Origin of the sequence: Brevibacillus thermoruber 423 (assembly GCF_000454065.1) — a bacterium.
Lineage (GTDB): Bacteria > Bacillota > Bacilli > Brevibacillales > Brevibacillaceae > Brevibacillus > Brevibacillus thermoruber.
In genome coordinates this window covers 363758-479100 of sequence record NZ_KE695651.1, presented here as the reverse complement: position 1 = coordinate 479100, position 115343 = coordinate 363758, and the positions used below count along the sequence as shown (strand labels likewise).

The window sequence follows — 115343 nt, the reverse complement described above, 5'->3', positions numbered from 1 at the left end:
CGTCCACCAGCCGCCGGATGTCCTCGGCTTTGGTCACGTCCACCAGCATGGCCAGCGGCTCTTTCCCCGTCTTGTCGATGATCTCCGTCCGGGTGGCGGCCAGAGCGGCTTCGTCACGGCCGCAGATGGCGACGTTCGCCCCCTCCGCCGCGAGCGACAGCGCGGTCGCTTTTCCCAGTCCTTTTGTCGAGGCCAGCACGATGGCCGTTCTTCCCTGCAATTGCAGATCCATATCGATTCTCCTTTCCGGTTTTCGCAATGTTCTGGTATTCCTTGTCTGCCTTCATTCTACAGAAAAATCTGACCAATGCAAGCAAAAGGGAAGAGGCCGGACAGTTACCGGCCTCATCGGCAGCATGGCGCAGGCTGCAGCCCGTGTGCGCATGAATGCCAGCAGCAAGGGCCCCGGAATGGGGCCCTTGTTCGGATTCGCTGCGGACCGGTGCCGCTTACAGTTCGGCGGCCGGCACCTTGTTCTTCGCCTGCTTTTTGGCGAGCCGTTTGGCTAGACGGGCCGCTTTGCGGGCCAGCCGGCGCTCCCTGGCGCTCTCAAACAGCGAGTACAGGACCGGCACCAAGACCAAGGTGACCATTGTGTGGAAGATCAGGCCGGAGATGACGGCCGTCGCCAGCGGCGCTTCCAGGTCGGACCCTTCGGCGATGGCCAGTGCCATCGGCAGCATGCCGAGAATGGCGGTCAGTTTGGTCATGATCACGGGCCGCACGCGGTCTTTCGTGCCCTGCAGGATGGCGTCCATCAGCGCCATGCCCCGGCTGCGCAGCAGGTTGATGCGGTCGATCAGGAGAATGGCGTTGGAGACGACGATCCCCACCAGCATGATGATCCCGATCATCGCCATCTCGCCGAGGATCCGCTGCGTCAGCACAAACCCGAGGATGACGCCGACCAGCGCCATCGGAATGGTCAGCATGATCAACAGCGGGTGGGACAGTCGTCCAAACTGCGCCACCATGATGACGTAAATCAAGGCGATGACGCCCAGAAAGACGAACAATCCCTGCGTCATGTTGGCGCTCTGCTCTTTCAATTTGCCGGCGATCTCCACCTTGTACCCGGCCGGGACGGCCAGCGCAGGCAGTTTCTCCGCCACCTGGCGGCCCACCGTCCCCAAATCGCTGCCGAGCAGTTCAGCGGAAACGGTAACGATCCGCTCCCCCTTTTCACGGGCGATGGTGACCGGCGACTTGCTGTACCGCCACTCCACCAGTTCGGAGAGCGGCACCTGCTCACCCGTTTTGGAGCTGATCATGATTTGGTGCAATTGCTCCGGATGCTTCAGCCAGTTGTCCGGCATCCTGGCGACCACGTCCACCTCAATCCCGTCCGACGTGATCGTCGTGACCGGCTGTTCCCCGATCATCATGCTGATCTGCTGCAGCAGGGAGCGGGGATCCACCTGCAGCCGGGCAAGCGCGTCCTGCTTGGGGAGCAAGGTGATTTTCTCCTTGCCCTCCTTGAAATCGTTGCGGATGTTGGTCACGCCCGGGATGGTTGCCAGCATGGCTTCCACGTCGCCGGCGAGCTGCCGCATTTTCTCCATGTCTTCGCCGACGATGTCCAATTGGACCGGGGGCTCATTTCCCTGGCCGCCAAATGCGGTCGAGATGCTCTCAATGCCGGGAATCGCCTTGAGCCGGTCGTTGATGTCCTGGGTCAGCGCTTCCTTGTCGCGCTCCCGTTCCTTCTTTCCCTTCAGGGAGATGAAGAGTTCCGTCTTCTCCTTGTCACCGAAGAAAAAGACGTCTTTGACTTCCGGTATTTGCCGGAGAGAGGCTTCCGCCGCCACGCCCGCCCGCTGCGCATCTTCCAGCGTGGACCCGGTCGGCATGGTCAGCGAAGCGAACACCAGGTTTTCGTTCGCGTCGATGCCCTGCCCCATTTTGACAAAGGGCAGGAGGAAGGTGGAACCGACAAAGATGACGATCGCGAGGATGACGGTTTTCACCCTGTGGCGCAAGGCCACCTGCAGCAGTCGGTTAAACCACAGCACGATCGCATGATCCTTGCCTTCGCCCTCCAGCGACACGTTCTTGTCCTTGTTGAGAAACCGGTCGGAAAACACCGGGACGAAGAAGAACGCGGCGATGGTCGACGCCACGATGGCCGACGTGACCGTGAAGGCGATCGACTGCAGAATCGGTTTCAACCAGTCTTCAAAGTCGGCAAAGACCAGCGGCAGGAAGACGATGATAATCGTCAACTGCGAGGTGAACACCGGGGTCAGCACTTCCCGCGTTCCTTTCACGATCGCCCGCTGCAGCGGCTCCCCTTTTTCCCGGAACTGGTAAATGCTTTCCAGAACGACAATGGCCGCATCAACGATCAGGCCGACCGACAGGGAAAGCGACAGCAGGCTCACCATGTCGATGTTGTACCCGCCCCATTTCATCGCGATGAACGTCATCAAGGCGGACAGCGGAAGCGTCGTGGCGATGACCAGCGTCACGCGCCAGTTGCGCAGGAAGACGAACAGGATGATGATGGCCAGCGCCCCGCCGATCAGCACGTCCCGGCTGAGGTTGCTCACGGCGTGCTGAATGTACGAGGCTGCCTCAAACATCACCTTCAGCTCGTAGCGTCCGCCGGCTTCGGCGTTGATCTGTTTCACGACCTCCTCCACGTTCCGTTGGGTGGTGATCAGATCGCTCCCTTCCGCCCGCTTGACGCTGAGGTGAACGAACACGCTGCCGTTTGTCAGCGCGATCGAATCCTTTACCTTGCCGCGCAGATCCTCAATCGTCGCCAACTGGTCCAGCGTCACCGTCCCTTCCGGCGTGTCGATGTTCAACCGGCTGATTTCCTGGACGGTCGTGTAGGTGTTGTCGATCATGACGACGGTGTCAAACCCGGGATTCTCCAGCGTTCCGACGGCCTGTTTCCAGTTGGTCGCCTGGAGCTGCTCCATCACCGATGCGGGCGTCGTACGGTAGGCGGACAGCCGTTCCGGCCGCAGCGTGACGGCGATCTGGTTTTCAAAACTGCGGTCGGACACTTCCACTTCCTTGACCCCGGGGACGGATTCGATCCGGTCCTTGATCGCGGTCTTCGCCAGGCCGAGCATGGTTTGCGGGTCCGCCCCCACCAGGGCATAGTCAATCAGGGCGTCGTCTCCGAAATTGGCCTGGTTGACGTTGACCGTGTCAACCGCCTTGGGGAATCCGTTGCGCAGGCGGTTCACCGCGTTTTGCACGTCCTGCTTCACTTTGTCCCCTCTGCCTTCTTCGGCGATCACCGTGATGCTGACGTGCCCGGTGGAGGTGGTGGACGAGTACTCTTTCACGTCGGCAATCGACTTGATCTCCTGTTCGATCTTCTTCGTGACCTTTTCTTCCATCTCCTCGGGCGGAAGCGAACCGCCGGAGACGCTGACGGTAATCCACGGGAAGTTGGTCTTGGGAACCAGCTCCACTTGAAAGCTGAAAAGCGAGCCGAGCCCGGCGATGACGATGACAAAGGTGACCAGAAACACAATCAGGCGCCGCTTCAGCAAAAAGAGAATCGTCTTTTCCATGCGTTATTCCCCTTTCGCCTCCACTTTTTGCCCCTCAACGTAGAACGTAATGCCGGCGCGCAGCAGTTTGTCGCCCGGTTTGACGCCGGAGACAATTTCCATCTGGTCTCCCACCAGTTGGCCCGTTTTCACTTCCCGCTTGACGATGACGCCGTTTTCCACCGCCATCACATAGTGGGTAGATTCGCTCACGCCGACGCTTTCCAGCGGCACGAGAAAACCGTTGATCGTCCGGGGGATCTCCACGGTCGCCACCATCCCCCCGCGCCATGCGCCTTTCGGGTTGGGGACGGTCACTTCCACCCGAAACTTCCCGGTCTGCTTGTCGACCACCGGCGACACGAAGGTGACGGTTCCCTCGTTCTTCTGGCCGTCTTCGCCGATTACCTGGACCTTGGCCTTTTCGCGGAACTGGCTGATCAGCTCGTTGGTGACGTCCAGCGTCACTTTCACCTCCGACAAATCGATCAGATGGATGATGGCTTCGCCCGGATTGGCCAGTTCGCCCACCTGCTTGGAGACATCCACCACCGTACCGGCGAACGGGGCGACGATTTTGGTGTCGTCGAGCGTCTTTTTCGCCCGCTCCACCTGACCGGCCGCCTGTTTCAGCGAGGCGTTGGCCATGGCGATGTCTTCGGGCTGGGCTCCCTTGAGCAGTTCATCGAGGGCCAGCTTGGCGTTGTTCACGGCTATCTGCGCCTGGTCCACGGCCCATTTCCGGTCGTTCCATTCGCTTCGGGAGATGGCGCCGCCTTCGAACAGCTTTTGGCCCTGCTCGAACTCCCGCTTGGCCTTGGCCAGTTGGTTCTGGGCGCTTTGCAGTTGCAGACGCTGCTGTTGAATCGCCTCTTCCGTCGCACCCCTCAACGTCTTGCTCTTGCGGGCCGCCGCTTCTTCCACCTGGCCTGCCGCCGCTTCCACTTCCTTTTGGTAGTAGCGGGTATCCAGCGAGGCCAGAAGCTGACCCTGGGCGATTTTTGCCCCTCTCGTCACGTGGATGGCCGCTATCGTGCCTCCCGTGCCAAACTGCAGGATGGCATCTCGCTTCGCTTCCACGATGCCGGTCACGGTCAGCACGACGGGGTGATCCGGCTTCTTCACCGTCAGCACCTCGACGACTTTGGCCTTGGCGGGCTGCTCTTGCGGCGGTTGAGCCGTTTCCGGTCCGCAGCCGGCGGTGATGGCCAGCAGGGAAGCAAGAAAGATGGATGCGCGTTTGCTCACAATGATTCCTCCAAGTCTGTGACAGTCATTTCCAAGGGATATTGTGCCAGGAGTCCCGTCTTTCCAAAACAGTCAGCGGGTGGAACTTCCTCTCCGCCTCGAGACGGAGCCACCCCCGGCACTTCTCCCTGGACAGTACTACGTCGTACATGGAAAACCGTTACAGGATATGACCAAAAAATGGACAACAGACCGAACACAGCAAAAGAACGCAAAAAAAACCGGGACACGCTGTCCCGGTTTTGTACTTCCGTTTACTTCGCTTCCGCCAGTTGTTCCATTTCCGCGAGCATCTCGGCGAAGACGCCCAGCGCCTCGCGGATCGGCTGCGGCGAGGTCATGTCGACGCCCGCTTTTTTCAGCAGATTGAGCGGGTAGTCGGAGCTGCCGCTCTTCAAGAACTGCAGGTACCGCTCCACCGCCGGCTGCCCTTCTTCGAGAATTTGCTTGGCCAGCGACGTGGCGGCGGAGAACCCGGTGGCGTATTTGTAGACGTAAAAGTTGCGATAGAAGTGGGGAATGCGCGCCCACTCCAGATCAATCTGGCTGTCCACGACCATTTCCGGCCCGTGGTAGGCCACGTTCAGCTCGCGGTAGATTTCGCTCAGGCTGTCAGCCGTGAGCGGCTCATCCTGTTCCGCCTTGGCGTGCACGGTTTTTTCAAACTCGGCAAACATGGTCTGGCGGAAGACGGTGCCGCGGAACTGCTCCAGGTAGTAGTTGATCAGGTACATCCGCTGCTTTTTGTCCGTGGTCGTCTTCAGCAGGTGGTGCATCAGCAGCGCCTCGTTCAGCGTGGAGGCCACCTCGGCGACGAAGATCTTGTAGTCGGCGTAGGTGTACGGCTGCGTCTGATTGGAGTAGTAGCTGTGCAGGGCGTGCCCCATTTCGTGCGCCAGGGTAAACATGTTGTTGACGTTGTCCTGGTAGTTCATCAGCACAAACGGATGCGTCGTGTACGCCCCCCAGGAGTACGCGCCGCTGGTTTTGCCCTGGTTTTCGTATACATCGATCCAGCCGCCCGCAAATCCTTCGGCGAGGACGCGGCCGTACTCCTCTCCCAGCGGCCGCAGCGCTTCCTTGATCGTCTCCACCGCCTGCTGGTAGGGAATCTTCATCTCCACTTCCGGCACGATCGGCACGTAGAGGTCGTACATGTGCAGTTCGTCCACCGCCAGCATCTTTTTGCGCAGCGCGATGTAGCGGTGCATCAGCGGCAGGTGCTCACGGATGGTGGCGATCAGGTTGTCGTACACCGAGATGTCGACGTTGTCGGCAAACAGGGCGGCGTACAGGGCGGACGGGTATTTGCGGGTGCGGGCGTAGAACACGTCCGCCTTGACCGCAGACGTAAGCGAGGCGGCAATCGTGTTGCGGTGCTTGTCGTACGTGGCGTACAGCGCCTCGAACGCCTCCTTGCGCACACGGCGGTCCTTGCTCTCCATGAACTGGACGTACCGCCCCTTGGTCAGCTCCACCTCTTCGCCGTTTTCATCGGTGATCATCGGGAATTTGATGTCGGCGTTGTTCAGCATCCCGAAAATCTTGGACGGCGCCGAAGCCAGTTCGCTGACGTTGGCCAGGATCGCCTCCTCCTCGGCCGACAGCGTATGCGGCTTGTAGCGGGTGATCTCGTCCAGCAGGATGCGGTAATGATCCAGCCCCGGCACCTGACTGAGCCACGCTTCCAACTGCTCGGTCGGGATCGCCAGAATTTCCGGCTGTATGTACGAAATCGCTCCGTATACCTGCGTGCTCAGGGCGGTCGCCCGGTCGGTCAACGCCTGGTAGGTGCTGTTGGTGTTGTCTTCGTCACGCCGCATGCGGGCGTACACGTACACCTGGTCCAGCGTCATCAGCAGTTCGTCCTGCAGCTTCAGGACCTCCAGCAGTTGTTGGCCGGACTGCGACAGCGTGCCTTTTTTGGCCGCGATCTGCTCGGCCATCTCCTTTACTCTGCGGACGTCGTTCTCCCAGTCAGCGTCGCTTTTGTAGATGTCCTCCAGCCGCCACTTGTACTCGGCCGGAATTTCGCTTCGCTTCGGCAGGTTTTTGCTTTTGTTCACCGCGATCACTCCCTCGTTTTTTCGTCTCGTTGGGGAACCATTCCATATGTGTATGGTAGCGCATTCTGCCATCCGGTTCAAATGGCCCCGTACGCAAAAAGCCGACTTTTCTCGACGGAAAAGTCAGCTTCTGCCCACGCCGGCATAGACGAACCCGGCTTTCGACAGCGCTTCGGCCGGCCAGGCGTTGCGCCCGTCAAACAGCACGGGAGCGTTCATCGCCGCCTTCACCCGCTGCCAGTCAAGGTCTACGCAGTGTTTCCACTCCGTCACCAGCAGGGCGGCATCCGCAGCCTGGAGCGCCGCATACGGGTCGGACGCGAACGCCACCTGAGGGTACAGCCGGGCGACTGCCGGAGACGCCACCGGATCGTAAGCGGACACCGCCGCCCCTTCACGGAGCAGAACATCCAGCACCTTCAGGGACGGGGCTTCCCGAATGTCGTCCGTATTCGGCTTGAACGCCAGGCCCAGCACGGCGATCCGCCTGCCGTTCAGCGCCCCCATCCGCTCGCGCAGCCGCGCGATAAACCAGTCCGGCTGCGTCGCATTCACGTCCCGCACCTTCTCCAGGATGGAGAGGGAGACGCCGTGCTGTTTGGCGAGCTGCAGCAGGGCGATCGTGTCCTTGGGAAAACACGACCCGCCGTAGCCCAGCCCCGCCTGCAAAAACTCCGGCCCGATCCGGCTGTCCAGCCCCATCCCGCGGGCTACGGTCTGCACGTCCGTGCCCAGCACCGCGCTCAGCCGGGCCAGCTCGTTCATAAACGAAATCTTCGTGGCCAAAAACGCGTTGGACGCGTATTTGATCAGCTCCGCATCGGCCCGCGTAGTGAGCACGCGCGGCGCCGTTACCCCTTCGTACAACCGTTCCAGGACGGCAAACGCCTCATCCGCATCGGCCCCGATCACGATGCGGGACGGCGACAGCGCGTCCTGCAAGGCGCTCCCTTCCCGCAAAAACTCCGGATTGGACGCCACGTGAATCCCCCCGCAGGCGGCAAGCCGGGCGGCCACGCGATCGGCCGTACCGACAGGAACCGTGCTTTTGATGGCAACGGTGCGCTGCTTCGGCACGTCGTCCTGCAGGGCGCGAATGTCATCCACGGCGGCAAACAGATAGGACAGATCGGCCGAACCGTCGGCCGCTTCCGGCGTGCCGACGCAGATGAACAGCACCTCCGCATCGCGGGCGCCCTCGTTCAGACTGGCGGCAAACCGAAGCGCGCCGCTGTCGACCGCCCGGGCCAACGCTTCCTCCAGACCGGGTTCGTAGATGGGGCAGATTTTTTGCTTCAAGCGGCTGATTTTCGCCGCGTCGACATCCACGCCCGTCACCCGATGTCCGTGCAAGGCGAGGGACACCGCCGTCGTCAGACCCACGTATCCCGTACCTACTACGGCTACCTCCATCGTTTCACCTCATCGCTGCTTTTTCAGTACGCGCAGATACAAGGCTTCCAGTTTTGCGCGCTGTTTCTCTATATCGTGGCGGCGCTCCACCTTTTCTCTCGCCCGGATCACCACGTCCGGCCACCGGTCCTGCTCCTTCAGCACGCGTTTCATCATGTCGGCCAGCTTGGAGACGGACCGCTCCGGTACGAGGTATCCCGTCCTGCCGTGTTCCACCAGTTCGGGAATGCCCGCGTGATAGGTGGAGATGACCGGCCTGCCGGTCGCCATCGCTTCCATCAGGACGTTGGGAATGCCTTCCTGGTTGCCGTTTTTCGCCGTTTTGCAGGCGATGACGAACACATGGCAGTTCGCCAGTTCACGCCCAACCTCCTGATGAGGCTGGGCGCCGCGCAGCGTAACGGCATGCTGCAGGCGATGGCGCCTGATCAGGCGGCGCAGCTTCTTCTTCTCTTCCCCGTCGCCGACGATCGTCAGCGTCGCACGGGGAAACTGGGGACGGATGCGGGCAAACGCCTTTATCAGCGTATCCATCCCTTTCTTTTCTGTCAAACGGCCGACGCTCAACAGGCGAAACGCCCCGTCGACGACCGGCTGCGGGGGCTGCAGGGGAAATTTGCGCAGATCGATCCCGGAGCGGATCAAGGTGATTTTTTTGCCGGGACAGCCGAGCCGGATCAGCCGCCGCTTCATGTGCTTGCTGACGACCGTAAACGCCTTCCCTTGACGGAACAGCCGCTTCAGCGCGCGGCGGTAACGGCGGTCCTCCTGCACGCGCTTGGTGGCGTCAAACCCGTGAAAGGAGGTGATCAGCGGCAGTTTCGCCTTCCGCGCATGCGGCAGCAGCTCCAACCCGGCCGGGCCGAATCGGGCGTGCAGGCATGCGATCTTCTTTTTTTTCAGCCAGCCGGCAAGACCTTTGAACCGTCTGCGCACGTACACGGGCCAGTAGGGAAACTGCTCGCGGTTGCACGGCCGCCGCGTCAGCACGACCGGCTTCACGCGCTGGTGGCCAAGCAGTTGTTCGTAGATGAACGTCTCGCTTTTCGGCAGGAATTTTCGCCGGTAGACAAGAACCCGATGCATGCGATGGCCTCCCGATTTCATGTGTGAGCCGTTTTGGACGGTGCGCATGTCTGCGCGCTGCTGTTCGCGGGGGCAGTCAAGAAACGATCCCCCGCCCATCCCGTGGTCGGCACGGTTCTCATCCGTCTTGCCGCCTCACTCTCTTCAGCCGCTTGATGATGAGATACCCGCTTTTATAGCCGTAGACGGGTTTGTATTCGTCCCCCCAGCGCATGAGAAAGTGCTGGAAGGTCTCTCTGCGGAGCTGGTTCCGTTTCCATTTCATCTCTTTGTCGGTAAGCTGTCCCCGGTGCTTGGTCCTGTTGTACAGCTTGCGGTTGATCCACTTCACGGGGTACCGTTCAATCAGCCGGAGAATCATTCGCCGGTCTTCCATGATCCGCCCCTCATACGGATCAGAGGTATCCCATCCTCCCACCTCCCGCAAGGCGTCTACCCGATAGCACCGCGGCGCCACCATCCAGCGGGTGTACTGTAAAAAGTCGTATTTGTTGTGAAACTGCTTGTGTGTGATCAAAAACGGATCGCAGTAGCGCCCGCGCCTGACCCGCCAGATTTTCACGTTTCCGTAGAAAAGCGCCGTGTTCTTCTTGTCTTTGCGGATGTATCGCTTCAGGATGGACAGTGTCTCACTCGGCAGCCAGTCGTCCGAATCCAACTGGACCAGAAACGGCGTATCCACCATCGCCAGCGCCTGGTTCATCACCTTGGAAATGCCGGAATTCTCCTCCATCCGGTAGTACTGGATGCGGGGATGCATCAGATAGGGGGCCACTTTCTGGTACGTCTGGTCTGTGGACGCATCGTCCATGATCAGCAATTTCCAGTCCGTGGACGTCTGTTTGAGAACGCTGCGGATCGCCTTGTCGATATACGCTTCCCGGTTGTACGTGGGAATGACAACGGTGAAAGTAGGGGTCTCCGGCGTCATCGTCGTCATGGCGGATTCCCCTTTGCCCCGGGCATGCGGATGGAGGATTTGTCGCTGAGGATAAACACCCCTCCGCTGTCCGCTGCGCTGCCGGCGAGATGGGAGGAACGGCCAAACACGCTGTTGGTCACCGGCCATTCCACGTCCTTGAGCGAGCTGTTCTCGAGCAGAATGCTGTTTTCAATGTGCTTGCAGTTTTTCAACTGAACGCCATCCTGAATGGCGACATAGGGACCCAGCCGGCAGTTCTCGATACGGCAGCGCTTCCCGATCACCACCGGGCCGACGATGGTGCAGTTTTCCACAATGCTGTCGCTGCCGACCTCGTGCCGGACGCCCAGCTCCTGTTTCAGCATCCAGCGGTTGGCCTCGAGCCAGCGTTCAATCGTTCCCACATCCGTGTATTTCCCGTTGGTGACGGTATGGGCGATGTGATAGCCGCGGTCGATCATCGATTGGATCGCGTCCGTGATTTCGTATTCGCCGCGGCTGGACGGACGCAGTGTGGCAATCGACGCAAAGATCGGGCGGGTAAACAGATAGGCGCCGATCACCGCGAGATTGCTTTTGGGCCGCTGCGGTTTTTCTTCTACGGAGATCAGACGCTCCTCCTGTATTTCCGCGATCCCGTAATCCTCCGGTCTGTCCACCTTGCTCAGCATCACGACACCGTCCGCACGGGTGCGGGTAAAGGTCTGCGTCAGCTCGTGCAGGGAATCCATCAGTAAATTATCGCCCAATAGCAGGATAAACGGTTCGTCACGCAGGAACGGCTGCGCCAGCTGCACGGCATGGGCGATTCCCAACGGCTTTTTTTGCTCAAGAAAGGTAATGGTAGCCCCAAATTGACTACCATCGCCCACATATTGAGGAATTTGCATTTGGGACGGTTGTATGACAATTCCGATGTCACGCACACCCACTTCACGCAGTTTGAGTAAGCAGTAGTGTAAAACCGGGTGATTCGCTACAGGGAGGAGGGTTTTGGGTTGGGAATAGGAAAAGGGGTGCAGGCGGGTACCGCGTCCAGCACACAAGATTAACCCTTTCACGACAATCACTCCCCAGTTGTGCTCTGCGATACTTATAAGGTATGCGGCTTCCCCCTTCTGAACAGGGCGGACGTCCACAACCGGGAAAGAACGGGCGACCACCCATTCCGGCCGGTCGTCAGCTCAGCCAATGCTGCGCAGCGGCTGCCTGCCCTGTACCTGCTTTCGCCCTGTGCGTTTGGCGATGACTTCCTCGAATACGCGCAGATACTCCTGGGCAGTCGCGTGCCAGGAGAATTGCCCGGCTCGCATCAGCGCCCGCCGTCCCATGTCGGAGCGGAATCGGGGAGCGCTCCACAGCGTCTCCCAGACGGCCGGCAGTTCCTTTGGCCACTCCTTGGGCGGAATGAGAAACCCGCTTCCCAGGTGGTTGACCACTTCCCCGATGCCCCCCCGCGGCGTGGTGATGACCGGCTTGCCGGAAGCCATCGCTTCCAGATTGACGCGGCAAAACGGCTCCTGCCAGACCGACGGCGTCGCCACCACGTCGCCGATCTGGTAGTACAGCGGCATCTGCGCGCCGGGCACGAAGTTGACGAATATCACCGCGTCGCCCAGCGGTTCCGCCAAGGCTTTCAGACGGCGCACGTAGGCGTTCTCGCGGTTGCTGCCGTATCCCGTCCCTCCGACGATCACCAGCCGCGCTTTCGGGTCCCGTTCTTTTACGTTCCGAAACGCCGTCAGCAAAACGTGGACCCCTTTTTCGCGAATCAGCCGGCCCGCGTAGAACAGCACCCGATGATGCGACTTCAGCCCCAACTGCCGGCGCAGTTTTTTCACCGCGCGGCTGTTTCGGGCCGCCTGATAGGGCGCAACGTCCACCCCGAGGTGTACGGCGTGCACCTTTGACGCGGGCAGCCGGAGTTTTTCGATAAAATGGCTGCGCAAATACTCGCTGTTCGTGAGAATGCCGTCCGCCAGGCGGCCTACCCGCCGCATTTGTTCCGGGCTGATGAGCGGCGGGGACGCGTAGACGTGGGAGTGCATGTTCACAACGATCGGCGCACGGGGAAAATGGCGCCGCAGCGCCGGTACAAAATGCGGCCGGTTTTCCACCAGAATCACGTCCGGCTGCCGCTTGCGCAAATCGCGGATCACCCTGCGCAGGTATGGGCGCGGACCGCTGTAGGCGAAGCGGACGAACTCCCGGTGTTCCTCCCGGGCGGACTGCGGATAGTCGGGACACGTGCGGGTGTAGATCGTCACCTGATGCCCCGGCCCGAACACTTTGCTCACTTCGTCTATATCGTGCTCCACGGAGCTGCCCTTGACCGGCGGCACGGAAAACGGCCCGGGGCTAATGATGGCGATGTTCATCTCGCTCTTTCTCCCACTCTTTTTTCAAGGAGAGGACGACCTGGTACAAGTACTCGCACTCCCGTTTCTGTTCGGCTTCCAGCGCCTTGAAGCGTTCCTCCCAGGCGGCGAGCGATTCCCTCAGCGCAGCCACCTGCGCCTCGAGCTGTTCGATCCGCTCCTTCCACAACGGCTCCTCAGGCTGTTCGATCCGTTCCTTCGACGCCGGCCCTTCAAACGGAAGCAACTCCGGCAGTTTGACGGAGGTAACCCGTTCGACGGCTTCCTCGATGATGACATGACCGGAAAAGACGCCCGGCATGACCCAGTGGGGCGGTTCCCCTCGTTTTCGCTTCTCCACGGCAACATCCCTCCAACCTGCGTGCCCCGGCGGCAGCGCGTCAACGTGCGTCGCACGTCAAACCGATGCCGCACGGGCACACGTCACGTATTTCGTAATATGGTATGAAGCGATGCGGAAATGGGTACGTGTACAGCCGCAAAACCCCGGCCAACATAAAACCGCTGTGACTCACGTGCTCACAGCGGTTGCCGGTAATCGCGCGAAGGGGCCTGTCGACGAAAGCGCAGACTGTAATGCCGCGCCTCCTCCACGCTGGTGATCTGTTGTTTTTGCCACTCCAGGAGAATCCGATCGATGTAGCGGATGTGCAATTTGCCCACGGCAGCCGCTTCCCGCAGGGCGGTCAGGATCAACTCCTCCGGGTGGCCGTCCTGCTCGGTCCACATGTGGATCGTCTCGATTTCAAAAGGGGACAGGGGACGTCCGAAGGCCTGTTCGAACCGGCTGTACAGACCGGCCGGCTCCTCGGCGGACGCCGCAGCCGCCTCGGCGAACGGTTCCGCCACCGAGTCGACGATGCGGGAAGCCGTGAGCTGCTCGCGCCAGCTCTGGTACAACTTGCGGTACAGCGGCGTCAAATTGTACTGCTCGTGGCGCAGCCCCGTTTGCTGGTCAATGTATTCGTCAATCCTGATCCACTCTTCCTTCAACAGCTTTTGCAGCGTCTGGATCAGCCTCGCGGGCGTGAGGGACATGCGCTCTTCCAGCTCCTGCAGGGTGGGAAACCGGTTCCCCTCCTGCTGAAACGACAGCAGGTGGATGATCAGCATCATCTCCTCGTCGGAAAGAGACATGCGCTTGTACATCTTCAACAGCAGATTGGAGACGGATGTCGCGCCTTCTTGCAGCAGTTGCAGAATATGGGAGTCCATGAAACGCTTTCACCTCATTGACGGGCCGGTCATCCGGCAAATCCAAGCAAGCGAACACCCTGCCGCCCTCCGGCAACAGGGTGTCGGGCCGTCAGGCAGCCGGGCTGCCGAATACGGTCGGGTCATTATGGGTAGAGACGGTACAGCATGCGCGGGAACGGAATCGTCTCACGCACGTGGTCAAGTCCGCAAATCCAGGCGATCGTCCGCTCCAGCCCGAGGCCGAAACCGGAGTGCGGCACTGTGCCGTATTTGCGCAGATCCAGGTACCACTTGTAGGCGTCTTCGGACAAGTTGTGTTCCTTAAAGCGCTGCTCCATCAGGACCGGATCGTCAATCCGCTGGCTGCCGCCGATAATTTCACCGTAGCCCTCCGGCGCGATCAGGTCGGCACAGAGAACCACTTCCGGCCGGTTCGGATCCGGCTTCATGTAGAAGGCTTTGATCTCGGTCGGATAATGGGTGATGAAGACCGGCTTGTCAAAATGCTCGGCGATCATCGTTTCGTCCGGCGCGCCGAAATCGTCGCCCCACTTGATGTCGCTGCCTTTTTCCTGCAGCAGCTTGATCGCGTCGTCGTACGTGATGCGCGGGAACGGAGCCACCACGTTTTCCAGCTTGCTGGTGTCGCGGTCCAGCGTTTTCAGTTCGCGCTGGCAGTTTTTCAGGACGGACTGCACGATATGGGAGACGAACGCCTCCTGAATGCGCAGGTTTTCTTCGTGATCGACGAAGGCCATCTCGGGCTCGATCATCCAAAACTCGATCAGGTGGCGGCGAGTTTTGGACTTTTCCGCACGGAACGTCGGCCCGAAGGAGTAGACGCGCCCCAACGCCATGGCGGCTGCTTCCATGTAAAGCTGGCCGGACTGCGACAGGTAGGCGTCCTCGTCAAAATACTTGGTGTGGAACAGGTTGGTCGTTCCCTCTGCGGATGTCGGCGTGAGAATCGGCGGATCCACCTTGTAAAACCCGTGCTGCTGGAAAAACTCGGTAACGGCGCGGATTACCTCGGAACGGATCGCCATCACGGCTCGCTGGCGCGGCGTTCTCAGCCACAGGTGACGATGGTCCATCAAGAAGTCAACGCCGTGCTCCTTGAGCGAGATCGGGTAATCGTGAGCGATTTGGATGATGTCGATTCCGGTGACTGTCAGCTCGAAGCCGCTGGGTGCCCGCTCGTCCGCGCGCACTACGCCGGTTATGTACAGGGAGCTTTCCTGAGTCAGCTTGGAAGCCGCTTCCCACACCGCTTCCGGCACCTCGGCCTTGACCACGACGCCCTGGATAAAACCGGAGCCGTCGCGAAGCTGCAGGAATTGTATTTTACCGCTGCTGCGTTTGTTGTAAAGCCAGCAGCCCAGTCGCACTTCTTGTCCCACGTGCTGCCCGATCTGGGCAATGGTCGTCATCATCGGTTTGTTTTCCCTCCAATATGCCATTCCAAACAAATTCCGACTTGGTTGTAACGAATCAATTATACTATCGGGTATGCACAAATTCAATGAAAGACTAACCGGACTGAGGTGACCATAAAAATATTATGGTAACTGATTGGGGTTCTGCGAATCGCGGCAACCCCGGGTAAAACGTGACGAACGTGACTGTCCCGCCTGCAGGTGCGCGGGCGCAACAAAACGGGGCCCTCCCTTCGCACTGCCAGAGAGGCCCCGTTTCGCTGCTGTCAGTGTTGATTCGTCTCATCCGGATGGACGGAGTGCGCGGCGCCCGGTTCGTTTTCGGCGAACCGCTCTTTCGCTTCGATGGGATGGCCGTCTGGTTCGGGCACCGGATCCTCCCGCTTCGATCCCGTCGCCGCATCCGCGGGACCGCGGGCGTCCTCTGCCGCGTCCGGTTCGATGGCCGCTTGTGCCGAATGGACCTGCCCGTGCGCCGCATTCGTTGCCGCACGCTGCACAGGTGCTTGCCCTTGGACGTCACCCTCCACATCTTCGGGCTGCCCGAAGTCATCGTCATGGACATCTTCAGCCTCTTCCGTCTCCGCTTCTGCGCTCGGGTCGACGTCCGGTTCTTCGTCCTCCTCCGTCAGCACGACCGGCAGCTCCTCGTTCAGCGCCAGCGCCGTTCCTTTTTCCCCGACCGCGATCCACTGCAGTACGCCAGAAGTCTCCTGGCCAAAACGGGTGCGGAACACGTTCACGACGGCATAGGTCCGGCTCGTGTACTTGAGTGACGTACAGCATCCCGCCTGATTGGTCATGGCGATCAGACAGTAATGGGGGTCCACGTAGGGAACGTTGAGCCGGATGGTCACATCTGTCGATTTTTTGCCGGCAGCCAGGCGAAACGGAACAAATCCGAACTGCTGCAGGGTGATCCCCTGTATGCTGTTGGTTTCCACCGGCCGAAACGACAGCTTTTCCGGTGTGACAGAACCATCGGCCAGATGCTCCGCGGCGATCGCCTTCTCCGTCACATGCTTGGCGGTTACGGCGCGGTCTGCCAATTTATCGGCCGTCACGGCTCCGTCCGCCAGCTTTTCCTGCGTCACGGCGCCGGCTGCCAGCTTCTCCCGAGTCACAGCCTCCTCCTTCAGGTGAACCGCGGACACGATGGATTCCTGCAGATGGTGAGACCCGATGCTTTTCCGCTGCACGTGTTCGGCATGAACGGAGCCGTTGGCCAGCTTATCCCGATTGATCGACCGGTCGACGATGTGATCCGTCGTCACCGCAAACACGTCCAGCTTTTCGCCGTCCACGCTGCGTGCCGCCAGCTTTTCCCGGGTGACCGCCTGATCGACCAGCAGTTCGGTGCCAATCAACTCCGGCTGGAGATGGTGAGGGCCGATCGCCTGCGGACAAATGTGGTCGCTGTCGACGATCCGGGGGGTGAGCAGGTCGCGGGTCACGCTGCCGGGAGCCAGGTGCTCACCGGTCAGGCTGCCTTTCACCACGTGCTCACCGGTCACCGAACGGGCTTCCAGTTTGGTACCGTCCACGCTGCGGTCCGCCAGTTTCTCCCGGGTGACGCTGCCGTCCGCCAGCTTTTTCGCCGTCACGGCGCCTGCCTGGATGTGTTCGTTGTGCACGGAACCGCTCACCAGATGCTGGGCCTGCACGGATTTGTCGGCCAGTTTTTCCCCGGTGATGACGCCTTTTGACAAGTGACGTCCCTTGATGGACTCCGTCGCCAGTTTCGCCGATGTGACGGCCCCGTCCGCCAGCTTGGGGGTCGTGACGCTCAGTTCCGTGATTTTGTCGGTGGAGACGGATTCGCTCGCCAGCTTCGAAGTGGTCACCACGTGATCCGCCAGGTTGTGCGTCTGGATGATGTGATCCTTTAAATGAACGTTGCTGATGATGCGCTCGCGCAGATGCACATCCTCGATTGCGCCCCTGGCCAGCTTCTCCTTCGTGATGGCCCCCTCGGCGATGTGTCTGGCTTCGATCGACTCATCGGCCACATGGACCCCGTAGACGCTGCGCGGCGCCAGCTTGTCGGCGTCCACCGCCTGATGGGCCAGTTTGCTGGTGGTCACCTGCTGGTCGCCGATTTTCTTGCTGGTCACCACGTTGTCCTGCAGATGACTGGTTTGAATGATGGCCGCCTGCAGATGCATCCCGCTGACGGCCCCCTTGGCCAGCTTCTCGCCGGTGACGCAGCTGCTGTCCAAATGCTCCGTCTGAACCGCAAACGGAGCCAGCTTTTGGCCGTTGACCGCCTCCGGAGCCAGATGATGGGGGCCGATGACGAGATGGGCGATGTGCTGATCCTCGATGCTGCCCGGCATCAGGTTGACGCTGTCCACGGCACGCTCTGCCAGATGCTCGTGCAGAATCGCCCCGTGTTTGATGTGCTGGGATTCGACCGCTTCCTCGTCCAGTTTGCTTGCGGTCACTGCCGCGTCCCTCAATTTTTCGGTCGTGACCGCGCCGTCCTCCAGCTTGACGGAGTTGATGATAAAGTTGGCCAGATTGCCTTTTTGAATCGCGCCCATTTTGATCTTTTCCGACGTGATCGCCTGATCCTGGATCAGCTCGCTGGTGATCGCCTGTTCCTGAATGTGCTTGGTTTGGATGGCCCCCTCGGCAAACTTGATCGAGTCGATCGTCTTGTCCGCCAGCTTATCCGACGTGATGCTGTTGTTCATCAGCTTGTCGCCGGAAATGGAGCGGTCCTGGATCATCTCGCCGGTAATGACGTTTCTGCCGATGTGGACGGATTGGATGGCATCCGGGGCAATCTTGCCGGAAGTGACACTGTTGTCGGCCAGCTTGGCGCTGTCGACGGCGTAGTCTTTCAGCAGGCTGTTGTCGATGCTGCCCGGCTTGATCTTGGAAGCGTCGATCGCCCGGTTCGCGATCTTTTCGGCCGTCACCGCCTGATCGCTCAGATCATCCGTATAGACAAAGGAATGGCCTTGCTCTTGTTTCCGCTCCTTGATGATCTTGGAGAACATTGTTTGATTGGAGGAAACGTTCTGGGGGGGAACATTTTGCAGGGGCGGGATGACGGCGCTGCTTTTGTTGGTAGTTGGGACCGGTTTCGGCTCGATTTCTTCGTAATCGTCTTCATCCGTCAATTCCGACTCCAGCCGTTCGAGCCAGACCAGGTCCGATGTCTGCGGCAGAAAGGGAATCTCGAACGACTCGTTCTTCGGGCTTTTTCCCAAGGATTTGTTCAGTTTTCGTCGGTTTAATCTTGCCATTGGGTCTCCTTCCCTTCTGATGTCTCTCCCATGTGCTCTTGTAGAATATTCAACACGGGCGCGGTTGGGTACCCTGTCCCGGAAAAAAAAGTCCGGGACTTCCGCAAGACGGATCAGCGGAAACAGGCACGGCCTCTTCCCAGGCAGACGTTGTGATGAACACAAAAAAAGCCGGCGGATCAAACCGCCAGCTCCTCGGACGATTGCCGGGCTTCGGCCAGCAGGCTGCGGAACGCGTCGCCATGCAGCACTTCCTCTTCCAGCAGGGTGTTGAGGCCGATCTGGAACACGGAGTCGAACTGGCGCAGCAGCACGCGCGTCTTCTCCAGCAGTTCCTCCAGCAACCGGTTTACTTCTTCGTGTATTTGCGTCTTGTCCGCGAATTGCAGGTGGACAATCCCCAAGCGGGACATCCCGCTCTGGACGATCTCCGTCGCCATGTTCAGAGCCTGCTCAAAGTCGTTCTTGGAGCCGGTGCTCCGGCCGCCGTAGTAGATTTCTTCGGCGACGGCGCCGCCGAGGCAGACCATGATCTGCTGTTCCAGCGCTTCCTTGGTGTACAGGTAGCGATCCTCCAGCGGATTTTGACGGACGTAACCCAACGCTTTGCCGCGAGGACTCAGCGTCACCTGGGAGACGGAACCAGGGCGCACGTGTTCGCTGACGATCGCGTGTCCCAGCTCGTGCAGCGCCACCCGCTTCTTTTCTTCCAGCGACGCTTCCCGGTCCACTTTTTCCCCCAGCATGACCTTGTCCACCGCGTGGGCAAAGTGGCGCGCCTCAATCTTCTCGCACTGTTCGCGCATGGCGTAAATCGCTGCTTCGTTCGCCACGCTCTCCAACTGCGCGCCGGAGAAGCCAAACGTCTCCTGCGCCACTTTTTCCAGCGAGACGTCGGGGGCAAGCGGCTTGTTGGCGGTGTGGATCATCAGAATCTGCTCGCGCGCGGTCTTGTCCGGCAGATCGACGCTGATGTGCCGGTCAAAGCGTCCGGGACGAAGCAGAGCGGGGTCCAGCATGTCCTTGCGGTTGGTCGCGGCAATCAGCAGGATGCGCGGCTTGTCGCTGGTGGCGATGCCGTCCATCTCGGTCAAGAGCTGGTTCAGCGTCTGGTCGTATTCGCGCTGCTGCTGACCGTCGCGCTTGCCGCCGATCACGTCAATTTCGTCGATGAAAATGATCCCGCTGTCCTGCCCGTTCTTTTCTGCCAGGGTTTTGACTTCCTTGAACAAATCGCGGATGCGCTGGGCGCCCACCCCGACGTACATCTCCACAAACTGGGAACCGGAAGCGGCCACAAACGCGGAATTGGTGTAATTGGCCGCCGCTTTGGCCATCAGCGTTTTCCCCGTCCCCGGGGGACCCGTGAGCAGCACCCCTTTGATCGGGCGAATGCCGTACTGCTCGATTTTGTCCTTGTGCACGAGAAAATCGAGCGCTTCTTTCAACTCGTTTTTGGCCCGCTCCTGTCCGCCGATGTCGGAGAACGTCACGTTGGAGGCGGGAACGGCGTGTTTGCTCGGCTTGGACTTGCCGCCGAACGACAGTTTTCCCTGGTTCTGCCGTACGATCAGAAAATAAATGGCCGTCAGGACGGCCGCAAACACGAGAAACGGCGTGATGTTGACACCGAGGAACAGCAGGAAGATCAGGATGCCGGGAATCACGCCGCACAAGATCTCCTTACCCATGCGTCGTCACCTCGTTTCCGGCCGAACGGGGAACGATGGCGTAGAAGTCGTCCTTCCCCTTTTTCATGTAGACGTAGACGTTGCGGTCGTCCATCAATGCGGACGCTTCATCCAGCCGATGGGCCGTCTTCCACTCCGTCAACATCTGCGGAATGCGGCTGTACTGGTGCAGATCCACCGCTTCCGTAAAGGAAAACAACCCGTCCATCCAAATCTGTTCCAGGTCTTGGGAGCGGTTGTCCACTCCAACTTCCACCGTCTTGCCCCCGGCCAGGGCCGCGGTTTCCTGGAGCAAGCGGCGGTATTCCTGCGGGAACAGATCCGGGCGGGTCACCTGCAGCTTTATCTCAATGCGATCCTTGCTTACATCCAAGTGCGTCAGTTCCGCTGACTGCATCTGTCCGATTTGGGTGCGAAGCGGTTCTTCCACTTCCATTTTCTGGTACAAGAACCAACCACCGAACAGGAGAGTGAGCGTCGCCAGCAGCGAGAGGCCTATCGCACGTTTTCGCAGTTGCACAGCTACTCCCCCCTTGTTGTTTTGTGCTCTCTGTCATCGGTTCCAGTATATCACACCCGTATAGCGTTTTTGGTATGCAGATGTTGGATAGCGGCGCGCGACTAGAACGGCAAAAAGGCCTTTTTCGCTTGGAAAAAGGCCTTGCGAGCGTACATCTGCATCCGGTCTACGCCGGCGAGATGATGTAAGACGTGAGCAGCTTGCCGCTGAACAGGTCGTAGTGGAGATAGTGAAAACGGCCGTCGCGATCCTGCAGGGTGACTTCCCAAAAACGGCTGTTCTCGTCCAACCCCGGGACGATGTGCAGCACCCGCGCGTCCGGGAAGCCTTTTTTGACCGCCGCTTCGACACTTTCTCGGCTTACCGCCCTGTCCATCGTGTCAAATTCGGCCTTGTCGGCTGTCAGCCAGGCGACCACCGGCGTTCCGGCCATGTTTTTGCCCAGCACGACGGCGTACGCCTGCTTGCCGCGGTACTCGTCAATCGCATCGATCTGGGCGATCGTCGTCCGTTCCTGTACCCACTGCCGCACCTGGTCTTCGAAGTCGTGCCGCTTGCCCACGACCGTGGAGGTCAGGTGATAGGCGGCACCCAGGGCGACCACCAGACAAACGGCCACTGCCCCTAGAAAGATTCGTACGTACACAATGACAATCCCCTTTATCCTCCAAACGTTACAGCCGGAAGCGAAGCTGGTCCTGCTTCATGCCGGCCGGCGTCTTCATTTGCAGCAGCACGTCCAACTGCCGCAATTCCCGTGTCGTACCATCGTACCACACATGGTAATCGACGGCGATCTGGCGGGCCAGTCCCGCCTCCTGGATGGGAAAAGACGGTCCCAGCCACGTCGCCAGGAGCGAGGTGACCTCTCCTGCCGGGATGGACAAGCGGTACCCCTGCCACGCCCGGTTGGAGGGGTCCGACACGGCCAGCGGCGTGACCGATCGCAGGTGGTCTTTCAGGAGAACCGCATGCTCCTGCGGCGTGAACAGGGCATAGGGCAGCGCCGTTTGCTCCTGCACCTGCCCGTCCACCGTCACGCTGACGACCTGCTCGCTCCGCCGCAGTTCCACGTGGTGGCCGCCGATCTCCCCGCTTAATTGAAACCGCTGTCCCTGGAAACGTCCGCTCAGGACGTGATCTTGCAGGTATACTTCAAATGGCCGTTCCTTTTGCTCGGTGAGCTGGTCCAAGAGATCGGCCACGACCATCCGATCCGCTTCCGCACGTTCTGCCTCTGCCATGATGGGCACGCCCTTCCCGTCATGCCGGTTGTGCAGCGCCCCCAACGACACGCCAAGGAAAAACAGGCCGAGAAAAATGGGCAGCAGCCACCAGAGCTGCTTGGGCCGGACGTACATGTCCTTCCCCTCCTGTCCCGTTTTTTCCTTAACCTATGTGAGGCGGGAAGGTTTTAGAACGGTACGGAAAACTTGCTAAACATACCCCCCGGCGTCCCGGCCATACTACAGATACACCCCGAGGAGGTGAGCGCGTGAAACCGTCGCAACGATCGACATCTCCTGACGTGCTAGGGTATCTGCTGCAGGAATACCGCGTCTCCTGGGCAGCGTTGTCGTCGCCGCTGAGAACCTTGACCCACTCGCCCACACTGGAGTTCCGCCACGCCCCGCTTACGGACGTGTGGCAAAAATGAGCGCGGCATGGCGTCCAAACAAAACTTCCTCTACCTACACCTACGCTCCACTTCTCCTGTCATTTGCCCTGACAGGAGCCTTTTACCGTTTCAGCGTTTGGAACACGCGGTTCGCTTCAAAAATCACGCGCTCTTCATCCACGGTCAACAGCTCGCGGTTGCGCATCAGGAACCGGCCGGCCACGATCGTGTCGGTCACGTCCCGTCCGTTGGCCGCATACACCACGTGGGAGACCGGGTTGTGAGCGGGATGGAAATGGGCCTGATGGCTGTCCAGGACGATCAGGTCCGCCTGCTTGCCGGTTTCGATCGAACCCAGCTCATCCGGCTGGAACACGCCGTCCGCCCCGTAGCGGGTCGCCATGCGCAGCGCTTCTTCCGCCGGAACGGCAACGGGATCGTAGCCCACTCCCTTGTGCAGAATGGCGGCCAGCTTCAGTTCCTCAAACAGGTTCAGGTTGTTGTTGCTGGCGGTGCTGTCCGTTCCCAGCGAAACGCTGATTCCTTTCGCCAGCATTTGGGGAACCGGCGCCACGCCGCTGGCCAGCTTCAGGTTGCTCACCACGTTGTGGGAGACTTTCACTTGATATTTTGCCAATACGTCCATTTCTTCATCCGTCAGATGAACGGCATGTGCTACCAGCGTCGGACGGCGGAACACGCCCAGTTTTTCCAGGTGGGCGACCGGACGAAGGCCGTAATCCCGCTCGTTTTGGCCCACTTCCCACTTTGTTTCCGACATGTGGATGTGGATCGGCAGGGAAAGCTCTTCCGCCCGTTCCACAATTTGCGTGATAAATTCCGGCGGGCAGGTGTACGGCGCATGAGGCGCAAGCATCGTGGTGATGCGGCCGTCCGCCTGATTGTGCCAGTTTTTGGCAAAAGCGGTAGCCTCCCGCAGTTTGGCCGCCCGCTCTTCCTCCGAGCAGAGGCCGATCATGCCGCGGCACAGCCGGGCGCGCATTCCGGTCGCTTCCACCGCTTTGGCCACTTCGTCCATGTGGTCGTACATGTCGACGAAGGTCGTCGTTCCCGTGCGGATCATCTCAATCAGCGACAGGTATGTGCCCCATTTCACATGGTCGGCGGTAAACTGCGCTTCCAGCGGCCACATTTTGTCTTCGAGCCACTGCTGCAGCGGCAGGTCGTCGGAGTATCCGCGCAAGAGCGACATGCCCGCATGGCCGTGCGTGTTGATCAGGCCCGGCAGGAGGTAGTTGCCCTTCAGGTCGATCACCTCGTCGTAGCCGGACACGTCCTCAGGCGTGGGGCCGACGTACGTAATCGTGCTGCCGGCAAACGCGACGGCTCCGTCGTGGATCACCTCGTTCTGGTCGTTTACGGTGATCACGGTGGCGTGAGTCAAGATCGTCTGTTTCATCGTTCCACTCCGTTCTTACGTTAAATAATAGGCGAGACTTTGCAGGCTGGACGTCACATCCGCATAGTGGATGCGCACCTCTTTCTCCGTCCGGATGGTCGTCGGCGCGAAGTTGAGGATGCCTTCGATCCCCGCCTCGATCAAGAGATCGGCCACCGATTGGGCGGCGGCAGCCGGGACCGTGATGATCGCCAGGCGAATGTGCCGATCCTTCACTGTCTGCTTCAGCTCTTCCAGCGGCTGGATCGTGATCCCCGCAATCTGCTTGCCCTGCTTGGCCGGATCGCTGTCAAAAATCGCCGCGATCCGCATCTGATCCTTCAGGAACGCGTTGTAGTTGCTGATCGCGTGGCCGAGATGGCCGGCGCCGACGAGCGCGACGCGAATTTCCTGATCCAGTTTGAGAATCTGGCGGATTTTTTCCACCAGGTAGTTGACGTCATAGCCGATGCCTTTCTTGCCGAAATCGCCGAACGCGGCTAAGTCTTTGCGGATTTGGGCGGGGTTGACGTCCAGATTTTTGCCCATCTGCTGGGAGGATACCGTCGTCACGCCCACTTGCTGCAAATAACTCAGGTAGCGCAGATAAATCGGCAAACGGCGAACGACCGCTTCCGAAATCTTTTCACTTTTGGCCACGTACGGTCCTTCCTCCTTACTTTTTTCGCTTGACGACACGGTAATCCCTGCCGTTGGACAGGATCGCGATCGTGCCGTGCTGGCTGGTGATGTAGGTCTCCGCCCACGATTCGCCCAGGCGTTCCAGCACTTCCTCCTGGCTGTCTTTCATCTCGTTTCGGGACTTGCCGGTCAGAATCACCGCCACCTGCGGGTCCACCTTGGTGAGAAACGGCTGGGAAGAGGCCTGGTTTCTCCCCTGGTCGGCCACTTTCAGCACTTCCGCCTTCAACTGGCCGCCGTGCTTCTCCAGCAGGCGCTCTTCCGCCTTTTCATTGACGGCGCTGGCGAATAGAAAGCGAAGCTGGCCGTGCCGCAGCCGGAACACCAGGGAATTGTCCTGCGGAGACAAAAACAGCGGTTCGCTGGGATGAAGCACGTCCAACACCACGTCGTTGTCCAGTCTGATCGCGTCGCCGTCCGCGACGGGCAGCAGCTTTTTGTCCCCTTTGAGCGGGACCAGCCTGCGAATCGACGGCTCGATCAGACGGGGCAGAATGACCGTATCCACCGGCATCCGGTCGCTGAGAAAGGCAAAGCCCCCCGCTTGTTCCGGCTGATCGTTAGTCACGACAACATAGTCCAGACGCGTCAGCTTTCGCTCGGACAGCATGCCGAACAAGACGGGCCAGTCTTCCGCGCTTCCCGTGTCGACCAGCATGGTTTTTCCGCCCGGCAGTCGGATCAGCGTGCTCTCGCCATGCGGCAGGGCGAGAAAGTGGATCACCAGCCCGACAAATTCGCGTTCGTCGTCGCTGGCGAAGGGGTCCTCCACCTTTACCACTCCCTGCAAATGGCTGTCGATCGAGCAGCCGGCAAACAGCACGACGCACAGCAGCAGCAGCCAAGCCCTACGCGTATTCCCCAGCATTTATTCTATCACCTAAATCCCTGCGAGACTATTGCTTCATTTTATGAGTCTCGCCGGGATTGCATGCAAGCCGGCCGCTCAACGCCTACAGCTCCGTGCCGGTCTCTTGGGCCAGAAACGGACCGATCCGCTCGCGGAGCTCCGGCCAGGTGCCCGTCTGCACCTGAAACGGCGGCAGGGATTGCAAAAACGCCCGGCCGTAGCGGGACTCGACGATTCGTCCGTCAAACACGACCACGACGCCGCGGTCCAAATGATGCCGGATCAGCCGGCCGACGCCCTGCTTGAACTGGATCACCGCTTGCGGCAGGGCCAGCGACATGAAGGCGTTTTTCCCGTCCGCTTTCAACTGCTCCGCTCTCCCCTGGTAGACGGGGTGATTGGGCGGCGTAAAGGGAAGCCGCACGATGACCAGGCAGCTCAGCGCTTCGCCGGGGATGTCCACGCCCTCCCAAAAACTGCTGGTCCCCAGCAGCACACCGTGTTCCAGCCGTTGGAACAGCCGGACCAGCTTGCTGCGGTTGCTGCTGTCGATGCCGTGGCCGAGCAGGGTGTACGGCTCGTCCGCCAACTGCTCCTTCATCAACTGGTACACCTGGCGGAGCATCGAGTGGGACGTAAACAGGATCAGCGTCCGGCCGCCGGCGGCGCGGATCACGTCCAGGCAGCCCTGCACGACCGCTTCCAGGTAGTGTTCGTCGCTTTCTTTTCCCGGGGCGGGAAAGTCGGAAGGGATGAACAGCAGCCCCTGTTCCTCGTAGGCAAACGGGGAGGGCAGGGCCAGGGTACGCACCCGTTCCTTCGGCATCCGATCCAGGCCAAACCGCTCGATCATGTAAGCAAAGCTGTTCTTGACCGTCAAGGTGGCCGAGGTGAGAATCAGGCTGCGCTTTGCTGCGAACAGCGGATGGGCGAGCGCATCGGCGACCTTCAGCGGCGCGGCGTGCAGATAGACGTGCTTGCGGGGGGTGCGGGCCTCCACTTCCATCCAGCAGACGTACTCCGCGTCCGGTTCCAGCAAAAAGAAGTGAAGCAGTTCGGCCGTTTCCTGAAGTTCGTCCACCAGGCCGGACACATCCGTCCGCAGGCTGCGCAGCTCGTACGGCGGTTTTTCGTCGGCGGGGATGCACTGCAGCAGGCGGTCCATGGACGCCGCGTACGCGGTGAGCGCTTCGATCACCCGGCGCGCCGCCCTGCGAATCCGTTCGTGCCGGCCGGAAAACGACTCCTTGCGGTACCGCACCGTTTCCCGCCCGGTGTCGGTGGTCTCCTCTCCCCGGTCCGCCGCCCACTGGTACAGAAGCTGCGTCATCTGCAGCGCCTTTTCGCGCAGCGCGGGGAACAGCTTGTCCATCTCCGCCAAGGTCTCCGCGACCCTGCCGCCATCCTCCGCCTGCCAATCCTGCAGCTCGGCGGCGAAGCGCCGCACGACGCTCCCTTCTTCCGCCGCCGCCCGATCCAGCAAGAACATCATTCCGGCAGTGGACAACTGCTTGCCGAGATGGGCGGTGGCGATCTCTTCCAGATGGTGGGCTTCGTCGATGACCGCCGTCTCATACGGCGGCAGGATCCGGTTCTCCGCCTGCAAATCGCTGATCAAGAGCGCGTGGTTGACGATCAGGATGTCCGCGTCCCGCGCCCGCTCCCGGGCCTGGAAATAGTAGCAGCGGCTGAACCAGGGGCAGTTGCGGTGCAGGCAGGAGGCGGCGTCGCTTTTCACCTGCTGCCAGTACAACTGTCCGGCAGCGGGCAGGCTCAACTCCTCCACGTCGCCTGTTTCTGTCTGGGTCAGCCAGGTGAGCATCTGCCCTTTGACCAGGCGGAGTTCCTGACTGTTTCCCTCCACGGGTTCCTCCAGGCTTTGTTCGAACTTGCGCAGGCAGAGATAATTGCCCCGCCCCTTCAGCGTGGCGGCGGTAAAGTCAAACGGCAGCGACTGCTTGAGAGCGGGGATGTCCTTGTGAAACAACTGCTCCTGCAGGTGAATGGTGTGCGTGCTGATCACCACCGGCTCACGGTGCTGTTTGGCCCACACGATGCTGGGCAGCAGGTAGGCGAGCGATTTGCCGGTCCCCGTCCCCGCTTCCACGAGCAGATGCGCGCCGTCGCTCATCGCGTCATGGATCGCGCGCATCATCGCTTCCTGCGCTTCCCGCCGCTGATAGCCGGGCAGGCTGCGCCCCAGCGCCGCCTTTTCGTCAAGCATCTGCTCCAGCATCTCAGCAAACGGTTTTGTCAGCGGCTCGGCGCGTTCCAGCGGCGTCTTGGCGCGTCCTTCCCGCTTGCGCAGGGCAAGCTGACGGTACACGTCCCACAGCTCCGACTCGTCCGTCTTGGTACCGGATTCGTCCAAAAGCGGCACCTCCGCCAGCTTTTCCATCTCGATGTGGCGCAGCAGGACGTCGATGTCAGTGCGAAACGACGAGACGAGCATCTGCAGCCGCTGCACCGTCACCAGCGGCAGTTGGCGCAGGATGTCCAACAGATGCAAAAACAGGCGGGCCGTCGCCATCGCGTCGCTGTCCGCCTGATGCGGACGGTCGTGTTCGATCTGCAGGTCGTCGGCCAGTTCACCCAGGCGGTAGCTGTTTTGCATCGGCATCAAAAAGCGGGACAGTTCCACCGTGTCCAGCACATATCCGTCAAACGTATAATAGCCCTGGCTCAGCAGGGCTTCTTGCAGAAACTGCAGGTCAAATGCGGCATTGTGAGCCACAAAGGCCCGCCCGTCCAGCATGCGGAGGAACCTGGGAAGCGCTTCCTCCAGCGTGGGGGCATCGGCCACCATGTCGTCCGTGATGCCGGTCAACTGCGTAATAAACGGCGGGATCGGCTGCCCGGGGTTGATCAGGGTAGAATAGCTCTCCGTAATCTGCCCGTCGTCGATGGCGACGGCGCCGATCTGGATGATGCTGTCCCCCTGCCGCGGGTGGCTTCCCGTTGTCTCAAAGTCTACGACGATAAATCGATTCAACCTCTTGTCACCTCGTACGTGCGCGGACAGTAGGGCGTCCGCTTCCCTAGCATTCGGCAGCGTCCGGGAATTTTCCTGCTCCGGGCGCCGTTTCCGGCTGCAAAAGTTCGCTTGCGGCCGTCGGTCCCCCCAGCTTGGCGGCGCACAACTGCAGGTAGAGCGGGATCTCCTGAAAGTGGTCGCTGTGGGGAAGCACCCGCCGAAAATATTGCTCCGCCAGCCGCCAGTTCTCCTCCGCAACGGCAATCCGGCCGAGATGGTAATACCCGAGCGAACGAATATACGGATCCCCGTCCTCGGTAAACGGCGCGGCCAAACGTTTGGCCGTCGGCGTGTCCCCCAGCCGCTCGTAAGCGGTGATCAGCCCGGACTGGGCCAGCCGGTGATCCCGCTGCTTGCTTAGGATCGAGCGAAACGATGCCAGCGCGTCGTCCACCCTGCCGTCAAACAGCAGCATCCAGCCGTAGCTGAAGGCAAAGTCGGGATTGTCCGGCGCGAGGCTGATCGCCTTTTTCATCAGGGTCAGCGCCCGCCGCGTGCCGGCGATCAGCCAGGTGTTCCAGGCCAGTCCGTGCCACGCCCACCCTTCGCGGGGAAACCGCTCCGCCAAAAAGTGGTAGCAGACCTGGGCGCGGTGATAGTTGCCCAACGATTCGTAAAGGCTGGCCATCTCCCGCAGCGTCTCGCTGTCCAGCTTGCGCGTCGGCAGTTTCAGCGAGTCCGGAGGCTGCGGGTCCGCCGTCTCGTCACGCGCCTGCAGGATGCGGGCCGCTCTCAGCCAGAGCATCTGCGCTTCCCAGTCGGAGTCCCCTTCATTTAGCAGCGATTCGACCGTCTCCAGCGCCTCCTGCACATCGCCGTCCTGCAGGTAGCAGAGCGCCAGGTTGAACCGGGCCTCCCGCTGTCCCGGATGGTGTTCGAGCGCCGCCTTGAAGGCCTGTGCCGCCTCCAGCCACTGCCGTTCTTCCGCCAGCATGCAGCCGATCGCGTTGTAGCTGATCGCCGCCACCACCGGCGATTGGGCCGAGCGGCTGAGCAGGCGGAACTCCCGGAGCGCTTCCTCCCTCGCCTCGGAAAACAACAGGCTGTAGGCGTAGTAGAGCCGGCCGCTCTCCCAGTCCGGCGATTCCTTGACCAGTTCGGCAAAGCACTGCCGGGCGTCCTGATAGAGGCGTAGCTGATAAAACCCTTCACCTTTGCGGTACATGTGCTCGAAGGGACGGCCGGCCGCTTCTGCCTGGAATGCGCCCAGGTTGGCTGCGGCTGCGTCCCCGCCATGGTCATGATGTCCGCCCGGCGATGCGTCGGCGCCCGCTTTTGCCTTCGCCGGCGCGGCGGTCCCTGGCTGACTTTCATCGGCAGGCGGGTACTCTCCCTCCAACTGCTTGATGCGGCGAATCGCGAGGGACAGCTTTTCCTCAAACTGCAGCCACAGATCGACCACCCGATCGCTCACCTGGCGCAGTTCAAACAATTGATCGGCGAGCAGGAGCTTTTCGTCCTCCGACGCCGTCGGCCACTTCCGTTCGATCGTCTCCGCTTTGGAACGCAGCGCGGAGAACCATTCTTCCAGCTTCATAAAAAAGCCACCCCCCTTGAGGCGTGAGTAGTCTCATTGTCTCACAAGGCAGGTGGCTCTATGCAGGCCCGCCGCTCGCGTCAATAGACGGTCGCGTGCACTTCCTCCGCCAGCAGTTGGGCAATCTTGTTGTTCTCGTCCATAATGGCGACGCGCGGTTTGTGGGTGCGAGCCTCTTCGTCCGTCATCATCGCGTACGAAATGATGATGACGATGTCGCCCGGCTGCACCAGGCGGGCGGCGGCTCCGTTCAGGCAGATGACCCCGCTGCCCGGCTCTCCTTCGATCACGTAGGTTTCCAGACGCGCGCCGTTGTTGTTGTTGACGATTTGCACCTTTTCGTTCGGCAGGATGTCCAGCGCATCGAGAATCTCCTTGTCGATGGTGATGCTGCCGACGTAGTTCAGGTTGGCTTCCGTGACGGTGGCGCGGTGGATTTTTGCTTTCATCATCGTGCGAAACACGGCGGTCTCCTCCCCTTTTCAGTCGTGTTAGCTAAACGGTAACCATCATGTTGTCGATCAGGCGAGTGCGGCCGAACCGCACCGCCAGGGCGAAAATAAGCCGCTGGCCGGGGCTGGCCGTATCAACTGGCGTCAGCCGCGGGTACGTGAGCACCTCGACGTAATCGATCTCGGCCAGCGGCTCCGCCGTGATCATCGCCGCCATGCGCTCCTTGATCTCGTCAAGCGGGACCCCCTCTTTGAGCCACGCTTCCGCCTGTTTGAGGCTGCGGTAAAGGACGGTGGCCTGCCGCCGTTCCTCCGGGTTGAGATAGACGTTGCGTGAGCTCATCGCCAGCCCGTCCGGTTCGCGCACGATCGGGCAGGGCACGATCTCCACCGGAACGGACAGATCTTCCACCATTTGGCTGATGACGGCAAGCTGCTGGGCGTCCTTTTGTCCAAAAAAGGCGGCGTCCGGCTGGACGATGTGAAACAGCTTCAGCACGACGGTCGCCACGCCGTCGAAGTGACCCGGCCGGGATTGACCGCACAGCGGCTCGGACACCTGAGCCACGGAGACGGTCGTCAGCACCTGGTGCGGATACATTTCCTCCACGCTCGGGGTAAACAGGAGGTCGACTCCGGCAGACCGGGCCAGTTCGCGGTCCCGTTCAATATCGCGCGGATAGCGCTCAAAATCCTCGTTGGGCCCGAATTGCAGCGGGTTGACGAAAATGCTCATCACGACGAAATCGCACGTCTCCCGAGCCTTCTTGACCAGGCTGAGGTGGCCGTCATGGAGATAGCCCATGGTGGGCACGAAGCCGATCCGTTTCCCCTGCCGGCGCGCTTCGCCGACATGGCGGCGCAGTTCGGCAATCGTGGGTACCTGCAGCATGCGCTCGATCATCGCCGGACCCCTCCTTCTCCGTAGAGCTGTTTCACCGTTTCCTCCGCCGCGTGAAAGACGTGTTCCGGAGCCGGAAAACGGCGGTCCTTCACCTCGGAGACGTACGCCGCCACCGCTTCGCGAATGGTGGTCCCTGTGTCGGCGTAGCGCTTGGCAAATTTGGGCTTCCAATCCGACGACCCGTACCCAACCAGATCGTGCAGCACCAGCACCTGGCCGTCGCAGGAGGGGCCGGCTCCGATGCCAATGACCGGAATCTCCAGCTTGTCCGCAATGACGGCAGCCACTTCCTGCGGCACGCATTCCAGCACCAGCGCGAACACGCCCGCTTCCTCCAGCGCCATCGCATCTTCCAGCAGGCGGCGGGCCTGTGCCAGATCACGCCCCTGCACCTTGTAACCGCCCAGTTGGTGAACGGCCTGCGGCGTCAGGCCGATGTGCCCCATCACCGGAATGCCGGCCTGCACACAGCGCGTGACGATCGGCGCGAGTTCCCGGCCTCCCTCCATTTTTACCGCTTTGGCCAGCCCCTCCTGCAGGAGACGGCCCGCGTTCTTGACCGCTTCCTCCACCGTCCCGTGGTAGCTGAGAAACGGCATGTCGCTGACCACAAAGGCCCGCTTGACCGCCCTGGTCACGGCTTTGGTATGGTGCAGCATGTCGTCCATCGTGACCGGGAGCGTCGAATCGTACCCCAGTACCACCATCCCGAGCGAATCTCCCACCAGGATCATGTCCGCTCCCGCTTCTTCCACCAGCTTGGCGGAAGGAAAGTCGTACGCGGTGACCATGGCGATCGGTTGGCCGTCACGCTTTTTTTTACGCAAATCGGACGTGGTGACCGGCGCCAGGTTGTTTGTCATCTCTCCCACCTCTTTGTGCGCCCCACCCCGTGGACCCATCCGGAAATAAAAAACCCTCTCGCCGAAAAAGGGAGAAGGGTGTCCATGCAAACATTTGTCCATGGTCGCTGGATTCCTTCTGTCTCGGTCCACACAGGCTCTGAGCAGATTGTTGTCCATTACGATGTGTTGATGCTTGATAAAAAATACTCCCGGTTTGGAGTGCCGTTCGCCGGACGATACGGCCTCCACCTTAGGAGTATACCAGAAGACTTATTCGTTTGCACCATAATTGACGTCGGCGGAATACACTTTATGCCGTGCACCCGCGGCGTCCTCGACGATCAGGACGCCTTCCTCGTCCAGACCGACAGCCCGTCCTTCCAGCGTGGAATGGATGGTTTTGACGGTCACCCACCGGCCGATCGTGTAGGAGCAGGCTTCCCACTCCGTCTTGATCCGGTCGAAGCCGTGCTGCAGATAGTGGTCGTACTCCGCTTCAAAGATGCGGCAAAACCGCTGGATGAACCGCACCCGGTTGACAGTCGTTCCGCTCTCGATCCGCAGCGAAGTGGCAATGGCCCTGAGCTCTTCGGGAAAATCGGCCGCGACGGCGTTGGCGTTGATCCCGATGCCGATGACGAGGTAGTTGACGCGGTCCGCTTCGGCGTTCAGCTCCGTCAGCACGCCGCACACCTTTCTGTCACCGACAAAAATGTCGTTGGGCCATTTGATCTTGACCGCCACTCCCGTCTCCTCCTGCATCGTCTTCGCCACCGCGACGGCTGTCAGCAGCGTCATCTGCGGCGTTTTCGGGAGCGGGATCACGGGACGGACGATCAGGCTCATCCAGATGCCCGTGCCCTTGGGCGAATGCCAGACCCGTCCCAGGCGCCCTTTGCCGCCGGTCTGCTGCTCCGCGATCACCAGGGTCCCTTCCGGCGCCCCTTTGGCAGCCGCTTCATGCGCCAGCGGCTGGGTGGAGACGACGGTGTCGTATGCCTGCACGTTCTGGCCGATCCGCTTCGTGTCCAGGCCGGCCATGATCGCTTCGGCGGACAGGCGGTCGGGTGCTGCCAGCAGCCGGTATCCCGCCTTGCGGACCGCTTCCACCTCATACCCTTCCTGACGCAGTTCCTCGATGTGCTTCCACACCGCCGTCCGCGAGCAGCCGCAGGTCTGGCTCAGCTCCTCGCCGGAGATGAACCGGCCGGGATTGGCGTGGAACGCCTTCAGTATTTCCTGCTTAATGTTCATGACGCGCTACCTCTCTCCTTGCCTCTTCCACCAGCGCCTCCGGGGTGTTGGGCAGCCCGTGCAGCGCCGTCTGCTCCAGCAGGTGCATGAGCAAGCGCTGAATCCATTCCCCCGGTTTTCGCTCCAGGGCCGCCTGCAGATCGCGACCGGTGACGGCCAATTCGCGCAGCGACTTGACCGGCATCGACTCGTAGGCGGCGATCAGCGACCGGGAGGAACGGCGGTCCTTCCGCTTCCACCAGCACGCCTGCAGCAGGTTGTCCGTTTCCATGCAGACCGGCCAACCCGCCTGCAGCAAAAGTCGTCCCCACTCCACATCGCGCGGCTCATCCCAGTCCGGCCGCAGCGCCGCCAGAAGCCCGACGAATTGGGCGATCGCTTCTGCTTCCCGCTTGGACATCCGCAGCTGCAGACAGAGCGTGCGCGCCTCCTGCGGGTCAAACCGGGCGGCATACATGAGCAGGGCCCACTTTTGGTTCAGCGTGCCCAGGTGCACCAGCCGCCACGCCTGCTCGTGCGACGTCCGGAACAGGCGATCCAGCAGAGGAGAAAAACCGGCCAAGCCCGTCTGCACGATCAGGCCGATCCCCTTTTGCGGCGCCGCGCTGTCGACGATCTTGTGCAGTTCTTCCCGAATCCGTTCCGCGGCGATATGCGACAAGAGCGGTGCCGTTTGCTCCATCGCCGCCAGGGTAACCGGCTCGATGGAAAAGTCAAGCTGCGCGGCAAACCGCACCGCTCTCAACAGCCGCAGGGCATCCTCGCGAAAGCGCCGCTCCGCCGTCCCCACCGCCCGGATCAGCCGATCCCGCAGGTCGTCCCGCCCGCCGAACGGATCGCGCAAACGGTCGAACCGGTCCATCGCCATCGCGTTGATGGTAAAGTCCCGCCGCTCCAGGTCGAGGTGCAGGTCGGAGACGAAGCGGACCTCTTTCGGCCGGCGGTAGTCCTCGTACGTACCTTCCACCCGGTACGTGGTCACTTCGAACATCTGCCCGTCCAGCCTGACGGAGACGGTCCCGTGCTGCAGGCCGGTGGGGACGTGATCGGGAAACAGCCGCATGACGTCGCCGGGATGGGCATTCGTACATATATCTATATCGTGCACGGTTCTGCCGAGCAGCCAATCGCGGACGCACCCGCCGACGAAATAGGCTTCATAGCCGTTGTCCTCCAGCGTGCGCAGGATGCGAACCGCCAGTTCCTTGAGCAACTCCTTCACCCCGTTTTCCGTCCGCCCAGCAAAGGAGGCGTTTGTGTGAAAATCGTGTATGGCCTGTTCATCATGGTTTCCAAGCTGTTTCAGTTGGCCAAAAGCAGCCTGCACCGTCCGTGACCGTCACAACGATCCGGGGCCGAGCAGCTCGCGATACAGCAATTCGTACTGGGACGTGATCTTCTCGTGGCAGAAGGTTTCACTCGACCGCTGGATGCTGTTGCGGGACAGACGCCGGTAAAGGTCCGGGTCGGTCAGCAGGCGCACGGTCCGTTCCGCCATGCCGGCGACGTCCCCGACCGGCAGGAGGAAGCCGCACTCGCCGTCCGGCACCACTTCCGGCAGTCCGCCCGCATTGGTCGTCACGACCGGCACGCCGCAGGCCATGGCCTCCAGCGCCACCAGCCCGAAGCTCTCCTTTTCCGACGGCAGCAGCATGACGTCGGCCATGGAGATTACCTCGGCCACATCCTCCTGTTTGCCGAGAAAATGGGTGTCGCCTTCCAGCCCCATCTCGGCCACCATGTTGCGGACCGAACCGAGGTCGGGCCCCTCGCCGATCAGCATCAGCTTGACCGGAAGCTGCTCCCGCACCAGCCGGAAAATCTCGATCACGTCCGGCACCCGCTTGACCGGACGGAAATTGGAGATGTGCATCAGGATTTTTTCCCCGTTCGGTGCGAACACGCGCTTCCACTCGCCCACCTCTTTGGGGTAGTAGCGCCGCTTGTCCACGAAGTTGTAGACCGGGACGATCTCCTTGTCGACGTGCAGCAGTTCCCGCGTCTGCCGGATCAAGTCCTTGGACACGGCGGTGACCAGGTCGCTTTGTTCGATCCCGAAGCGGATCATGCCGCTCAGGCTGGAGTCGTATCCCAGTACGGTAATGTCCGTTCCGTGCAGGGTGGTGACGATCTTGAGCCGTTCGCCGACCATCTGTTTGGCCAGATAGGCGCACAGTGCGTGGGGAACGGCGTAATGGACGTGCAGCAGGTCCAGCTTTTCGTTCTGCGCCACCTGCGCCATCCGATTGGCCAGCGTCAAATCGTACGGAGGGTATTTGAACACGTCGTAATGATTGACTTCCACTTCATGGTAAAAAATGTTGGGATGAAACGTTCCCAGGCGGAAGGGCATGCTGGACGTGATGAAGTGAACCTGATGGCCCCGCTCCGCCAGCAGTTTGCCCAATTCCGTGGCAACGACGCCCGACCCGCCCAACGACGGGTAGCAGGTGATGCCAATCTTCATCCGGGTGTCCTCTCCTTCCTACAAGCTTGTCAGCACGTAAGGTGCAGCGCTGACAAACCCCTCCGCATACATGACGCCCGCCTGCTGCCCGAACAGGCGCTCCCTGTACTCCACCAGTTCCAGATACCCGTTGTTGAGCGGCGTAGAGACGCTGCCTTCTTCTTTTTCAAACTGGCTGCGGTACGACCGCAGCACCTCCATTTTTTGCGCGTACACCGGCGTGACGTCCACGACCACATTTGGCGTCGCCGTCGTGTTGATAAAATAGTACAGCAATTGGCTGGGGCGGTAGGCGGGCAGGGATCGTTCCGCGGTAAACAGACGAATTCCGGCGGAAAAGACCGCTTCCCGGACGATCCGGCTGACGCTCTCGTGATCCGGGTGACGGTCCTGCCAGTAAGGCGCCAGCACCACGCGCGGCCGCGTCTGCCGAATCAGGTCGACGACCCGGCTGATCGCCTCGTCGCGCACCCGTTCCAGGCCGCGGTCCGGCAAGCCGAAATTATAGCGGACCGCAATCCCCAGCCGCTTGTCAGCCTCCGCCGCCTCCGCCTGCCGGCGCTCCACGGTGCCGTTGGACGAAAGTTCGGCGTAGGTCAGGTCGAGGATGCCGACGCGTTTGCCCTGTTTCACTGCCAGCAGCAGACTGCCGGCCGCCCCGATCTCCACGTCGTCGGGGTGCGCTCCGATGGCGAGGATGTCCAACTCGCTCATGCCTGCTCCTCCTTGCGCACGACCTCGCGCCAGCGCAGCTCGCCCCGCTCCAGCGCCTTCAGCAGCACTTCCGCCGTTCCCATGTTGGTGGCAAACGGAATCTTGTGCACGTCGCACAGGCGAAGCAGCGCGATGATATCCGGTTCATGCGGCTGCGCCGTCAGGGGATCGCGCAAGAAGATGATCAGATCCATCTCGTTGCGGGCGATCATCGCCCCGATTTGCTGATCTCCTCCCAGGGGGCCGGAGAGAAACCGCGTGACCTGTAGGGATGTCGCTTCCATGATCCTGAGTCCGGTCGTCCCCGTGGCGTACAATTCATGCTCGCGCAGGATGGACTCGTAGGCCATCGCCAATTGAACGATTTCTTCCTTTTTTCGGTCGTGTGCGATCAAAGCAATTTTCACGCAAACCTCTCCCTCGGTGTAAGTAGCGTTGCACAACGGTGTGCCCGTGCCTAATCAATCAGGTGCTCCAGTCCATAGATCAGTTCGCCCAGGTTCATCACAGCCTTAATCGCCATGTTTACTCCCGGCATGAACGACTCGCGGTTGATCGAGTCGTGCCGGATGGAGAGCGTCTGGCCCGTTGCCCCGAACAGCACTTCCTGGTGAGCCACCAGTCCCGGCAGCCGCACGCTGTGAATCCGGAATCCGTGGTACTCCGCGCCGCGCGCCCCCGGGATGCTTTCCGTCTCTTCCGGGTGGCCCTGTTTGATCTCCTCGCGAACGGCCGCGATCATCTCCGCCGTTTTCAGCGCCGTTCCGCTGGGCGCGTCCAGCTTCCGGTCGTGGTGCAGCTCGATGATCTCCACATGCGGCATGTATTTCGCCGCCATGGCGGCAAATTTCATCAGCAGAATGGCCCCGATCGCGAAGTTGGGCGCGATAATGCCGCCAAGGCCCGCCTCCCGGTACCGCGCCGTCAGCTCCTGCAGCTGCTCCGGCGTCAGTCCGGTCGTCCCCACCACCGGCCGAATGCCGTGGTTTAGACACAGTTCAAGGTGGCGGTAGACGCTGTGCGGCGTCGTAAAGTCAACCAGTACGTCGGGACGCATCTCGTCCAACTGCCGGCGGACCGCCTCATCGTCCCCCCGCGTGTCCAGTGCCCCTGTGTACACCAACTCCGCATCTTGTCCCAGCATTCTGACGACTTCCTGGCCCATCCGCCCGTGGGCTCCCGCTACTGCTACGCGAATCTGTTTGTCCATCTCTAGTTCGTCTCCTCTATTCTCGTCCAGCGATCCTTATCGCGTGTGTTGAATTTGTGCATAATACGATCAAACGCCTCTTGCAAATCAATGCCGAGCGAATTGGCGAAGCACAGCACAATGAAAAAGACGTCGCCCAGCTCTTCGTCGATGGTTTTCTCCGCTTCGTCTTTTTTCTTTGGTTTTTCACCGTAGTAGTGGTTGATCTCCCGCGCCAGTTCGCCCACCTCTTCCGTCATCCGGGCCATCATGGCCAGCGGGGAGAAATACCCTTCCTTGAATTGTGATATGTATTGGTCCACTTCCTGTTGGATCTCCTGCAAGGTCTTCCGCTGATTCATCGGGTCACTCCTTTGTCTGCCAGAAAATATTCGTGACTTTATCGTACCTGAAAAGCCTGCGTTTGCCAAATCTCAATACGCAGGCTGGCAGGATATGGACAATCAAATCAACATTCCATTATAATGGCAGTCGTACCTACCAACAAGCCTTCATCCGTCCGCACGGATGCGGCAAGCAGGCAGGTCCGCACGGCGTCGGCCGCAGCCAACTGCGCGAGTGTCTGCCGCCGAGAGGAATCCCACAGAGGACCTGCTGCCTCCGGCTTCCCTCGGAAGGAAGCCTTCGGACGCAGGATCACCGGCAAGAAGGGAGAACGCTTATGAAACTGCGCCTCAAGAGCATCATCGCCATCATCGTCGGATCCGCCATCATGGGATTCGGCATCAACGCCTTCAACATTCCGAACAACCTGGCCGAGGGCGGCATTACCGGCATCAGTATTCTGATCAAGCTGATGATCCCGAGCGTCGACCAGGGGATCGTCTTTTTCGTCCTGAACGTGCCGCTGTTCGTGCTCGGGTGGAAAGTGCTGGGACGCACCGCGTTTGCCTACACCATTCTCGGCACGGTCGCCCTCTCCGTCTTTCTCTCCCTGTTTGAGGGCGTGCTGCCCCTGCCGATGCACGACCGGCTGCTCGCCTCGCTGTACGCCGGCGTGGCGATCGGGGTGGGCCTCGGGATCATTTTCCGCTACGGGGGCACCACGGGAGGTGTTGACATCATCGCCCGCGTGCTGCAAAAATACATGGGCATCAGCATGGGCCGCACGCTGTTTTTCGGCGACATGCTGGTGATCGGCGCGTCGCTGATCTATTTGAATCTCGAAAGCGCGATGTACACCCTGGTGGCCGTCTTCATCGCCGCCCGCGTCATTGACTTTTTTCAGGACGGCGCCTACGCCGGAAAGGCGCTCACCATCATCTCCGATCACGCCGACGCGATCGCCAAACAGATTCTGGAACTGGGTCGCGGCGTCACGCTGCTGGCGGGCAAAGGAGCGTTTTCCGGCGAGGAGAAACAGGTCGTGTACGTCGTGGTCAGCCGCAACGAAGTGATGCGTTACAAAAGCATCGTGCAGGAGATCGATCCCCATGCGTTCGTGATTGTCAATGACGTGCACGAGGTGCTCGGCGAAGGGTTTACGCTGGACGAAAACAAGCAGCCCATTCACGAGTGACTGGAAGACAGCCGTCCCCACTGACAGAGCCGGTACACCTTCAGCATTGTGGAACGGAAAAAACTAGGCGGCAAGCTGGCTCCGGTACGCGATCGTGGCCAGCTTTTTCACTCCGATTGAATGTGTTTTGTCGCAATCCCTTCGCACAAAAGACCGTGTCGCTCGTGCGGCCTGTTCCCGCCGTGCTTGCAGCCCGGCGACAATCTGTCATCCGAACATCCTTCTGCACCGCCAAATCCACGCTTTCACGCCCTGTGCATAATGCAGGTGCACAGGGGCCTTGGACATTTCTGCTCCGTACAGGTCCGCCATCGTGTTTTCCCGGATCACCGCCTGGGCGACCTGCAGCCGCCATGGCTCATGGTAAATGTCCCCGCCGTAGATCCGCTGCGTGCGGCGGCACACACAGCAAAATCGGTAGCGCTCGGTCAGCCAATGCTCAATGCTGCCCGGTCTCGCCGTGAACGGTTCGGAAACGGGCCGGTAGATCGCGTCGAACCGCTGTGCCCCCCCTTTCCGCTCGCTCTGGAAATCAATGCCCGCAGCCGTTCGTTTGATTGTCATTCCGGCAGGGTAGTACGGAAGGTGATACGTCCATGTGGCGGCACGGATGGCCACCGGATTGGACGCGTCCAGTGTCAAAAAGAATACCGCCGGTTTTCCGCCTGCGATCACGTACGTGCGCACATTGATTTCCGGAAACGGAACCGTATAGGGAATGACCGGCAGAAACCTGAGCCGGATCTCGCTCATTTCAAACGGAATGACGCCAATCCACGCCATGCCGTCGAATGTATCCACTTCCAAAGGAGGAGGAACAAACTGCCGAATCCTTTCAGCAGGAACAGGCCAATGGGCAAACAGAAGATCGTCCCATGTCTGCGTCATGATCCACGTGCCTTTGATGCCAGCCCCCTCCTCTCACTTGTCGTGTCAAAACGTTTGGAACAGACTCAGAACACTTTGTCGCTCGTGTTCTGTCCCTCGCTCCTCTGCCGATTCCTTTCCCGGCGTCGACGCAGCGGCGTCAGGTTCCGCTTCACCTGACGATGCGCCGGGTACGATCTCATATGGTTGACTGACCAGCCGAACCTTCGTTACCGTGCTCGTCCATTCGTCGAGCGCTACCAGATCGTCCGCGTTCACGTCCCTCAAGGAGGTTTTTCCCAACGCGCGAATGGCGATTTTCATCTCTTCCACAAACGAAACAAAAAAATTCTCCAACGACAGCGCGGCCTTCTCGATTTGAAACTCGTCCTTTTGGCTGCCCGTGTAATAGGCAAGCTGCGTGGGCGGCTCCCACGGAATGGCTTTTGTTACCTGATCATGGGTCATGGCCCACAGCAGGGCTGTTCCCATGTACACGGCGTCCGCTCCCAAGGCGAGCGCTTTCAAACATTGGCCGGGCGTAGCATATCCTCCACCTGTCAAGAGGCTGATCCGGTCTTTTACTCCCCGCTTTTTCAGATAGTGAACAGCGCGAGACAAGGCGAAAATCGTCGGCAGGCCAAAGTCGTCTTCCAAAATCGGCGGCCCTCCTTTTGTGCCGGCCTGTCCGCCGTCCAGACTGATAAAATCCACCCCGGCCTGAACTGCCGCTTCCAGGTCGGCTTCCAGCTTTCCGCTGGCACACATCTTCACGCCAATGGGGATGCCATAGGTTAGGGAGCGCAGTCTGTCGACCAGGGGCTTCAGGTCCTGCGGTTTGACGATTTCCGAATGACGGGAAGGGATGACGAGGCCCTCACCGTCCGGAACCTGCAGAAGTTCACGAGCCCTTCCCTTCAAATACTTGGGCGGGATTCTGCTCGCGGCACCGGCTGTCGCACCTTGACCGAAATGAATCTCGATCGCGTCTGCCTGCCGGAGAGTCTCCGGCTCTTTTGACCAGTGCCCGGAATTGTACTGCAGGATGTAATGGGCGGCGAGTGCCCTCTCTTCGGGCAGCAAAGGGCCTTCGCCCGAGTTCGTCGCGGTTCCGACCGCTGCCGTTCCTTTGGCGATCGCGATTTTTACTTTCTCGGATACCCCGATGCCGTAGCCCATTGCGCCGGCCATTAGGGGGATGTTCAGGATGAGCGGCCGTTGGGCAAGCGGGCCGATTGTGATCATCATGTCGACGGGAGCATTTTCCGGTGCGGGAAGCGTGGCAAGCTGAGCGGGAGAAAAAACCAGGCCGTCAAAGTCCAGAAACTTGCGCGGACTGCCGAACGGCCGCTCGATTACGCCGCCGCTGGATGCCCGCAGACTGTTTTCCACGACGATCCTGGGGCTTGTTCTCGTGAGCGCCGACACCATCTCCCAGATGTTTTCCGGGTAACGGTCAGCCATCAGCCGTTTCGTAAAGCGCCCGATCCCCCATTGGATCAATGGCCGGGCAAACACGATGGCGATCAGACCCGCACAGAGAATGGCCAGGAATGCCCCGGCAAACGACCCGGCGAGAAAGGAAACCCACTTGATGGTCATGACAACCTCCTTGCCCTCTTTTCATCCCTCATTATTTCGATCTTGCGCGCTGCCTATGCGCCTGTCGTGAGAAAGCCCCGGTTGGGAGCAAAAAATGACGGCCGTCCGCTGGTGGCACACGCGCCATCTCCCTTTGAGCCGGCTGCCCAAATACAGCCGCATCCGTCATCCTCCACCGCCGTACCATACCGATTTTTGCTGGCGTGTCTTTCTCCTAAAATGAACAGAGAGCTTCTACGCACATGGTAGAAGCTCTTTGTCTGTAAAGGGCCCCTGCAGGGGAACGGAAGGTTCTCCCGTGGGACGAATGTGTTCCGGTACGCCGCCGCACAGTCAGGCAGAGTGCATCTGCCCCCGGTATTTTTTCCAGGCCACATACGCCAGCGTCAGCAGCACCGCTCCGACAATCGCCACAAACATCGGAAACGGCGAAGCCGGACGGATCAACAGGGCGATCGCGCTCTGATCCTTTCCGATGAACGCGGACTGCATCGTGCCGTTCAGATCGCGCAGGGCGTTCCGAACCATCTGCCACTCGATCTGGCTGCGGCGCAGCTCTTTGGAGATGAGATCGTACGCGGCGTCGATCTGCTTGATCTGCTCTTCCCGCAGATGGATGCTCATCGCCGGTTTGATCGCCAGATACAGGCGGGTGTTTTCGTCGAATTGCTGGCGAAACTGGTCAAAATTCCGCTCCACCGCCGACTCCATCAGATTTTGCATCTGGGTGGCATAGGAAACGTAGTAGCTCCGCCACATCGGCTGATGATCATGGGTAAGCGCGTCGATGGCGATCCTCACGCGGGTCGCGTGCCACAGCAGTTGATCGCTCGTGCTGGACATGGCGAAACTGTTTTTCGCCGCCAGGATTGACTGCGTCACGGCGTTCAGACTGTCGATCCGCAGCGAGACGGGCAGGCGCTGCTGGGGAAAGCGTTCCGCCAGCAGCCGAATCTTCTCCTGCGCCTCCTCCAGCTCCCCTTTTTTCGTATGGGTTAACAGTTCTTGCGCTATGTGATCCAACGCGGCCAACTGTTTTTCTTCGGCCGGACGGTCAAGCCTGTTGATCAACGTATGGATGGGCCAGGCCAGCATCAGCCCGATGATCAGGAAGAACAGCAGAAACCGGATGTTTTTTTTCAAAGCAAAAACCCTCCTTCCCCTAGTACAGACTATGGAAAGGAGGACAAGATTAGACCTTGTTTCTGCTGAACCGCACGTTGGTGAACCAGATCACCGCAATGGAAATCAGGCTGAGCAGAACCGTGCAGAGACCGACGATTCCCTCATACGGATCAAGCACGGCAGGCAGCCACGGATGGATGGCCATGACGTAATCGAGGAAATCGTTATTCAACGTCCACAGTGCAGCGATTCCCACCGGCAGCCAGCTCAGCTTGAAAAATCGGGCATACAGCACCGATTCGGCCGCCATGCCTGCATGGGAGATCATAAGCATGATATCCGTCCCGCTTACCTCGTCACCCAAGAGCCATCCGGCCACGATGATGCCTACCGCCCATACGCCGTATTTAAAATTGGTGATGCCGGCCAGAGCTTCCAGCACCGGGATGTGCCGTCCCATCAAGTAGGTAAACAGCACGATGGTAAATAGTCCGCTCCCCGTCGGACTGTCCGGAACAAACGGCCGCAAGTACCCCGGGGTAGCTGCCAGTTGATTGCTGTACCAGACAAAGCCGTAGATGGTTCCCAGCAAGTTGACGACGAACAGGGTCCAGAGAAACCACCTTTTCCCCAAAGACTGCCAGAACCACTCCCATAACCAGCTCATGAACATCGTCTCCCGCTATGTGCGCCGTTAAAGAAAAAGCTGACCGAACGTCAGTCAGCTTTTCTTGTATGGGCTTATTTCAACGTTGCCATGTACTCAGCCAATTTCTTGATTTCCGCTTCATCCTTGATCAGGCCGCCCGGCATTGCCGGCGGTTTCCCGTTCTTGATGATTTCGGCAATCTGGTTCGCGTCATACTTGCTGCCGATCTTCTGCAGATTCGGCCCCATGCCGCCTTCCATGTTCTTGCCGTGGCAGCCCATGCAGCCCGTTTGAGCCGTCCACAGTGCATCGGCCTTGAAGCTCGGATCAGCCGGCGCCGGAGCGGCCGCGTTGGACCCGCCTCCACTGCCGCTTCCGCCGTGATTGGACGCGTGGTTCAGGGAGTGCTCATGGTCTGCTGCCCACGTCAGGTAGAAAATCGATACCAGCGCAGTCATCATCAGACCGGTTGCCACCGGACGGCGGGACGGACGGCGTTCTTTGCCGGTATCCAGCCACGGAGCCAGCAGCAGCGCGCCAAATGCGATACCCGGAATGATGACGGTGCCCAGGACTACCCAGTCACCTGCTGCCCACGGATACTTGAGCATCTGATACAGGAACAGGAAGTACCAGTCCGGCAGCGGAACGAACGACGTATCGTTCGGGTTCGCCTTGTCGGTCAGCGGCGACGGGTGAGAGACTGTCAGCACCAGAAACCCGACCAGACAGACGGCTGCCACCATCCACTCTTTCAACAGGAAGTTCGGCCAGAACGGCTCCGTTTTTCCCGGAAAGTCGGAGTACGAGGGGGCAATGTTCGGAATGCGCTTCGCCGGTATCCGGGAGTCTCCGACGAAGGTAGCATCTTTGTCATGTTTCGCCATGCTATTTCCTCCTTAAAATCGAAGACTCATCATAGTGGACCCGAGATACCTTGCGCGCGAATCATGATGAAGTGTGCTCCCAACAGACCCAAGAGGGCTCCCGGCAGGAAGAACACGTGAATCGCAAAGAAGCGGGACAGGGTTTGCGCCCCTACGATGTCGCCGCCGGTCAGCAGGGTCTTGGCGTACGGACCGATCAGCGGCACGGAGTTCGCGATCTCCAGACCTACCTTGGTCGCGAAGTACGCCGTGTTGTCCCACGGCAGCAGGTAACCGGTGAAACCGAGGCCGAGCATGACGAAGAAAATCAGCACGCCCACTACCCAGTTCATTTCACGCGGTTTTTTGTACGAACCGGTAAAGAACACGCGCAGCGTGTGCAGAAACATCATCACGATGACCAGGCTGGCCCCCCAGTGGTGCATGCCGCGGACGATCACCCCGAATGCCACTTCGTTCTGCAGGTACTTGACCGATTCATACGCATTGATAATGTCCGGTACATAGTACATGGTCAGGAACATACCGGACAGGATTTGGATGACTGTAATAAAGAACGTAAGGCCACCAAAGCAATACACAAACGCGGAAAAATGGTGCGCCGGGTTTACGTGCTCTGGCACTTCGTGGTCGGCCAAATCGCGCCACATCGGGGTGATGTTCAGGCGCTCATCAACCCAGTCATACATTTTTTGCAACATCTTAGCCACTCACCCCCGGACGAGGATTTGGTTTCAGTTTGCCCAGATAGAGCTTGCCGTCCTTCACTTCCGTCTCGTATTCATCGAGGGATGCTGTCGGCGGAGTTCCCAGAATGTGCGCACCTTCCTTGTCGTAACGTCCCAGGTGGCACGGACAGAAATACTGGTTCGGGTGATCCGGGCTCGTGTTCCAGTCCACTGTACAGCCCAAGTGCTTACAGATCGGGGACAGTGCGAGGATCTCGCCCTTCTCATTCTTGGTCACCCACGCAGCCAGCGTCGACTCGGACTCATACCAACCGTCCTTGGTATGTACCTTGAAATCCACACGCTTCGGCTCGGGACCGAACTCGTCCACGCTGCCGACAGCCACTTTATCTGTACCCGCATGGCCTTTCAGCAAGGGGTCGACTGCAAAACGAATCATTGGTGTGATCATTCCCGCAGCGAGGAATCCGCCCGTTCCCATGAGTGCGTAGTTGAGAAACGTACGTCTGGAAATTTCCCGTTTGTCGCCCATGTCTTTTTCCCTCCTTACTCTGTAGAATAGCGCAACAATGGCGATTTCCATACATATACACTAGGTCAATCCCAATCATAGCTAACGCCTATAGAGATGTCAAGAATATCCGGGGGACGCGCCCGGCGCCAACCTCGTCTGATTGAGAGATTGTTGCCATTTTGTCAAATATGGCAACTCTCCCCTGATTGATATAGTATTTCCTGAAATATCTCCGTCTATTGACGGTCGCCGTGCTGCCAGAGACGAATAATTTCCCGGCTGAGGACATCGACGGTCACCTCAAAGCGGAGCGCGGAATCCAGGTCTTCATCCCCCACTGTCAGCCTCAACAGTCTGCCTTCATCCACGCGCGCATCCAGCCGCTCCCCGCTGAACTGCAGCAGGACGTAGTGGGCAAACCCGGCCGGCAGCCGTTGGGCAAGCGGCTCGTCGCCGATCTGGTAACAAATCGGGAACATCAGCACCCGGCCCTTCAAACGCTGTTCGATCGAGGCGGCCACCTGCACCAGATAACTCATCCGCTGCACGTGCTCGTTCACCGGCTTCTCCGGCCGGTACAAATAAAGAGGGAGCAGCGCGGTATCCACGTAGGTCCGCAGCTCCTCCCAATTCTCCAGTTCTTGAACGTTCCACTGCATAAGGCGTCTCCTCTTTCCATTAACATCTGGAAACTAGCGTACCACGAAGAGGAGGAGACAGGCAATCGTCATGTCCCGCCCGGAATTACGATTGTTCGTAGGCCATGATCTCGCGCAGTTCGTCGGTCAGGCGCATGAACCGCTCCTTGTTTTTCATCGCCAGCGCTTCGTCGATCTCCTGGTACAGGGTGCGCTTGCGGTACAGGCGCACCTGCTCGTCAATCACCATTTCCGACAACAGCCCCGACACCAGTTGGTTGTTCGTCCCGTACGCATTGGAATAGAAATTTGGCCACTCCATGATACATCCCTCACTTCAGCAGAATAGTCGTTTCGGTAAAGCCATTGTATTTGCGAAGCCATGTCTGGCTGGCATACGTCCCGGCGTACAGCCACTGACCGCTTTCGTCCTGCCCGACCCGGAGCAGTCCCAGATGGACCATCATTTTTAGAACGCGGTTGGTCAAAATGTTGACCGCATCATCGTAGTAAAACGGCCTGATCCAGGAAAGCAGCCGGTCCGAAAGCGCGTCCTGGCTGACCCATCCTCCCGCCCCCAGCAGGGGAATCAGTTGGACCAGCATCGGCAGATTGGGGACCGCCCGCTTGTACAGCCGCATCCAGAAGCGGATCAGATCGTGGTGCAGGTGATCGTCATACGGCTGTTTCAGCCGTTCTTCCCCCGCTTCCGTCAGCATCACCCGTCCCGGCGACTCCTCGATCCATTTCTGGTAGTAGCAGAAGTCGTAGAGCAGCGAAAACCGGTCCGGGTACAGGTCGAAGTGAAGCCCGTAGCCGAAGCGCCATTTCTGCGGCGGGAGCGGCTCTTCCTTGACGTGCAGAAACTGAAACAGCTGCTGCTGGTACCGCTTGTACATGGCGCCGTCCGCGGTCAGCGGCACAGGCTCCTGCTGCAGGAATTGTAAAAATTGCATGATATCGTCGCAGAGTGCAGTTCCTTCGTCGCGGTAGGCCGCCGGTTCCGCTGCCGTGACGGTGTCCCGCCATTTGTCCAGCCACGCCTGCAGGTACGGTTCCCGCATGTCCAGGGGAATCTGGTACTGGCCGGCCGTCCTGCTTTTCGCCGGAAAGATCCAGCCGCGCCGCATCGCGTCGGCGATAAATTTGCGCGCTTCTTCCGCCTTCCGCTCCTTGTGCGCATCCAGTGCCAAGCCGGCCTTGGCCAGCAGATCTTCCAGCGACAGCACCGTGCGCTTGTCGAGAAAGAGCAGGAGGAAAAAATGGACTTCTTCCAGGGAAAGCTGCTCCACTTCCCGGGCGATGGTCTGCCGGTACCGCAAATTGGCGAGAAGCGACGTGATCAGTTCATTCTTGGAGTGAGGGTTGCATTCGCAGCCGTAGTAATCGGCGATTTGATGGAGCTGCCGGATATCGGTGTAGACCAAGATCTCAGCCAAGTTCATCTGCGCATCCCTTCTTTGCGAGGGTTTTTCTTACCCTTCATTCTTGCCAAATTGCGGCAAAATAAACAGGAAGCCGCCAGCGCGGCTTCCTGTCAGGGCAGTTTGCTATTCGTCGTCCACATTCCATTCGTCGTGCAGCTTTTGGTATTCCTTGGCTTCTTCGTATCGGCCCGCTTGCGTCAAGAGGGCGATCAGGCGGCGAATGTGGTCCAGGTCAAACCCGGACAGCGCCACGTATTGCTTCAGCGCATCGATCGCCTTTTCCGTCCGGCCGAGCGAGAGGTAGATGTCAGCCGCAAGCGGATAGGAGGCGACGTATTCCTCGTCGATCGCCTGCAGGCTGGCCACCAGCTCCGCCGCTTCCTCGAGCCTGCCGAGGTGAAACGCCATCAGCGCGCAGCCGTACAGCACCTCCTCCGAGCGCTCCAGGGCCAGCGCCTGGCGATACACCTGATAGGCCTGTTCAAACTGCCCGTTTTGGGCGAGCGAGCGTCCCTTGGCCATGAGCAGCGGCAGGCTCTCCTCCCCGGCCTGCTCCAGGAGCTTCAGCGCCTCCGCGTCGCGTCCCACCCGGAAGTACATGTCGCCCAGCGCGGCGAGGATGTCGGGATCGTCCGGCTCCTTCTGGCGGGCCTGTTCCAGGTACTTGACCGCCACTTCGTCGAGGTCCTGCATGGCGTAAAGATCGGCCAGCAGCAGGTCCAGCCGGATGTGTTCAAACCCCGATTCCTTCAATTCGTACAGCAGGTGCTGCGCGGTCTCAAAATCGCTCAGGTCCAGCGCGATTTCCGCCAGCAGCATCTGGCATTCGCGCCGCTGCGGCGCCTCCAGCTCGGGATGTTCCCGCAAAATGTCGGAGAGCAGGCTGGAGGCCTGTTCGAGATGGCCGAGGCGGTACCACACTTCCGCCAGGTACATCATTACCTCCGGCAAATCCTTGCCGTGCTCCTGCACCTTTTGCAGCGCTTTGAGCCCCAGTTCCACCTCGTCGTTTTCAATCCGTTTGATCGCTTCGTCTATGACGTACAGCCATTTGTCTGTCATCGTCCTCACCTCGTATGTATGGTTGCTCTTGTCGTGCGAAAGAGCCGCAAAAGACCGTCCGAAGACGGTCTTTTTCCGTATGTTCCTTCTATAAGATCATATACCATTATGCCCGTGTCAGCCAACTCATGGAGAGGACGGTGACCAAAATGCCAAACACGCTGAGCATGATCCCGTAGTTGGGTTTGGCCGGGTCGGTCGGCTCATGATCGCCGTTGAACGGGACGATCGAGGCGGTCCCCTTCACCAGCGGCTTTTCGTCAGATACCAACGGCTGCGGTTCCACGACGTAGGTGCCGTCCGCCGTCTGCATGGAGGACGTGATGACCTGCGCCTTTTTCCCCATCGCCACCACTTCCCCGTCGATCATCAGGGAGTTGGCCTGCTCCGTACTGCTCGTATTGACGTACAGCGTAAACGAACAGAGCATCAGCAGGATAATCGCGGCACACGCGCCCACGCGACGCATGCGGGCCGTCACGGTAAACACTTTTCTCCCGATCGGAATCGCCCACTTCTCTTCCGAAAGAATCCGGGCCATCACGGCATCGACGATCGACTTGGAAGGCGCGACCGCGTGGTACTGCTCCCTGTCCGACTTCATCCAGTCGCCGCTGTCTTTCCACAGCGCGTAGTCGGCGTCGCAGGCGCGGCAGCTCGTCAAGTGGTTGTCAATCCGCCGGCGCGTCACTTCGGACAGCAGGCCGTCGGCGTAATCCGGCATCAATTCCTGTACTTCTTCACATTTCATCATCGATTCATCCCTTCAGCTTCATCCAAATGAGGGTCCAGGATGTAGGCTTCCAACTGTGCTCTAATGCTCTGCCGCGCGCGAAACAACAGGGATTTCACCGAACTCACCGTCAAATCCAGAATGGTGGCGATCTCGTTGTAATCCATCTGCTCGTATTCCCTCAGGATCAAGGCCGAGCGCTGCTTTTCCGGCAGGTTGTTGATGGCCTGTCTGACCAGGTGCTCCCGTTCGTTGCGCAGCAGGACCTGCTCCGGCAGGCGCTCGTACGACGCAAGCGGCACTTGCGGGTTATCCTCGAGGTATACGTCCGAATTCCGGCTTTTGCGCAGCTCGCTCAGCACGGTATTGCGGGCAATGGTGTAGAGCCAGGTAGAAAAGGTCGCTTCTACATCGCGGAACGAGTGAATGCTTTTATACGCCTTGTAAAACGTCTCCTGACAGATATCCTCCGCCATGTGCTCCAGATGGGCCTGGCGCAGCAAGTGGGTGACAAATGCAAGAATCTTTTTTTCGTATCGCCGGATCAGTTCGGCATAGCATTCCAGGTTGCCTTCTTTTATTTCGCGGATAAGCTGGGAATCGGTCATGTGCAGGATTACCTCCTATTGCGATTCCGATCCCTCAGCGGCCTTTGTTACATTAGACTGCCGGGGATGTAAAAAGTTGCGCTGCCTAGACGATTCTTTTTCCTCGCCTGGCGGCCGGAATCCTCTACGAAAAAACCCCCAGATTTGGGGTTATATGACATAATTATAAGGCTTGATGTCGAGGAGGCATCGTCCCATTCCTATGGTCGAAGCAAAGCACTGGTTGCGGTACAACCACTTTCCTTTTGACATGACAGATGTTGGCAGAAGAAAATCACTAAGGTTGAGAATAGTGGAAAGAACAAATTTTGTCAACCAGTGTTCCTTTTTCAGGAAAAGAATGTCGGCATCAGCCCCGGGAATGATGCAGCCTTTGCGCGGATACAGACCTGCGGCCTTGGCGGCGTTTGTCGAAGCGACGCGAACGAGCAGGCACAGCAGCGATTCCGGGTCCCATTCCCTCCGGCGCAGGTTGACCTGCACCTCGTCCAGCGCGGCGATGACCGGCAGCGAACGGAACCAGTGGCCGGCGAGATGGCGCAGCGCCCGTTCACAATCCTCGCCGCGGAGACGGAAGACATGGTAGTACGGATCGAATTCCTCAAAGGTAAGCGACGCCTCTCCATCCACCCACGTGCGGATCTGCCAGCAGCGGCACAGAGAGAGCCACTGCCGATGCAGGCGGAGACGCTCCTCACCATTCAGTCCCGCTTCCTTCGGCACCCGCAACTGCAGCATCACCTTGTATGACGTCAGCAGGGGCGAAATCGTTTCCCAATCCATCCGAAAAAGTTCTTCGGGCCGGCGCACGACGACCCGTAGCAGCCGGTATCCCTCGCCGCACCACCTGCGCACCGTCTCGCCGTTCAGCCGCGAAGCCGGCAGTTCCACCTGCCACGTGTAATCGATCAGATTGTTGAAGTGCATCGCCGTCTGATAGCGCACCTGCGGATGATCCATCCACGCTTCCGGCTGGAGCGTGTCCACCAGACAGGTATAGCCCTGCCGGATGAGCAGGCGGATCGCGTCGAGGTACTCGGGCAGCCGCCTGATCCGCCCGTGCGGCCGTTCCGGCATGGCGACAAAGCCGGGCAGCAGGTACATCCCGGACGCGTCGATCTCGTTGGGACGGGCCGTTCCCTTCGCTTCTTTCGGCAAGCTGTCTTTTGCGATCCGGCGAATGTTCCCTCCGGAAATCCAGACGTCCGCTTCGACGATTCCGTATGACGTCACGACGCTTCCTCCACGAATCACGACCTCTTCCTGCCGCACGGCTCGTCCCTCCCCCGACCGCACTTGGCGGCTTGTTTCAGTACGAGCTTATGCGCGGAAAGCGAAAAAAGAACAAAAAAGACCGCCGTTGATGTAAGCGCATTCAAACGGCGGTAGCACTATTCGTGCAGAAATATATTGGATAGGAGTGGAGAGAAACCATACTGTACCCTTATTATAACGCAATGTAAGCGCTTGTCAAATCTTTTTTTCAACATTCTTATTTCGTCTCAGGCAGGAATGCGGCGGAAGAAAGGAAAAAGCGATGAAAAAAACCCGCGCGCGGCGGGTTTCTACTGCTCTGTTCTGCTTACGGTTTGCTGATGTGCGCCAATATGTCGGCAAAGCCAGGGAAGGAGACGTTGATGGCCTCGTCATTCTCAATCACCGTTTCGCCCCCCGCCGCCAGACCGGCGATCGCCATCGCCATGCCGATGCGGTGGTCGCCCATGCTGTCGATCGTCGCGCCGGTGAGCGGCGTCGCCCCCTCCACGATCAGACCGTCCGGCGTGGGCGTTACCTTTGCCCCAAACCTGGACAGTTGGCTGGCGACGGTGGCGATCCGGTCCGTCTCTTTTACGCGCAGCTCCTCGGCGTCGCGAATCACGGTACGGCCGCTGGCCTGCGTGGCCATGACGGCGATGACGGGGATTTCATCGATCAGACGCGGAATGATCTCGCCGCCGATCTCGATGCCGCGAAGCTCGGCATGGGTGACGAGCAGGTCGGCTACCGGCTCTTCGTTTACGACCCGTTCGTTCTGCAGCTCGATGCGGCCGCCCATGGCGCGGACCACATCGATGATCCCCGTGCGGCTGGGGTTGATGCCCACATTCTCGATCAAGAGGGAACTGCCCGGCACCATCATCACGGCCGCGATCAGAAACGCCGCGGACGAGATGTCGCCCGGCACGCGGATCGCCCTGCCCTTCAAGGTTTGGCCGCCCTCGACGGATACGGTCAGACCGTCGCGGACCACCTTCACGCCAAACGCCTGCAGCATGCGTTCCGTATGGTCGCGGGAGAGCTGCGGCTCCGTCACGCTGGTGACGCCTTTGGCCTGCAGGCCGGCCAGGAGGATCGCCGATTTCACCTGGGCACTGGCAACCGGCGACTGGTACGAGATGCCCTGCAGGTCGCCGCCGCGAATGGACAGCGGGGTGTACTCGCCGTCTTTGCGGCCGTCAATTTTGGCCCCCATCTGGCGCAGCGGCCCGATGACGCGCCGCATCGGCCGCTTGGCGATCGACTCGTCCCCCTCCATGACGGCGTGAAACGGCTGCGTTGCCAAGATCCCCGCCATGAGCCGGATGGTCGTGCCGGAGTTGCCCACGTCCAGGTGCTGCGACGGTTCCTGCAGGCCGTACCATCCTTTCCCGTGGACGGTCACGCGATCCCCTTCCTGCTCGATGTCCACGCCCATCCTGCGAAAGCAGTCGATCGTGCTCAGGCAGTCAGCCCCCGGCAGAAAGCCTTCGATCGTGGTGGTTCCCTCCGCCAGCGCGCCAAACATGACGGCGCGGTGCGAAATCGACTTGTCTCCGGGCACCCGGACTGTCCCTTCTATCCGTTTTGCTGGTTGTACGCGAAGCACGGTTCCACTCCCCTTTTTTCTCTGTTACGTCAGTCGTTGCAAAAAGTTGGCTGCAGTCGCGCGTCAAAGCGTCTACGCCCCAAAGTACGACGGCACGGCCGGTCTACTCGCGCCTGTATACATTGTAATCGAAATAGCGCAGGAGTTCTTCTCCCTTTTCCAGTTCCGCCAGGGAGCGGAAGGTGATCCGCAGCACGCCCAGCATGTCTTCCCGGGTCTCCCTGATTTGAATGTTGGTGATGTTGATCTGCTTGGCGCCAAGCAGGGTGGTGATCCGGCCGATCTCTCCCGGATGGTCGGGAATGTCGATGTACAGGTCGTACAGCGGCGGCAGCGCCCCTTTTTTCCGCTCCGGCAGTCCGTCGCGGAAATCACGCGCCGACTTGAAAAACTGCTCGATGCCGTCGGCGTCTCCCTCGCGGACCAATGTCATTACGCCGTCCAGCGCCTTGGTCCAGTCATCGGCGATCTTCAGCAAGTGCTCGCGGTTGTTCAGGAGCACATCCCGCCACATGCGCGGATTGCTGGAAGCGATGCGGGTGATGTCGCGAAACCCTCCGGCCGCCAGCCGGTGGTGCCAGGGGTTTTCATCGTCGTACCCGGCCACCAGATTGACCAGGGCGGACGCCAGGATATGCGGAAAATGGCTGACCGCTCCCACTACCTGGTCGTGTTCGTCCGGGTCCATCCGCACCACCTTGGCACGGGTCAGCGCCAGCAGCTTCTCGAGCCGCTCCACCTGCTCCTCCGGTGTCCCCGGCGCGGGCGTCAGAACGTAGTACGCATTTTCAAACAGGCGGTCCGAAGCCGCTTCCACGCCCGACTTGTGCGAGCCGGCCATCGGGTGGCCGCCGATAAACGTCACATTGGACGGGATATGCGCCTCAGCGTACCGGACGACGCCCGATTTGGTGCTGCCCACGTCCGTGACGATGACGCCGGGCTTCAGGTCCAGATCGCGCAGGCGGTCCAGCGTGGCGTAAATCTGTTCCACCGGCACGGCGAGAAAAATCACGTCCGCTTCCCGCACGGCCTCCTGCAGGTCGGTGGTGCCCGCATGAAGGACGCCGAGCGTCATCGCCCTGTCCAGATAATCCTGCCGGACGTCGAAGCCGATGATCCGATTGTGCGGATCCTCCTGCAGGGCAAGCGCGATCGAACCGCCGATCAACCCGACGCCGATTACTGTGATGGTCGTTTTCATCTCCACTGTCTATCCTCTCTGTATACGTGTAGACAAAGATGCCGGACGGACGCCGGCATCTTCTTCGTTATTTCAACGCGCCGGCCACGATGCTGCCAAGCGCCTGCAGAACCTTTTCGTTTTGTTCCGCCGAGCCGACCGTGATCCGCTGATACCCGGGGAATCCGAGCGCCCGGCCGGAGCGCACGATGATCCCCTGTTCCAGCAGCCTGCGGAAGACCTCGTCGGAGTCCTGCTGCAGATCGACCAGGACAAAGTTGGTCTGGGACGGGAAATACGACAGTCCCCACTCGTCAAAGCGGTCGGTCAACTGCTTCAAGCCTTCCCGGTTGCGCTTGCGGCATTCTTCCACGAACGCCTGGTCCTTCAGCGCGGCGCGGGCGGCTGCCTGAGCCAGCGTGCTGGTATTGAACGGTTCGCGCACGTGGTCGAGGTGGCCGACGATCTCTTCTGACGCGATGCCGTATCCGATGCGGAGCGCCGCCAGGCCGTAGATTTTGGAGAACGTGCGCAGGACGATCAGGTTGGGGTAGTGCTTCAGCATCGGCACGGTTTGCGGATACGCCGGATCCACCACGTACTCGTAATAGGCCTCGTCCAGCACCACCAGGACGTCTTTCGGGACTTTTTGCAAAAACGCCTCCAGCTCGTCACGCGTAACGATCGTCCCGGAGGGGTTGTTGGGGTTGCACACCCAGACGACGCGCGTCTGTCCGTTGATCGCGGCCGCCATCGCTTCCAGGTCGTGCACGCCGTTTTTCAGCGGCACCTCGATCAGCTCCGCGCCCTCGATGATGGCATTGGCGCGGTACTGCGAAAAGGTGGGCGTCGCCATCACGGTGTTGGTGCCCTCCTCCAGATAGGCGCGGGCGATCATCTGCACCACTTCGTCCGAACCGTTGCCGAAAATCAACTGCTCCGGCTTGACGCCGAGAAACTCGGCCAGCTCCCAACGAAGCTGCAGACTGGCGCCGTCCGGATAGATGGCCAGCGTATCCAGTTGGGCGGCAATCGCTTCTTTCGCCTTGGGCGAGCAGCCGAACGGGTTCTCGTTGGACGCCAGCTTGATCACTTCCGTCAGGCCGAATTCTCGTTTCACATCGTCGATCGGCTTCCCGGGCTGGTACACCGGGGCGCCGAGAATGCGCTGCTTCGGTAGCATCTGCGTCTCACTCCAGTCAAGTCACGTTTTCCCCTTATTGTAGCGCACCGGCCAACTGTTGTACAAACGTTTTTATTTTTGTGACACCCTGCGCCATCTGTTCGGGATCGGACAGCAGCTCCAGGTGCCGCTCCATCTCCTGCACGATCGCGCTGCCGACGATTACCCCATCCGTGTGCTGTGCCACCGCCCGCACCTGCTCCGGCGTAGAGATCCCGAACCCGACTGCGGTCGGCGCGGAGGTGCTCGCCTTGACCCGCTGCAAAAACTGGGCGAGATCTTCACGCAGGCTTGCGCGGGCGCCGGTCACGCCGAGCGACGACACGCAGTACAGGAATCCGCTCGCCTGCGCGCCAATCGTCCGGATGCGGGATTCCGATGTGGGGGCCACCAGGGAGATGACGTGCACCCCGTGCGCTTGGGCAGCCGCTACCGCCGGCCCGTTTTCCTCCACCGGCAGGTCGGGAATGACGATGCCGTCCGCGCCTTTTTCCGCCAGCGCGGTAAAAAAGCGCTCCACGCCGTACTGCAGCACCGGATTGTAGTAGGAGAAAAGCACGATCGGCACCTGCATCCCCGATGCTCGCAGGCTGGCGACCAGTTCCAGGGCGTCGTCGATGGTCACGCCGTTGGCCAGCGCCCGTTGGGAGGCGCGCTGAATGGTAGGGCCATCCGCCAGCGGGTCCGAATAGGGAATCCCCAGCTCCAGCAGGTCGGCTCCCGCTTCCACCAGCGCGTGGGCAATCTGAAACGTCGCGTCGAGGTGAGGGTCGCCAACCGTGATGAACGGGATGAAACGCTTGCGGCTGCGGTCGGCAAACAGCCGGTCGATTCGATTCGCAAACGCTGTCATTGTGCGTCTCCCCCTCTCCGTTCGTCGTCCAGCGCGGCCTGGATCGTCGCCACGTCTTTGTCTCCACGGCCCGACAGACAGATGACCAGGACTTGATCCGCTCCCATCTGCGGCGCCCGTTTGACCGCCTCGGCCACGGCGTGGGCGCTCTCCAATGCCGGGATGATCCCCTCCGTCCGGCAGAGCAGTTGAACCGCCTCCAGCGCCTCCCGGTCCGTGACGGAGGTGTACTGCACCCGTCCGGTTTCCTTCAGGTAGGCATGCTCGGGTCCCACGCCCGGGTAATCCAGCCCGGCCGAGATGGAGTGCGCTTCCTGCACCTGCCCGTACTGATCCTGCAAGAGATACGTCATCGCGCCGTGAATCACGCCGGGCCGTCCGAGGGAAAGCGTCGCCGCGTGCTTGTCGGTATCCACGCCCTGTCCGGCCGCCTCCACGCCGCGCAGGGCAACGGTCTCGTCCTGCAGGAACGGGTAAAACATGCCGATCGCGTTGCTGCCTCCGCCCACGCAGGCGATCACTTCATCGGGAAGGCGGCCCACCTGCTCCAGGATCTGGCTGCGCGTTTCTTCGCCGATGATTTTCTGGAACTCCCGCACCATGTAGGGATACGGATGGGGGCCCACGACCGAGCCGATCACGTAAAACGTCTCATCCACATGGGAGACCCAGTAGCGGATCGCTTCGTTGGTCGCGTCTTTCAGCGTGCGGGAACCGGAGACGGCGGGGATCACCTCCGCTCCGAGCAGCTTCATGCGAAACACGTTCAGCGCCTGCCGCTTGATGTCCTCTTCGCCCATGAACACCTTGCAGGACAGCCCCAGTTTGGCCGCTACCGTGGCGCTGGCCACACCGTGCTGCCCCGCCCCGGTCTCGGCGATGATGGACGTCTTGCCCATCCGCTTGGCCAGGAGTCCCTGCCCCAGCGCGTTGTTCAGCTTGTGGGCCCCGGTGTGGTTGAGGTCCTCCCGCTTCAGGTAGATGCGCGCGCCTCCCAGCGCTTCCGTCAGTTTGTCGGCGTAGGTCAGAGGCGTCGGCCGTCCAGCGTATTCGCGCAGCAGCTGCCCCAGCTCGGCGCGAAACGACGGATCGCGCCGTGCTTCCGCAAACGCCTGTTCCAATTCCGCCAGGGCGCTCATCAGCGTCTCCGGCACAAACTTGCCGCCAAATGGTCCAAAGCGTCCGTGTTCGTCAGGCACGGTACGCGTTTCCTTCTGCGATACGGTCATGTTCCCTCACCCTCTCCACGAATTGCCTGATTTTCTCCGCATCTTTTTCTCCGTCGCTCTCCACGCCGCTGGACACGTCGATGATCGCGGGCCGGAATCCGCCCACCAGCTCGGCCACGTTGTCCGCGTTGATGCCGCCTGCGATGATGCAGGGGGCGGGAGCCGTCCACTCCCGCAGCAGGGGAATCTGCTCCCAGGAAAAGCGTTTGCCCGTGCCGCCCGCCTGCCGGGGATCGTAGGTGTCAAACAGAAACGCGTCGGCTGCTCCCCGGTACGCGTTTACGACATTCACCAGCGGCTCGCCGCTCCCGACCGCCAGCGCCTTCCAGACCGGCAGGGAAAACCGCTGCCGCACGCTTTCGCAAAAGGCGGGCGATTCCTGCCCGTGCAGTTGAATCACGGCAAGGGGCACATGGGCCAGCACGTGCTCCAACTCCGCTTCCGTCGGGTTGACAAACACCCCGACCGCCGGCGGATGATCCGGTACGGACGCGAGCAGCGCCCCTGCCGTCTGCGCATCCACCCGCCGCCTGCTTTCGGCAAAGACCAGTCCCACGTAGTCAACATCCAGCCGGGCCAGCAGGCGGAGGGTTTCCGCCCGCTTGACGCCGCAAATCTTGATCCGTGTCACGACCGCACCTGCGGGCTGGCGCCTTCCCGCTCTCCCACCAGCCGGATCACGGCTTCGGCCACATCCTCGTGCCGCATGAAGTGTTCCCCGACCAAAATCGCCCGCGCGCCCGCCTGCCGCACGCGCTCCACGTCCGCCGGGGAAGAAATGCCGCTTTCGCTGACGATGAGGACACCGGGCGGAATCTCCGCCGCCACATCGCGGGTCACCGCCAGGTCTGTCCGAAACGTCCGCAGGTCGCGGTTGTTGATGCCGATCAGCGCCGGTGTCACATGGCGGAACACCATCTCCAGCTCACGCCTGTCGTGCACTTCGATCAACACGTCCATGCCGAGCGCTTCCGCCGTCTGCGACAGCTCACGAAGCTGCTCCCCCTCCAGAATCGCGGCGATGAGCAGGATGCAGTCGGCGCCGCACGCCCTGGCTTCGGCGATTTGCCATTCGTCGATGAGAAAATCCTTGCGCAGCAGGGGCTGGTCGACCGCCGCGCGGATGTTCCGCAGATACTCGGTCTTTCCTTGAAAAAACGGTTCGTCCGTCAGAACGGAGATGCACTCCGCACCGGCCGCCGCGTAGGCCCTTGCGATCCCCTCCGGGTCAAAGTCAGGACGGATCACGCCTTTGGACGGCGAAGCCTTTTTTACTTCCGCGATGACGCTGACGGGGCGTGCGCTTTCCGCCAGCGCCGAGCGAAAACCGCGCGGTGCGGGCATGCGTTTCGCCTCATCCAGCAGCGTCTGCAGGGTCGTGGAAGCGTGCAGCCGGGCCACTTCTTCCCTTTTGGCGTCGACGATCTTACGAAGCATGAATCATCCCTCCCGCCACCTGCCGGATTTGTTCAAGTTTGCGCAGGACCGCGCCGTCGTCGATCAGCTCCGCGGCGCGGATCACGCCTGCCTCTATGCTGATTGTGCGATCCGCCAGGTACAGGATGGCGCCCGCGTTAAGCAGGACGATGTCGCGGGCGGCTCCCCGCTTGCCGGCGAACACTTCGCGGATGATTGTCGCGTTTTCATACGCGTCGCCGCCGCGCAGTTCCTCCATCGGATACCGCCTCAAGCCGAACTGTTCCGGCTCGATCTCGTACGTGCGGATCACGCCGTCGCGCAGCTCGGCGATGCGGCTCGGCCCCGTCACGGTCAATTCGTCAAGGCCGTCAGCCCCGGCCACCACCAGGGCCCGTTCCACGTCCAGTTCGCGCAGGACTGCCGCCACGGCGGGGAGAAGCTGCCCGTCGTACACGCCCAGGAGCTGCCGCTTGGCCCCCGCCGGATTGGTCAGCGGTCCCAACAGGTTGAACACGGTCCGCACCGCCAGTTCCTTGCGCGGGCCGGCCGCGTGCTTCATCGCCTGATGGTAGAGCGGCGCGAACAGGAAGCACAGGTTGGTCACCCGCAGGCAGTCGGCCGCCGCTTCCGGCGTCAGCGTGATCGGAATGCCCAGCGCCTCCAGCACGTCCGCGCTGCCGCTCTTGCTGGAGACCGCCCGGTTGCCGTGTTTCGCGATGCAGACGCCGTCGCTGGCCGCCACGATGGCGGCTGCGGTGGAGATGTTGAACGTCTGGGCGCCGTCCCCGCCCGTGCCGCACGTGTCCACCAGGCCCGGCAGTTCCAGCGGGAACCGGACCGCCCGCTCCCGCATCGCCTGAACGAAGCCGATAATCTCCTCCACCTGTTCCCCCTTCAGCCGCAGTCCGGCGAGAAAGGCGCCGATCTGGGCGGGGGTGGCCCTGCCGTCCATGATTTCGCCCATCGCCTGGCGGGCGGTCAGACGGTCCAGATCACGTCCGCGCAATATGTGTTCCAACGCTGTTGTCAGCATGGCTGTTCCTCCTTTGGGGCAAACAACTGCTCCGCCTTCTCCAGAGCGGAGAGCATGGCTGCCGCTTTGTTCACCGTTTCCTGATACTCGTTGGCCGGGACAGAGTCGGCGACGATGCCGGCGCCCGCCTGCACGTAGGCGTATCCGTTCTGGAACAGGAGGGTGCGGATCGTAATGCAGGTCTCCAGCGTCCCGTCAAAGCCGAAATACCCAATCGCCCCGGCGTACAGATGGCGCGCGTCCGGCTCCAGCTCGGCGATGATTTCCATCGCTCTCAGCTTGGGCGCGCCGGACACCGTTCCCGCCGGGAAGGCGGAGAGCAGCGCGTCGAACGGATCCAGCCCTTCGCGCAGCTCTCCCGTCACATGGGAGACCATGTGCATGACGTGGGAGTAATGCTCGATCACCAGCGCTTCCTCCACGCGGACGCTGCCGTACCGGGCGACGCGTCCCACGTCGTTGCGCCCCAGGTCAAGCAGCATGTAGTGCTCCGCCCGCTCCTTGGGATCGGCCAGGAGGTCGGCGGCCAGGGCCTCGTCTTCTTCCGCCGTGCGCCCTCGCCTGCGTGTGCCGGCGATCGGCCGCATTTCCACCCGATTGTTCTCGACCCGAACCAGCAGCTCGGGCGACGTTCCGACGACCGTCTCGCCGTCGTACTGCAGGTAGTACATGTACGGCGAAGGGTTCAGTGTGCGCAGCAGCCGGTAGACGGCAAACGGGTCGACGTCCGTGCGCACGCGGAAACGCTGGGAGAGCACCACTTGAAAGATGTCGCCGGCCGCGATGTACGACTTGGCCCGTTCCACCATCCGTTCGTACTGCTCCCGGCTCATGTTGGGCTCGAGTTTCAGCCCGCCTTGTGCGCCGGCGCCGACAGGAATCCGGCTGCCGTCCGTCTCGGCCGGAGCGGTCACCTGCGCGGCAAGCTGCTCCAGCCGGCTGCAGACCTGTTCGTACTTGCGGGCGATCGACTCCGGCGAATCGGCTGCGTCGACGTGCAGATTCACCATCACCTGGATCTCCTGCTTGAGATGGTCAAACGCGATCAGCTCATCGACAAACCAAAAGCGCATGTCCGGCACATCCAGGCTTTCCTGCCGGTGGTACGGCAGATTTTCGAAGTAATGGAGGGTGTTGTAACCGAAGAATCCCACGGCACCGCCGCACAATCGGGGCGCCCCCTGCAGTTTGGGACTGGTGAAGCGGGCCGTCTCTTCGCGTAAAAAGTGAACGGGATTGCCGCAGAACGTCAGCGTCTCCCCGCCGCGGCGGCGGACGGTGATCTGCTTCCCGCGCGCCTCCACGGTTTGAAACGGATTCATTCCGATGAACGAGTATCGGGCCCAGCGCGTTCCGCCTTCCACGCTCTCCAGGAGAAACGAATCGCGCGTGCGAATTTTCTGGTAGATTCGGATCGGCGTCTCCTCATCTGCCAGCAGGGTCATGCGTACGGGAATCAGGGAATAGTCGGCCGAAAGGGACTGGACCTCGGCCAGGGTAGGGGAATACATCTCTTCTCTCACCTCTCGTCGCGGGGCGCCCTACACGCGTGGAAAACCGCTCCAGGCGCGGCACCCGCCCGTTTGTCAGGTGAAGAGATAGGGGGAGAAAAAGAAAAATCCAGGAAGAGTCCTGGATTGGTCTGTGCTGGTCCATCCGGCTCGCTCTTCTCTCCTCTGCCTAACTCTTCTCAACTCTGCTCTGCTCACTCTCAACTCTCAGCCGGTATCATTGCATTACCGGTAAAACGAGGCGTCCTCGTTTCACTTTATGGTAAAAGAGAACGCCCACATTGTCAACCGCGATTTGCCAAATCGGGACGAAGTTTGACGGCATCGCGCATGAACACATGATGTATTTCCGACGCCGCCTTGTCCGTGTTGACGTGCATCATCACGCGGATACAGCGGGGCAGACTGCCCGGCACGGGAATTTCCCTGGCGCACATGAGCGGCACGTACTGCCATCCGTCCAGGAGACGCGCCGCCTGCGCCGGAAATGTCGCCTTGATGTCCTCCGTCGTGGTGATGAGAATGCTGGCGATGTCGTCAGCCCGTACGCCGTTTCGGCTGACCATCTCCTCCAGCAGCAGCTTGGTGGCGGAAACGATCTCTTCCTGCGTGTCGTTCTCGATCGTGATCGCTCCCCTGATTCCTCGCACTCCCATTTCTCTAAGCCCCCGCTTCTTCTTTCATCGCTGTCAATATCTCCTGTTCATCCACGTCCTTGACCAGTTCCACCTGCCCGATGGCCCGCGGCAGCACCAAGGCCAGCTTGCCGCCGACGGCTTTTTTGTCCCGCTTCATGACGTCCAGCACGGCTTCCGGCTCCAGGCCGTTTGGCCAGGCGGTGGGCAGGCGGAAGAGGCGAAGCAGCCGTTCCGTCCGCGCAAAAACGCCTGCCTGGGCAAAGCCGATGCGCTCGGCCACTTTTGCGGCCAGGCACATGCCGATGGAGATCGCCTCCCCGTGGTTCAACACGGCGTATTCGCACAGCGCTTCGAACGCGTGGCCAAAGGTGTGCCCCAGGTTGAGCAGGGCGCGCTGTCCCTGCTCCGTCTCGTCAGCCGAGACGATCGCCGCTTTGATCGCACATCCCCGGCGAATGGCGCGGCCCACCCATTCAGCATCAAGCTGCCACAGACGCTCCGCATGCTCCTCCAGCCAGTCGACGAACGACTCGTCGGCGATCAGTCCGTGCTTGATCACCTCGGCAAAACCGGCCGCCACTTCCCGCTCAGGCAGCGTGCGCAGCGCGGCCGTATCGTACAGCACCAGCCGCGGCTGGTGAAAGGCGCCGATCAGATTTTTGCCCAGCGGATGGTTGATCCCCACCTTGCCGCCCACCGAGCTGTCGTGCGCCAACAGCGTGGTCGGCACCTGCACAAAGGCGATGCCCCGCATGTAGGTGGCGGCCGCAAAGCCGGCCAAATCGCCTACCACGCCGCCTCCCAGGGCAAGGATGGCCGATTTGCGGTCGAGCCCCGCCTCGATGGCCCTTGTCATCACCTGTTCGTAAACCGCCAGGCTTTTGGACTGCTCTCCCGGGGGAATCACGCAGTCCGTCACGCGATAGCCCGCCGTCTCCAGCGCCTGCTTCAGCGGCTGCAGATAGCGCGGGGCTACGTTCTCATCGGATATGACAAACAGCCGGCTCGCCGGGGAAATGCCCGCATCCTGCAGCAGGGCCGCCACCTGCCGCATGACACCGTCGCCGATCACGATCGGATACGTGCGCTCCCCCAACTCCACGTAAAGGGTTTCGACCGCCATCAGAACCGCTCCGTGTACGCGCGATACTGGCGCACGTTTTCCAGCATGTCGTCCATTGAGTCGGACGGGAATTTTTCGCACATGGCGCGAGCGATTTCCCAGGCGACCACCGCTTCGGCCACGACACTGGCGGCAGGAACAGCGCAGCTATCCGAACGTTCGATGCTGGCGGAAAACGGCTCCTTGGTGTCGATGTCCACGCTCATCAACGGTTTGTACAGCGTCGGAATCGGCTTCATCACGCCGCGCACGACGATCGGCATGCCTGTCGTCATTCCGCCTTCCAGACCGCCGGCGTTGTTTGTCTTGCGGCTGTATCCGGTGTCCTGGCTCCACACGATCTCGTCATGCACCTGGGAACCGGGCAGGCCCGCCGCGGCGAAGCCAATCCCGATCTCCACTCCTTTGAACGCCTGGATGCTCATGATCGCCTGGGCCAGCCGACCGTCCAGCTTGCGGTCCCACTGGACGTGGCTGCCCAGCCCGATCGGTACGCCTTCCACGATCACTTCGACGATGCCGCCGAGCGAATCGCCGTCCTGTTTGGCCTGGTCGATCGCCGCCATCATGCGCGGCTCCGCTTCCTTGTCCAGACATCGCACGGGGGATTCCTCGGAACGGGCGATCAGTTCGTCCAGCGTAACGTCCTGCCGTTTGGCCACCACATCGCCGATCTGCAGCACGTGACCGCCGATCCGGATGCCAAAGGCGGCCAATAGCTGCCGGGCAACAGCCCCGACTGCGACGCGGATGGCCGTTTCCCTCGCACTGGAACGTTCCAGAATATTTCGCATATCCCGTTGATGGTACTTGATCGCGCCGTTGAGATCGGCATGACCCGGACGGGGACGGGAGACGCGCCGCTTCTCTTCCGCTCCTTCCACCGGCTCGGCGCTCATGATTCCCTGCCAGTGCGTCCAGTCCTTGTTTTCCACGACCAGCGTGATCGGCGCGCCCGTCGTGTATCCGTGCCGAACCCCGGAGAGCACCTTCACCTGGTCTTTTTCAATCTGCATCCGCCGGCCGCGCCCGTGTCCCTTTTGCCGTCTCGCCAACTGCTCGTTGACCGCTTCGACGGAAAAGGGCAGGTTGCTCGGAACGCCTTCAATAATGGCGGTGAGCTGCGGTCCGTGAGATTCCCCTGCTGTCAAGTATCGCATCTCTCGCTTCCTCCATCCTCAGGCAGCATTCCCCTCCTCTGACGCGGGGTGCTGTCCTTTATCACTTTTAAGCGTTATAATATCATACCTGTCAGTCCGTGCAAATACAAAAGTGACAAACTGTCCGTACGCCCTGCGCAGACAGGCAAAACGCTTCTCCCTCGCAGGAGAAGCGTCAATCGGATTCGCGGCGCTCACATGTGATGATCCACCGTCAGATAAGAGGAAAGCGGCCGCCGGAGGTGATTCGCGCGGACGAGTTTGTCCAACTGCTCCTTTTCCGCACCGAGGATTTGCCCGCACTCCTGAAGCGTAATCAGACCGCGTCGGTATGCTTCGATGACCTTTTGCTTGTCCATCTGCTTCCTCCCCTATTGGTAGATAGCATTAGTGTTGGGAAAAAACAGCAGGGATATACCAAGGGCACGTCCGCCTTATCCCATTTTCCGATAAAAAAACGTGTCTTCCGACTCCAACTGATACTGCTGCGGCTGGAAAATCTGCTCCGTGCTTCCGACGAACAGCACGCCGCCCGGCTTTAGCGCCCGGCTGAACTTGTGGTACAGCTCGTGCTTCGCCTCCTCGGTGAAGTAGATCATGACGTTGCGGCAGATGATCAGGTCGAACTGGGAGTCGAACGGATCAGCCAGCAGGTTGTGCTTGCGGAACGTCACCCGGTTTTTGACCTCGTCGGCAATCCGGTAGCTCATCGTGTCCTTGACGAAGTACTTGGCCACCAGATCCTTGGGACAATCCTGCAGCGACCGCTCGGTGTAGACCCCCTGTTTGGCCTTGGCCAACGCCCCTTCGTCAATGTCGGTGGCGAGCAGCGACGCCTCCCAGCGGTTGCGCATCAGGATCAGCGACAGCGTGTACGGCTCTTCGCCGGTGGAGCAGGCGGCGCTCCAGCACTTCAGCCGGGGCGACTGCTTGACCAAGCGGGGCAGGATCTTGTGTTCCAATACCTCCCACCGGCCCGGGTTGCGGAAAAATTCGGACACGTTGATCGTCATCCGGTCGAGAAATTCGTAGAACAGGTCCTTGTCCTTGGAGATGGCCTCAAAGTACTGGGCGAACGTGGAATAGCCCCGCTTCAGCCTGAGCGAGGTCAACCGCCGCTTCATCTGGGCTTCTTTGTAAAGGGCGAGATCGATTCCTGTCAGTTTCTTTACGTTGGCGATAAACTGGAGAAAATCCTTGTCTTCCATGATTGCGAAAATACCCCTTTTACTCGTGTTGGAAGGCGTGCCCGCCGGCAAGCGCTGCACGTTTTGAAGCGGCGAAACGCCCCCTGGAAGACGCTGCTTCACTTGGCGGGGACGGCGCTGTTTTGCCGCTTATCCATGCGATTCGCCCTTTTTCTGCAAAATCCTGCCGATTTTTGTTGACATTTGGCGAAAAAAGAAAAAGACCCCGCGTGCGGAGTCTTTCCCCATCCCTCTTAGATCCAGCGTTGGATCGTTTTTTCGTAGGAGAGCACTTCCCCTTCGTTGAACCAGAGAGCGATTTCGCGCTCGGCGCTTTCCGGGGAATCGGAACCGTGGATGATGTTCATGCCCACGGAAGTGGCGAAGTCGCCGCGGATGGTGCCCGGTGCCGCATCCGCCGGGTTGGTTTTGCCCATCATGGCGCGCGCGGTCGCAATCACGTTGTTGCCCTGCCATACCATGGCAAAGACCGGACCGGACGTAATGAAGTCGACCAGTTCGCCGAAGAACGGGCGCTCTTTATGTTCAGCGTAGTGCTTCTCGGCCAGTTCGCGGCTGACGTTCATCAGCTTCGCGCCTACCAGTTGGAAGCCTTTTTTCTCAAAGCGGGAAACGATTTCCCCGATCAGGTTGCGCTGCACGCCGTCAGGTTTCACCATCAGAAACGTTTTTTCCATCGTAAGTATGCCTCCAGTACAGCTATGTATTGGTGCTTGCACACCAACGAAAATTTTATCAAAAGAGCGTGGGGCAAGCAACAGCCCCCCGTGAAAAAGCGATTAAAATTTCCGGTCCACCATGAAATTGGCGATGCCGAGCAGGGACTTCTTGGTCTGGTTGTCCGGCAGTCCGGCCAGCGCCTCCCGCGCACGGGCAATGTACCGCTCCGCCAGCCCCTGGGCATAGGCGATGCCGTCGTCGTTTCGCACCAGTTGGATCGCTTCATCTACGTGATTCCGGAGCGTATTGTCGCGAATCCACGCCTGAAAGCGGTCGCGCGACTTGCCGAACCGGGCGGTGTACATCGCCGGCAGCGTAATGTTCCCCTGGCGCAGGTCGCTTCCCGCCGGTTTGCCCAACTGCTTTTCCGTTCCGGTGAAGTCGAGGATGTCGTCGGTAATTTGAAACGCCATCCCCACGTTGTAGCCGTACCGGTACATCTTGCGGACCAGCTCGGGGCCGGCACCGCTGGCAATCGCCCCCATCTGGCAGCTAATGGCGATCAAGAGCGCCGTCTTCCGCTTGATCCGGCGCAGGTACGCGCGGAAGTTCTGCTCCCAGTTGTTCAGGTCGCGCACTTGTTCGATCTCGCCTTTGACCACTTCCACAATCGCGTTGGAGAGAATCCGGTGCAGTTCGGGAATGCGCAGCTCGGCCGCGATGGACAGCGCCCGGGCGAAAATGTAGTCCCCCGTGTACATCGCCACCTTGTTGTCCCATTGGGTGCGAACGGTGTCTCTCCCGCGCCGCTTGTCCGCATCGTCGATCACGTCGTCGTGCACCAGCGTCGCCATGTGGATCAGCTCCAGCGGCACGGCCACGTGCTTCAGCCGCTTCACGTCGTAGTTGCCCCACTTTCCGCCGAGCAGCACAAACACCGGGCGTATCCGTTTTCCCCCCGCCTTGAGCAGGTGTGTGGACGAGAGGTACAAGTCCCGCACGCCGGTATCGATCGACTGTTCCAGTTCCTTTTCGATGTACTGGACGTCGTTTTTCAGTTGAAAGTAAATATCGACTAGGTTCATCCGCTCCACCTATTTCGTCAACGTAATGTGGGACTGACAACCGGGATGTTCCCACACGGACACGGTCACCGGTTCGGGCAGCAGGCCCAGCTCCGCCGCGCACCGGTAGTAGTATTCCAGCCCCGTCCGCTGCTCGTCCCGGAAATCGTGCACCAGCCCCCGGAAGTACTGACGCCAGTGTTCCTTTTCGCCGCCAAACTGCCCGTGCACGTAGTCCACCAGCGGGTCCAGGTTTTGGCGGGTCTTCTCCTTGCTGGCCAAAAAGGCCTCGTGAACCTCGCGCAGCAGGTCGGCCTGTTCGCCGATCACCTCTTTGCGCACGGCCCACAGGGCAAACGTCATGGTATACCCGGTAAAGCGATGCCACAGTTCACCCAGATCGTAGACGTGATAGGGCCCGCCCTGGCGGTAGGCGAAAATGGCGTCGTCGCCGATCAGGAGCGCCCCGTCCGCGTCCCGCATCATCTCCGCCAGCACCGGTTCCTGTGTCACGTACGAGACGTGCAGGCCGTAAAACGTTTGCAGAATGATTTTCAGCAAATTGACCGACGTGGCGGACGTGTTGGTCAGGGCGATCCGGGCACCGTCCAGCGCCTCGATCGGCCGCTTGCTGAACAAGAAAATGGAGCCTACTCTCCCCTTGGCGCTGACGGACAGGTCGGCCAGCGCCAGATAGCGGGAGGCATGCTCGGCGTAACTGAAGGACGAAATCGGTCCGAGATCGATCTCGCCGCGGGCCATCGCCCGATTCAACTGGGCGGGCACCTGCCGGATGAAGTCGATCCGGTCTTCGAAGCGCTCCTGGTCAAAGTAAAAGTAGACAGGGAGTACGTTGGTGTAAAGGATTTGTCCAATGCGCAAGGACTTCTGCATGATCTTATTCCCCCCAGCGCCGGAACAGCTCGTGCGGTACATCCAGCGCGTCCAGTGCTTTTCCCACGACAAAATTGACAAGGTCGTCCATGGTCTGCGGCTTGTGATAGTACCCCGGCATGGCCGGCAGAATGGTAACGCCGAGGCGGCTCAGCTTCAGCATGTTTTCGAGCTGGATGGCGTTCAGCGGCGTCTCCCGCGGGACCAGCACCAGCCGGCGCCGCTCCTTCAGCATCACGTCAGCCACCCGCTCCAGCAGGTTGCCCGACGCCCCGTGGGCGATGCCGGAAAGCGTTCCCATCGAGCAGGGGACGACCACCATCCCGTCGCACCGGTACGAGCCGCTGGCGGCCGGGCAGTTGAAATCGCGCATGCCCCAGTAATGGAGGGCGCCGGGTAAATCCTGCTGCAGTTTTTCCCGGATCAGGGCCTCCCGGTCGTCGGTGTTCCAGTCCAGCTCGTCCCGAAACACCTGCCAGCCGGCCTCCGTGATCATCAAGTGTACGGTATGGCCGCCGCGCAGCAGTTCCCGGACGAGTCTGACGCCGTAGACGGCGCCGCTCGCCCCGGTGATGCCAACGGCCCATTTTTGTGCGCTCATGTTATCACCAGATCAATCATGGTAAACGTAAACATGACCATGCTCAAAATGCCGTTCATGTTGAAAAAGGCCACGTCCAGCTTGGACAGGTCCGTCGGTTTTACCAGTGTATGCTCGTACACCAGGATGGCGCCGGAAATCAGCACGCCGATCAGGAACCAGACGGACAGGTTGGCGGTAACGTACAGAGACAGGAGGCCGACGAACGTGATGACGTGGCAGGCCCGTGCCACCAGCAGGGCGTTGGCGATGCCGAAGCGGCTGGGCATGGAATAGAGCCCTTCCCTGCGGTCAAACTCGAAGTCCTGGCAGGCGTAAATGATGTCAAAGCCGGCGGTCCAGAACATGACGGACAGGAACAGCAGCAGTCCGGTGAAATCCACCTGGCCGGTCGTCGCCACCCAGCCCCCCAGCGGCCCGAACCCGATGGCCACGCCGAGCACGAAATGGCAAAGCCACGTAAAGCGTTTCGTGTACGAGTACAGGATCAGGACAAACACCGCGAGCGGCAGCAGTTTGACGGCCAGTGCGTTCAACTGGAAGGCGGCGAAAAACAGCACGGCGAAAGAGGCAACGATAAAGACGACAACCTCGGCCACGGAAATCAGTCCGGCCGGAATGGCCCGGTTTGCGGTACGCGGATTTTTCGCGTCGATGTACCGGTCGATCAGCCGGTTCAGCGACATCGCCGCGCTGCGCGCTCCCACCATGGCCACGGTCACCCAGAAAATCTCCCTCCAGGTGGGCCAGGCGTTCTCTACTACAATGTTGCCCAAGACCGCTCCCATGAAAGCAAACGGAAGGGCAAAAATCGAGTGTTCAAACTTGATCATTTCCAAAATAATTTTCAATTTGCGAAGACTCACGTGAAAACACTTCCCATCCACAGAAGGATGCCTACTGGCAAACTATGCTTTTGTGCCGATGTGCAGGGCCGCCACTCCGCCCATGAACAGCTTTACCTGAACCGGCTCCAGTCCGGCCCGTTGAAACATGCGGGCAAGTTCGCGGCTGTCCGGGAAATGGGTCAGCGACTGCGGCAGCCAGGCATACTCCTCGTATTTGTTTACCGTCCATTTGGCGATCAGCGGCAGGATCTTGTAAAAGTACAGGTAGAACAGCTTGCGGTACGGTAAAAACGGCGGTTTGGACACCTCCAGCGAGACCACTTTCCCGCCGGGTTTGACCACGCGCGTCATCTCGTTCAGCACCGTCTGGATGTCGGGGACGTTGCGCAGCGCAAAGCCGATGGTGACGAAATCAAAGGTGTTGTCCTCGTACGGGAGCTGCATCGCGTCGCCGTTGACCAGCGTGACCACGCTGCCGACGCCTTCCCGCTCCACCTTGTACGCGCCGACGTCAAGCATGTTCTGGCTGAAGTCCAGACCGACGACGCGCCCTTTTTCCCCGACCGCCTTGGCCAGCGCGATCGTCCAGTCGCAGGTGCCGCAGGCCACGTCAAGCGCCGTGTCGCCCGGCCGTATGTTCATCTGCTTCATCGTGTAATTGCGCCAGGCGATGTGGCTGCCGAAACTGATGATGTTGTTCATCTTGTCGTACTCTTCCGCGATGCTTTCAAACACGGAATGGACGTACTTCGCTTTTTCCTTCATCTGGATCTGATTCACCTGGACTACATCTCCTCAATGACCCGTTTCAGCCGGTTGACGCGGTGCGAGTAGCGGGAGGTGATCCACGTCAGCACGTGACGGGTCTCTGGCGGATGCAGCGAACGAACCAGTTGTTCGCAGATGCTCATCAGTTCCATCGCTTTCGCTTCCAGAGCCGCCGCCACCTGGGCGATCGTCGCTCCCGGTTTTTGCAACAGAAAGCGGGAGAAGCCAAAGGGAACCTGTTGTTGCCACTTTAACTGCTCCCACTCGCCCAGCATGTTCTCCACGGCCGCCGTCTCTTCAAACAGGGCCGTCCAAAACCGGCGCGTTTCTTCACTGTCCGCGTACTTGTCCACGATGGCCACGTACAATCCCGTGTCAATCTCCGTCCGTAGCGTCAGGTACTCGTCGGACGACAGCCGGCCGTCGCGTTCCGCCATGTACAGCGTCATTTTCGCTTCGTTTACCCGCTGGATGGCGTCCGACAGCACTTGAATCGCTTCCATTTCACCGGCTTCGGCGAGCATTTGGTAGTACCGGCTGCTGTAGTAGTCGCCGGCCAGAACGGTGAGCTGCCGGCTGCGCTCTGCCGCCAGCGAATTGTCATAGGAATTTTTGACGCGCTCGTGCATGTCAAGTCCCAACTGGACGAGGCCTGTCGACATGGAGAACGTCCGCGCCCGTTCCTTGGTCATGCCCCGCTCCAGCAGAAACAGGTACAACAGCGCAAGCCGGTTTTCCGCTATGGCCGGAACATCGACGTATTGTTCTACAAACGAATGGGTGATGCTTTGGTAGATCTGGTCGATGATCGCTCGAACCTCGTCTACGTATGGGGTCTGTTCTTTGCTCATGCGTCCTCCTCCACAAGCGGTTCAACCTGGTTGGTGCCTGTTTCCGTTCGCTTTCACCTTCTCGCCGGGACCCGGCAAAAAGTCCGTCCCTACCATCATACCACACTTCTTTGGTCAGGGACTAACTCTCTGGTAAAAATAAGGGTCGATTCGTACGGGAAAACGGGCTCTGATGTGCGATTCCAGATCGGCAATCTGCTCCGGCGGCGTTTCGTAGGCTGACTTGTCCTTCCGTTGGGCTTCGACGGCGATCAGGAGCTTGGGGGCCGGCGTGTCGGGTTCCACTTCCAGCAGGCGGATGTAGACCTGCTCCACGTTGGCAGTCAACCGAAACAGATCGCGCACTAGGACGTAAAAATCGCGGTACACGAGCGGCAGTTCCGCACGCTGACCGGAGGAAACGGCCAAATCGACATGAACCGACGGATTTTCCCATTTTACACGCTTAATATTATAATGAGTCGACATGAAAGTAAATAAATCCACGACATTTTGCTCGCTCAGGTCGACCGGGCGAGACGCTTGGAACGCGGGTATATCGGGCTGGTTCCAGGGCACGCCGGGAACCAGCGACAGCATGAGAGCGAGCAGCGTGGAGACGGCAATGGCGGCCAGCAGCCTGCGGGGCATGAGACATCCCTCCTCACCACCATTGTACAAAACAAAAAAGCAGGCTATGCCTGCTTTTACTCCGACGTCTCGATCACGCCGTGATGGGTGTAGATCACCGCTTTGCCGCGCACCTTGATGGCGGACGTGTGTTCCGTGAACTGGGCGATCATCACTTCGCCCTTGTCCAGCTTTTCCGTGTGGTGAAAGCGCGTGTCGGAACCGCGCGTCAAGCCGATGACGTGAACGCCGTTTTCCTTTGCTTTGACGACAAAGTAGTCTTGCTGCGTATATGGCGATTGTGCCACCTTGTTTCCTCCTTACCCTGCTGAACTGCTACCCCTATGATGTCCCGCCGCCGTTCAACCGTTGCATGATTTTCGCAACGTAGCGCTGGGTCTCGCGGGGCAGTTGATCGTACCGTGCTTCCAGCTCTTCGTCGGTGTCGATGCCCAGGCGGTCGATCCGGCCGGGACCGGCATTGTAGGCGGCCAGGGCGACCTTCACATTTCCGTCGTACCGATCGAGCAGGCTGCGCAGGTACCTGGTGCCCCCCGCCAGATTTTCATCGGGATTGTAGGCGTTTCGCACGTGCATGGCCCGCGCCGTGCTGTCCATCAACTGCATCAGCCCTTTTGCCCCTGCACGGGAAACGGCATTGGGGTTAAAGTTGGACTCCGCCCGAACCACTTCCCGGACCAGGTCTTCATCCACCCCGAACGTGCGGGCGACATCGCTGATTTTCTTCAAGATGGACTGGCGGCTGACAGGCGTGTGCGCCGTCTTCTCCGCGTCGCGCGGCGGCTCGTCACCGAAGGCCCGGTCAAACTCCCAGTCGGGAGAGCCGTCCAGTTCCGCCAGTATCTCTTCGGCGGCGATGACACGCTGCCCGCTGGCCAGTTCCGCCTGCAGCAGGTCGGCAAACTGCGCGTCCCCGCCGAGCGGATCGGGAGACGTGCCCGTGCCATTGATCCGGGGCTGCGGTGTGATGTGGAGATACGGCTGAAACGATACGGACATCTTCATTCGGGAACAACCTTTCCTCGCTTGTCTTCACCCCCCATTATAGGGAAGAAAAATCAGGAAGCCAATAGCCAATTTGCCAAAAGGAAGCGCCGCGGCGGCGACCGATTGAAAAAACTGGCGCGGACGCGAAACGAACGGCCCCCTTTCCCTGTCTATACCAGTAAAGACAAGAAACCCGAAGGAGAATGTCCCCATGAAGCAAGGAAGATACCGCCTCGCCACCGTCGTTCTCGCTGCATGCATGAGCGGATGGGCACCTTCCGCTTTTGCGGCCGCTGCCGACGCGCCGCTGACGATTCAGGTAAACGGTGCCGTCGTAGAGACGCCTGCCGGCATCCACGCAGCCGGCGACCAGTTGATGGTACCGCTTCGCTGGACAGCCGAGCAGTTGGGCGCCACCGTGGAGTGGGAGCCGTCCGCCAGAGCCGTCATCATCAGCAGGCCGCCCGTGTTGGGGAAACAAAAGATGCTCGATTCGTACCGGCAGGGTCTGACACTCCAGAGTCCGGAAAAGGAGAAGCAGATGTGTCCGATCCCTGCCGGGGCCAGGCAGCTTCGTCTCCCTGACGGTGAGATGCGCCCCCTTGTGCTGCACCTGAAACAAACCGGGCAGGGGAGCAAACCGAAACTGACCGTATCCCAGGGGAACGACGGGTACGTCATCTACGACGCGGCGTTTCGCGACGGCCGCGTCTACGTCCTGCAGGACTGGCTGGAGGAGCTGTTCCGCGCCCGCGTGCAGTACGACAAGGCGGCCCGCACCCTGTCCATCCAGACGCCGCAGCCGGAAGCGATTGAGGAGCAGATTGCCGTGATTGAACAGCATCTCGTTCCGTCCACGCCTGACGAAGCGGTGATGCTGTGGGGACGCGGCGAACAGACGCGGAGCGGCGCCCTGCAGTACGCCGCCCTCTCACCCGAACTTCGCAAACAGTTGAACCGCATCCCGGACGAGATGAACTGGGTGACCGGCGTGTCCAGCCCCTGGGTCGGCCCGATTACCGTGAAGGAAAAGAAAAAGCTGAGCGAGACCGCCTTTGCCTACACCGTGACGTTCCCGGAGATCACGTCCGCAGGGCCTCCCTATCCGACAGCTACGGAGCAGTTTGTGGTAGAGCGGCTGTCCGCAAACGGGACGACCGGATGGTATATCACCGACATGGTGCAGGCCAGCCCGTACGGCCTTTTCAGCCCAAACGCTTCATGAAACCAAAAACGTCTCTGCCGGATGATCCCAGCAGAGACGTTTTTGGTTGAAATGGTCGGAATGCAGGGATTTGAACCCTGGACCTCACCCACCCCAAGGGTGCGCGCTACCGGACTGCGCCACATCCCGACGAAACATTCCTGAGTGGAACATCGCCTATTATAAGGGAACCACACCCATTCTGGCAAGAGAATCATGGAAAAAAAACGTGCGAAAGTATGCGTTCACGCAGGCCGATCCGTTTTACGCGATATTCGAACACGGCTGGGGCTTTTCCCCAATCGGGAGGTACGGCCATACCTCGCGCGGTCGTTTGTGTCCCCTACCGGCCCGGAAACCAACGTGCCGGAAGCCGGATCCTGCCGCGGCATGGCCGCGACCTGCACAAACAAAACGCCTCTCGTCCAATCGGATTGGCACGAGAGGCGTTCTTCCATGATAGAAGTAGATGGTCGGAATGCAGGGATTTGAACCCTGGACCTCACCCACCCCAAGGGTGCGCGCTACCGGGCTGCGCCACATCCCGACTGTACATCTGTACTATACAATATTTTAACCAGGGTGTCAATACCTTTCTGTCTCTTTTCTCTTTCCAAGTTATGCAAGTTATGCAAGTTATGTACGTATGAGGCTGAACACTTCCGCGCGCGCTGCCGCGTCATTGGCAAAGATGCCGCGTACCGCGGACGTCACCGTTTTGGAGCCCGGCTTTTTCACTCCGCGCATGGTCATGCACATATGCTCCGCTTCCACGACCACAACGACTCCGTGCGGGTCCAGCTTGCGGACGATCGCGTCAGCTACGGTCGACGTAATGCGCTCCTGCAGCTGCGGTCTGCGGGCTACCGCTTCGACGGCCCGGGCCAGTTTGCTCAAGCCCACCACGCGGCCGCCGCGAGGGATGTACGCGACATGAGCCTTGCCGAAGAAGGGCACAAAATGGTGTTCGCACATGGAGTAGAACGGAATGTCCTTCACCAGCACCATCTCTTCGTGATCTTCGCTGAACACCGTCTCAAAGTACTCTTCTTCGTTTATTCTCATGCCTTCAAACACTTCTGCATACATCTTCGCCACCCGTTTGGGCGTATCCAGCAATCCGTCCCGATCCGGATCGTCGCCGATCGCTTCGATGATCATGCGGACCGCCTGCTGAATTTTCTCCAGATCGACCTCTTTCATGTCAAAACCTCCCTCTCCTGCGGATGAAACAAGCCCATCTTATCACATTCCCCTGAAAAAAACAAAACGATCCGCATATCGCGAAGCATCTGAGAACGTGAAAAAAATCCACATTTCATCAATGTGGATTTTTATGTAAGTGTTTCGTTAACCGATGTAACGATTACTTGATGGAGTCCTTGAGTTGTTTACCAGGCTTGAATGCCGGTACCTTGCTGGAAGCGATCTCGATCTCTTCGCCGGTTTGCGGGTTGCGACCTTTACGAGCCGCACGCTCGCGAACTTCGAAGTTACCGAAACCAATCAGTTGAACTTTCTCTCCGTTTTTCAGTGCTTCCGCAATTGCGTCAAGAACTGCATCAACAGCTTTTGTTGCATCTTTCTTGGTCAGTTCGGTGGTCTCAGCCACTTTTGCAATCAGTTCTGTTTTATTCATTTCTTGTTCACCTCCCCTCAATGTACGCCACATCGTTGGTATTACTACTTTTCTTAACCGAATCCAATCGTTTTATACACACGATTGGGTGTTTTTACCGCTCTGACAAGCTTATAGTAATACACCATTCTTGTAAATTCAAGCCCCCTCCTGTCGAATTTAAGCGAAATCCAAGAAAAAAAGGCTTCCCGTCCCGCCGGGAGCCTCTGTTTGCCCTGCTTTTCGTAGGACTTAACGCCCATTTTTTCCAGTATCTTACAGAATAATCGCGATGAGTCCGCCCGATCCTTCGTTGATGATCCGCCCCAAGGTCTCCTGCAGCTTGTAGCGGGCGTTGTCCGGCATCATCGTGATCTTGGCCTGGATCCCTTCCCGCACGATCGAATGCAGCGAGCGGCCAAAGATGTCCGAGTTCCAGATCGACAGCGGGTCTCTGTCGAAGTCCTGCATCAGATAGCGGACCAGTTCTTCGCTCTGCTTTTCGGTGCCGATGATCGGCGCGAATTCCGACTCCACGTCGACGCGAATCATGTGAATCGACGGAGCCGTCGCTTTCAGGCGGACGCCGAAACGGGGCCCCTGCCGGATCAGTTCGGGTTCGTCCAAGGTCATCTCATGCAGCGACGGTGCGGCGATGCCGTAGCCGGTCGTCCGGACCATGTGCAGCGCCTCCGCCACCTGGTCGTATTCCCGCTTGGCATGGGCAAATTCCTGCATGATTTTCAGCAGGTGATCCTTGCCGTTGATTTCGACGCCGACGATTTCCATCAGGATGCGGTCGTACAGTTCGTCCGGCGCGTACAGGTCGATCTCGGCAATCCCCTGCCCCATGTGCATTCCGGCCAGCGATGCCCGCTCCACAAAATCGTACTCGTTGAAATAGCTGACGACTCGGTCCACGTCGCGCAGGCGGCGGATGTCCTTCACCGTCTCCCGCACCGCTTCTTCGTAGTTTTGGCGCAGCCAGTGTCCATTTTCCAGTACCATTACCCAACTGGGCAGGTTCACGTTTACCTCGTGCACAGGGAATTCGAACAGCACTTCCCGCATCAAGAGCAGGATTTCGTGTTCCGTCACGTTGTCGACGGAGAGGGCCAGCACCGGCACGTCGTATTTCTCCTGCAGCTCCAGCCGCAGGTTTTGCGCTTCTTCCGAACGGGGACGGGTGGAGTTGACCAGGATGACAAACGGCTTGCCCACTTCCTTCAGTTCGGCCACGACCCGCTCTTCCGCTTCGATGTAACCGCTGCGGGGAATCTCCGCGATGCTCCCGTCCGTGGTGACGACGATCCCGATGGTGGAGTGTTCCTGGATGACCTTGCGCGTTCCCACTTCCGCCGCTTCCTCGAATGGAACCGGCTCCTCGTACCACGGCGTGTTGACCATGCGCGGGCCGTTTTCGTCTTCAAATCCCTTCGCACCCTGCACGGTGTAGCCGACGCAGTCAACGAGCCGAACGTTGATGCTGAGCCCTTCCGTCACGTTTACCTGTACGGCCTGATTCGGAACAAATTTGGGTTCCGTCGTCATGATCGTTCGGCCGGACGCACTCTGCGGCAGTTCATCCGTGGCGCGTATCCGCTCTGCCTCCGACTGGATGTTGGGGATGACGACCTGTTCCATGAACCGTTTGATAAAAGTCGATTTGCCCGTCCGGACAGGTCCCACGACGCCCAGGTAAATATCCCCGCCCGTCCGTTCGGCAATGTCTTTAAAGATGTCGACTCGTTCCACCATCGATGACCTCCTTCTATTTGTCTATTGATACACTATGACCATTTTTCCGAATTATCCCTGACCGCCAGTATTTTCCCGATAATCTCGTACTAGAATCGTGGACAATACATGTATATGTGCGCTCCGGTCCGCTAGAACAAAAAAACCGCCCGGACGTGCGGAAGGACTCCCCCTGCCGGCCGCAGGCTGTGCAGCCGGGAAGCATCCGCATCGAGTCGGGCGGGATGTATGAACATGTGAGAAAGGCGGCCGCTTAACGGCCGCCTTTGCGCCTCCTTACAGTTTCAGCAGGCGCGGTTCGCCGTTTACCATTTCGTAGGGAAACGACTTGGCCGGGACGAACATGGAATGCCGCGCCATCACATAGCGCGGGTCGGTATTTTCCTTGACCTCCGCTTTTGTGCTGCGCAGGACGTTGGCGATGTCGGCGGCGTAGTCGATGCCGACTTCACCTTTGGCGTTCATGACGAGCGGGAGCAGATAGCTGCCTACCGTCGACTGGACCTGCACGTCCTGCATGGACATCTTTTCGAAATCGATGGAATAATAGCCGTTGCCCAGATCCGCTCTGATCGGCAGCTTGCCGTAATTCCGCAGGAAGCGGTTGACGGCGCTCTGCACGTCGGCCACCTTGCTGACGGCGCCCAGATGGATCAGCCGAACGGTCGGCTTGGTTTCCACATCAATCAGCACGTACTTGTACACGCCGCCTTTTTCAAACGAGTTGCCCGGCGCATCCGGCAGGTATTTGGGCATCATTCTGCGAAAATCGATCTCGTACTTCTCGAAGATCGGCGTATCCAGCGGTTTCGTCACAATCGGCAGCACGCCCGTGTCCTTTTGGAACTGTTCTACCGCCTTTTGCGTCGCCTCCAGGTAAAATTCGCTGGGAATCTGGTTCTCCAGCTTCCGTTCTTCCGGATACAGACAGCCGCCCAACAGGGCAGACAAGACCGCCAGCATCACCGGCAGCCGCAACGTAGTGCGCCATGTTTGCCACATCACCTGTTACACCTCTTGCTACCATTCTTCTTCCTGGTCGCGCTGCGACTCCAGCGCCGCCCGCACGACCGACTTCCATCGGCTCTCCGGGATTCGCACCGTGCAGTCCTGCCCGGTCGTTTTCGCCTGACAGGCCAGCCGGATGCCTTTGCGCAAATCCTCTTCCGGCATCTTGCGCCGCTCCAACGGCGTCGGTTCGGACAATCTTCCGCTTTCCAGGACGATGCGGCACATCAGGCAGGAGGCGTGTCCGCCGCACCGCTGCGGGATGACGACCCGCGCCGCCTGGGCTGCGCTTGTGACCAATTGTCCCGGCCGCGTCTTTACGCTCTTTCCCGCGGGCAAAAACGTCAGTTTTCCCATGCTGTCAGCCCCCTGTCAATACGGGCGGTGAGCCAATGTCACATGCCCCTGTCTGACTATTTGGATTTGGCAGCCCAGACGGTACCCTTCCGCGCGCTCTGCCTTGCGAAGCCGCAGCTTCTCCTCGTTTGTCACGTCATTGAGGCAGTCGGCTCCCTCCTGCACCAGCGTTCGGCACTGGGCGCAAATCCCCCGCTCGCAGGCGTATCCCCACCCCAGCTTGTGCCGTTTGGCGATGGACACGATCGTCACATCGGTTTCCACGGGCAGTTGATGGGTGCCGGTACGCGAGATCAATGTCAATTGCGCCATCGCTTGCCCTCCTTTATGCAAAAATCACGATCAGAATCATCACGAATACGGCCAGCAGCATCAGAAACGCGACCGTCTTCAGCAGGAACGACACCAGGCCGTTTTTGGTCTTCCGCGCATAGAGCACCATGAAATTGCAAACGAACATCAGCGCGATGGCGACAAGCGAGATGTTCATCTTGGTCATTGGATCGATAGGCATATGTACGACAGCATCCTCTTTTCCGTTTTTGAAACATTATACCATACTTCTTTTTCTGCCGCTCCCGTCCGGTGAACCTCATTCTGGACGTTCGCATAGACTATCGTGATGAATCCGCCTATTGGAGGGATGGCAGATGAACACACGGAAATGGCGTAATCCCTACGCCCCCATACCCAGCAAAAAGCTGAACGAGAAGGCGCAGGAGGTATCGCTCGCCGTCACGCCGCGCAAGGCCGTGCCGGAAGTCATCGACCTGCGCACGTCCGTCTCCCGGATGCGCAGCAACATCAAGGGGATCAGCAGCACGATCCGCCAGGTCGAAGAAACGATGGATACGCTGTACGGCGCGATGCAAATCTTCGAAAGACTGGGAAAACGCTCTGCGGATGCGGAGACTGCGGAAAAGCCGGCCGGCAAACGGCAGTCTGCAGAGACAAGCAGCCCGGCCAACGAAGGGACGGAAGGCAGCAGCGGGGGCGGCAATCCGCTGGGGAACATCGACATCGGGCAGCTTCTCGGCCTGCTGCAGTCCCCGCTGGTGCAAAGCCTGCTGAGCCAGACGGCAAACGGAGCCGCGAAACGAAAAAAAGAGGGATGACATCCCTCTTTTTTTCTTGAATCTGTAGGCCAGCCATGTCCCTGTAGAGCCATGATTGTTCCTAGTCATACTGTATGACGTTTTTCGCAGCGGGGAACGGGCATAATCGCCCAATTCTCTTACTTCAGCAATTTGCCGAGCGAGGATAGGTCGTTGAGGTTGATCTCCTGGTTGCGGAACATCTGCACGACCTTGTCTTCCTGCTCCTCGTTCAACTTTTTGCCGCTTAGTGCGGCGAGCGATCGGATCACGTGGCGCAGTTTGGTCTCGTCTTCAAAGTCGCTGCGCGTGAATTGGCTGGCCAGCGCACGCAGCCTGCTCTCATCCACGTTTCCTCCCGCTTTTCCCTGCAAACGGTCCAAAAAACGACGCGACACGTTGTTGCTCATCGTTTCAGCTCCTCCTTACGGCCTTAGGCGTTACAGCCACATCATTAACGTATGTGCGGGAGCCTAAAAAGGTGAGCGAACGCCTACGCGTCTTTACACGCCGAAAGGCCCGAGGTACTCCATCTCGCGCGTGCGGCCGCGTCCCATCAGTTCTTCCACGCCCTGTCGGGGCGACTTGCCTTCAAATAGAATGCCGTACAGCACCGAGGCGATCGGCATGTCGACCTGTTTGCGGCTGGCCAGGGCGTACGCGGCTTTGGTCGTGCGCACGCCTTCCACCACCATGCCCATCTGCTGCAGCACCTCGTCCAGCGGTTTGCCCTGGCCGAGCAGATAGCCGGCCCGCCAATTGCGGCTGTGCTTGCTGGTGCAGGTGACGATCAGGTCGCCCACGCCGGCCAGTCCGGCAAACGTCAGCGGCATGGCCCCCAGCTTGATACCGAGCCGGGTAATTTCCGCCAGGCCGCGGGTGAGCAGCGCCGCTTTGGCGTTGTCGCCAAATCCCAGCCCGTCGGACATCCCCGCTCCCAGCGCGATGATGTTTTTCAGCGCACCGGCGATTTCCGCCCCGACCAGGTCAGAGTTGGTGTAGACACGGAAATACGTGTTCATGAAAAGGTCCTGCGCCCGCAGCATGCAATCCTCGCTGGCGGAAGCGACCACCACCGTGGTCGGCGACCGGCGCACCACTTCCTCCGCGTGGCTCGGTCCGGTCAGCACAACCAGCCCTTTGCTGATGGGCTCGGGCACTTCCTCGCCGATCACCTCCGACATGCGCTTCAAACTCTCCAGCTCAAAGCCTTTGGCGGCGTGAATCAGCAGCACGTCCGGGCGCAAAAAGGGCGCAAGCTCGCGCGTCACCTGCCGCATCGCGTGCGACGGGACGGCCAGCAGCACCACCGGTTTGTCCGACACGACCTCCCGCAGATCGACAGACGCGCGAATCCCGGGCGACAGCGTCACGCCCGGCAGGTACTTTTCATTGGTATGACGAGTGTTGACCTCGTCGGCGAGTTTCGGATCGCGCACCCAGACGTTCACGCGATGGCCGTTGTCCGCCAACACCGAGGCCAGCGCCGTACCCCAACTGCCGGCGCCGATAACGGCAACATCCTGATTCAAATGATCCCCCTCCACTTTTCCATGTTCCCATGCGATGTGTATCCGGGCACGCCTGCCCTACTGCAGATTGCGCTGGGACGGTTCCCCCAGCTTGCGCTCTCTGCCTGCAAGAAGATTTTGGATATTGTTGTAATGGCGGACGTAGGCGAAGACGGCCAGGGCCACGCTGACCCAGACGAACGCCATGTCCTTGGAGAGCAAAAACAGACACACCGGCAGGAGTGTCACAAACACGAGCGATCCCAGCGACACATATCGCGTCACGGCAATGACCAGTACCGTGATGATGACTGTGATGAGAAAGGCCAAAGGAGAGAAGCCCAGTGCCACGCCCAGCGTGGTGGCGATGCCCTTCCCCCCGCGAAATCCGAAAAAAACGGGCCAGTTGTGCCCGACGATGGCAAACAGGCCGGACAGCGCGTACGCCGTCGGATCGCCGTTTGTCAGCAGGTGTGTGATGCCCATCGCGGCCAGCCCCTTCAGCGCGTCCAGGACCAGCACGGCGATGGCCGGTCCTTTCCCCAGAACGCGCAGGGTATTGGTCGCGCCCGCGTTTCCGCTGCCGTGGGAGCGAATGTCAATGCCCGCGATCTTTTTGGCGATAAGATAGCTGAAGCTGATCGAGCCGATCAGGTAACTGATCACCCAGGACAAAAACACCATGGTTGTTTCCTCTCCCTATGTTTTTTTGCGCGTCCAGATCCGGATCGGCGTGCCTTCGAAGACAAACGCCTCCCGTATTTTGTTTTCAATGTAACGCTCATAGGAGAAATGCATCAGTTCCGGGTCGTTGACAAACAGAATGAACGTCGGCGGTTTGACGGCCGCCTGCGTCGCGTAGTTGATCTTCAGCCGCTTGCCCCGGTCGGACGGCGGCGGCGTCATGATCGTCGCGTCCGTGATCAGGTCGTTCAGCACCGCCGTGGAGACTCGCATCGAATGCGCTTCCGCCACCTGGTTGACTTTCGGCAAAATCGTGTGAATCCGCTGCTTGGTCTTGGCCGAGACGAACAGGATCGGCGCGTAGTCCAGATACTTGAACTCTTCCCGGATCAGCTCCGTGAACCGCAGCATCGTCTTGTCGTCCTTTTCGACCGCATCCCATTTGTTGACGACGATAATCACGGCGCGGCCCGCTTCGTGGGCGTAGCCGGCGATCTTCTTGTCCTGCTCGATAATGCCTTCTTCCCCGTTCAGGACAACCAGCACGACGTCCGACTCTTCGATGGCCTTCATCGCCCGCATCACGCTGTATTTTTCCGTCGTTTCGTACACCTTGCCCCGTTTGCGCATCCCGGCGGTGTCGATCAGGATGTAGTTCTGTCCGTCGCGCTCAAACGGCGTGTCGATGGCATCCCGCGTCGTGCCGGCCACATCGCTGACGATGACGCGCTCTTCGCCCAGGATGGCGTTGGTGAGCGACGATTTCCCCACGTTGGGCCGTCCGATGATGGAGATGCGGATCACGTCGTCGTCCCGCTCTTCGTCCTCTCCGCCCGGGAAGTGCTTCACCACCTCTTCGAGCACGTCGCCCAGGCCGAGCCCGTGACTGCCGGAAACGGGGAACGGATCGCCCAGTCCCAGCGTGTAAAAGTCGTAAATGTCAGCACGCATGTCCGGATTGTCGATTTTGTTGACGATCAAAACAATCGGCTTCCCGGTGCGGTTCAGCATGCGGGCCAGCTCCTGATCGGCGTCGGTCACGCCGGTTCGGCCGTCGGTCACCATCAGGATGACGTCCGCCTCGTCGATGGCCAGCTCCGCCTGGTGGCGCATTTGCGTGAGAATTTCGTCGGTCTCGCCAAATTCGATTCCGCCGGTATCGATGACGTGGAAGTGGCGGTTCAGCCATTCTCCCTTCCCGTACAGGCGGTCGCGGGTCACGCCCGGCTTGTCCTCCACGATGGCGATGCGCTCGCCGACCAATCGGTTAAAAATCGTGGACTTGCCCACGTTGGGTCTACCCACAATGGCTACCACTGGCAATCCCATAGTTGACAACACTCTCTCTCATATCTGTTTTGACTAGCTAATCATACCACACTCTACTTGTGACGAACAACGATCAGGGTCTCGTCATCCAATTCGTGCACCATCGCGTCCAGCACTTTTTCCAGCGTAAACGCCGTCTGCTGCATTCGCTCCCGGCTGGGGACGACGAAAACGGGAACGCCCCCGGCGACGTGCTCTTTGTTGGTGGTGACCACCGCTACGATCCTGGCGGACATGGCCCTACCCTCCCTGTTCGACTGGAGGTGCCTCTTTCGGCATCCGATAGACGCTCTCCAGAATCGGCACCGCTTCGATGACCGCTTTGGCCCGCTCGTGACTGCGCACCTGCGGCAGCAAAAACACGCCCAATCGGCCCGTCTCCAGATCCCGTTTCACCAGCGGCGTGAGCGACGGCTCCCCCTCGTCGGTAAAAACGCCCATCTGCGTCGCCACGTCGTGCAAAATCGCCTGCCGCTGGCCCGGATGGGCAATCGAGACGGTGGCGTTGTCATCCTTGGGCACCAGAATGAAGCCCATGCCCCGTTTCTGGATGAGCTCCTGGGCGTTTGTCAAGCCGACGTTCATGATGTAAATGTCGCCCACGTACAGGTTTTTCCCCTCCACCCGAACCTCCGCCGGCTGTACCTCCACAATGCTGGCGAGCGTTTGGCCGGATTTGAGCAGGCGCGAGATGACCAGTGCCGCGATCCCCACCAGGCAGCCTCCCCACCAGTTGAACAGCACGGTGGCAAACGTCGTCACCAGCGAGGTGAAGATGACCAGGTAGTTGCGCCCTTCGAACACCATCGCAATCCCCTCGATGTACGGCCCGCCCCGCGGAACCAGCTCCCGCTTGTCGATCTCCGTCAGCGTCGTCCGCTCCATGTTGCGGACGTCGCGAAACTGTTGGGCCGCCACGGTCAGAAACGTGACGGCGGTGTAGTCCTGCTTCAACAGCGACGGCACGGCCAGCGACCCCAGCGCGGACGCGATGACGCCGAGGGAAATGTGGATGATCTTGCCGTGGGGAAAGGTCGGATACTGCCGGTAGTCGGTGCGAAGCAGGTACAGCCGGCAGAGAATGCCGAAGCCCAACCCGAGCGCCAGCGGAATGACATACTCATTGGCAAACAGTTCTCGAAACATCGGCATCACCTGTGCGTATCGGAATGGGACGATTCTGTCTCCCGGTATCCAAACAGCCGTCTGGCCGCCGCCAGCACCGAACCGGTCAGGGTCCAGAGCGAGGCAGCGCTCCACAGCAGATCCTGGGCATATCCGCCGCCGATCTCGCAGGTCCCCGACAGCCTCCACACATAGAGCGCGTACAGCACATCGGCACCGGGAAGGGAAACGGCGAGCAAATAGAGGCGGGCCAGTCCGCTGCGGGCGATGGCGAACACGGCCAGCACCGCCGCCGCCGGCAGGAGGACCGCTTCGTCCCACACCTGCAGAACCGGGTCGGTAAAAAAGAGCCAGCGCAGCCAGAACAGCGTCATGCCAACAGCGGCTCCGGCCAGCAAATGGAGGCGGCGCTTGTCTTCGGCCAGCCGGCCGTACAACCAACCGCCGCAGAGAAGAGGCAGAATCGTTCCGCTGAGGCTGACCTGCAGGGGAAGAAAAGTGAGCTGCCAACTGACAAACGTGCAGACGAGAAACGCGGCGAGCACGGCCAGGGTGCCCGCGCGCGTCAGGCCCCAGCGCTTCAGCGGCCGGTCGAAACTGCCCATCCAGACGAGACAGAGAAAACACCACTGGATGAGGATCGCAAGCGTTCCCTCGTTCATGTCCATCTCCTCACGTTGCGGGTGTCTTCCAAAGTATGCCTCATCCAGCGGCCTTTCATGAGTGAATCAGAGCGGCTCCTCGTCCCGCCGGGCGTAGCGCTCCGGTTCGCGGCCGCGCAGCCGCGCCCGCTCCGCCGTCATCCCCGTGATCAATACCGGAATCCGCCGCAAATCGGCCGGCTCCGCCGCACCCAGCGCCGTCATCGCCACCCGCAGTTGATGATGCCAGGCGTCGACAGCAGCGAGGCACGCCTCCAGCGTCTCGTGTGTCACCAGGCGCAAGAGGGCGCCCGCCACGCCCACGGCGGAAGCGCCCAACGCCAGCGCCTTGGCCGCATCCAGCCCGTGCCGGATCCCGCCTGTTGCGATCAGACGGACGCCATCCAGGCGGCAGGCATCCGCTTCCAGCAAGCTCTCCGGCGTCGACAGCCCCCAGCTTTCAAACATCGGCAGCGGCGCTGGATGGCGCTGATTCTCCACTTTTGCAAAATTGGTGCCGCCCCTGCCGCCTACGTCGATGATCGAGACACCGGCGGAAGCCACCTGCTCGATCGAACGGCGGGACATGCCAAACCCCACTTCCTTGACGATCACCGGAACGCCGACCGCCTCGCGAATCGCCCGAATCCGTTCCAGATAGCCGGTAAAATCGCGGTCTCCCTCCGGCATCAGCAGTTCCTGCATGACGTTGAGATGAATCTGCAGGCCGTCGGCGCGAATCATCTCCACCGCGCGCTGCGCCTGTTCCACCGTCGCTTCCGCCCCCAGATTGGCAAACACGATGCCGTCCGGATTTTCCCGGCGCACCACCGCGTAGCTCTCCACCACGGCCGGATCGCGCAGCGCCGCCATTTGCGACCCCACGGCCATCGCCAGTCCCTTTTCCCGGGCGACGATCGCCAGCAGCCGGTTGATCTCGGTGGCGGCGGCCGCTCCCCCTGTCATCGCATTGATCAGGAAGGGGGACGAGAGGCGAAACGGCGGGAGGTCCGTCTCCAATTTCGTGTTACCATAAGATATATTCGGTAAACTGTTTGGCACAAACGACAGATCGTCCCAGGCGTTTCCCTTCGCGTCCGCCGTCGCCAACGCGTACTCGATGTGCTCCATTTTTCGCTTCGCTCGCTCCATGTCCGCCTCCCGTTCCACTGCTATCCCCGTCCGTCATGGGCAGCGCCCACGGCGGACCGGACCTGAAAAAAGGGATACGCCTGCGCGTATCCCCTCGGTTCTTACTTCAATTTTTCTTTCAGATCGCCGAACAGTTCGCCCAGCGTAACGCCCAGCGGCTGGTTGTTTTCCTGCTGGAACTGCTGCTGTTCCCGCTTGCTGGCGCGCTCCGCCTGCTCGGCGCGTTCCTCTTCGACGGCGCGAATGCTGAGGCTGACGCGCTGCTCGGAGGGAACGACATCCAGTACCTTCACCTGCACCTCTTGGCCTTCCTTCAGCACTTCACCCGGCGTTGCGACGCGGCGGTTGGCGATTTGCGAGATGTGCACCAGTCCCTCGACGCCCGGCGCGATCTCCACGAAAGCGCCAAAGGAGACGAGGCGTTTCACGGTACCGGTCACGACATCTCCCTGCTTGAACTGTTCGCCTACCTTTGCCCAGGGACCCGGCTGGGTTTCCTTGATGCTCAGGCTGATGCGCTCGTTTTCCTTGTCGACTTTCAGCACTTTCACCTGTACCTTGTCGCCTTCCTTCACCACGTCGGACGGTTTTTCCACGCGGTGCCAAGCCAGTTCGGACACGTGAACCAGTCCGTCTACCCCGCCGATGTCGACGAACACGCCGAAGTCGGTCATGCGCTGTACCGTTCCCTCCAGCACTTGGCCCGGCTGCAGGCGTTCCAGTACGGATTGTTTTTGCTGTTTCGCTTCTTCTTCCAGCACCGCTTTGTGGGACAGGATCACTTTGTTCTTGTCCTTGTCCATCTCCACCACTTTCAGCCGCAGCGTCTTCCCTTTGTAATCGGAGAAGTCTTCCACGAAGTAGCGTTCCACCATGGAGGCCGGAATGAAGCCGCGCACGCCTACGTCCACGACGAGACCGCCTTTGACCACTTCCTTGATTTCGGCTTCAATGATTTCGCCGGATTCCATTTTTTTCTCCAGGTCCGCCCACGCCGCTTCCATGGCGACGGCTTTCTTGGATACGACCAGCTCTTCTTTCTCGTCGTTCAGCTTCAGCACCTTTACGTCAAAGGTGTCGCCGACGGAGACCACGTCGGATACTTTCTCCACGTGCAGCGGAGAGAGCTCGCTGATCGGAATCAGGCCGTCGTATTTGTAGCCTACGTCTACCAAGGCCTGTTTGTCTTCCACCTTGGTGACGGTAGCCTTCACTACATCCCCTACGGAAATGGTTGTTGCATCCGTCAGGCTTACGTTGCTTTCTTCCATCATGAATAAAACCTCCTTAAATACCATCCAGTCCCATGCTGTCTAAAAAGAAGCGGGAGCAGTATATTTTTAACTACCGCCGGTAGGCTAGCAGTTAGTTGACAAGCCAAGAAGTTCCAGCAGAATTAGTATTCTACCCTTTGTTATTTCTATACCGCCTCACGATGAACGGTGCTGATCAAGCAGCGACTGAATGTGCGACATGATCAGGTCGGTCGTCTCCTTGAGGGTGTCGGACCCCGGTTTGGCTGTACGCTGGGCGGATAAGTCGATGGGCGCGCCGTACACGATCTTGACCGGGCGGAACCACCTGTACGGGCCGACAATCGCCACCGGTATCACCACGGCCTCCGATTTCAGGGCAAACATGGCCGCTCCGGGCATGCCCGGTCCCAGTTTCCCCGTTTTGCTGCGGGTCCCCTCCGGAAAAATTCCGAAGATTTTTCCATCTTCCAGCAACTTGAGGGCCGTGCGGATGGCGGCGCGGTCGCCAGCCCCCCGCTTGACGGGAAAAGCGCCGAACTTGGTGATGAAGTAGGAGAGGACCGGGATGCGGAACAGCTCCTCTTTCGCCATGAAGTGCACCGGCCGGTCGATTCCCGCACCCAAAAGGGGCGGGTCCCAGAGCGAGATGTGATTGGCGCAGAGAATAACAGGGCCTTCCTTAGGTATATGTTCCGCACCGATTACTTGCCAACGAAAGACGATGGAAAATATGGCGCGGAACAGGCCTCGGAAAAAACGATAAGTGCTCACTGTATCGACTCACCCGACCGTTCGCAAATTTTCAAGATTCGCTCCACGACCTGATCGATCGTCATCCCTGTCGTGTCCACCAGCACGGCGTCGTCCGCCTGGCGCAGGGGAGCCGCTTCCCGCTCCATGTCCCGTTTGTCCCGCTCGGCGATTTCCGCTTCCAGCGTGGCCAGATCGGTTTGGTGCCCCTTCGCCAGCAGTTCTTTCAACCGCCGCTCGGCACGCTCCCGGGTGGAAGCCGTCAAGAAGATTTTTACATCGGCATCCGGCAGCACGTGGGTACCGATGTCCCTGCCGTCCATGACGACGTTGCCGCCTGCTGCCATTTGACGCTGCAGCACCAGCATCTGCTCCCGCACGGACGGGTAGCTGGCGACGATGGACGCGTACTGGCTCACTTCGGGCGTGCGGATCTGATCGGTGATGTCCTGACCGTTCCAGAACACGCGCTGGCTGTCGCGTTCCCGTTCGAGCCGGATTTCGCTTTCCCGCAGCAGTCCGGACACCGCCGCTTCGTCGTCGATCGGGACGCGGTTGTTCAGCACCGCCCACGCCAGCGCCCTGTACATCGAGCCCGTGTCGATATACAGGTATGCCAGCCGTTTCGCCACCTGCTGGGCAACGGTGCTTTTGCCCGCCCCGGCCGGACCGTCGATTGCAATGTTCATTCTGTTCTCACCTGCTATGTATGAAAGTCCTGGAAGAAAAGAAGAAAAATAGAAACAAGAAAAGCTTCTGTCGAAGCCCCTTTCGCGTCGTCGCCACTCTCTATGTTATCTTTAATAGTACCATAGTATGGAAGCATGCGCAAACCTTTAGGGCTGTCCCGGCACACCTTCCAGCCGGTGGGTCTCCACGAAAAAGGCGCGAACCGGTTCAAGCTCGATCAGCAGCTCCCCGAACGTCAGCATGATGAAGCTGATGGCGATCAGCGCGATGATTCCCTTTTCCACCCGCCGGGAGAAACGGCGATAGCGCTCGTTGAAGTCGTTGGCCATCGGGGGTCATCCTTCCCTCGTTACCGTCAATCGAGTACACCCTTTTTCCGCAAATCAAGCTGCCGTTCGTAACAGGCGCGGACGATTTTGGCCCGGTCCGCTTCGCTGATCTGCACGAACTTCCCGGAGATCCACTGATGCAGCCCCTTTTCCTCCGCGGGATGGCAGCGGACGATTTCCACTTCGGCAAAGGCGTGCTGCACCTGTCCGGTTTTGCCGGGCAGGGACATCCACACCTGCAGCCGGTCTTTTTCCTGCAGCCGGTAGGATGCTGCGCACGTAAACGAGATGCCGCCCCCGCTCAGATCGATGGTCCGCGCGAGAAAATGGTAGCGCCGGATGGGGTCCGTCGTTTTGACGGCAATTTCCACCGCCGTGTTGATGCGCAGGTAATGGCGCCGCTGCGTTCGTTTGACCGCGTTTTTTTCCGGCAGCCTCATCAGCAGGACGGGAATGTTTTCGTTTTGCCTGCCGATTATGACAGTGCGGAACTCGTAACGGGTGCCGTCGTCCCCTATGTACCATACGTCGCATTCGGTCCCTGCAGGAAAGGGGCCGGTTCTGCCCGTCTTTTCACTGGTCGGAAGCTCGATGACGACGATTTGCTCCTTCAGATCGGCGACCCGGGTCTTGAACGTCTGGCCCTTTCGCTCTTCGGAAGCGTGGACGAGGCTCAGGCGGAGTGTTTGTCCAATTCGTGGCAGCATCATGTACGGAACGTTCCCCCTTTTCTCCTCTCCTTTTTATTATAACCTGTTTTCTTTGGAAACGGCAAATAGGGAAAGCCGGACGTCCCCGTCTTTCCCTATTCGGCGGCGAGGGGGAATTATCCCGCTTCCCCTTCCGCACCGGTGTCCATTTTTACGACTTCTTCCTCATCTCCGGTCAGGGCGTTGATGTAAACCGTGTAGGTGCTGTTGTCATACGTCCCGGTGAGTTCCCAGCACAGCACGTCCTTGCCGTCGTTTTTGCTCTCGATCAAGGCCAGGCGCTGTCTCGTCACCTTGACGCCGGGATTCACCTTGGCCCTCGCCTGCTCCTTGGTCACGCGCGGCTCAGGCAGCTTGCGTGGCTTGTGATTGAACAGGTACTCGGTCGCATTGAACGCGATCACGGTGCCGTTGTCCAGCGCCGTTTTGACCGTGACCGCATCGGGGTTGAGGCGCACCCCGTTTTGCTCCGGCACGAAGGTAAAGATGCCGAGCCTGTCATAGCTGTCGCTCTCCGCCACCACCATGTCGCCGAAGCCGTGGGCACGCAAAAACTTGCGCGCGCTTGCCTCCGCTTCGTCCAGGCCGATGCGTTCTTCGCCGACTTCCCGTTCGTTCATCAGCCAGGCGACCTTTCCGCCCCGCTTCGTCACATCCATGTTGATCGGGGCGCCCGCTTTCTTGGAGGTAATCCGGACACTGTAGGCGGAGTACCCTTCGGCCTTGCCGTTTTCGTCCACCTCGACCTTCGCTTCCGCGGGATTCAGTCCCGTAAAGGCCAGCGCGATCCGCTTCGCCTCTTCCTTGTCAATCGGCTTGCCGTCGATCCCTTTGATCCGCTGCTGCTTTTTTGTTTCCAGGCTTCGAATACCGACGCCCCAGTCGATCTCGGGGTTCTCTGACATGTTTTTTTCAATCGTGCGGAACCCGTCGATAATCGTATTGTCCGACTTTTTGTCGTCCGAAGCCAGCGCCGTCTCCACGTCCATCCACCGCAGCTGTTTGGTAAACACATTGGCCTGCACGTGGCGAAGCTGGTTTTGGATGTTTTTGGAGTGTTTGTGCAGGTCTTTCAGCGTCTGGTACTCCTTCTTTGTCAGCGGCTCCTTTTCCAGATCTCGCACCGCCACCCTGTACGAAAAGTCGGCGACGCGGGACAAAAACGCTTCCGTGTTGTTGAACGGCATCAAGGTCAGCGGCAGTTGGCCGACGTCGGACTGGGCGGCGTTGGCCAGCCGCCAGACGTTGGTGAGGCAGGGGGTCATCTGCCTGCGGGTGTTGATCACCAGCGATTTGCCCAGTTCGTCATGCAGGTTGTCGATGTGGTAGTTCAGCTCGTGAAAGGCACGCTGATACTGGTTTTCCGCCTTGATCAAAATCGAGTTCTTCTCGTTGTGCTCCTGATAGCCCCACACCCCGGCGCCGACGAGCGCAACCAGGGCGACGGGAAAGAGGACGCGCGCCACTGTTCCGTATACCATTTTTCATCCAATCCTCCCTTCACCAATTCCAGCCGCTCTGCTGGCGGCAAAAGCTGTGCCTGTCAATCCGTTTGACCTGCGGCCCGCTTCCCCCTTCGCTAACGGGGCGCTTTCCGCTTCAGTCCCGCCGGCCTTTCGGAGAAAACCGGCCCCTGCCGCCAGCGCAGGCCCTGTCGCAATCAGCTTCGTTCGCACGGTTTGCATCCCCCTTGGCACGTAATGAAATCTTTGCATAGTGTTAGTGGAGCGAGGGTGGATTATGCATTTCCGTACGGAAAGTTGAAGCGTGTGGAGACAGTAAAAAAGAACCGGCGTTTGCCGGTCCCCGTTGCTTGCGGCAGGGCTTCACCCCGCCGTCGTTCCATATGTTCGCCCCCGCCCGGCGCCGAGGCAAAGGGGGCGCCGATTCAGGGTTCTTCCTGAATGCTGAAATGCTTGTCGTTGTCGCACAGGCACTGCTTGAAGCCGGTGTCCACACCGCCGCTGGGGTCTTTACGGCCGCGAAGGGTGAAGGTTTCTCCGCATACGTTGCAGCGTATCGTCACTTTTGCTCGTCGGCTTTTTGGCACGATGACTCTCCTCCTCACGTCCTAGTGTGGACGGGAGGTGAGCGTTTTAGAACCGAAATCGTGGGCGCGCTGCACTTTTTTCAGGCCCTGCCACCACAGGACCGCCATGAACGGAACGATGAGCAACAGCCAGTGCTGGGTGGCGAGAAAAATGGCGTTGTAGACTGCGTGAAGCCCGATCGGCAGTCCCACCGAGATCCACAGGTACCTGACTTCTTTGCCCGCCTGGCCGGAAAATTTCGCCCGGCCGAGATAGTACCCCATCCAGACGGCGAAGAGCGCGTGGCTCGACACGGGCAAAAGCGCGCGCCACAACGCGATGTCCACCCCGTTGATGACGAGGTAGAACAGGTTTTCCAGCGTGGCGAAGCCCAGCGAGACCGCCACTGCGTATACGATGCCGTCGTACGGCTCGTCAAACTCCACATGCTTGTATGCGGTAAAATAGACGACCATCCATTTGAAAAACTCTTCCACCACCGCGGACTGCACCACGCCGGCGACGAATTCGCTCCGCCAGTTCCACTCCGTCTGCATGATGTATTGCAGGACCATCACCGGGAACACGAGCAGAACGCCAAAAATAAATGTCCGGATGACCATCGAGACGGGCTCCGGCTGAAGATTGTCGCGCAGGTAAAAATAACTTAAAATGGCAATACCGGGGGCAATGGCCGCTCCGATGACAGCAATCATCTGCGTATTGCTCCTTTACACAAGACTAACACTCATCGTACCATGAATACTGCTTGATTGAAAACCCGCTACAGGAGAGACGGCACCATGAAAAAGATTCTTGTGATCAATACAGGCGGCACCATCGCCATGTCCGTCGACGCGTCCGAGCGCGTCAAGCCGCTGGACGATCAGGCCGTGGAGAGAATTCTGCCCTTTTTGCAGCGGTATGCAGACGTGACGATGGTCAACTTTTTGAATTTGCCAAGTCCCCACATCACGCCCGCCGTAATGAACCAACTGCGTCTCTTTATCGAACAGGAGCTGAACCAACACGGCTACGACGGCGTGGTCGTGACGCACGGTACCGACACCTTGGAAGAAACGGCCTACTTCCTCGACATCACCCTGCCGGTGACGGTACCCGTCGTGGTGACCGGCGCCATGCGAAGCAGCAACGAGCTGGGCGCAGACGGCCCGGTCAACCTGATTTCCTCCGTGCGTGTGGCGGCTGATCCGCAAAGCCGCGACAAGGGCGTTCTGGTCGTATTTAACGACGAAATCCATGCCGCCCGCCACGTGACCAAAACGCATACCAGCAACGTGGCCACGTTCCAGTCGCCGGCGTACGGCCCGATCGGCACCATCTCCAAAAAAAGCGTCAACTACCACCATGCTCCCCTGGTTCGCGAGCACTATGCGATCGAGCATGCCGATGCCAACGTGCCGCTGATCAAAGCGGTCGCCGGGATGGACCCGAACTGGCTGGGCTTTCTTTTGGAGCAGCCGGTGGACGGCCTGGTGGTGGAGGCGTTCGGCCTGGGCAACCTGCCCCCGGCCGTCGTGCCGGTGCTGCGCCAGCTCCTGGACAAAGGCGTGCCGATCGTCCTGGTGTCCCGCTGTTACAACGGCCAGGTGCAGGACGTGTACGACTACGAGGGAGGCGGCCGCCAACTGAAAGAGCTGGGCATCGTCTTTTCCAACGGCCTGAACGGCCAGAAAGCCCGCATCAAGCTGATGGTGGTGCTGCAGCAGACGCGCGATTTCGGCGAACTGCAGCGCTTGTTCGAGCAGTAAACAGCAACTTCCGAAGGCGGTCACCGTTAAAAACGGCACTGCAAGAAAAAACCTCCTTGGTCTGACCAAGGAGGTTTTGTTCATGTCAAATGCGTTTGAACAAGGATTGCCTTACACCCAGCCGCGGAAGCGGGACGCTTCGGCCATCTTGCGCACGCCCACCATGTAGGCGGCCAGGCGCATGTCGACGCGGCGCGTTTGGGCCAGCGAGTACACGTTCTCGAACGCTTTTACCATCACTTTTTCCAGTTTCTCCTGCACTTCTTCTTCGGACCAGTAGTAGCCCTGGTTGTTCTGTACCCACTCGAAGTAGGAGACGGTTACACCACCGGCGCTTGCCAGTACGTCGGGTACCAGCAGGATGCCGCGTTCGGTGAGGATTTTGGTCGCTTCAAGCGTGGTCGGGCCGTTGGCTGCCTCCACCACGATTTTGGCTTTGATGTTGTGAGCGTTGGCGGCAGTGATCTGGTTTTCGATCGCAGCCGGAACGAGAATGTCGCAATCCAGCTCAAGCAGTTCTTTATTGGTAATCGTATTGGTAAACAACTTGGTAACCGTACCGAACGAATCGCGGCGGTCCAGCAGGTAATCGATGTCCAACCCGTTCGGATCGTACAGGGCACCGTAAGCGTCGGAGATGCCGACTACTTTCGCACCCGCATCGTGCATGAACTTGGACAGGTAGCTGCCGGCGTTGCCGAAGCCCTGCACGACCACGCGCGCCCCTTTCAAGTCGATGCCGCGGCGTTTGGCCGCTTCGCGGATGCAGATGGTTACACCTTTGGCCGTCGCCGTTTCGCGTCCGTGCGAACCGCCCAGCGCGATCGGCTTGCCCGTGATGAATCCAGGCGAGTCGAACTCGCGGATGCGGCTGTACTCGTCCATCATCCAGGCCATGATTTGAGAGTTGGTGAAGACGTCTGGTGCCGGAATATCTTTCGTCGGTCCCACGATTTGGCTGACCGCACGAACGTAACCGCGGCTGAGGCGCTCCAGCTCGCGGAAAGACATTTCACGAGGATCGCAGATGATTCCGCCTTTCCCGCCGCCGTACGGCAGGTCGACGATGCCGGCTTTCAAACTCATCCAAATAGAAAGCGCTTTAACTTCATCCTCTGTAACGTCCGGGTGGAAACGGATGCCCCCCTTGGTCGGTCCAACTGCGTCGTTGTGCTGGGCACGATAGCCTGTGAACACCTTTACCTCCCCGTTATCCATGCGGACCGGGATGCGTACGGTCAGGACGCGCAGCGGCTCCTTCAGGAGTTCATACATCGATTCCTGGTAACCTAGTTTCTCCAGTGCTTCCTTGATCACCGTCTGGGTAGATTGCAGCAAGTTCATGCTCTCCTGCTTTTGTTCTTTCCCTTGGGTGTTTTCGGTTACCATTTCTTGATTACCCATTACATATTCACCTCAAAATAGTTGTCGGTAAACCCATCGTTTAGTATACACGCTTGTATCAGGGATGAGAAGATGAAAATTCCCATTTGTCTCCGAAAAGGCGTTACAGGCGTTCCTCCTGTCGCGGCGAGGCCCGCATCGTTCCCCGCCAAGAGGCGCATCATATGCGGAGCAGTACGGTTAGCGTGCCCGAAACGAAAGGATATTACCCTGCCGTACACCCGCGCGCATGTCAAATCGTCTGGGTTGTGCGATAATAGACGGCAGAGCAGCACGCTGACAGACGGAGGGGTTGTTATGGAACAAAAACATGTCCTGTTTGTGTTTGCCCATCCGGATGATGAGACGTTCACGTCCGGAGTGACGATTTGCAGGTACGCGCAGCAGCCGGACACAACCATTTCCCTGGTGTGCGCCACCCGCGGAGAGGCAGGCAAGGCGGGAGATCCGCCGCTGTGCACACCTGCCGAACTGCCGCTCTACAGGGAGCGGGAACTGCGTGAGGCGTCGGCGATCCTGGGCATCGACAACCTGCTTTTCCTGGACTACGCCGACAAGCGGCTTTCCTCCGTGCCGACAGACGAACTGATCGGCCGCATCCAGGCCGCCATCGCCACCTATCAGCCGCAGGTCGTGGTGACGTTCGCGCCGCACGGCATCTCCGGCCATCCGGACCACCAGGCCATTTCCGAAGCGACGACGCGGGCCGTCAAGCAGCTTCCCCCCGGCTCTTCGGTGCGCAAGCTGTACCATGTGACGCACGCGTCGGGCGAACACGTCGGTATGTTCGCGCCTCCCTACATGGATCCGTACGAAGCGATCACGACGGAAATCAGCGCGCCGGAGTACGCCCCGCAGGTGGCCCGGGCGCTTGCGGCTCACCGGACCCAGCACATGTCCGTGGAGCGTGTCTTCCCGGGCGTGCTGGCCGGCCGCCTCAAGAACGTCCGCACCGTGAATCACTTCATTCTCGTCTGGCACAACCTCAAGGGGTACGCGCCCGACAGCGCGGGTAAGGAGAGCGACCTGTTCGCCGGGCTGTAAACACAGCAAAAGCACCTAGCAGCAGCTAGGTGCTGTTTTATTGTACAGGAATTGTCTGCAAGACATGTTACCGAAAATGTCTGCAAATCTCCTTGACAGCGTCGTCAGCAACGACAACCTTGCCGTATTCCTCCAGGACGTAAACGGTAGTCGGCGTCGCTTCTCCGTATTCAGAGAGGATCGCAATCAGCTTCTGGTACCGCTCCTGATCCAAATCGAGCTCCTCCAGAACAAGGTAGTATTTGCCCTGGTAAAAATAAGCGGCTCCTCCGTTGGTCAGCATAGAGTTTATGCGATGAGCTGCTTCAACCAGATGCTCAAAGTCGCGGAAGGAATAGATCACGAGTTCACTCTCTTCCAGAGTGACCTCCAGTTCATATACATCATCATCCTCGTACTCTTCCTCTTCCTTTTCCACCTTTGAGCCTGTTTTGCCGCGCGTTACGATTACGACCATTCCCTGTGCTGGCAAGGCAAACACTTCAACGGCGACAGGCCCGGACACTTCAAAGCCCAGCTCGTGGTAGGCCTGTTCCATCATGTCGTTGAACAGTTCATGTACCTTCGGAATGTCACGCCACATGTCTTCTTTTTCAATTCCTCGCTCCGACAGATCGTCAAACGTTAGGAAGATCCGTATCTTGTCTTGACCAAGGCGTTCAACACGCATGACTGTCCCTCCTCGCCATCCAGTCGTACTACAAAGTATGAACCAGAGCCTGTAAGAGTTCTCCGCATTTTCCGACGAATACCCCACGGCCATCCACCATTTTTCACATCGTCGCGAAAAAGCGGGACTGGCTCTATCATAACATATTTGCGAGCAAGAATATAGCGCTCGGGTCCATCCGCGTGTGCGGAAGGAGGAGCGCTTGGAAATCCTGTCGACCGGACGCGCCGGAACAGCCGATTGTGTAAAGGTCTGTCAGATTCTGCGCTTTCCCGGGAAAGCCTCCGGCAGGGAGGGCTGCTGCGTGCTTTTCGTCAACTCGATAATTTCCGTCTGCAGCGCCCGCCTGCGCAGCATGCGAACCAGCAGGCACAAGAGCGCGGCTCCGCCGAAAACGGCCGTCGGCATCGGCATTTTGACGTACTGAATGTACGCGAGGAAACCAGCGTAAACGCACAACACGGCGTTCAAGCAGCCCCCGCCGGAAAACCCTCGCCGGATGGCTTCGGCCGCATGGGCGCGGATCAGTCCGCCCAACGCGATCGACCCCAGCACAAACAACATCGCCGCCAATGCCAATTCGACCGGTTTGAACAGCAAGAAGGCAATCCAGTCCCCCTGTCGATCGAGGTGGAGCGGCGTGGAGGGAAACAGCCTGAACGCGCCGTTTCCGCACCACCATGCCAGCAGGCCCAGCAGCAAATCTCTTATGTAGGCGGTCATCTCGCATTTGTCCCTCCGCACTGCCCTGATTCTATCAAAGCATACGGACGACCGCGTTTGCTTGTGCCTGATCACGAAAAAGAAAAAAGCGATCCGTCCCGTGAAATGCTATTCGCCGTTTTCCTGCAGGCGGTTGTGGATCCAGATCGCGGCCTGCGCCCCATCTCCCATCGCGATCGCCACCTGCTGGGAATGGGGAATAACGTCGCCCACGGCCCAGATGTTCCGGTGGTCGGTTTCCTTGGTACGTGGATCGACCAGGACGTGCCCCTTTTCGTTGAAGCGGACCGAAAACGGACGCAGCAGGTCGGTATTGACGCGCGCGCCGGGAAAAGCGAGAAAGGCCCGGCAGACGGACAGCGTGTCGCCGCCGGACAAGACCAGGCCGGTAAGCATTCCGTTTTGGTGGTCAAACCGCTCCACCCGTTCGTTGAGCACGTCGAGCGACAGCGATTGGAATGTCTCGCCCTCCTGCGGCCCGATCGGCGATCCGGCGTGGTTTATCACCGTCAGGCGGTCGGTGTAGTAACGGAGCTGGACGGCCATGTCCGCCGCTTGAGGAACGGCTCCGATGACCGCCGTCGCCTGGCCGACCGTCTCGTACCCGTCGCAGTCGGGGCAGATGAAGACCGATTTTCCGAGGCACGCGCCGATTCCCGGAATGTCCGGGAACGGGTCGCTGATCCCGGCCGCCAGCACCACCGTACGCCCCTGGAGATGGGAACCGGCAACACGGAGCCGGGCGGAAAAGAGTCCGTCGCGTTCGGAGAGCTCCGACACTTCGTCGGAAAACAGTTGAACACCCAGACGGACAGCATGTGTTCGTCCGGCCTCGCGCAGCGCTTTACCGCTGACGCCGTCGGGAAACCCGAGGATGTTGCGGTACGCCTTGGCCGCAGTTGACCTGCCTCCGTTGGCGTCCACCACGGCGACTTTTCGCAGGCATCGGGAAAGCTGAATCGCCGTCTGCAAGCCGGCAATTCCTCCGCCAATGATAATCGAGTCAAAGACCATGCCATCGCCCCCTGCCGCCTGTCCGTTTTCCTTTAGCTTGTCCGTTTGACTGCCGGCTCATCACGGCGACAGGGGTATGGTCAATACGTCTCCCGCTTTCAACTGGGCCTCCGGGCTGAGCCCGTTGTACCCCGCGATCCGGGTGACCCCTCCGTTGTTTCCGTAATAGAGGCGGGACAGCTTGTACAGCGTGTCCCCCTTTTGCACGACGTGGCGCTTTACCTTGGGCGCCGGCTTGGCGGCCGGGACCGCGCCGGAAGAAGAAGTCGGCTGAGAGGAGGCGGGGGTGGTGGCGCCGTTTGTGTTTCCTGCGGCCGGCTTCGGATTCATCGCACCGCCTGCAGTCGGATTTTGCGGCGGCACGTTCGGACGCGGCGCTGCCCCTGCGGTCGGCTTCTCTGCCGCCGCGCCCGCGACTGCCTTCGCTCCCGTGCTCGACGATCCATCAGGAAGCGAACCGCTGCTCGCGATTTTCGTGGTGGCCGCTGCCCGTTGTCCCTCTCCGCCGCCGACAGCGGTAGAGCCGGCGGGCGGAGTAGGCGGAGCCGCCGAACCGTCCGCATGGGCGAAATCAGACGCCTGCCCGTCTGCGGCTCGCTCTTCCTGCGCTGTCTCGTTCTTGCCGAGGGGGGCCGTCACCGACTGTGTTTGGTGGGCCTGGTACAGTTCCACGACGACCAGTGTGAGAAACAGTGTGCCGAAAACGGCCAGGCCGGAGCCGAGAACGGTTTTGTACGACAGCCGCGCCCGTTTGTGGCGCAGCCGCCGCGGCGGCAGTTCGTGCACTGACACTTCCGCCCGCACCCGGACCGTCTCCGGCTTCCGTTTGCTTCTCCCCTTTGTCACTCCTGATTCCTCCTCTCGCTTGCGAATCCGTATTGAATGTAGAGAGCCAGCAGCAAATCGATCACCATGTGGGCCAGCATCGGCGTGACGAGCTGCCCGCCGGTTTCAAACAGCCAGCCCAGGAGCCAGCTTGTGCAAAAGACGCTGACGGCAAGCAGCGGCTTCTGCAGGTACCGGACGTGGACCAGGGTAAACACCAGACTTGTCCATCCATTGCCGATGAGCGGAAGCAGCACGCCGCGAAACAGCCATTCTTCCCCGATCCCGATCGCCGCGCACAGCAAGGCGGTGGTCCCAAAGGGAAGGCCGAGGAAAATCCGCTCGTTGATGTCGCCGTCATCCTGCCAGCGGCGCGGCAGATAACGGTCCATCAGGATGCTGGCCAGGACAACGGCGAGCGCGACGGCTCCTGCACGCGTCAGATCCGGCAGGGACGGCAGCGCAAACAGCGACAGGGTCCCTTCCCATCCGTGCACCAATCCGCTGCCGATTGCGGCCACCGCCAGCACGATGAACTGGGTCAGCCACAGGTTGAGCCTCAGAGCGGCCGGATCGAGTTCTTCCCATCGACGCTTCACGGCCCCTTCCCTCCCTTACGATTCGGCAGCAGCCGTGCCAACGCCTCCCGCAAATTCCAGATCGTGTCCCTCTGGGACGGAGGAGCCGCGGGTGTATCCTCCAGATAGGGGGACCGTTCCAGGCCGCAGCGGGAGCAGCATGCCAGGGAATAGGATTGATCCTCCTCGCCAAAGTACCGGTTCAGCTCGCGGCGCAAACAGCCGCTTCCCTCCAGCCAGCGCAGCATGTCCGACAGCTTCTGCCGCTTTTGCCGCCTGGTCCGTTCCGTGGCCTGCCAAATCCGCTGCACCTGGAGCGCTTCGCCGTCCGGCGGCGCATCGGCCAGGACGTAGCGGTACTGTTCGCGCGTGACGGCCACTTCCTTCAAGAGGCCGCTCTGTTCCGCGTAAAAGAACAGCAGGCGGGCCATGTCCTCGCCGATCTCCGCTGCGGCGAGCATCTCTACAGGCAGCGAACCGTCCCCGTTCAGCAGGCGAAGAAAGCGGGCCACCTCTTCTTCGGTCGGGTACTCGTTTTCCAGCATGTGCGCGTGGATGTGGAGATCCTCCGCCACATAATACAGCGCAGCATAACCGGGGGCCCCGTCCCTGCCGACCCGTCCGATTTCCTGGGCGTAGGCTTCCAGGCTGGCGGGAAAGTGGTAGTGGATCACGTAGCGGATATCGGCCTTGTCGATTCCCATGCCAAACGCGTTGGTCGCCACGATCACATCCAGTTCGCCGCGCAAAAACTGCGTCTGAACCAGCATCCGTTCCATGCTGTTCATGCCGCCGTGATACGCGTGCACCCGTTTTTTTCCGTCCAACTGGTAAGCGGCGGCGAGCGCCTCCACAGCCTGCCGCGTGCTGCAGTAGACGATGCCCGGCCCGCGCAGGCTGTCCATCGCGGCCATCACCTGCGCCCGGCGCTCGGCTTCGCTGTCGGCGGCGATCACGTCGATCGCAATATTGGCCCGGTTGAGCGGAAGCGCCACGACGTCCTCCGGTTCAATCTTCAGGAGGCGGCATATCTCCTCTCGCACCGCTGTTGTGGCGGTGGCGGTTACGGCCAGTACCGGCGGACGGCCGAGCTTCTCAATCACGTCAGGCAGTCGCAGATAGTCGGTGCGGAAATCATGCCCCCACTGGGAGATGCAGTGGGCTTCGTCGATGGCGACCAGCGAGACACCTGCGCGGCGCAGCGTCTCCTGCACGGCCGACTGCTGCAGCTTTTCCGGAGACACGTAGAGCAGTTTGCAGGCGCCGCTGCCGATGTCCCGCATGATTTGCCGGGCATCTGCCGGGTCCAGGGTGCTGTTCAGGTAGGCGGCGGGAATTTTCCGGCTGGCGCGAAGCTGCTGAACCTGGTCCACCATCAAGGAAATCAGCGGAGAGACCACGACGACCACTCCCGGCAAGAGGAGCGCGGGCAGTTGGTAGGTCAGCGACTTTCCGCCGCCCGTCGCCAAGAGGCCGAGGACGTTTTTTCCCTGCAGCAGGCGGGAAATAATCTCCCGCTGGCCGGGCCGAAACGCGTCGTAGCCAAAGTGGCGGCGCAGCGCTTCGGTCAGCATATCCCCGTTTGCCACGTCGTTTTCCCTCCTTTCCGCCGCGCCAGCGCCAGGCGGATTTGCAGATAGGAGACGTCGGGCCCCAGATGGTCCTTCACGACGCGCAGCCGGCTCGTGCCCAACTGCTCACAGGCCTGGACGATCCTCTCTGCCAACGCGGGCGGCAGAAAACGCGAGCAGTCCCACTCGGGGCAGCGCAGGGCGATTTCCGCCAGGTGATCCTCCACCGTGCTGGGTTTGATCCTTCGCCTGCGGGCAATCTCCTCGACCGAGAATCCTTGTCTCAGGAGCGCGTACGTCTGCTCGGCGCTTTCGCTCAGCCGCCGTTCCCTTCCGCCGGACGGACCGGCAAGCTCGGCCAGCAGCGGAAACCGTCCGCTATCACTTCGCAGCGCTTCCATGGCCCGCGCCAGCCCGTAACGAAACTGAAGCTGTATGTACGAAGGGGCTTCCCGCCTGTGCAGCGCCAGTTGGGTCAAGGTTTGCCCGGACTGGGCGGCACCGGAAAAGCGGGCGATGACCACTTCCTGGACAGAGGCGGGAAGCGGCTCCAGCAGGCGGTACAGTTCGTCGGCCAGATGTTCCTGCCAGCGTTCCCGCTGCTCCGGTCTTGCCAGACGCTGCTTCACCCACTGCTGCACCTGCTTGTCCTGTACGACGGGCTGAAAGGACAGGTCGTTTGCCAGCAGGTGGGAGACGGTCTGGACGAGCAGGTGCAGACGGCGCCAAAACAGGTCCAGCGGTTCAGCCGCCTCGGTCCCGGCAAACGGCTGGAACCAGAATCCCAACCGGTACTTCTCCCGTCCGGCTGCGGCGTACGTCTCCCCCGCTTCCGTCAGGCCAAAGGACGGCTTGCGTCCTTCCCCCGGAGCGGGCAGCAGGCGGATCAAGCCCTGCTGAAGCAGAGCGGCAACAATTTTATCCCAATCCTCTTTCAAAAGGCGGGGAATCATCCGATAATACGGATAAAGGGCGAACAAATGCACATCCTGCAGCGTCTGGTTGGTCTTGCGGCCGCGCAGGATGTAGTACAGCGCTTGGATGGTCCGTTCTCCTGCCAGCGGACGCAATCCGTTGAGCGTGACAGACTGCATGAAATCATGCTCCAGTTCGGCTATGGTTGGACTGCTCATGGGTACTCGTTTTTTCACTCCCCAAACACACACTTACTATCGTACAAAGGATACTGGAGGATTGTATGAACAAGCGATTGACCAAGTCTGAATTTCTGGTTGCGTACATGATCATCATAACACTTGCCTGCTTTGTTGGCGGATTTTTTTTCGGCGCCCGGTACATGAAAGCAGCGATTGAGGAACAGCAGGCCGCGGCTGCGGAGGCGCAGAAACAGGCGCAGGAGCAGGAGAAGATGCTGCGGGAACAAAAGCTGTACAGCGAGCAGGACTTTATCCGTTTTCATTACGCCGTATACGCACCGCTGCTGGAGCTGAAGCAGGCCCACTTTGACAAGATGGCGGACTGGAGCCGCATGGACAAACAGCAGCGGACCGATTCGCTGAACCAGTTGGCGGAGACGGCCAAAGAGACGATCAAGCAGTTGGAGAAACCGGTGCCGCTCGCTACCGCCCCCCTGTTGATCCAGTCCCAGAGCATCTTCCGGGACGGCGTCCGGGCTTATTTGGATAGTATGGAGCAGTTGCTTTCCGATCAGAATAGTAATGCCCTCGGGCCCGACGAGATCGCTTCCCGCCTCACCTTGTCCCAAAACAGTTGGCTGAAGGGACAGGAGCTGGTCTACCAGGCGCTGGCCGCGTGGGAGTCGTCGTATGTCACCAAACAGCCGATGCCGAAAGCGCCGCCGATGACGGTCAGCATCGCCCAGTGGAAGCAGTACCCGTTCCACTACCGCACGTACCTGGCCGCAGCCGCGCTGACCCATCATCAAAAATGGACGGCGTACAATCCGGAAGATCTGACGGCCCGGCTGGACATGCTGGTGTCGTCGAATGAGTGGCAGAGCCTCGGAATTCGTGACGTGGATGCGGCCATCCGGCTGTTGACCGCCACCGGCGCGGTGCACGGCGGCGATTTCAAGCAGCTTCAGATCAAACTGTACCCGGCTGTGAAGACGCCGGAACTTCCCATATTTCGATAGGCGTCTATTTTTAGATGCGATTCATTCTTGAAATCTTTTCATACAACGAATAAAATGAGTTATGACAGTGGACGTACCATCTGGTATGGGAGGTGAAACCACGATGACCACATGGGTAGACAAAGAAACCTGTATTGCTTGCGGTGCTTGTGGCGCAACTGCTCCGGACGTCTTCGATTACGACGACGAGGGCCTGGCTTTCAACAAGCTGGATGACAACACAAACACCGCCGAAATCCCGGACATCCTGCAGGACGACGTACGCGACGCCGCAGAAGGATGCCCGACCGATTCCATTAAAGTGGAAGAGTAATTTCCCACAAACAAAAAAACCGCTCATGCCTCTCGAGACATGGGGGGTTTTTTCATTTCTTTCTTTTGCTGCCGGTTCCTGCTATAATGTGGGCAGTCCGTACATATTTATCTTTTTATGAGGAGGAGCATTGATGTCTTTCGAAAACAAAGTCGTTGACGCGTTTATCGAAATTCCCGCGGGCAGCCAAAACAAATACGAGTATGACAAGGAAGCCGGCGTCTTCCGCCTGGACCGCGTCCTCTACTCTCCGATGCACTATCCGACCGAATACGGGTACCTGGACAAAACGCTGGCGCTGGACGGCGATCCGCTGGATATCCTCGTGCTCACCACGTTCCCGACCTTCCCGGGTTGCGTGATCAAGTCCCGCGTGATCGGCGTGCTGATCATGTCCGACGACAAGGGGCAGGACGAAAAACTGCTGGCCGTTCCGGTGGACGATCCGCGCTTCGACCACGTGAAATCCCTGGACGACGTGCCGCCCCATGTGCTGAAGGAAATCTCCCATTTCTTCGAGCGCTACAAAGACCTGGAGAACAAAACCACCAAGATCGAGGGCTGGGAAGGTCCCGAAAAGGCGGCAGCCCTGATCGACGAGTGCCTGGCCCGCTACGCCGCCAACAACTGATCGCGTTGGGCCGATCCACGTTGAGCCCTGTGTCTCTTGCGGAGACGCAGGGCTTTTGCTTACGTTCGGTTCCACCAGGAACATGCGGAAAAATCCGAACGATCCAGCTCCCAAATTCCCATTTTTTATGAAACCAATATAAGAACGTTCGGTTTTTACTCTCGAAATAAGCTTTCCCCCAGTGAAAACGCTATTATTTCACGAACGATAAATTCGTTTTTACCAGTAATGTTCCTTTTTTGTGTTCTTTGTACTTGACGGCCGCATGCCCTCGTGATATTGTAAATAACAAATCTGAAACTGCTTGAATACTTCAACAACGATGACGAAGAGATGCCTGGCACGGGAAACCCTCAGAGAGCCGATGGTCGCTGCGAATCGGTGGTTCCCTCCAAGGATGAGCACTTCCGAGTTGTTGCGCTGAACCGATGTCCCGGGCATCCAGTAGGCGCGAACGGTTGATCCGTTATCTCTCAGGTCCCGTACCTGGCAAGGTTCTTCTTTGCGAAAAGAAGAACGAATGAGGGTGGCACCGCGAAGCAAGCCTCTCGTCCCTCACTGTTCCGCGAACAGGAGCAGTGTGGGAACGGGAGGTTTTTTGCATATGTACTTGTCAAGGAGGAGAGAAACACATGTTTGCCGACAAAATGATCCTGCGCATACCCGGCCCTACCCCCATCCCCCCTCGCGTCCAGCAGGCGATGAACCAGCCGATGATCGGCCATCGCAGCGGACAGTTTTCCGCGCTGTTCGCCCGCACCGCCGAGCGGCTGAAGCCGTACTTCGGCACGAGCCAGGACGTGTTCATCCTGGCCGGCAGCGGTACCAGCGCATTGGAGATGAGCGTGGTCAACACGCTGCAGCCGGGCGAAGAAGCGGCGATTCTGGTGAGCGGCGCGTTTGGCGAACGGTTCGCCAAAATCTGCGAGCGGTTCGGCGTGGTTGCCCACCGCCTGGAAGTTCCCTGGGGGAAGGCGGTCACTCCGGATCTGCTGCAGGCGTTTCTGGCTGACAAGCCGCATGTAAAAGCCGTCTTCGCCACCTACTGCGAAACGTCCACCGGCGTACTCAACCCGATCCGCGAACTGGCACAGGTGGTGCGCCAGCATTCGGACGCGCTGTTCATCGTGGATGCGGTAAGCTGCCTGGGCGCGGTCGCCTGCGAAATGGACGCCTGGGGCGTGGACATCGTCGTGACCGGTTCGCAAAAGGCGTTCATGCTGCCGACCGGATTGGCGTTCCTGGCCGCGAGCGAGCGTGCCTGGCAGGTGATTGACCAGAAAAAGCCGCTGGCCTTTTACCTCGACTTGAAGGCCTACCGCAAAAGCCTGGCCGAGAACACGACGCCGTACACGCCGGCCGTCTCGCTGGTGTTCGGCCTGGACGAAGTCTGCTCCATGCTGGAAGAAGAGGGACTGCCCGCCATCATCAAGCGGCATGAAGTGATGCGCGACATGACCCGCGCCGCGATGCGGGCGCTGAACGTGCCGCTGATGGCCGAGGACGCGTACGCTTCTCCGACCGTCACCTCGTGCGATCCCCAAGGGGCGTTCGACGCGGAGGAACTGAGGAAAGTGCTCCGCACCCGCCACAACATCGTGATCGCCGGCGGCCAGCAGCACCTCAAGGGCAAGATTTTCCGCATCGGCCACATGGGCTACTGCGAACCGCTCGACGTGCTGCAGGTGATCGCCGCCATTGAACTGTCGCTTCGTCAAATTGGTGCTCCCGTGGAACTGGGGGCAGGTGTCAAAGCTGCACAGGAGGTGCTTCTTGCTCATGTATAAAATCCTGATTACCGACCCGCTGAGCGAACACGGCATACAACAACTGCTCGACGCCCCCGACGTGGAAGTGGTGCGGCAACCCAACCTCTCTCCCACTGATCTGCTATCCGTGATCGGGGACTACGACGCCCTGCTCGTCCGCAGCCAGACGCAGGTGACCGCCGAGGTGCTGGCCGCCGGCAAGAAACTGAAAGTGGTGGGACGCGCCGGCGTGGGCGTAGACAACATCGACATCAACGCCGCCACCGAAGCCGGGGTGGTCGTCATCAACGCTCCCGACGGCAACACGGTCTCCACGGCGGAGCACTCCTTCGCCATGCTGATGGCCGTCGCCCGAAACATCCCGCAGGCGCACAAAAAACTGACGGAGGGAACCTGGGACCGAAAAAGCTTTCAGGGCGTTGAGCTGAACAACAAGGTGCTGGGCATCATCGGCCTGGGCCGGATCGGAACGGAGGTGGCCAAGCGGGCCAAGGCGTTCGGCATGACCGTGCTGGCCTACGACCCGTTCCTGACGGAAGAACGCGCGCAAAAACTGGGCGTCACCCACGCCACCGTGGACGACATCTGCCGGCAGGCCGATTTCATCACCGTCCACACCCCGCTGACGAAGGAAACGCGCCATATCATCAGCTCCCGCGAGTTTGCCAAAATGAAGGACGGCGTTCGCATCATCAACTGTGCCCGCGGCGGCATTATTGACGAAAAGGCTTTGTACGAAGCCATCCTGACCGGCAAGGTGGCGGGAGCGGCCCTGGACGTGTTTGAAGTGGAACCGCCGGTGGACAACCCGCTGATCGGCCTGCCGCAGGTCGTCGTCACTCCCCACCTGGGCGCCTCCACCGTGGAAGCGCAGGAGAACGTGGCGGTCGACGTGTCGGGCGAAATTCTCAAGGTGCTGCGCGGCGAGCCGTTCAAAAACGCGGTCAACCTCCCGTCCATACCGGCCCACGTCATGGAACGCCTGCAGCCGTACTTTACGCTCGGCGAAAAACTGGGGCACTTCCTGGCACAGGTGACGGTCGGCTCGATTCAGGAAATCGCCATCGCCTACAGCGGCGAACTGACCGATGTGGACACGGCACCGCTGACCCGGACCGTGCTGAAAGGCGTGCTCTCCTTCCGCCTGGGCGAAGAGGTGAACTACGTCAACGCTCCGCTCCTGGCCAAAGTGCGCGACATTACCGTCACGGAGAAAAAATCGGCGCACAATCGCGGATTTACCAACCTGCTGACGGTCACGCTGAAGACCACGCAGCAGACGCGTACGGTCGCCGGTACCCGCCTCAACGGCTACGGGGCGCGGATTGTCAAGATCGACGACTTTGCCATCGACGTGGCACCGGAAGGGTACCTACTGTACATCCACCACAACGACCGTCCCGGCGTCATCGGCCGCGTCGGATCGATTCTCGGCAGCAACGACGTCAACATCGCCACCATGCAGGTGGGGCGGCGCGACATGGGCGGCGACGCGATCATGATGCTCTCCGTCGACAAGCCGGTCTCCGCCGAACTGCTGGACACCATGGGCGAACTGCCGGAAGTGAAAAGCGTGACGCAGATCGAACTGTAGGCGCGACCGCTCGCCGCAGGATCTCCTTTGCACGGCCTGGTCTCATGCACCAGGCCGTTTCTTTACCTGACCAAACGGGTACAGGTATAATAGTACAAGACCAGCCAATTCATGAGAGGAGATCGTTATGGCAAACCAGGCACTGCTCGCCATCGGCATTTTTTTGGTTACATACGCATTCATCATCAGTGAAAAGCTTCACCGCACCATCGTCGCCATGGCCGGCGGAATCCTCATGGTCCTGTTTGGCATTGTCAACCAGGAGCAGGCGATCGAGCACATCGACTTCAACACGCTCGGCCTCCTGATCGGGATGATGATTCTCGTCGCCGTCACGGCGAAGACGGGCGTCTTCAAGTACATGGCCATCCGCGCCGCCAAGGCGGCCAAGGGCAATCCCGTGCGCATTCTCGTCTACCTGAGCGCCATCACGGCCGTGACCTCCGCATTCCTGGACAACGTCACCACCGTGCTGCTGATCGTGCCGGTGACCTTCAGCATCGCCCGGCAGCTCCAGGTGAACCCGATGCCCTATTTGATCAGCGAGATTATCTCGTCCAACGCGGGCGGCACGGCCACGCTGATCGGGGATCCACCCAACATCATGATTGGAAGCGCTGTCCCGGAACTGGACTTCATGGCCTTCCTGGTCAACCTGGCGCCCATTGTCGCGATCATCATGGTCGCCACGATCGGCTGTTTTGTGCTGCTGTACCGCAAGCAGCTCGTCGCGTCGCCGGAACTGCAGGCCCAGATCATGAACCTGAACGAACGCGACGAAATCACCGATGTCACGCTGCTGAAAAAGTCACTGGCCGTGCTGGCGCTGACGATTATCGGCTTCATGCTGCACAGCGTGCTTCATCTGGAAACGGCAACGATCGCCCTGAGCGGGGCGTTCCTGCTGCTTCTGCTCACCGGTGAGCACTACCTGGAAGACGCGATCAGCCAGGTGGAGTGGACCACCATCTTTTTCTTTGTCGGCCTGTTCGTCCTCGTCTCCGGTCTGGTTCACACCGGCGTGATCGCCAAACTGGCGGAGGAGGCCATACACCTGACCGGCGGCAATGCGCTGCACACCTCCCTGCTGATTCTCTGGCTGAGCGCGATTGCGTCCGCGTTTGTAGACAACATTCCGTTCGTCGCCACGATGATCCCGATGATCAAGGAAATGGGCGCACTGGGCATCACCAATCTGGAACCGCTGTGGTGGAGCCTGGCGCTGGGTGCATGCCTGGGCGGCAACGGCACGCTGATTGGCGCCAGCGCAAACGTGATCGTCGCCGGACTGGCCGAGAAGGAAGGGCATCACATCAGCTTCCTGGGATTTCTGAAAGTGGCGTTTCCGCTGATGATCATGTCCATCATCCTGTCGCATGTGTACGTCTATCTGCGGTATTTTGTCTTGTAGGAAAAAGGCTGCATGGGCAGGAAACAAAAACGGCTCCCGCGGGAGCCGTTTTTGTTTTGGAGAGATCAGGCTTCGCCTGTCCCCCTGCCGGGGCGGCGAAGCCTTGTGGTTCGCTATTCGATGATGGAGAGAATCTCGCGCACGTCGTTGAGAATGTAATCGGCCCGTTCTTCTTCAAACTTGCGGCGGGCCTCCTGTCCTGACAAGCCGGTCAGTGTAGCCGCAAAGCGACAGCCGATGGCGCGGGCGGCCAGCAGATCCGCCAGCGAATCGCCGACGATCAGCACCTCGTCGCCGTTGGCAATCGGCAGCGGTTGGCCAAGAACCTCGCGATTGGGCGTGGACAGCCCCAGCAGCCCTTTCAGGTAGGAAAACGGATGCGGCTTGGACAGCGGCGCGCTGGCCGGGAACTCCTCTTCCGCTTCCAACACGTGGCTGGCGGTCACCACTCGTTCCGGATCAAACCATTCCAGTACCTGCAGTTCGCTGAGCGGGACATGCGTCTCGATCGTGGGACGTCCCGTGCCGATGCCGAGCGTATACCCCTTCTCCTTCAACGTGCGAAACAGGCTGCGCAGTTCTTCCGGGCTGACGATCGGGATTTCGTCGGTCAAAAACCCCTTTTTCCCCGGCTGGTGCGTTTCGCGACCGATGGACGCGGCCACTCGTTCATCACCCAGGTACCATTCCTGGAACGTCTCCTGGCACAGGCGCCACAAGTCGCTGTTGCGCGAGAAGGCGTTGGTCACGACGCCGCAGCGCTCAAACGCAATCTGGTTCAGATAGAGCAGCATTTCCGCCTTCTGCGCGGAGCCTCGGGCAAAATCCTTGGTAAACTTGGCGTATTCAACGGTAAAGTCAGGGACGTACGCCTTGGCCCACTCCGACAGTCGGGCGAGCTGGGCGCGGTTCAACTGGCCGGCCAGCAAATCGGTGGCCTGCTGCCCCAGTGCCGGTTTCAGGGCTTCGCACAGCCGGATCACCTGGTAGGCGAAGGTCAGGTACACCATATCCCAGTTGGAATTGATGCCGCGCGACTTGATGAAGGTGAGCACGTCGTCGTCGGCAAAGACGAGCCGGCGGACGCGCCGGATCTCCGCTTCTTCCGGACAGGGCGTAAACGTGTCCCCCGCCAGGCCGAGATAGCGCGGGCTGTGCAGCATTTCCCAGACAGTCAGGGCGGAAGCGTCAAAATAGCGCTCTTCACTCAGCATGACGCCGTCGACGTCAAACAGTATCGTCTTGATCATTTCTCTCCACTCCTATTTGTGCTTGGTTTTGTCAGGCAAGGCGATGGTAAAGGTCGTGCCTTCCCCCAGTTTGCTCTGCACGCTGATCGTTCCGCCGTGGGCTTCCACCAGGTTTTTGGCGATGGCCAATCCCAGTCCGGTGCCGCCCGCTTTGCCCCGCGTCCGCGCCTTGTCCGCCTTGTAAAAGCGCTCAAACACAAACGGCAGGTCTTCCTGCGGAATGCCGCTGCCCGTGTCGCTCACCTCCAGCAGGAGCGTCTTGTCTCCCCGGGCGCGAAGGGTCACCGTCCCCTTGTTGGGGGTGTGGCGCAGCGCGTTGTCGATCAGGTTGGTCAGCACCTGCTCCATCCGGTCGGGATCGACGAGCGCTGTCGTCTGCTCCGTGTCGATTTCGAGCAGCAGATGAATCTCGCGTTCCCTCGCCAGGTTGGTAAATTTCCGTTGAATACGCTCCAGGTAGGGGCGAAGCTCGATTCGCTCCAGACTCAATTCGACATGGCCGGCTTCCATCCGGGCCAGGCTCAGGAGTTCGTTGACCAGCTTGGTCATGCGGACCGACTCGTCGTAAATGATCCGGGCCAATTCCTTGTGCTCCTCCGGGGAGGCGGCGATATCGTCCACGATCGCTTCGCTGTACCCCTGCAGCATGGACAGCGGCGTGCGCAGTTCGTGCGACACGTTGGCGACAAAGTCGTTGCGCATCTTGTCCAGCTTTCGCTCCCGGGTCATGTCGCGCAGCACGGCCACGGCCCCGCGAATCTGCTCCCGGTCGTTCAGCGGTACCATCACCAGCGACCAGATTCGGCCCTGGACGGGCAGATCCTCCGTCACCTCCTGGCCGGTCTGCACCACCTGCTGATAGAAGGCAAACAGCGGAACCGGTTCATCCGGGTGCTCGTACTTCCAGTCGCGCAGAAAGTGTTCGGCCGGCGGGTTGGCGACGGCGATTTTCCCCTGCTCGTCGATCATCACCACGCCGTCCACCATGCTGCGCAGGACGCTGGCCAACTGCTCCTTTTCCTTGGAAAGGGCGTCCACCAGTTGGTTCAACCGGCTGGCCATGGTGTTGAACGAAGCGGCCAGTTCGCCGATCTCGTCCGTCGTCCGGATCGGGATCTCGGCGTGAAAATCCCCTTCCGCGATCCGATGCGCTGTCTCTTTCATCTGGCGCAGCGGAAAAGTGATGCGCGACGACAGGAAAAAGGCGAAGACCGTCGTCAAGATGAAACCGATGACGCCGACGACGAAAATCAGCTTGCGCACTTCCCGCACCGTATCGTCGAAATCTTCAATCGCCTGGTACATGACGATCGAGCCCCGCATGCCTGGAGATAGCTCGATCGGAACGGCCACGGCCAAAATCTGCATCCGCGCGTTCCGGTCGTTGGGATTGTCGGTGAAGAGGATGCGTCCCGGCGCGGGGTGTTTGCCGGCCAGGGCCTCGGCCAGCTTCAGCTCCGGAGCCGCGAGAAGCTGCTCCACCGGGACCATCGGCTCCCCTCTGCCTTCACTTTTGCCCACGAGCTTGCCCGTTTGATCGACCATCACCAGGCCGGTGCGGTGAATGACGCCGAAGCTGGAGGCGATGTCGAGCGCCGCCCGCTTGTCCGGGTAGGCGGCCAGGCTCTCGGACAGACCTTCCGCCAATTCCTGCAGGTTTTTCGTCTGCCGGTGAAAGTAAAAGGAGTCAAACGACTGGACCAGCATCAGACTGAACAGCGTCAGCACCAGGGCAAACAGCGCGATGATGGTCATCCACAGCTTGCCGACAACGCTTTTGAAAATGACGTCCACGTTACTTCGGCACCTCAAGTTTGTAGCCTACGCCCCAGACCGTGGCGATCATCTGCGCCGCGGCCGGCGAGACGCGGTTCAATTTTTCCCGAAGCCGCTTGATGTGCGTGTCCACGGTGCGCAGATCGCCGAAAAACTCGTAATGCCATACGTCTTTCAGGAGCTCCTCGCGGGTGAAGACCTTGTCCGGCGACAGCGCCAGGTAATGCAGCAGCTCGTATTCTTTGGGCGTCAGGCTCACTTCCTGCCCGCTGGCGATCACCTTGTGGGCGTCATGGTCAATCGTCAGATCGGGGAAAACGAGGACCGAATGGCTGTTGAACGTATCCGTCTTCAGGTACGCGGTAGCCGAAGAACGGCGCAGGATGGCCTTGACGCGGTAGACGACCTCACGCGGGCTGAAAGGCTTGACGACGTAATCGTCCACGCCGGCCTCGAAGCCGTGAACGCGGTTGGTCTCTTCCCCTTTGGCTGTCAGCATGACGATCGGCGTCGCTTTGTGCTCGCGGATTTTTTGGCACACCTCGATGCCGTCCATGCCGGGCAGCATCAAGTCGAGCAAAATGATGTCGTAGTCGGTCGCCAGCGCCATCTCCAACGCCTGTTCCCCGTTGTCCGCTTCGTCAATGACAAAAGCTTCTCGTTCCAGGTACATTTTCAACAGACGGCGAATGCGTTCCTCGTCATCCACCACTAGAATGCGTGCCGCTTTTTCCATACCATACACCTCTTGGGTCCATGTTATCAATCGAATGTGAATCAGATAGTCCAAAAAGCTGGCGGACAGACCAGCTTTTTACGACGTATGCCTGCGCTACACCCCTGCGTAGGAATGCAGACCGGCGATCACCAGGTTGACCACCACCAGCGTGATCAGGATGATGACGAACCCGATGACGGACATCCAGGCCGATTTGGCGCCGATCCAGCCGCGCGACAGGCGCAGGTGGAGGTACGCGCTGTAAAACAGCCAGACGATCAGCGCCCACACCTCTTTGGGGTCCCAGCCCCAGAAGCGGCCCCATGCCTCTTCTGCCCAGATCATGGCGAAAATCAGCGCTCCCAGCGTAAACACGGGATAGCCGATGCTGATCGCGCGATAGCTGATTTCGTCCAGCAGTTCCGGATCGATGCCGTTCAGCGAAGGCTGCATGACCGCCCCCAGCCGTTTGCGGAAAACCAGCCGCAGGATACCGTACAGGACCAGACCGGAGATGACGGACCAGAGCATCGTATTCAGCTTCCGGGCCGCATCTTTGCCTTCCATCCAGGCGGGCGCCTCGAACAGCGGCGTCATCGGTCCCGCTTTGACAACCGTGGAGCCGTTCGGCGCGACGATGGCCGGCAGGGTGTACTCTACCTTCATTTTCTCCATCTGACCCTGATTGTTCTCCTGCTCCTGGTTCAGTTCAAAGACGGTCTTGTGATCCAGGCGGGCAAATGTGGAGTCCATGCCGATGAAGCCGACCAGCATCAGCACCACGGCCAGGACAAATTCCAGCCAGCGGGTGCTCTTCGTCGCCCTGTCCTGCGGAACGGTCCGCACCAGGTACATCAGCCCGGCGGCAAAGCCGACCGCCAAAATGCCCTCGCCCAGCGCTGCCGTGGTCACGTGAATGTGCAGCCAGTAGCTCTGCAGCGCCGGGATCAGCGGCGTCACCTCTTTGGGAAAGACGTACGAGTACGCCAGCATGATGACCCCCAGCGGCAGCACGAACATGCCGATTACGGTCAGCTTGTAGATGCGGTAGATGATCAGGTAGGCCAGGATAATACAGTAGTCCAGAAACGCGATAAATTCGAACATGTTGCTGGTCGGGCTGTGGCCGCCGGCAATCCATCGCGTCACCACGTAGCCGGTTTGGGCGAGAAAGCCGATCACCGCCAGCCAGTAGGCGGTCCGGCCATACTTCAGTTCGTGCTGTTTCGGATCGCGTCCCGCCCAGTTCTTCCCCGTCATCGCGACGACGAACACAATCGACGAGAGCACGTACAGCACAAAGGCGATATCCAGTAGCCAATCACTCAGTTGGATGAGCTGCACGTCCAGTTACCCTCCTTGGAGCCGCTTACGCTTTCGATCTGTCTTCCAGCGCGATCGGCAGCTCCGTCTGTTCAATCAAAGTTTGCATCTCCCGGCGCAGTCCGTACCAGTTTTTGTTGGTGTGGCCAGCCAGGAGCAGCCGTCCCTCATGAAACTGCACCCATATCCGGCGGTGCTGCCAGAAGAAGCCCATCACCACGCCGATCATGAAGATGATCGCGCCGAAGTAGATCACGGGAACGGCCTTGTCGATGCGCACCATCAGTCCCGAGATGTCGATCAGGTCGGGCATCTTGATCTCCAGCGTGTAACGGGAGTCGGCTTTCTGCGTGATGATCGTGCCGCGCAGGTACACCATCTTCTCCCGCACGTTGTCTTTTTCCGAGATCACTTCCAGCGCGAACATCGGATTATTCGGCAGGTTGGTCTTCGTCGCCGGTTTGTTGTCCGGCCCCATGATAAAGTCGGGGAAGTACTCCAGTACGCGAACCTTGATCCCGTCGCCCACCTGCAGTTCCGGATTGGGCTCGTAGAGATCCAGCTTGATCGGCCCGACCGGTTTGCCGCCGGCCTGCCTGTCGATCAGGACAAAATTGAGGGCGCCCAACTGCATCTCCTGCACGCCCGACTGGACCAAAGACAGGTCTTCATAGATCATGGGATGGTTCACCACGATCGGTCCCCGCTTCACCTCGATCAGCTCCGGCTTGGCACCGGGCAGATCGGCGTTTTTGTTCAGGTAGAGAATCGCGTCCGTCTGGAACTTTTTCGGAATCGCGCCCCCGTTCAGATCGAGCTTTTGCGGCATCTCTTCTTCCGACCAGTACTCGGTATGG

118 protein-coding genes, 2 tRNA genes and 1 other annotated feature (2 of these 121 running past the window's edge) are annotated in these 115343 nt (G+C 59.9%); of the genes, 12 read left to right on the top strand and 108 right to left on the bottom strand.

Annotation, left to right across the window (positions count from 1 at the left end; translation table 11 throughout):
- From M516_RS0113825 to M516_RS0113745, 17 genes are all read right to left on the bottom strand, one after another.
- A protein-coding gene (locus M516_RS0113825; protein WP_029099662.1) for an SDR family oxidoreductase crosses the window boundary here: on the bottom strand, positions 1-232 show its beginning. Its footprint begins 557 nt before the window's first position; the window shows 232 of its 789 coding nt (coding positions 1-232); the start codon lies at positions 230-232; its stop codon lies beyond the left edge, outside the window.
- 217 nt (positions 233-449) lie between these two features.
- Positions 450-3533, bottom strand: a complete 3084-nt coding sequence (locus M516_RS0113820) for an efflux RND transporter permease subunit (RefSeq protein WP_029099661.1) — start codon at positions 3531-3533, stop codon at positions 450-452.
- A gap of 3 nt (positions 3534-3536) precedes the next feature.
- Complete coding sequence (locus tag M516_RS0113815; RefSeq protein ID WP_029099660.1) at positions 3537-4760, bottom strand: efflux RND transporter periplasmic adaptor subunit; 1224 nt, start codon at positions 4758-4760, stop codon at positions 3537-3539.
- 254 nt (positions 4761-5014) lie between these two features.
- On the bottom strand, positions 5015-6826 hold the full coding sequence (gene pepF / locus M516_RS0113810; RefSeq protein WP_029099659.1) for an oligoendopeptidase F: 1812 nt from the start codon (positions 6824-6826) through the stop codon (positions 5015-5017).
- A gap of 123 nt (positions 6827-6949) precedes the next feature.
- Positions 6950-8239 (bottom strand): UDP-glucose dehydrogenase family protein, encoded by a 1290-nt coding sequence (locus M516_RS0113805; RefSeq protein WP_029099658.1) that lies wholly within the window; start codon positions 8237-8239, stop codon positions 6950-6952.
- A gap of 9 nt (positions 8240-8248) precedes the next feature.
- Entirely contained in the window at positions 8249-9325 is a 1077-nt protein-coding gene (locus tag M516_RS0113800) for a glycosyltransferase (RefSeq protein WP_029099657.1), read from the bottom strand.
- Between the two features lie 118 nt (positions 9326-9443).
- Complete coding sequence (locus M516_RS0113795) at positions 9444-10256, bottom strand: glycosyltransferase family 2 protein (RefSeq protein ID WP_035289843.1); 813 nt, start codon at positions 10254-10256, stop codon at positions 9444-9446.
- A gap of 5 nt (positions 10257-10261) precedes the next feature.
- Positions 10262-11308: a glucose-1-phosphate thymidylyltransferase gene (locus tag M516_RS0113790; RefSeq protein ID WP_029099655.1), complete on the bottom strand. Its 1047-nt coding sequence runs from the start codon at positions 11306-11308 to the stop codon at positions 10262-10264.
- A 123-nt stretch (positions 11309-11431) separates the two neighbouring features.
- Complete coding sequence (locus M516_RS0113785) at positions 11432-12625, bottom strand: glycosyltransferase family 4 protein (protein WP_029099654.1); 1194 nt, start codon at positions 12623-12625, stop codon at positions 11432-11434.
- Complete coding sequence (locus M516_RS0113780) at positions 12606-12965, bottom strand: hypothetical protein (RefSeq protein WP_029099653.1); 360 nt, start codon at positions 12963-12965, stop codon at positions 12606-12608. Before M516_RS0113780 ends, M516_RS0113785 begins: the two co-directional genes overlap by 20 nt.
- Before the next feature lie 179 nt (positions 12966-13144).
- Positions 13145-13840: a DnaD domain-containing protein gene (locus M516_RS0113775; RefSeq protein ID WP_029099652.1), complete on the bottom strand. Its 696-nt coding sequence runs from the start codon at positions 13838-13840 to the stop codon at positions 13145-13147.
- A gap of 125 nt (positions 13841-13965) precedes the next feature.
- The gene (gene asnS, locus M516_RS0113770) at positions 13966-15255 is read right to left on the bottom strand and encodes an asparagine--tRNA ligase (protein ID WP_029099651.1); all 1290 of its coding nucleotides are present in this window, start codon (positions 15253-15255) and stop codon (positions 13966-13968) included.
- A gap of 269 nt (positions 15256-15524) precedes the next feature.
- On the bottom strand, positions 15525-18512 hold the full coding sequence (locus M516_RS23480) for a WIAG-tail domain (RefSeq protein ID WP_081656540.1): 2988 nt from the start codon (positions 18510-18512) through the stop codon (positions 15525-15527).
- Between the two features lie 179 nt (positions 18513-18691).
- A complete protein-coding gene (locus M516_RS0113760; RefSeq protein ID WP_029099650.1) occupies positions 18692-20203 on the bottom strand; it encodes an AAA family ATPase in 1512 nt (503 codons plus the stop codon).
- Positions 20196-20723, bottom strand: a complete 528-nt coding sequence (locus M516_RS0113755; RefSeq protein WP_029099649.1) for a hypothetical protein — start codon at positions 20721-20723, stop codon at positions 20196-20198. The genes M516_RS0113760 and M516_RS0113755 overlap by 8 nt, the downstream gene beginning before the upstream one ends.
- Before the next feature lie 166 nt (positions 20724-20889).
- Positions 20890-21369 (bottom strand): cell wall elongation regulator TseB-like domain-containing protein, encoded by a 480-nt coding sequence (locus tag M516_RS0113750; RefSeq protein ID WP_029099648.1) that lies wholly within the window; start codon positions 21367-21369, stop codon positions 20890-20892.
- A 28-nt stretch (positions 21370-21397) separates the two neighbouring features.
- Positions 21398-22084, bottom strand: a complete 687-nt coding sequence (locus tag M516_RS0113745; protein ID WP_029099647.1) for a hypothetical protein — start codon at positions 22082-22084, stop codon at positions 21398-21400.
- A gap of 134 nt (positions 22085-22218) precedes the next feature.
- Between M516_RS0113745 and M516_RS25625 the strand changes: the two genes are divergently transcribed.
- Positions 22219-22380, top strand: a complete 162-nt coding sequence (locus tag M516_RS25625) for a hypothetical protein (RefSeq protein WP_156110418.1) — start codon at positions 22219-22221, stop codon at positions 22378-22380.
- An 82-nt stretch (positions 22381-22462) separates the two neighbouring features.
- On the opposite strand, the gene M516_RS0113740 is transcribed toward M516_RS25625, so the two are convergent.
- From M516_RS0113740 to M516_RS0113670, 15 genes are all read right to left on the bottom strand, one after another.
- Positions 22463-23761 carry an amidohydrolase gene (locus M516_RS0113740; RefSeq protein ID WP_029099646.1) on the bottom strand — a complete coding sequence of 433 codons (1299 nt, stop codon included), beginning with the start codon at positions 23759-23761 and terminating at the stop codon, positions 22463-22465.
- 15 nt (positions 23762-23776) lie between these two features.
- Positions 23777-24400: a redox-sensing transcriptional repressor Rex gene (locus M516_RS0113735; protein ID WP_029099645.1), complete on the bottom strand. Its 624-nt coding sequence runs from the start codon at positions 24398-24400 to the stop codon at positions 23777-23779.
- A gap of 16 nt (positions 24401-24416) precedes the next feature.
- The gene (locus tag M516_RS0113730; RefSeq protein WP_029099644.1) at positions 24417-25310 is read right to left on the bottom strand and encodes a ComEC/Rec2 family competence protein; all 894 of its coding nucleotides are present in this window, start codon (positions 25308-25310) and stop codon (positions 24417-24419) included.
- An 85-nt stretch (positions 25311-25395) separates the two neighbouring features.
- On the bottom strand, positions 25396-28284 hold the full coding sequence (gene dinG, locus M516_RS0113725; RefSeq protein WP_029099643.1) for an ATP-dependent DNA helicase DinG: 2889 nt from the start codon (positions 28282-28284) through the stop codon (positions 25396-25398).
- 46 nt (positions 28285-28330) lie between these two features.
- Positions 28331-29863: a tetratricopeptide repeat protein gene (locus M516_RS23475; protein WP_051188218.1), complete on the bottom strand. Its 1533-nt coding sequence runs from the start codon at positions 29861-29863 to the stop codon at positions 28331-28333.
- Positions 29864-29943: 80 nt separating this feature from the next.
- A complete protein-coding gene (gene panD, locus M516_RS0113715; RefSeq protein WP_029099642.1) occupies positions 29944-30327 on the bottom strand; it encodes an aspartate 1-decarboxylase in 384 nt (127 codons plus the stop codon).
- Between the two features lie 31 nt (positions 30328-30358).
- The gene (gene panC / locus M516_RS0113710) at positions 30359-31207 is read right to left on the bottom strand and encodes a pantoate--beta-alanine ligase (RefSeq protein WP_029099641.1); all 849 of its coding nucleotides are present in this window, start codon (positions 31205-31207) and stop codon (positions 30359-30361) included.
- Between the two features lie 8 nt (positions 31208-31215).
- Positions 31216-32082, bottom strand: coding sequence for a 3-methyl-2-oxobutanoate hydroxymethyltransferase (gene panB / locus M516_RS0113705; protein WP_029099640.1), 867 nt, complete (start codon positions 32080-32082; stop codon positions 31216-31218).
- 252 nt (positions 32083-32334) lie between these two features.
- Positions 32335-33318, bottom strand: coding sequence for a biotin--[acetyl-CoA-carboxylase] ligase (locus M516_RS0113700; protein ID WP_029099639.1), 984 nt, complete (start codon positions 33316-33318; stop codon positions 32335-32337).
- Positions 33308-34531, bottom strand: coding sequence for a CCA tRNA nucleotidyltransferase (locus M516_RS0113695; RefSeq protein WP_029099638.1), 1224 nt, complete (start codon positions 34529-34531; stop codon positions 33308-33310). The genes M516_RS0113700 and M516_RS0113695 overlap by 11 nt, the downstream gene beginning before the upstream one ends.
- Positions 34532-34657: 126 nt before the next feature.
- A complete protein-coding gene (gene bshA / locus M516_RS0113690; RefSeq protein ID WP_029099637.1) occupies positions 34658-35785 on the bottom strand; it encodes an N-acetyl-alpha-D-glucosaminyl L-malate synthase BshA in 1128 nt (375 codons plus the stop codon).
- A gap of 18 nt (positions 35786-35803) precedes the next feature.
- Complete coding sequence (bshB1, locus tag M516_RS0113685) at positions 35804-36499, bottom strand: bacillithiol biosynthesis deacetylase BshB1 (protein ID WP_029099636.1); 696 nt, start codon at positions 36497-36499, stop codon at positions 35804-35806.
- Positions 36496-36906: a methylglyoxal synthase gene (locus M516_RS0113680; protein ID WP_029099635.1), complete on the bottom strand. Its 411-nt coding sequence runs from the start codon at positions 36904-36906 to the stop codon at positions 36496-36498. Before M516_RS0113680 ends, bshB1 begins: the two co-directional genes overlap by 4 nt.
- A gap of 50 nt (positions 36907-36956) precedes the next feature.
- Complete coding sequence (gene dapB, locus M516_RS0113675) at positions 36957-37709, bottom strand: 4-hydroxy-tetrahydrodipicolinate reductase (RefSeq protein ID WP_029099634.1); 753 nt, start codon at positions 37707-37709, stop codon at positions 36957-36959.
- A gap of 2 nt (positions 37710-37711) precedes the next feature.
- Complete coding sequence (locus M516_RS0113670) at positions 37712-38050, bottom strand: nucleotide pyrophosphohydrolase (protein ID WP_029099633.1); 339 nt, start codon at positions 38048-38050, stop codon at positions 37712-37714.
- Positions 38051-38370: 320 nt separating this feature from the next.
- On the opposite strand from M516_RS0113670, the gene M516_RS0113665 reads away from it, so the two are divergent.
- Complete coding sequence (locus tag M516_RS0113665; protein ID WP_029099632.1) at positions 38371-39228, top strand: YitT family protein; 858 nt, start codon at positions 38371-38373, stop codon at positions 39226-39228.
- A 207-nt stretch (positions 39229-39435) separates the two neighbouring features.
- On the opposite strand, the gene M516_RS23470 is transcribed toward M516_RS0113665, so the two are convergent.
- The 38 genes from M516_RS23470 to M516_RS0113475 form a co-directional block, all read right to left on the bottom strand.
- Positions 39436-40116 (bottom strand): YqjF family protein, encoded by a 681-nt coding sequence (locus M516_RS23470; RefSeq protein ID WP_051188217.1) that lies wholly within the window; start codon positions 40114-40116, stop codon positions 39436-39438.
- A gap of 45 nt (positions 40117-40161) precedes the next feature.
- The gene (locus tag M516_RS23465; RefSeq protein WP_081656538.1) at positions 40162-41697 is read right to left on the bottom strand and encodes an FMN-binding glutamate synthase family protein; all 1536 of its coding nucleotides are present in this window, start codon (positions 41695-41697) and stop codon (positions 40162-40164) included.
- A gap of 333 nt (positions 41698-42030) precedes the next feature.
- Positions 42031-42840: a sporulation protein YpjB gene (locus tag M516_RS0113650; protein ID WP_029099631.1), complete on the bottom strand. Its 810-nt coding sequence runs from the start codon at positions 42838-42840 to the stop codon at positions 42031-42033.
- Positions 42841-42889: 49 nt separating this feature from the next.
- Positions 42890-43489, bottom strand: a complete 600-nt coding sequence (locus tag M516_RS0113645) for a DUF1405 domain-containing protein (protein WP_029099630.1) — start codon at positions 43487-43489, stop codon at positions 42890-42892.
- Between the two features lie 74 nt (positions 43490-43563).
- Positions 43564-44358 carry a c-type cytochrome gene (locus M516_RS0113640; RefSeq protein WP_029099629.1) on the bottom strand — a complete coding sequence of 265 codons (795 nt, stop codon included), beginning with the start codon at positions 44356-44358 and terminating at the stop codon, positions 43564-43566.
- 29 nt (positions 44359-44387) lie between these two features.
- Entirely contained in the window at positions 44388-45059 is a 672-nt protein-coding gene (qcrB, locus tag M516_RS0113635; protein WP_029099628.1) for a menaquinol-cytochrome c reductase cytochrome b subunit, read from the bottom strand.
- Position 45060: 1 nt separating this feature from the next.
- Positions 45061-45579, bottom strand: coding sequence for a Rieske (2Fe-2S) protein (locus M516_RS0113630; RefSeq protein ID WP_029099627.1), 519 nt, complete (start codon positions 45577-45579; stop codon positions 45061-45063).
- A 218-nt stretch (positions 45580-45797) separates the two neighbouring features.
- A complete protein-coding gene (locus tag M516_RS0113625; protein ID WP_029099626.1) occupies positions 45798-46220 on the bottom strand; it encodes a DUF2487 family protein in 423 nt (140 codons plus the stop codon).
- 85 nt (positions 46221-46305) lie between these two features.
- Positions 46306-46521 carry an IDEAL domain-containing protein gene (locus M516_RS0113620; protein WP_029099625.1) on the bottom strand — a complete coding sequence of 72 codons (216 nt, stop codon included), beginning with the start codon at positions 46519-46521 and terminating at the stop codon, positions 46306-46308.
- Positions 46522-46531: 10 nt separating this feature from the next.
- Entirely contained in the window at positions 46532-47644 is a 1113-nt protein-coding gene (locus tag M516_RS0113615; protein WP_029099624.1) for a hypothetical protein, read from the bottom strand.
- Between the two features lie 105 nt (positions 47645-47749).
- Positions 47750-48688: a tetratricopeptide repeat protein gene (locus tag M516_RS0113610; RefSeq protein ID WP_029099623.1), complete on the bottom strand. Its 939-nt coding sequence runs from the start codon at positions 48686-48688 to the stop codon at positions 47750-47752.
- Between the two features lie 106 nt (positions 48689-48794).
- Complete coding sequence (locus M516_RS0113605) at positions 48795-49442, bottom strand: zf-HC2 domain-containing protein (RefSeq protein ID WP_051188216.1); 648 nt, start codon at positions 49440-49442, stop codon at positions 48795-48797.
- The gene (locus M516_RS0113600; RefSeq protein ID WP_029099621.1) at positions 49439-50029 is read right to left on the bottom strand and encodes an RNA polymerase sigma factor; all 591 of its coding nucleotides are present in this window, start codon (positions 50027-50029) and stop codon (positions 49439-49441) included. The genes M516_RS0113605 and M516_RS0113600 overlap by 4 nt, the downstream gene beginning before the upstream one ends.
- Before the next feature lie 150 nt (positions 50030-50179).
- A complete protein-coding gene (locus M516_RS0113595; protein ID WP_029099620.1) occupies positions 50180-51301 on the bottom strand; it encodes an amidohydrolase family protein in 1122 nt (373 codons plus the stop codon).
- A 310-nt stretch (positions 51302-51611) separates the two neighbouring features.
- Entirely contained in the window at positions 51612-52895 is a 1284-nt protein-coding gene (aroA, locus tag M516_RS0113590; RefSeq protein ID WP_029099619.1) for a 3-phosphoshikimate 1-carboxyvinyltransferase, read from the bottom strand.
- 103 nt (positions 52896-52998) lie between these two features.
- Positions 52999-54099 (bottom strand): prephenate dehydrogenase, encoded by a 1101-nt coding sequence (locus M516_RS0113585; RefSeq protein ID WP_029099618.1) that lies wholly within the window; start codon positions 54097-54099, stop codon positions 52999-53001.
- A gap of 67 nt (positions 54100-54166) precedes the next feature.
- Positions 54167-55261 (bottom strand): histidinol-phosphate transaminase, encoded by a 1095-nt coding sequence (gene hisC / locus M516_RS0113580; protein ID WP_029099617.1) that lies wholly within the window; start codon positions 55259-55261, stop codon positions 54167-54169.
- A 34-nt stretch (positions 55262-55295) separates the two neighbouring features.
- Complete coding sequence (gene trpA, locus M516_RS0113575; protein ID WP_029099616.1) at positions 55296-56114, bottom strand: tryptophan synthase subunit alpha; 819 nt, start codon at positions 56112-56114, stop codon at positions 55296-55298.
- Positions 56111-57343, bottom strand: a complete 1233-nt coding sequence (trpB, locus tag M516_RS0113570) for a tryptophan synthase subunit beta (RefSeq protein ID WP_029099615.1) — start codon at positions 57341-57343, stop codon at positions 56111-56113. The genes trpA and trpB overlap by 4 nt, the downstream gene beginning before the upstream one ends.
- The gene (locus tag M516_RS0113565; RefSeq protein WP_029099614.1) at positions 57306-57974 is read right to left on the bottom strand and encodes a phosphoribosylanthranilate isomerase; all 669 of its coding nucleotides are present in this window, start codon (positions 57972-57974) and stop codon (positions 57306-57308) included. The genes trpB and M516_RS0113565 overlap by 38 nt, the downstream gene beginning before the upstream one ends.
- Positions 57971-58780 carry an indole-3-glycerol phosphate synthase TrpC gene (gene trpC / locus M516_RS0113560; protein WP_029099613.1) on the bottom strand — a complete coding sequence of 270 codons (810 nt, stop codon included), beginning with the start codon at positions 58778-58780 and terminating at the stop codon, positions 57971-57973. The genes M516_RS0113565 and trpC overlap by 4 nt, the downstream gene beginning before the upstream one ends.
- Positions 58770-59795, bottom strand: coding sequence for an anthranilate phosphoribosyltransferase (gene trpD, locus M516_RS0113555; RefSeq protein ID WP_029099612.1), 1026 nt, complete (start codon positions 59793-59795; stop codon positions 58770-58772). The genes trpC and trpD overlap by 11 nt, the downstream gene beginning before the upstream one ends.
- Positions 59789-61306 carry an anthranilate synthase component I gene (gene trpE, locus M516_RS0113550; protein ID WP_029099611.1) on the bottom strand — a complete coding sequence of 506 codons (1518 nt, stop codon included), beginning with the start codon at positions 61304-61306 and terminating at the stop codon, positions 59789-59791. Before trpE ends, trpD begins: the two co-directional genes overlap by 7 nt.
- Before the next feature lie 284 nt (positions 61307-61590).
- A complete protein-coding gene (gene aroH / locus M516_RS0113545; RefSeq protein ID WP_029099610.1) occupies positions 61591-61962 on the bottom strand; it encodes a chorismate mutase in 372 nt (123 codons plus the stop codon).
- Between the two features lie 4 nt (positions 61963-61966).
- A complete protein-coding gene (gene aroB, locus M516_RS0113540; RefSeq protein WP_029099609.1) occupies positions 61967-63067 on the bottom strand; it encodes a 3-dehydroquinate synthase in 1101 nt (366 codons plus the stop codon).
- On the bottom strand, positions 63067-64227 hold the full coding sequence (gene aroC, locus M516_RS0113535; RefSeq protein WP_029099608.1) for a chorismate synthase: 1161 nt from the start codon (positions 64225-64227) through the stop codon (positions 63067-63069). Before aroC ends, aroB begins: the two co-directional genes overlap by 1 nt.
- A 194-nt stretch (positions 64228-64421) precedes the next feature.
- Positions 64422-64586, bottom strand: coding sequence for a hypothetical protein (locus M516_RS25620; protein WP_176703209.1), 165 nt, complete (start codon positions 64584-64586; stop codon positions 64422-64424).
- 75 nt (positions 64587-64661) lie between these two features.
- Positions 64662-65435, bottom strand: a complete 774-nt coding sequence (locus M516_RS0113525) for a CheR family methyltransferase (RefSeq protein WP_029099607.1) — start codon at positions 65433-65435, stop codon at positions 64662-64664.
- A gap of 233 nt (positions 65436-65668) precedes the next feature.
- A complete protein-coding gene (gene ndk / locus M516_RS0113520) occupies positions 65669-66112 on the bottom strand; it encodes a nucleoside-diphosphate kinase (RefSeq protein WP_029099606.1) in 444 nt (147 codons plus the stop codon).
- A 102-nt stretch (positions 66113-66214) separates the two neighbouring features.
- Positions 66215-67180 (bottom strand): polyprenyl synthetase family protein, encoded by a 966-nt coding sequence (locus M516_RS0113515; RefSeq protein ID WP_029099605.1) that lies wholly within the window; start codon positions 67178-67180, stop codon positions 66215-66217.
- Positions 67181-67189: 9 nt separating this feature from the next.
- The gene (locus M516_RS0113510) at positions 67190-68053 is read right to left on the bottom strand and encodes a menaquinone biosynthesis protein (protein ID WP_029099604.1); all 864 of its coding nucleotides are present in this window, start codon (positions 68051-68053) and stop codon (positions 67190-67192) included.
- A gap of 4 nt (positions 68054-68057) precedes the next feature.
- Positions 68058-68654 (bottom strand): UbiX family flavin prenyltransferase, encoded by a 597-nt coding sequence (locus M516_RS0113505; RefSeq protein WP_029099603.1) that lies wholly within the window; start codon positions 68652-68654, stop codon positions 68058-68060.
- Positions 68651-69520 carry a UbiA-like polyprenyltransferase gene (locus M516_RS0113500; RefSeq protein ID WP_029099602.1) on the bottom strand — a complete coding sequence of 290 codons (870 nt, stop codon included), beginning with the start codon at positions 69518-69520 and terminating at the stop codon, positions 68651-68653. Before M516_RS0113500 ends, M516_RS0113505 begins: the two co-directional genes overlap by 4 nt.
- A 42-nt stretch (positions 69521-69562) precedes the next feature.
- Positions 69563-70282 (bottom strand): demethylmenaquinone methyltransferase, encoded by a 720-nt coding sequence (locus M516_RS0113495; RefSeq protein WP_029099601.1) that lies wholly within the window; start codon positions 70280-70282, stop codon positions 69563-69565.
- Between the two features lie 5 nt (positions 70283-70287).
- Entirely contained in the window at positions 70288-71121 is an 834-nt protein-coding gene (locus tag M516_RS0113490) for a heptaprenyl diphosphate synthase component 1 (protein WP_029099600.1), read from the bottom strand.
- A gap of 114 nt (positions 71122-71235) precedes the next feature.
- Positions 71236-71751, bottom strand: a complete 516-nt coding sequence (locus tag M516_RS0113485) for a hypothetical protein (RefSeq protein ID WP_029099599.1) — start codon at positions 71749-71751, stop codon at positions 71236-71238.
- Positions 71752-71807: 56 nt separating this feature from the next.
- A complete protein-coding gene (mtrB, locus tag M516_RS0113480) occupies positions 71808-72038 on the bottom strand; it encodes a trp RNA-binding attenuation protein MtrB (RefSeq protein ID WP_029099598.1) in 231 nt (76 codons plus the stop codon).
- A gap of 34 nt (positions 72039-72072) precedes the next feature.
- Positions 72073-72756, bottom strand: coding sequence for a lytic transglycosylase domain-containing protein (locus M516_RS0113475; RefSeq protein WP_029099597.1), 684 nt, complete (start codon positions 72754-72756; stop codon positions 72073-72075).
- A gap of 193 nt (positions 72757-72949) precedes the next feature.
- Between M516_RS0113475 and M516_RS24360 the strand changes: the two genes are divergently transcribed.
- The gene (locus tag M516_RS24360) at positions 72950-73963 is read left to right on the top strand and encodes a copper amine oxidase N-terminal domain-containing protein (RefSeq protein ID WP_051188215.1); all 1014 of its coding nucleotides are present in this window, start codon (positions 72950-72952) and stop codon (positions 73961-73963) included.
- Positions 73964-74015: 52 nt separating this feature from the next.
- Here M516_RS24360 and M516_RS0113460 read toward each other — a convergent pair.
- From M516_RS0113460 to M516_RS0113420, 9 genes are all read right to left on the bottom strand, one after another.
- Positions 74016-74092, bottom strand: a tRNA-Pro gene (locus M516_RS0113460).
- Between the two features lie 320 nt (positions 74093-74412).
- Positions 74413-74489: transfer RNA gene (locus tag M516_RS0113455), tRNA-Pro, on the bottom strand.
- Positions 74490-74578: 89 nt separating this feature from the next.
- Positions 74579-75145: a GTP cyclohydrolase I FolE gene (gene folE, locus M516_RS0113450; RefSeq protein WP_029099596.1), complete on the bottom strand. Its 567-nt coding sequence runs from the start codon at positions 75143-75145 to the stop codon at positions 74579-74581.
- Between the two features lie 163 nt (positions 75146-75308).
- On the bottom strand, positions 75309-75581 hold the full coding sequence (locus tag M516_RS0113445; protein WP_029099595.1) for an HU family DNA-binding protein: 273 nt from the start codon (positions 75579-75581) through the stop codon (positions 75309-75311).
- Between the two features lie 255 nt (positions 75582-75836).
- On the bottom strand, positions 75837-77315 hold the full coding sequence (spoIVA, locus tag M516_RS0113440) for a stage IV sporulation protein A (protein ID WP_029099594.1): 1479 nt from the start codon (positions 77313-77315) through the stop codon (positions 75837-75839).
- Between the two features lie 279 nt (positions 77316-77594).
- Entirely contained in the window at positions 77595-78320 is a 726-nt protein-coding gene (locus tag M516_RS0113435) for a hypothetical protein (RefSeq protein ID WP_035289722.1), read from the bottom strand.
- An 18-nt stretch (positions 78321-78338) separates the two neighbouring features.
- Positions 78339-78683 carry a 2Fe-2S iron-sulfur cluster-binding protein gene (locus M516_RS0113430; RefSeq protein WP_029099592.1) on the bottom strand — a complete coding sequence of 115 codons (345 nt, stop codon included), beginning with the start codon at positions 78681-78683 and terminating at the stop codon, positions 78339-78341.
- Between the two features lie 15 nt (positions 78684-78698).
- Positions 78699-78995, bottom strand: a complete 297-nt coding sequence (locus M516_RS0113425) for a 2Fe-2S iron-sulfur cluster-binding protein (RefSeq protein ID WP_029099591.1) — start codon at positions 78993-78995, stop codon at positions 78699-78701.
- A gap of 13 nt (positions 78996-79008) precedes the next feature.
- Positions 79009-79197 carry a DUF2768 family protein gene (locus tag M516_RS0113420; protein WP_029099590.1) on the bottom strand — a complete coding sequence of 63 codons (189 nt, stop codon included), beginning with the start codon at positions 79195-79197 and terminating at the stop codon, positions 79009-79011.
- Between the two features lie 136 nt (positions 79198-79333).
- On the opposite strand from M516_RS0113420, the gene M516_RS0113415 reads away from it, so the two are divergent.
- Positions 79334-79798, top strand: a complete 465-nt coding sequence (locus M516_RS0113415) for a hypothetical protein (RefSeq protein ID WP_029099589.1) — start codon at positions 79334-79336, stop codon at positions 79796-79798.
- 119 nt (positions 79799-79917) lie between these two features.
- On the opposite strand, the gene M516_RS0113410 is transcribed toward M516_RS0113415, so the two are convergent.
- From M516_RS0113410 to prsW, 16 genes are all read right to left on the bottom strand, one after another.
- Complete coding sequence (locus tag M516_RS0113410) at positions 79918-80187, bottom strand: stage VI sporulation protein F (protein WP_029099588.1); 270 nt, start codon at positions 80185-80187, stop codon at positions 79918-79920.
- A 93-nt stretch (positions 80188-80280) separates the two neighbouring features.
- Complete coding sequence (locus M516_RS0113405) at positions 80281-81309, bottom strand: NAD(P)H-dependent glycerol-3-phosphate dehydrogenase (RefSeq protein ID WP_029099587.1); 1029 nt, start codon at positions 81307-81309, stop codon at positions 80281-80283.
- A gap of 57 nt (positions 81310-81366) precedes the next feature.
- Positions 81367-81972, bottom strand: a complete 606-nt coding sequence (plsY, locus tag M516_RS0113400; protein WP_029099586.1) for a glycerol-3-phosphate 1-O-acyltransferase PlsY — start codon at positions 81970-81972, stop codon at positions 81367-81369.
- Between the two features lie 15 nt (positions 81973-81987).
- Positions 81988-83301, bottom strand: a complete 1314-nt coding sequence (gene der, locus M516_RS0113395; protein WP_029099585.1) for a ribosome biogenesis GTPase Der — start codon at positions 83299-83301, stop codon at positions 81988-81990.
- A 53-nt stretch (positions 83302-83354) separates the two neighbouring features.
- Positions 83355-83537: a capping complex subunit for YIEGIA gene (locus tag M516_RS0113390; protein ID WP_029099584.1), complete on the bottom strand. Its 183-nt coding sequence runs from the start codon at positions 83535-83537 to the stop codon at positions 83355-83357.
- Positions 83538-83541: 4 nt separating this feature from the next.
- A complete protein-coding gene (locus M516_RS0113385; protein WP_029099583.1) occupies positions 83542-84447 on the bottom strand; it encodes a YIEGIA family protein in 906 nt (301 codons plus the stop codon).
- Positions 84448-84452: 5 nt separating this feature from the next.
- Positions 84453-85088, bottom strand: a complete 636-nt coding sequence (locus M516_RS0113380) for a YphA family membrane protein (protein ID WP_029099582.1) — start codon at positions 85086-85088, stop codon at positions 84453-84455.
- 66 nt (positions 85089-85154) lie between these two features.
- Positions 85155-86219 (bottom strand): type 2 isopentenyl-diphosphate Delta-isomerase, encoded by a 1065-nt coding sequence (gene fni / locus M516_RS0113375; protein WP_029099581.1) that lies wholly within the window; start codon positions 86217-86219, stop codon positions 85155-85157.
- Positions 86220-86320: 101 nt separating this feature from the next.
- A complete protein-coding gene (gene rpsA, locus M516_RS0113370) occupies positions 86321-87493 on the bottom strand; it encodes a 30S ribosomal protein S1 (protein ID WP_029099580.1) in 1173 nt (390 codons plus the stop codon).
- A gap of 156 nt (positions 87494-87649) precedes the next feature.
- Positions 87650-88246: a lysophospholipid acyltransferase family protein gene (locus M516_RS0113365; RefSeq protein ID WP_029099579.1), complete on the bottom strand. Its 597-nt coding sequence runs from the start codon at positions 88244-88246 to the stop codon at positions 87650-87652.
- The gene (gene cmk, locus M516_RS0113360; protein ID WP_029099578.1) at positions 88243-88914 is read right to left on the bottom strand and encodes a (d)CMP kinase; all 672 of its coding nucleotides are present in this window, start codon (positions 88912-88914) and stop codon (positions 88243-88245) included. Before cmk ends, M516_RS0113365 begins: the two co-directional genes overlap by 4 nt.
- 147 nt (positions 88915-89061) lie before the next feature.
- A complete protein-coding gene (locus tag M516_RS0113355; RefSeq protein ID WP_029099577.1) occupies positions 89062-89244 on the bottom strand; it encodes a hypothetical protein in 183 nt (60 codons plus the stop codon).
- A 26-nt stretch (positions 89245-89270) separates the two neighbouring features.
- Positions 89271-89954: a flagellar brake protein gene (locus M516_RS0113350; RefSeq protein ID WP_029099576.1), complete on the bottom strand. Its 684-nt coding sequence runs from the start codon at positions 89952-89954 to the stop codon at positions 89271-89273.
- Between the two features lie 116 nt (positions 89955-90070).
- Positions 90071-91435, bottom strand: a complete 1365-nt coding sequence (gene ypeB, locus M516_RS0113345) for a germination protein YpeB (protein WP_029099575.1) — start codon at positions 91433-91435, stop codon at positions 90071-90073.
- A 407-nt stretch (positions 91436-91842) separates the two neighbouring features.
- The gene (locus tag M516_RS25615; protein WP_162836728.1) at positions 91843-92004 is read right to left on the bottom strand and encodes a hypothetical protein; all 162 of its coding nucleotides are present in this window, start codon (positions 92002-92004) and stop codon (positions 91843-91845) included.
- A gap of 21 nt (positions 92005-92025) precedes the next feature.
- A complete protein-coding gene (gene prsW / locus M516_RS0113330; RefSeq protein WP_029099573.1) occupies positions 92026-92700 on the bottom strand; it encodes a glutamic-type intramembrane protease PrsW in 675 nt (224 codons plus the stop codon).
- An 87-nt stretch (positions 92701-92787) separates the two neighbouring features.
- Between prsW and M516_RS0113325 the strand changes: the two genes are divergently transcribed.
- Positions 92788-93756, top strand: a complete 969-nt coding sequence (locus M516_RS0113325) for an asparaginase (protein WP_029099572.1) — start codon at positions 92788-92790, stop codon at positions 93754-93756.
- 111 nt (positions 93757-93867) lie between these two features.
- On the opposite strand, the gene M516_RS0113320 is transcribed toward M516_RS0113325, so the two are convergent.
- Positions 93868-95145, bottom strand: coding sequence for a Glu/Leu/Phe/Val family dehydrogenase (locus M516_RS0113320; protein ID WP_029099571.1), 1278 nt, complete (start codon positions 95143-95145; stop codon positions 93868-93870).
- A gap of 312 nt (positions 95146-95457) precedes the next feature.
- Here M516_RS0113320 and M516_RS0113310 point away from each other — a divergent pair, with 312 nt between their 5' ends.
- A complete protein-coding gene (locus M516_RS0113310; RefSeq protein WP_029099570.1) occupies positions 95458-96204 on the top strand; it encodes a PIG-L deacetylase family protein in 747 nt (248 codons plus the stop codon).
- A gap of 67 nt (positions 96205-96271) precedes the next feature.
- Here M516_RS0113310 and M516_RS0113305 read toward each other — a convergent pair whose 3' ends face one another.
- The 7 genes from M516_RS0113305 to M516_RS0113275 all read right to left on the bottom strand — a co-directional run bounded on the left by M516_RS0113305 (position 96272) and on the right by M516_RS0113275 (position 102718).
- A complete protein-coding gene (locus M516_RS0113305; RefSeq protein ID WP_029099569.1) occupies positions 96272-96874 on the bottom strand; it encodes a genetic competence negative regulator in 603 nt (200 codons plus the stop codon).
- Between the two features lie 255 nt (positions 96875-97129).
- Positions 97130-97597, bottom strand: coding sequence for a hypothetical protein (locus tag M516_RS0113300; RefSeq protein ID WP_029099568.1), 468 nt, complete (start codon positions 97595-97597; stop codon positions 97130-97132).
- 108 nt (positions 97598-97705) lie between these two features.
- On the bottom strand, positions 97706-98611 hold the full coding sequence (locus M516_RS0113295; protein WP_029099567.1) for an NAD(P)/FAD-dependent oxidoreductase: 906 nt from the start codon (positions 98609-98611) through the stop codon (positions 97706-97708).
- A 60-nt stretch (positions 98612-98671) separates the two neighbouring features.
- Positions 98672-99457, bottom strand: a complete 786-nt coding sequence (locus tag M516_RS0113290; protein ID WP_029099566.1) for a LysM peptidoglycan-binding domain-containing protein — start codon at positions 99455-99457, stop codon at positions 98672-98674.
- Entirely contained in the window at positions 99454-100035 is a 582-nt protein-coding gene (locus M516_RS0113285; protein WP_029099565.1) for a CPBP family intramembrane glutamic endopeptidase, read from the bottom strand. Before M516_RS0113285 ends, M516_RS0113290 begins: the two co-directional genes overlap by 4 nt.
- On the bottom strand, positions 100032-101603 hold the full coding sequence (locus M516_RS0113280) for a RecQ family ATP-dependent DNA helicase (RefSeq protein WP_029099564.1): 1572 nt from the start codon (positions 101601-101603) through the stop codon (positions 100032-100034). Before M516_RS0113280 ends, M516_RS0113285 begins: the two co-directional genes overlap by 4 nt.
- Positions 101582-102718: a YpbB family protein gene (locus M516_RS0113275; RefSeq protein WP_029099563.1), complete on the bottom strand. Its 1137-nt coding sequence runs from the start codon at positions 102716-102718 to the stop codon at positions 101582-101584. Before M516_RS0113275 ends, M516_RS0113280 begins: the two co-directional genes overlap by 22 nt.
- Before the next feature lie 65 nt (positions 102719-102783).
- On the opposite strand from M516_RS0113275, the gene M516_RS0113270 reads away from it, so the two are divergent.
- From M516_RS0113270 to M516_RS0113245, 6 genes are all read left to right on the top strand, one after another.
- Positions 102784-103701: a hypothetical protein gene (locus M516_RS0113270; RefSeq protein ID WP_029099562.1), complete on the top strand. Its 918-nt coding sequence runs from the start codon at positions 102784-102786 to the stop codon at positions 103699-103701.
- Positions 103702-103804: 103 nt separating this feature from the next.
- Positions 103805-104014, top strand: coding sequence for a ferredoxin (locus M516_RS0113265; RefSeq protein ID WP_029099561.1), 210 nt, complete (start codon positions 103805-103807; stop codon positions 104012-104014).
- 133 nt (positions 104015-104147) lie between these two features.
- A complete protein-coding gene (locus M516_RS0113260; RefSeq protein ID WP_029099560.1) occupies positions 104148-104645 on the top strand; it encodes an inorganic diphosphatase in 498 nt (165 codons plus the stop codon).
- Between the two features lie 313 nt (positions 104646-104958).
- Positions 104959-105204 (top strand) — a binding site (T-box leader).
- A gap of 73 nt (positions 105205-105277) precedes the next feature.
- Positions 105278-106432, top strand: coding sequence for a pyridoxal-phosphate-dependent aminotransferase family protein (locus M516_RS0113255; RefSeq protein ID WP_029099559.1), 1155 nt, complete (start codon positions 105278-105280; stop codon positions 106430-106432).
- Positions 106425-108008, top strand: a complete 1584-nt coding sequence (serA, locus tag M516_RS0113250; RefSeq protein WP_029099558.1) for a phosphoglycerate dehydrogenase — start codon at positions 106425-106427, stop codon at positions 108006-108008. The genes M516_RS0113255 and serA overlap by 8 nt, the downstream gene beginning before the upstream one ends.
- Positions 108009-108135: 127 nt before the next feature.
- Positions 108136-109419, top strand: coding sequence for an ArsB/NhaD family transporter (locus M516_RS0113245; protein WP_029099557.1), 1284 nt, complete (start codon positions 108136-108138; stop codon positions 109417-109419).
- Positions 109420-109532: 113 nt separating this feature from the next.
- On the opposite strand, the gene M516_RS0113240 is transcribed toward M516_RS0113245, so the two are convergent.
- The 5 genes from M516_RS0113240 to resB all read right to left on the bottom strand — a co-directional run.
- Positions 109533-110669 carry an HAD family hydrolase gene (locus M516_RS0113240; protein ID WP_029099556.1) on the bottom strand — a complete coding sequence of 379 codons (1137 nt, stop codon included), beginning with the start codon at positions 110667-110669 and terminating at the stop codon, positions 109533-109535.
- 12 nt (positions 110670-110681) lie between these two features.
- Complete coding sequence (locus tag M516_RS0113235) at positions 110682-112463, bottom strand: ATP-binding protein (protein WP_029099555.1); 1782 nt, start codon at positions 112461-112463, stop codon at positions 110682-110684.
- A 1-nt stretch (position 112464) separates the two neighbouring features.
- A complete protein-coding gene (locus tag M516_RS0113230) occupies positions 112465-113181 on the bottom strand; it encodes a response regulator transcription factor (protein WP_029099554.1) in 717 nt (238 codons plus the stop codon).
- 96 nt (positions 113182-113277) lie between these two features.
- Complete coding sequence (ccsA, locus tag M516_RS0113225; RefSeq protein WP_029099553.1) at positions 113278-114507, bottom strand: cytochrome c biogenesis protein CcsA; 1230 nt, start codon at positions 114505-114507, stop codon at positions 113278-113280.
- 25 nt (positions 114508-114532) lie between these two features.
- Positions 114533-115343, bottom strand: the end of a protein-coding gene (gene resB / locus M516_RS0113220) for a cytochrome c biogenesis protein ResB (RefSeq protein WP_029099552.1). 845 nt of this gene lie beyond the right edge of the window; only the last 811 of its 1656 coding nucleotides appear in the window; the start codon falls outside the window, past its right edge — the gene reads right to left on this strand; it ends in the stop codon at positions 114533-114535.

Bases quoted from the DNA above. Each gene is read 5' to 3' on its own strand.
- M516_RS0113610 (WP_029099623.1), bottom strand. From the start codon at position 48,688: ATGACAGACAAATGGCTGTACGTCATAGACGAAGCGATCAAACGGATT.
- fni (WP_029099581.1), bottom strand. From the start codon at position 86,219: ATGGAGCGAGCGAAGCGAAAAATGGAGCACATCGAGTACGCGTTGGCG.
- M516_RS0113275 (WP_029099563.1), bottom strand. From the start codon at position 102,718: ATGAGCAGTCCAACCATAGCCGAACTGGAGCATGATTTCATGCAGTCT.
- M516_RS0113740 (WP_029099646.1), bottom strand. From the start codon at position 23,761: ATGAAACAGACGATCTTGACTCACGCCACCGTGATCACCGTAAACGAC.
- trpC (WP_029099613.1), bottom strand. From the start codon at position 58,780: ATGCTTCGTAAGATCGTCGACGCCAAAAGGGAAGAAGTGGCCCGGCTG.
- M516_RS0113625 (WP_029099626.1), bottom strand. From the start codon at position 46,220: ATGCAGTGGAACGTTCAAGAACTGGAGAATTGGGAGGAGCTGCGGACC.
- M516_RS0113605 (WP_051188216.1), bottom strand. From the start codon at position 49,442: ATGATGAAATGTGAAGAAGTACAGGAATTGATGCCGGATTACGCCGAC.
- serA (WP_029099558.1), top strand. From the start codon at position 106,425: ATGTATAAAATCCTGATTACCGACCCGCTGAGCGAACACGGCATACAA.
- M516_RS0113305 (WP_029099569.1), bottom strand. From the start codon at position 96,874: ATGCGTGTTGAACGCCTTGGTCAAGACAAGATACGGATCTTCCTAACG.
- panB (WP_029099640.1), bottom strand. From the start codon at position 32,082: ATGACAAACAACCTGGCGCCGGTCACCACGTCCGATTTGCGTAAAAAA.
- M516_RS23470 (WP_051188217.1), bottom strand. From the start codon at position 40,116: ATGACGCAGACATGGGACGATCTTCTGTTTGCCCATTGGCCTGTTCCT.
- M516_RS0113265 (WP_029099561.1), top strand. From the start codon at position 103,805: ATGACCACATGGGTAGACAAAGAAACCTGTATTGCTTGCGGTGCTTGT.
- bshB1 (WP_029099636.1), bottom strand. From the start codon at position 36,499: ATGAGCGAGTTGGACATCCTCGCCATCGGAGCGCACCCCGACGACGTG.
- M516_RS0113795 (WP_035289843.1), bottom strand. From the start codon at position 10,256: ATGACGCCGGAGACCCCTACTTTCACCGTTGTCATTCCCACGTACAAC.
- M516_RS0113820 (WP_029099661.1), bottom strand. From the start codon at position 3,533: ATGGAAAAGACGATTCTCTTTTTGCTGAAGCGGCGCCTGATTGTGTTT.
- M516_RS0113475 (WP_029099597.1), bottom strand. From the start codon at position 72,756: ATGAAGATGTCCGTATCGTTTCAGCCGTATCTCCACATCACACCGCAG.
- hisC (WP_029099617.1), bottom strand. From the start codon at position 55,261: ATGCTACCGAAGCAGCGCATTCTCGGCGCCCCGGTGTACCAGCCCGGG.
- M516_RS0113355 (WP_029099577.1), bottom strand. From the start codon at position 89,244: ATGGCCAACGACTTCAACGAGCGCTATCGCCGTTTCTCCCGGCGGGTG.
- M516_RS0113325 (WP_029099572.1), top strand. From the start codon at position 92,788: ATGAAAAAGATTCTTGTGATCAATACAGGCGGCACCATCGCCATGTCC.
- M516_RS0113670 (WP_029099633.1), bottom strand. From the start codon at position 38,050: ATGAATCAGCGGAAGACCTTGCAGGAGATCCAACAGGAAGTGGACCAA.
- M516_RS0113645 (WP_029099630.1), bottom strand. From the start codon at position 43,489: ATGAGCTGGTTATGGGAGTGGTTCTGGCAGTCTTTGGGGAAAAGGTGG.
- M516_RS0113615 (WP_029099624.1), bottom strand. From the start codon at position 47,644: ATGAACTTGGCTGAGATCTTGGTCTACACCGATATCCGGCAGCTCCAT.
- plsY (WP_029099586.1), bottom strand. From the start codon at position 81,972: ATGGTGTTTTTGTCCTGGGTGATCAGTTACCTGATCGGCTCGATCAGC.
- trpB (WP_029099615.1), bottom strand. From the start codon at position 57,343: ATGACCGTATCGCAGAAGGAAACGCGTACCGTGCCTGACGAACACGGA.
- asnS (WP_029099651.1), bottom strand. From the start codon at position 15,255: ATGATGACGACCATTGCCCAGATCGGGCAGCACGTGGGACAAGAAGTG.
- M516_RS0113255 (WP_029099559.1), top strand. From the start codon at position 105,278: ATGTTTGCCGACAAAATGATCCTGCGCATACCCGGCCCTACCCCCATC.
- M516_RS0113295 (WP_029099567.1), bottom strand. From the start codon at position 98,611: ATGGTCTTTGACTCGATTATCATTGGCGGAGGAATTGCCGGCTTGCAG.
- M516_RS0113310 (WP_029099570.1), top strand. From the start codon at position 95,458: ATGGAACAAAAACATGTCCTGTTTGTGTTTGCCCATCCGGATGATGAG.
- M516_RS0113745 (WP_029099647.1), bottom strand. From the start codon at position 22,084: ATGTACGTCCGGCCCAAGCAGCTCTGGTGGCTGCTGCCCATTTTTCTC.
- M516_RS25620 (WP_176703209.1), bottom strand. From the start codon at position 64,586: ATGGACAAGCAAAAGGTCATCGAAGCATACCGACGCGGTCTGATTACG.
- M516_RS0113800 (WP_029099657.1), bottom strand. From the start codon at position 9,325: ATGCATCGGGTTCTTGTCTACCGGCGAAAATTCCTGCCGAAAAGCGAG.
- M516_RS0113245 (WP_029099557.1), top strand. From the start codon at position 108,136: ATGGCAAACCAGGCACTGCTCGCCATCGGCATTTTTTTGGTTACATAC.
- cmk (WP_029099578.1), bottom strand. From the start codon at position 88,914: ATGAACATTGCAATCGACGGTCCGGCCGGGGCGGGCAAAAGCACCGTT.
- M516_RS0113585 (WP_029099618.1), bottom strand. From the start codon at position 54,099: ATGAAAACGACCATCACAGTAATCGGCGTCGGGTTGATCGGCGGTTCG.
- M516_RS0113350 (WP_029099576.1), bottom strand. From the start codon at position 89,954: ATGATGCTGCCACGAATTGGACAAACACTCCGCCTGAGCCTCGTCCAC.
- M516_RS0113730 (WP_029099644.1), bottom strand. From the start codon at position 25,310: ATGCTGGGGAATACGCGTAGGGCTTGGCTGCTGCTGCTGTGCGTCGTG.
- M516_RS0113385 (WP_029099583.1), bottom strand. From the start codon at position 84,447: ATGTTTCGAGAACTGTTTGCCAATGAGTATGTCATTCCGCTGGCGCTC.
- M516_RS0113420 (WP_029099590.1), bottom strand. From the start codon at position 79,197: ATGCCTATCGATCCAATGACCAAGATGAACATCTCGCTTGTCGCCATC.
- M516_RS0113240 (WP_029099556.1), bottom strand. From the start codon at position 110,669: ATGATCAAGACGATACTGTTTGACGTCGACGGCGTCATGCTGAGTGAA.
- M516_RS0113785 (WP_029099654.1), bottom strand. From the start codon at position 12,625: ATGAACATCGCCATCATTAGCCCCGGGCCGTTTTCCGTGCCGCCGGTC.
- M516_RS0113630 (WP_029099627.1), bottom strand. From the start codon at position 45,579: ATGGGCGACAAACGGGAAATTTCCAGACGTACGTTTCTCAACTACGCA.
- prsW (WP_029099573.1), bottom strand. From the start codon at position 92,700: ATGATTGCTGTCATCGGAGCGGCCATTGCCCCCGGTATTGCCATTTTA.
- M516_RS0113410 (WP_029099588.1), bottom strand. From the start codon at position 80,187: ATGAGCAACAACGTGTCGCGTCGTTTTTTGGACCGTTTGCAGGGAAAA.
- rpsA (WP_029099580.1), bottom strand. From the start codon at position 87,493: ATGATGGAAGAAAGCAACGTAAGCCTGACGGATGCAACAACCATTTCC.
- M516_RS0113775 (WP_029099652.1), bottom strand. From the start codon at position 13,840: ATGGACTCCCATATTCTGCAACTGCTGCAAGAAGGCGCGACATCCGTC.
- trpE (WP_029099611.1), bottom strand. From the start codon at position 61,306: ATGTATTCCCCTACCCTGGCCGAGGTCCAGTCCCTTTCGGCCGACTAT.
- M516_RS0113435 (WP_035289722.1), bottom strand. From the start codon at position 78,320: ATGTGGCAAACATGGCGCACTACGTTGCGGCTGCCGGTGATGCTGGCG.
- M516_RS0113270 (WP_029099562.1), top strand. From the start codon at position 102,784: ATGAACAAGCGATTGACCAAGTCTGAATTTCTGGTTGCGTACATGATC.
- M516_RS23480 (WP_081656540.1), bottom strand. From the start codon at position 18,512: ATGGCAAGATTAAACCGACGAAAACTGAACAAATCCTTGGGAAAAAGC.
- qcrB (WP_029099628.1), bottom strand. From the start codon at position 45,059: ATGTTGCAAAAAATGTATGACTGGGTTGATGAGCGCCTGAACATCACC.
- folE (WP_029099596.1), bottom strand. From the start codon at position 75,145: ATGAAAGAGGTCGATCTGGAGAAAATTCAGCAGGCGGTCCGCATGATC.
- ndk (WP_029099606.1), bottom strand. From the start codon at position 66,112: ATGGAAAAAACGTTTCTGATGGTGAAACCTGACGGCGTGCAGCGCAAC.
- trpD (WP_029099612.1), bottom strand. From the start codon at position 59,795: ATGCTGACAACAGCGTTGGAACACATATTGCGCGGACGTGATCTGGAC.
- trpA (WP_029099616.1), bottom strand. From the start codon at position 56,114: ATGACAGCGTTTGCGAATCGAATCGACCGGCTGTTTGCCGACCGCAGC.
- M516_RS0113425 (WP_029099591.1), bottom strand. From the start codon at position 78,995: ATGGCGCAATTGACATTGATCTCGCGTACCGGCACCCATCAACTGCCC.
- M516_RS0113700 (WP_029099639.1), bottom strand. From the start codon at position 33,318: ATGAACATTAAGCAGGAAATACTGAAGGCGTTCCACGCCAATCCCGGC.
- M516_RS0113260 (WP_029099560.1), top strand. From the start codon at position 104,148: ATGTCTTTCGAAAACAAAGTCGTTGACGCGTTTATCGAAATTCCCGCG.
- M516_RS23465 (WP_081656538.1), bottom strand. From the start codon at position 41,697: ATGACCATCAAGTGGGTTTCCTTTCTCGCCGGGTCGTTTGCCGGGGCA.
- der (WP_029099585.1), bottom strand. From the start codon at position 83,301: ATGGGATTGCCAGTGGTAGCCATTGTGGGTAGACCCAACGTGGGCAAG.
- bshA (WP_029099637.1), bottom strand. From the start codon at position 35,785: ATGAAGATTGGCATCACCTGCTACCCGTCGTTGGGCGGGTCGGGCGTC.
- M516_RS0113760 (WP_029099650.1), bottom strand. From the start codon at position 20,203: ATGGGTAAGGAGATCTTGTGCGGCGTGATTCCCGGCATCCTGATCTTC.
- M516_RS0113805 (WP_029099658.1), bottom strand. From the start codon at position 8,239: ATGGAGGTAGCCGTAGTAGGTACGGGATACGTGGGTCTGACGACGGCG.
- M516_RS0113390 (WP_029099584.1), bottom strand. From the start codon at position 83,537: ATGTCCGCCAGGATCGTAGCGGTGGTCACCACCAACAAAGAGCACGTC.
- M516_RS0113505 (WP_029099603.1), bottom strand. From the start codon at position 68,654: ATGAGCGCACAAAAATGGGCCGTTGGCATCACCGGGGCGAGCGGCGCC.
- M516_RS0113525 (WP_029099607.1), bottom strand. From the start codon at position 65,435: ATGGAAGACAAGGATTTTCTCCAGTTTATCGCCAACGTAAAGAAACTG.
- M516_RS0113320 (WP_029099571.1), bottom strand. From the start codon at position 95,145: ATGGTAACCGAAAACACCCAAGGGAAAGAACAAAAGCAGGAGAGCATG.
- M516_RS0113665 (WP_029099632.1), top strand. From the start codon at position 38,371: ATGAAACTGCGCCTCAAGAGCATCATCGCCATCATCGTCGGATCCGCC.
- M516_RS0113620 (WP_029099625.1), bottom strand. From the start codon at position 46,521: ATGGAGTGGCCAAATTTCTATTCCAATGCGTACGGGACGAACAACCAA.
- ypeB (WP_029099575.1), bottom strand. From the start codon at position 91,435: ATGGTATACGGAACAGTGGCGCGCGTCCTCTTTCCCGTCGCCCTGGTT.
- M516_RS0113640 (WP_029099629.1), bottom strand. From the start codon at position 44,358: ATGGCGAAACATGACAAAGATGCTACCTTCGTCGGAGACTCCCGGATA.
- panC (WP_029099641.1), bottom strand. From the start codon at position 31,207: ATGCTGCAGGTACCCACGATTGCCGAACTGCGCCGCCATGTCGGCGAA.
- M516_RS0113600 (WP_029099621.1), bottom strand. From the start codon at position 50,029: ATGACCGATTCCCAGCTTATCCGCGAAATAAAAGAAGGCAACCTGGAA.
- M516_RS0113300 (WP_029099568.1), bottom strand. From the start codon at position 97,597: ATGACCGCCTACATAAGAGATTTGCTGCTGGGCCTGCTGGCATGGTGG.
- M516_RS0113380 (WP_029099582.1), bottom strand. From the start codon at position 85,088: ATGAACGAGGGAACGCTTGCGATCCTCATCCAGTGGTGTTTTCTCTGT.
- aroC (WP_029099608.1), bottom strand. From the start codon at position 64,227: ATGCGATACTTGACAGCAGGGGAATCTCACGGACCGCAGCTCACCGCC.
- M516_RS0113490 (WP_029099600.1), bottom strand. From the start codon at position 71,121: ATGAGCAAAGAACAGACCCCATACGTAGACGAGGTTCGAGCGATCATC.
- M516_RS24360 (WP_051188215.1), top strand. From the start codon at position 72,950: ATGAAGCAAGGAAGATACCGCCTCGCCACCGTCGTTCTCGCTGCATGC.
- M516_RS0113510 (WP_029099604.1), bottom strand. From the start codon at position 68,053: ATGCAGAAGTCCTTGCGCATTGGACAAATCCTTTACACCAACGTACTC.
- M516_RS0113430 (WP_029099592.1), bottom strand. From the start codon at position 78,683: ATGGGAAAACTGACGTTTTTGCCCGCGGGAAAGAGCGTAAAGACGCGG.
- M516_RS0113445 (WP_029099595.1), bottom strand. From the start codon at position 75,581: ATGAATAAAACAGAACTGATTGCAAAAGTGGCTGAGACCACCGAACTG.
- M516_RS0113415 (WP_029099589.1), top strand. From the start codon at position 79,334: ATGAACACACGGAAATGGCGTAATCCCTACGCCCCCATACCCAGCAAA.
- M516_RS0113485 (WP_029099599.1), bottom strand. From the start codon at position 71,751: ATGCCCCGCAGGCTGCTGGCCGCCATTGCCGTCTCCACGCTGCTCGCT.
- M516_RS0113230 (WP_029099554.1), bottom strand. From the start codon at position 113,181: ATGGAAAAAGCGGCACGCATTCTAGTGGTGGATGACGAGGAACGCATT.
- dapB (WP_029099634.1), bottom strand. From the start codon at position 37,709: ATGGACAAACAGATTCGCGTAGCAGTAGCGGGAGCCCACGGGCGGATG.
- M516_RS0113515 (WP_029099605.1), bottom strand. From the start codon at position 67,180: ATGAACCTAGTCGATATTTACTTTCAACTGAAAAACGACGTCCAGTAC.
- M516_RS23475 (WP_051188218.1), bottom strand. From the start codon at position 29,863: ATGAAGCTGGAAGAATGGTTCTCCGCGCTGCGTTCCAAAGCGGAGACG.
- aroB (WP_029099609.1), bottom strand. From the start codon at position 63,067: ATGGCGGTCGAAACCCTTTACGTGGAGTTGGGGGAGCGCACGTATCCG.
- aroH (WP_029099610.1), bottom strand. From the start codon at position 61,962: ATGGGAGTGCGAGGAATCAGGGGAGCGATCACGATCGAGAACGACACG.